Genomic DNA, 101,257 nt, shown 5'->3' with positions numbered 1-101,257 from the left:
GGAAGCCGAAGGCACGAAGCCGAAGGCACGAAGCCGAAGGCACGAAGCCGAAGGCACGAAGCCGAAGGCACGAAGCCGAAGGCACGAAGCCGAAGGCACGAAGCCGAAGGATGGGCGGCTGTGTCGTGGAACCGGGGCCGGGGCGCGCCCTGGGCATGCCGTCAAGAAGCGGGCAGCCGGCGATCCCCCGAAGAGAACGTGCCGCCCCGCCCACCGGCAGGTCCGAGGCCGTGCCGTGAGCGAGCAACGGGCCCGGCGGTACCGAAACCCGGCGGACTCCCGAGAACGACGCCCCGGACCGGGAAGACCGAGTATGGGAGTTCGTTCCGAAACGGAGCCGGTGGCGGGACGGAAGCCGGAGTCCCGGGACAGGGAGGCGGAGTCTGGAAGGGTGGGACATGGAGTCGGCGCCACGGACGCAGGGAGAGACCGACGCGGGACGACAGAGCCAGGACGACGAAGAGGCTCGAAGGCACAGCGGGCCTTCGGGACGAGGCATCGCCGCCAACGGTGTGTGGCGGCCCGGAGGCGTACGGATGAGTGCCGGTGATGCCAGGGCGCGGGCGCAGGACGGCAGGCGCCCGGCGAAACGGCTGAGCCGGATTCGCGACCTGCTGGCCGGGCGGATGGACGGTGCCCTCACCGACGCGCTCGCCGGACAGCTGGAGGCGACCAAGGAGGGCGCCTGGCTGGCCATGGCGATGATCAGCGGCGAGGTGGGCAGGACCGGCGCGCACGAGCAGATGCGGTCCATCGAACACTTCGGCGACACCGAACGCGCCCGCCTGGTCGAAGAGCTCAAGAACGCGCTGGTCACACCCATCGACAGGGAGGACCTGTTCCGGCTGTCCCGCTCCATCGACGACGTGCTGGACTCGTTGCGTGACTTCGTGCGGGAGTCGCACCTGTACCGGGTACCGGATCAGATCAGGTTCGCTCCGCTGCTGGACCAGGTGATCGTGGGTATCGAGGCGCTGGAGAGCGCGGTGCAGGACCTCGCGTCCCGGCCTTCGGCGGTGGTGCACGACGCGTTGGAGGCCAAGAAGGCGGGAGGCGCCGTCCGGCGGATGTACCAGTACGAGATCGCCCGGATCTTCTCGGGGGAGGTGACCGCCGACGCGATGAAGGAGCGGGAACTCGTCCGGCGCCTGGAGATCGTCGGCATGGCCATCGGCGACGCGGCCGACGCCATCGCCGACGGCGCCATGAAGCGCTGACCTCACGCAGGCGCCTTCCCTGGCCGAAGGAGCCCGCATCCGGCCACGACGTAGGCCCACACCCGGGCGAAGCTGCGCCATCCCCACCGCGCGGGCCCACCCCTGAGCGAAGGCGCGCCATCCCCACCGCGCGGGCCCACCCCTGGGCGAAGGCGCCCTTATCCCCCCGCGCGGCCTACCTCTGGGCGAAGGCGCGCCGTCCCCACCGCGTGGGCCCACCTCCGGGCGAAGGCGCGCTATCCCCCCGCGCGGGCCCACCCCTGGGCGAAGGCGCCCTTATCCCCGCCGCGCGGGCCCACCCCGGGCGAAGGAGCCGCCAGACGACGGTCTTCGTAAGACCTACGCCGTTGAGAGCCGGCTCGTGCGAGCCGTACAGACGACCACGAACCGGAGGAGATCGTCCAGCGGGAAACCCTCCGGTGCCACACCGCGCCCTCGTCGACCCGGTGGGGACCGGACCGAAAAGCGCTCACCCGCTCGCAGGCCAGGGCACTGGCGGTCCGAATGCCGAGCAGGCGTGGCTGGCGCCGAATGACGAACGGGCCTGGCTGGCGCCGAATGCCGAGCGGGCCTGGCTGGTCCCTATGGTGGCCGAGCGAACCCCAGGGAATGAGCGCCGCGCATCCTCCCAGGCACGCACGTTCCTAAGGCCTCCCGCGGCTCCTCCCAGGGCGGCTGGTAGCGCCGCGGTCTGGACCTGCTGGGACGTCTCGGACGCCGTCACCCGATAATGCAGGGATGATCGACAACGAGATGCCGCGCCCGTTACTGCGTCACCCCGAGGACGGCGAGCTGATCGACGTGGCGGGAGTGGCCCACTTCTTCCGGCTGACGGGCGAGCACACCGGCGGCCGCTTCGCGTTCGAGGAGTTCACCCTGGCGGGGGGCGTGGTCGGGGCCCGCCCGCACGTGCATCACGGTCACGACGAGTACTTCTACGTCCTGCGCGGCGACCTGACCCTGCACCACGGCGACGGTGAGGTGACAGTCGGCCCCGGCCACCTGCTCGCCGCCGCACGCGGCACCCCGCACGGCTTCCGCAACGCTGGGACGGAGCCGGTCCAGGCCCTGTGCCTCTACACGCCGGCCGGGTATGAGGGCTACTTCCGCGAGGTGCACGAGGCCGTGGCGGCCGGCGCGGAGGTGACCGACGAGCTTCTGGCGGAGTTCCGCGCCCGCCACCGCACCAGCTCGTTCTAGCGGGTGCCAGGCCCAGCCGGGACAACAGGCCCAGCCGGGACAACCTGGGACGCCCGAGCCGTTGAGTGGCCGGAGCGGGCTGTGCAGGTCCGGGGACGATGGCGCCCCGCCTCGAGCGGACACGGTGACCGGCATCGCCAGCCGTGCCGCTCTCGTCGGCGGGCGGGCCGCGGCGCCGACGGTCGGTTCAGAGATTCGCCGTGGCGCCGACGGCCGATTCACCCGTCCACCGCGACACCAACAGCCGATCCAAAGGTCCACCGCGACACAGACAGCCAATTCAAACGTTCGCCGGGGAACCAGCGGCCGATCCGAAGGTCCACCGCGACACAGGCAACCGATTCAACGTTCGCCGGGGAACCAGCGGCCGGTTCGAAGGTCCACCGCGGCGCCGGCGGCCGGTTCAGAGGTCCAGGGTGTCGGCGAGCCGGGTGAGTTGCCGCATGCCGTCGGCCATGTCGAAGCCGCCTGCCGTCAGCGGTTGCAGGGCGATGTGGTCGGCGCCGGCGTCCAGGTGGGCCCGGACGCGCTTGGCGACCGCCTGCTCGTCGCCCCAGGCCACGATCGCGTCCGCCAGGCGGTCGCTGCCGCCGTCGGCGAAGTCGGCGTCGGTGTAGCCGAGATCGCGCAGGTTGTTCACGTAGTTGGGCAGGGCGAGGTAGTAGGCCATGTGCTCGCGCGCCGCCTGGCGGGCCTTCGCCGGGTCGGGCTCCAGGATGACGGCGAGCTCCGGCACCAGCAACCGTTCCTTGCCGAGGATCGCGCGGGCACGGGCGGTGTGCTCGGGCGGGCCGAAGTAGGTGTGCGCGCCGTCCGCCCTGTCCCGTGACAGCTCCAGCATCCTGGGCCGCAGCGCCGCCAGCAGCCGGGGGGCGTCACCGCCCGACACCATGCCCGTGGCCGCCGCGTCCATGCCGTCGAGGTAGGCGCGCATCGCCGTGAGGGGCTTGTCGTAGGCGTGGCCCCGCCCGGTGACGAGGCCGCCGTGGCTGACGCCGATGCCGAGCACGAACCTGCCCGGGTAGGCCTCACCGAGCGTGGCACGCCCGGCCGCCATCGCGGTGGCGTCGCGGGCCCAGATGTTGGCGATGCCGGTGCCGACCGCGATCCGCGTGGTCGCGGCGAGCAGCAGGGCGGCGCTCGCGAACGGCTCCCTGCTCGTGGAGTTCTCGTTGACCCAGAGTGTGGAGTAGCCGAGTTCCTCCAGCTCGGCGGCCGCCTCGCGGACGACCGGCGCAGGCGCCCTGCCGAACAGGGGATACCACACGCCGATCCGACCGTTGTCCATCACTGTCGCGACCTCTCGGGTAGGCTGTTCGATCGAGATGGAACATTACACGAGTGTTCGACAGCAGTCGAACAGAGGACGCCAGCTGACCCACGGCTCCCCCATGGAGGCCTCGTTGCAGGCGGCGCTCGACGCACTGTCCGACCCGATCAGGCGGTCCATCGTGCGCGAGCTGGCGGAGGTGCCCGACTGGTCGCTGGCCTGCGGCACGTTCAAGGAGCTGCCGGTCGCCAAGTCGACCCTGAGCCACCACTTCACGGTGCTGCGCAACGTCGGCCTGCTCGAACAGCGCGACGAGGGGGCCAGGCGGCTCAACCGGCTGCGCCGCGAGGAGTTCGACGCCCGCTTCCCCGGCCTGCTCGCCCTGGTCCTGTCCGAGCACTGACCGCTTTCCTGACTCCCCTCCCCGGCCCACCCGACCCCGGCCCGCCTGCCCGAACGCTGACCCCCTCCCCGGCCCACCTGCCCGAACGCTGACCACCTTCCCGACCCGCCCGACCCGGCCCCACCCGAACGCCCACCACCTCCCCGGCCCGCCCGATCCGGTCCCGCCCGAACGCTGACCACCTCCCCGGCCCGCCCGATCCGGTCCCGCCCGAACGCTGACCACCTCCCCGACCCCCACCCGTTCGAGCGCAGACCGGCAGGCGCAGACCGGCAGGCGCAGATGAGACCGATGAAGACGCGGCCGACGAAAGCCGGCTGGCGAAGACGGGGCCGGCGAAGGCGAGACCCACGGAGACAAGGCCAGCAGACAACGAGACCGGCGGAGACAAGGCCGATGAAGGAGCGAGCTCTCGATGCCACGTCGCCGGGAGACGCGAAGTCCTGCTGGAGTAGCGTGATCGACGGATGGTCACCGGTGACCACGGCGGCCTGTCGCGGGCATGCCGTACAAGAGCGAGCGTGCCATAAGAGCGGGCGGGCCGTACAAGAGCGGGCGGGCCGTGCAAGAGGACGACGACCACGGGCAAGAGGACGACGAACGCGGGGGCGCGGTGAGCAGTGATCGGCCGGCGGCGCGGGTGGTGTGTCTCGATCGCGACGGCAGGGTGCTGCTGATGAACTGGTACGACCGGGTCAGCGGCGAGGCGATCTGGGAGCCTCCTGGAGGGGGGCTCGACCCTGGCGAGACGCCGCTGGAGGCGGCCAGACGCGAGCTGGCCGAGGAGACGGGCCTGCCGGGTGGCGCGGTTCAGGACAGGTGGGTCGCGGTGGATCGGGACTTCACGTGGCTGGGCGTTCGGTACGTGAAGGTCGAGCCCTTCTTCGTCGCCCGTTTCGACGAGGCGCGTCCCGGGGTGCGGCCGGGTGAGCTCACGGAGGAGGAGAGCGAGGCCTTCCTCGGCCACGGCTGGTTCAGCGCCGAGGAGCTGCGCTCACTGCCGGGCCGGCTCGATCCGCCGGAGCTGCCCGAGGTGATCAGGAGACTGAGCTGGTGACGTAGGCGGCGACCTGGTCGGCGTCGTGGAAGTCGGCGGTGCGCCCGTCGTCGTGTTCGACGTGGAACCCGCCGTCCACACTGATCTTCAGCGGGCCCGCGATGAGCACGGGCCCGCCGCGTTCAGGCGGGTCGTACCTGTTCTGCAGGAGCGTCAGCCGGAGGTGTCTGACCAGGAGAGCGCGCCTGCCGGCCTCCGCGAGCCGGTCCTGCACCCATCCGAGCTGCTGGATCTGTTCTTCTTCCACCCGTTGGGTGTAGATGGCACCCATAAGCACCACACATCCTTAGATCGGGGAGATTCCGCGGTCCGTGACCCCAGCCTGCATTCAAGTGACTACTCTAGGTATGGATTCCGGTCGCACACCTGGGGTGTGTGAACGCCGGCCCGCTTTTGTAGAACCTCTGTAGAACCGGAGCCCCCGATGCCTGCTGCACGCGAGCTCGATCCGAGCTCCAGCCCGCTGGCGTTCTTCGGCTCGGAGCTGAGGGAGTTCCGCACGCGTGCGGGCCTCTCCCAGGAGCAGTTGGCCGAGCGGTTGAGCTATTCGCTGTCCCTGGTCTGCGCGATCGAGCTGGCCAGGCGCACGCCGTCCCGTGACTTCGCCGAGCGCGCCGACGCGGTGCTCGAGACCGGCGGGTCGCTGCTGAGACTGTGGCCTCTGGTACGGCAGGCGGCCTACCCTGCCTGGTTCCGTCCGTGGCTGGAGATCGAGCAGACGGCGCGCACGTTGCAGACGTGGCAGCCGTTGCTGATCCCCGGCCTGCTGCAGACGGAGGACTACGCGCGGGAGATCTTCCGCAGGGAGCCCGCCGCCACGGCGGAGCAGGCGGAGGAGGCGGTGTCGGCGCGCATGACCAGGCAGGCGGTCCTGCACCGGCCCGATCCGCCGATGTACTGGGTGGTGCTGGACGAGTGGGTGGTCCGCAGGCCGGTCGGCTCGGGGGCGACGATGCGCGGGCAGGTGCGCGCGCTGCTGGAGTCGGCCGAGTTGCCCAACGTCACCGTGCAGGTCGTCCCTGTCGACGCCCAGGCGGTGCCGGGGTTGACCGGTGCCTTCGTCATCGCGAAGGTTCCCGGCGAGCCGGATCTCGTCTATCTGGAATCGGCGGGCGAGGGGTATGTCACCGATCGTCCTGTGGACGTCGAGTCCATCGCCCGCAGATATGACGTGATCAGGTCACTCGCCTTACCGGTTCACGCAAGTCTAAATTTGCTGTCGAAAGTGGAGGAGAGCATATGAATGACCTCACATGGCGTAAGGCCCGCCGTAGCGGTGGCAATGGCGGGGACTGCGTCGAAGTAGCCGTCCTCGACACGCCCGGGGACGGCGCCGCTCACAAGCCCGACCAGGACAGGCTCTTCGTCCTGCGTGACTCCAAGGACCCCGACGGACCGAGACTGTTCTTCACCGAGGCCGAGTGGGAGGCTTTCCGGCTCGGCATGAAGGACGGCGAATTCGACGACCTGGCCTGATCCGGCGCCTGGTCCCTACCGCACACCCGGGCTCGCGGAGGCGTGCCGCGTGCCCGGCTCAGAGCACTTCTGGCCGATCCCAGGGTGATCCGACCTGAGAACCCCTTGCTCGCCGCCTCGAGCGCAGGCTCGGCGGGCGTGTCGGGCCACGGCCGCGCGAGCGCGCCGGGTGGCCGACGCCCGCCTCCGCCGCCATGACGCCCGCCGACCCACGGAGCGGAGCCCCGAGGCACGCGGGCCCACCGAGCGGGCACAGGCACACCGGCCCGCCGAGCGGAGCCCCCGGCACACCGGCCCGCCGAGCGGGCACAGGCACGCGGCCGTTACGCGTCGCACCCGCCCGGAGCGGCCGACCTCATGCCCTGCTGCCGCGCGCCGGCAGCGACCTGGCGGGTAGCGCGCGGGGAGCCGTGGCGGGCAGCGGCGTGTCCCGGGGCGGCAGCTGCCGCGCCGGCAGCGACCTCGCGGGCAGCGAGCGGGCAGGCAGGGTGCGAGCCGGCAGGGCCGGCCGCTCAGGCATCAGGCTCACGCGATCACCTCGTTGTGCGCGGTCGACATCAGGGCGCGCAGCAGCGGACCGCAGGCCCGCTCGTGCTCCGCCTCCACCGGCAGCCCTTGGGCCACCCTGGCATGGTAGAGCTCGCGTTCGAGCTCGTCGGTGTAGAGCTGCGCGGTCAGGCCGACGACCACGGTCACTCCGGTGCCGCCGCGCGGGATGACGGCGACGGCGTGGGTGCGCAGCCAGCTCTCGTCGGCGCCGCCGTACCAGCCGCACTTGACGGCCGCGTCGGGTACGGCCAGCGCCTCCCGCACGCCGAACGCCTGCCGCCCGGGCACCTCCCGCATCCATGACAGCACCTCGGCGGCCACGGGGTCGCCGGCGAGGGCGGCCTGGGCGAGGGCGGTGTAGGCGGTGGCGACCTCGGCGGCGGCGACCTCGACCGAGCCGAAGCGGGACGGGTCGCCGTTGCCCTGGGTCCAGGTCGCTCCCGTGCGCCGGTGGATCTCGGACAGGATCACCGCGGGCCCGACGGCCAGCCAGAGCGCCCTGGTGTCGCTGTTGGAGGAGGTGACGACGGCGGGCTCGGCGTGGGCGCGCCAGAACCCCTGGTCGGTGACGTGTGCCGCGGCGGCCCAGCAGTACAGGGGTTTGAGCAGCGAGGCGCAGCGGAGCCGTTCGAGACCGTGGGTGAGCGTGATGGTGCGCGAGGGCACCGTGGCGGCGGGCCCGCTCACTCCCCTGGTGATCGCGGCGGCCTGTGCGCTCGCGCCCGGGCGCAGGTCACGCAGGGCCGCGGCGAAGCTCGTGCTCATCGGCCGATGTTACAACGGCCGTCCCCGTGACACGGCCGCCTCCGGGGCCACCTGGATCCAGGCGCCCGCGCGGATGCCGGCAAGCGCCCCGGAGTGGCCCCGAGGCCGAGGGGGTCAGCCGGACAGGGACCGGTCCGCGGGGCCGTCGTAGTGGTCGGGGCCCTGCATCGACAGGTCCAGCGGCTGCACCATGGGCGAGTTGGCCGAGGCGCGCCAGCCCTTCTCGCGCGTCGCCTCCTCGATGGAGTGCGCGCAGAGCGACAGCGACCTGCACACGATGAACAGCGCCTTCAGCTGGAGCGGCTCGTAGCCCATGTCCAGGCCGATGCATCCCATCGCGCCGGGTCCGTTGATCCAGATCCGCCGGCCGAAGACGTCCTCGGTGGCGTCCTCCATCGCGCGGGCGATCGCGACGTACCTGCCGGTGACGCCCAGGGAGTCCGACAGCTCCATGAGCCTGACGGTGCGCGGGTCGCGGATGTGCTGGGCGTGGTGGAAGCCGGGCATCCGCTCGCGCCGTTCCCGCATCTCGGCGACGATCTTGGCGGCGGCCTCGCGGTCGCTCAGCCCGTCCTGCTCGGCTCTGGCCGCCACGCCGAGGAACATCTCGGCAGGACGGTCAGCGGTGCCGTGCAGGCGGCCGATGCCGGCGACGCCCGCGGCGACGGCGGCGTTGAGCTCGGCGCCGCCCGCGGTGGCGAACCGGACGGTGGCGGAGGAGGGCGACATGGCGTGCTCGGCCATGTTGACCATGATCGCCTCGGTCATCCTGCCGACCTCGGGCGTGGGCAGCTCGCCCTTCAGCACCAGGTGGAAGTGCTCACCGAAGGAGATGGCGCCGGTCAGCTCGTTGACGTCGTAGCCGCGGATGACGATGCGGTCCTTGTTCTTCCATGCGATGGCCGTCTCCCAGGCGAACGGCTTCTTCATCGGGCGATCCTTTCGGGAAAGTACACGCACGCCGGGTCGATCTCCTCGCGCAGCAGGCGAAGCTCCTCGGGGTCCGGCGGCAGGACGGTCTCCAGCACGTCGGCGAACGCGGGCGCGAAACCCGTGCTGTCCAGGACGGCCTGCCGGGTGGCGCCCGGCATGAGCGCGGTGACGGTGAGGGCGCAGTCCTCGGCCTCCATGACGCACAGGTCGGTGACGACCTTCACGCGCAGCGGCCCGAGGCCCGCCTTGGCCCGTTCGCCGGGCCCGCCGAGGAAGCCGGGGCTGGTGACGTAGCCGCAGCGGGCGGGGAATCGGCGCCGCTCGTGGTCGGTGAGGACGACCACCTGCGAGCAGTGGCTGGCGATGTCGTTGGCGCCGCCGCTGCCAGGCAGGCGTTTGCCCGCGACGGTGGTGGAGTTGATGTTGGCGTACTGGTCGATCTCGGCGCCGCCGAGGAACCCGGTGCGCACGAGCCCGCGCTGCACGAGCCCGCCGAGCGCCTCGAACAGCGAGCCGTGGCGGGCGGCGCCGTGCATGAGCCTGGGGTCGACGACCGAGACGGGGGTGGGCACGACCTTGGGGAACACCACACCCGATTCGATCACCAGCTTGGCGCCGGGGGCGTGGGTCCGCTGCGCGAGCGTGGCGGCCAGCAGTGGGAGCCCGGTGCCGACGATCACGAGGTCGCCGTCGCGGATCTGCCGCGCTCCCTCGGCGACGAGCAGTTCTCTGGGAAGGGCGGTCACACCAGGCTCCTCATCCGGTCGGCCAGTGCCCCGCGGAGCCTTCCGTCGGCGTCCCTGGTGGCGAGGTACTCCTCGAAGGAGGCGCCGAGGTTGTCCGCGATCCACTCGCGCAGCGCCTCGTCACCGGCACGGCCGAGGCCCTGGTACTCCTTGATCTCCGCTTCGGCGAAGTCGTAGGCGCGGTAGACGGAGGTGGGGAAGGCTCCGAAGGGCTGCTCGACGACCGCCGTCACGTACGCCTCGGGGATCGTCACCTGCTCGGGGCGGTCGGAGAAGGACCCCGCGGGCAGCACCTGCTCGGCGGAGACGATCGTGACCCGGGCCGCGCGCACCATGTCGACCTCGTGCGAGGTCACCCCTTCGATCACGACGTTCCCCGCCGTGTCGGCCCGGTTGGCGTGGATGAGCGCCACGTCGGGGGCCAGCGCCCTGACCAGCACCAGCGGCCGGCCGCCGAACGGGTCCACCGACTCGACGGCGACGCCCGCGGCGACCATGTCGGCCAGCAGGTCGGTGCCGAGCAGGCTTCTGGTCGGCAGGTACGGCAGGCCGAGCGCCGCCGCGGCGAACCTGCTGGCCATGGCCAGGTGGGAGTGGTCGCCCACCGTCACCTCGCCGCGCTCGACCGCCCGCCGCCAGGCGAACAGCGTGCCGTATCGCTCCAGGTTGCCGGTGCCCTGCTCGGTGCGCACCACGAGCCGGGCGGCCACCAGCATGTCCAGCGGGAGCGACAGGTTGCACCCCACGACGGTCAGGCCGCCGACGCGCTGCCTGATGACCTCGTGGACCAGGGCCATGGGGCAGCGGTTGATGTTCTGGCCGCCCATCCCGACGGTGGCGCCGGAGGTCACGAACCGCCCGACCGCCTCGGCGGCGGTCAGTAGCTTATGCACGCCGACCGCCACTCGGTGTAGAAGTCCCAGACCTGCGGCGAGCACTCGGGCGGGCCGAACTGCGACAGTTTGGCGCCCATGTGCGGCAGGTGCGCGTAGGCGCCCACACCGGGCCTGTTGACGTGGAGCATGCCGGCCTCGAAGCGCTCGAGGGCCTCGAAGATGGTGGCCGGGTCCTGGGTGAAGATCGTGCCGCTCATGCCGTACTTCACCGAGTTGGAGATGCGCATGGCGTCGTCGAAGCCGTCGCAGTCGATCACCGAGAGCACCGGGCCGAAGATCTCCTCCTGGGCGATCTCGCTGTCCCATGGCACGTCGCGCAGCACGATGGGCTGGACGAACCAGCCGTTGCCTGGGGCGCGCCCGCCGCCGGTGGCCACCTTGGCGCCCGCCTCCTGGGCGGTCTTGATCGCCTCCAGGCACGCGTGCATGCGCGCCTCGTTGACGACGGGTCCGACGGCGGCCGTCTCGTCGGCGCCGGCTCCGACGCGCAGCGCGCCGACCTGCTCGACCAGCCGCGCGAGGAACTCCTCCTTCACCGCGACGTCCACGACGACCCTGGAGGTGGCGCTGCAGCGCTGCCCCGACTGGCCGAACGCTCCGAACACCGTGGCCTTGACCGCCTTGTCCAGGTCGGCGTCCTTCAGCACGAGGACCGCGTTCTTGCCGCCGAGCTCCAGCTGGGTGCGCAGCAGGCGGCGCGCGCCGGCCTGGTGGATGGCCAGGCCCACGGGCAGCGATCCGGTGAAGCTGATGCCGGCCACGCCCTCGTGCGCGACCAGCGCCTCGCCCGCGGCGATGTCCCCCTGGACCAGGTTCAGCACGCCCGCGGGCACCCCGGCGTCGGCGAAGACCTCGGTGAGCAGGGCCGCGGTGAGCGGCGTGAACGGCGAGGGCTTGAAGACCGCGGCGCATCCGGCGAGGAGCGCGGGCGCGATCTTCCACATCGGGATGGCCAGCGGGAAGTTCCACGGCGTGATGAGCCCGACGACGCCGATCGGCGCGCGGAAGGTGTAGGAGAACGTGCGCGGCTCCTCGGCGGGCAGCGTCTCGCCCTTGAGCCTGCGCCCCTCCCCGGCGGTGAAGTCGAGGATGGCCAGCGCGCGCCTGACCTCGCCGCGCGCCTCCTTCAGCAGCTTGCCCTGCTCGCGGGTGATCGCCTGGGCGAAGTCCTCGGCCCTGTCCTCCAGCAGGCGCTCGGCGGCCCGCAGGTGTTCGGCGCGCCTGATCGGGCCGAGCGCCTTCCACGCGGGCATCGCCGCGGTGGCGGCCTCGACCGCCAGCTCCACGTCCGCCCCGCCAGACTCGGCGAAGTCGCCGAGTTGGTCGGAGAGGTCGCCGGGGTTGAGGTTCGGCCGGGTCTGCCCGCTCTCGGGGGCACGCCATTCGCCTCCGATGTGGTTGAGCAGGTATCGACTCCCCATCGAGTTCCTTTCATCTCTCTCAGTCTTCTTCTCGTACGGCAAAGCCTCACGTCCCACCACGATTCGGACAAGTGGGATAAAACCGATGCCCCTCATAGAGAGGCGTTATACGGCTCTCCCTATAGCGCCGATAGACAAATGCACATTGGCCATCCCGAATCACTGCACTAGACATTCGAGAAAGCCCGGCCTTGTAGGAGTTCACCCCGAATTCACCCGGGGGCCGACGCCGAGATACCCGACGAAGGCCATCATTCGGTGCGAAAAGGGCTGAGAAGGGTGGAAATCATGACTAATCTCCGTTCGGGAGTGGTGGCGGTCGCGTCCGCGCTGGCGCTGACCGCGTGCGGGTCCGGCTCGGGCGACTACGACTGGCAGGCCGCACCGGACACCAGCAAGATCGCCGAGCAGGGCAAGGACCTGCCGACCTACGGCCTGGCCCCCGACTGGGCCAACTACGGCGAGGTGGTCAAGACCTTCTGCGCCAAGCACAACGGCAGCTGCGCGCACAAGGACACCGACATGTCCTCGTCGGAGGAGATCGTCAAGTTCGACGCGGAGAAGGACAACCCGGTGGGCACGGCCAGCGACATCGGCCTGATGTGGGGCCCGATCGCCGAGGCCAAGGGCGTCGTGCCCGAGTACCTGCCGCCCTCGGCGGGCAAGCTCAAGGACTGGCAGAAGGGCAGGGGCGGCTGGGTGGCGACGTTCGTGGGCGCGCCCGCGTTCGTCGTCAACACCGACAAGGTGACCAACCCGCCGCGGAGCTGGGCCGACCTGCTCAAGCCCGAGTACAAGGGCCAGGTGGCCATCAAGAACCCGACCTCGTCGGGCACCGGGCAGGCCATGGTCGTGGCCGCCGCGATCGCCAACGGCGGCTCGGTGGACAACCTGGCACCCGCCTACGACTACTTCAGGAAGCTCACCGACGCCGGCAACATCAGCGCGGTCAAGATGAGCGAGGAGACCCTGGAGAAGGGCGAGGCGCCGATCCAGATCAACTACGACTTCAACGGCCTGGCCCAGCAGGCGGCGCTGAAGGCGAAGAACGTCGACGTCGAGGTGATCATCCCGAGCGACGGCTCGGTCTGGTCGCCGTCCGGACTCATGATCAACAAGTACAACACCGGCAAGGGCGACTTCCTCAAGGCCTTCCTCGACTACGTGCTGTCCGACGAGGCGCAGACCATGTTCGCCAAGTTCGGCGCGCGGCCCGTCAGGGCGCTCAACGGTGATCTCCAACTGCCCGCCGACGCGAAGGCCAACTGGCTGCCCGAGTCGGCCTACGCCCCCGTCAAGGAGATCGAGATCACCCAGGTGAATCCCGAAAGCATCGTCGCCGACTGGGAGTCGAAGGTTCTCGCGTGACTGTGGGACAAGACGTGACTGCGGGCCCACATGTGACCGCAGGGCAGGACGTGACTGTGACCGCGGGGCAAGACGTGACTGCGGGCCCACATGTGACCGCGGGGCAAGACGCGACTGCGGGGCAGGAAACATCCGCCGCGGTGACAACATTGCCCACCCTGGGTGAGGAATCTTCCCCCACGCGTCTCGGGGGAAGATTCTCCACCCGCGGATTTCTCCCGCAATGGGGTCCCGCGCTGCCACTGCTGGCGTTCACGTTCGCGCTGCTCGTGCTGCCCGCGCTGCGCCTGGTGCATGACACCTTCGCGCTGCGCGGCGGCGGCTACGGACTCGACAACATCGTCAAGGTGATCGAGAGCCCCCTGGACCTGCGGGCCATCGGCGGCTCGCTGGCGCTCGGGTTCGTCCAGGCGACGCTGGCCACCGCGCTCGGCGCCCCGGCCGCGTGGCTGATCACCAGGATGCGGCTGGGCGGCAAGGCGTTCTGGCTCTCGCTCATGAACGTGGCCTCGAACTTCGCCGGGATCGGGCTGGCGTTCGGCTTCGTGGCGCTGATCGGCGCCACCGGGATGCTCACGCTGCTGCTCGGGATCTCCTTCCCCTCGGTCGGCTCCTTCAGCGGGATGAACATCGTCTACCTGTACTTCAACATCCCGATGTTCGTGCTGCTCACCCTGCCCGCGCTGAGCGTGCTGAAGGACGACTGGCAGGAGGCCGCCGAGGTCTGCCACGCCACCCGATGGCAGTTCTGGCGCCACGTCGGCCTCCCCGTGCTCGCGCCGTTCGTGACCGCGGGGTGGCTGCTGATCTTCACCTGGACGATCGGCGTCTACGCCGTGGCCTACGCGCTGGCCGCCTCGCCCGGATCGCAGAAGCTGATCACCCTGCAGATCGGCACCACGCTGGAGTCGTCGGTGTTCGGCTTCGAGCGGGCCGCGGTGCTGTCGGTGCTGCTCATGGTGCTGGCCATCGGCGCCACCGCCATATACCGGCTGTCGCTGCGACGCGCTGCGAGGTGGCTGTGACCCGCCGGATCTTCCTGACGCTGCTCGGCGCCTACTTCGCGCTGCCGCTGCTGGCCGCGCTGCTCTACTCCCTGGCCACCCGCTGGACCGACACCCCTCTGCCCGACGGCTACACGCTCGCCCACTGGGCCAAGCTCTTCACCAGGGCCGAGGTCGCCGGGGCGCTCGGCCGGTCGTTGTTGCTTTCGGCGGTCGTCGTGGCCGTCGACATCCTGCTGGTGGTGCCGGCGGCGTACTGGTCGGTGGTGCGCAACCCGCGCATCGGCTCGGTCATCCAGACGATCGCGGTGATCCCCTTCGCGATCCCCTGGGTGGTGGTCGGCGCGGGCATCCAGCTCGTCACCGCCTCCGTCGCGCCCCAGCTGTTCCACACCTTCTGGCTGCTGGCCGCCGCGACGGCGGCGATCTCCTTCCCCTTCATGTACTGGGCGGTGGAGAGCGCGCTGCTGGCGGCCGGGGCCGTCGAGCTGAGCGAGGCGGCGGCCACCTGCGGGGCGAGCCCTGCGCAGACGCTCGCCAGAGTCGTCCTGCCCGCCGTCAAGGGCGGGGTGGTCTCCGGGTCGCTGCTGGTCGTGGCCACCGCCATGAACGAGTTCGCGCTGGCCAAGATCCTGGTCGGGGTGAGCTACGAGACGCTGCCGCTGTGGTCGGCGCGCCAGTTCGTCTCGCGCACGCTCAGCGACCCCAACGTCCTGGCCGTCGTCACCGTCTTCACCTTCGGCTTCCTGTTCGCCCTGTCGGCTCTGGTCGTCCGGCTGGGCAGGGGCCGCGTCACCACCATCGGAAGGACCCTGCGTTGAGTCACGTCGTGCTCGAGGGCATCACCAAGCGCTATGCGGGACACACCGCGCTGAACGGCGTGAGCGTCAGCGTCGAGCAGGGCGAGCTGCTGGCGCTGCTCGGGCCGTCCGGGTGCGGCAAGACGACGCTGCTGCGCTGTGTGGCCGGGCTGACCACCTTCGACGGCGGTCGGCTGCGGATCGGCGGCACTGACATGACCGGCGTGCCCGCCCGCAAGCGGCCCATCGGGATGGTCTTCCAGTCCTACGCGCTGTTCCCCAACCTCACCGTGCGGGGCAACATCGCCTTCCCGCTGACCGTGCGGAAGGAGCGGAACGTCCAGCAGCGGGTGGAGGAGATGCTGGAGCTGGTCGGCCTCACCGAGCAGGGCGACCGGTTGCCCAACCAGCTGTCGGGCGGCCAGCAGCAGCGCGTCGCGCTGGCCCGCGCCCTGTCGCCACGCCCTCAGGTGCTGCTGCTCGACGAGCCGCTGTCGGCGCTGGACGCCCAGGTACGCCACCGGCTGCGCGACGAGGTGCGACGCATCCAGCACCAGGTCGGGATCACCACCGTCTTCGTCACCCACGACCAGGCCGAGGCGCTGGCCATCTCCGACCGGGTCGCGGTGATGAACCACGGCGAGATCGAGCAGTGCGCGCCGCCCGCCGAGATCTACAGCTCACCCTCGACAAGGTTCGCCGCGGGCTTCGTCGGCAACAGGAACACGCTCGAGCTGGACGCGGTGAACGGCAGGGTCTTCGACGTCCCCGCCCCCTCCTCCCGCGTGCTGTGCATGTTCCGCCCCGAGGACGTGTCGCTGGCGGCCGAGGGGACGCCGGCGACGGTCGACGTCAGCGTCTTCCTCGGCGCCACCACGCGGCTCTACCTACGGGCCGAGGTCCACGGGCAGCCGGTGACGGTCTTCGCCGACCTGCCCTCGCGGGCCGCCGCGGCCATCTCGCCAGGGGACGAGGTGCGTTTCAGGGTCGACCCCGACCACGTGCAGGTATTCCCCCAGACCGCTCAGAACCCGTAGCGCGTCCACACCACCGCGAGACCCGACAGGGGCAGCGCCGCGACGGCGAGCCAGCCCGCCACCCGCCAACGCCTGGCCAGACCCGGCGAGGCGAGCACGGCGGCCACCGTACCGGCGGCCGTGAAGGCGAGACCGGCGCGCAGCGCCTCCACCACCGGGGACGGCGAGGACGGCACCGCCTCGCCGAAGCCCCTGATGGCCAGCAGCACCGCCGCCGCCGTCAGGGCCACGCGGCGGGCAGGGGCCACGGCGGCGCGGGTAAGCAGGGGCACCGCCGCGGCCAGCGCCACGATCGTCACCACCAGGTAGGCGCCGAGCGTCGGATACAGGCACGGCCAGTCACCGCAGCGGGTGGCGGTCCTGGTGGCGCTGATGCCCACCCACCACAGCGCCCCGAGACTCCCGTAGATCGCCGCGACCCGCCCCAAGAGCCTCCCCATGCTCCTATTGTGTGCGATCAGCGGTGCGGTCGAACGCCCCCGCAGGTGAATCGGTCACTCCCGCCCCATGGCCCGCAGCGCCATGGCCCGGTTGGCGTAGAGGTCGGGGTGCGGGTCCAGCTCGATCGCCCGGTCCAGGTCGGCGACCGCGCCCTCCAGGTCGCCGCGCTCGTAGCGCAGCGCGCCCCTGCCCGCCCACGCCGCCGCCAGGCCCGGCGCGGCGGCCAGAGCGGCCTCCAGCGCCCGCGCCGCCTCCTCGTGGCGCCCCGCCGTGGTCTCCAGCTGGCCCAGCACCGTCAGCAGGTGCGGGTTCCCCGGCGCGACCGCCAGCCCCGCCCGGACGTCGGCCATCGCCTCGATGTCCCGTCCGAGACCCGCCAGCAGGCCCGCGCGGTTGATGGCGGCGTCGACGTAGCGGGGATCCAGCTCCATGACATGCGCCAGGTCGGCCAGCGCCGCCTCCTCCTCGCCGAGCGCGACCCGCACCTCGGCCCTGTTGTAGTACGCCTCGGGCAACGGCGGGCTCAGCGCGATCGCGCTGTCGTAGTCGGCCAGCGCCTCGGCGTGGCGGCCGAGCGAGAACCACAGGTTGCCGCGATCGAGGTAGTAGTCGGGAAAGGCCGGGTCGATGGCGATAGCGGCGGCGTAGTCCTCCAGCGCCTCCTTGGTGTGGCCGAGCACCGCCATGAGCTGCGCTCTGTTGGCCAGCAGCACCATCCGGTGCACGGGGTGACGATCCGGCGGCAGCTCGCGCGCCGCCAGCTCGATGGCCGACTCCACCAGCTCGAGCGCACTCTCGGGGCGCCCTTCGCGCAGCTCGATCAGCGCCAGCCCGTTACGGTCGAAGCCCAGCTTGAAGGCCCGGTCGGGCACCAGGGCGGAGATCGCGATGGCCTGGTTGATCCAGCCCCTGGCCCTGCCGAGGTCGCGCCGCGCCGGGTCGGGGTGGCGGGCGTCGAGCATCGCGGTGCCGTACGCCGCGGCGGCGTGCATGGCGGGATCCTGGCTGCTCCTGCGCACCCGCTCCCAGATGTCCCTGGCCTCCTCCTGGCGGCCGAGACCGCCGAGCGCGGTGGCCGTCCGCTGCGCGAAGCGCCACCAGGGAGGGCCGCCCGGCTCGGTCATGGCCATCCCCCGCCGGCCCAGCTCGACGACCGCGTGCAGGAAGCCTTCGCGGACGCAGTGGTCGACCAGCTCCCAGAGCTCGGCGGTGCTCCTGCCGTCCTCGGCGGGCGCGGGCCCCTCGTCGTGGAGCTCCAGGCGCAGGCGCGCTGCCGGGATGCGGCGGGCCATCACCTCCAGCAGCTCGACGTCGGTCGGGTCGGCCTCCGCGACGTTGTGGACCACCAGCGCGCTCCCGGCGGGCACCGCGGCCGCGACGAACTCGGCCAGCCCGTTGGCCAGGCGTAACGTACGGCGGGGCGCGGGCACCAGGATGCGCTCGTCGTCGGGCAGGTCCGCGTCGATGGTGACCCGCCTGGCGGGCACCAGCGGGCGCAGCGCCGGGACCGCCGCCCTGATCTCGATGTCGTGGGCGGACACGAGATCAGGGGAACGTTCCAATGCGCCCGGTACCAGCCGGGTGAGCAGTGCCGCGGCCACGGTGTAGGGGCCGTGGGGTCGCCGGTGCGCGTCGATCGGCGGCATCAGCGGCGGCGTCGACTCCCCGCTGGACGGAGGCGCATCACGTCGGGTCACCCCTTGTGGATGACGGAGGCTGTGCCGGTGAGCCGGGCGGTACCCGGTTTCCGGACGACGATCCTCTTCATGCGTCCTCCCCTGTTCGGTAAAGACACATGTAGTTGAGATGTCGACAAACTTCAAGACCTATAAGAAAGCAGTCTGATTTACCGCACAACACCGATATCTGGCGCCTCTTCGACCTCAGCTTCCCTGGCGGGGGCGGGCCGCAATGCGCACAAACACCGTCCGCTGAGCGGAAATGTCAGGCATCCCGCTTCCGCCGACAACTCCTGCCGGGCCCTGACGATCCCGGTCGCGTGCTCGATCAACCGCTCGATGCCGGGCTCGCCGCCGCCCTTGCGCGCCAGCGAGCACCAGGGCTCCGCGTCCGGATCGCGCTCGGCCGCCCTGATCCAGCACTCCCTGACCTGATCGAGGTTGACGGGGGCCGCCGGCCGGGCGGGCTCCGGCTCCGGGGCGCGCAGCGACGCCAGCGCCTCCGCCGCCTGCTTGGCCGCCCTGAGCAGGCTCTCGTCGGCCTCCGGCGCCTGCGGCCCCGGCGCGGGCGGATCGCCCACCACGACGGGCTCCCCCTTCGACGGTATGGCCAGCAGCATCGCCGCCGCCATGAACGGGCCGCCCACCACCACGCTCAGCCCGACCGGCTCGTCGCACAGCAGCGCGATGACCGCCACCCACAGCGGCTGCGACGACAGCAGGATGGCGCTCGGCACCGCGTGCAGATGGCGCTGGCCGAAGGAACGTGCCAGGAAGCCGAGCGCGCACGACACGATCGCCAGGTGGGCGAGCTTGAGCCAGCCGTACGGCCCGGGCGGCGCCTCCAGCCCGTCGGGGACGGCCGCCACCCCGTTGAGCAGCCCGATCGTGAGCAGCTGGATGACCGTGATGGCGTAGGCGTTGTAGTTGGACCTGGAGAAGTTGGCGAGCACGAGAGTGTGACAGGCGTACAGCGCGGCCGCGCACAGCGTGAGACCCAGCGCCACCGGGGCGAACCGCACCCCGTCGCCCTTCATCACCGCGAAGATCGTCACGCCGACGAGGGCGAGCGCCACGCCGTACCAGATGCGCCGCGGCACCCTGACGCGGAAGAGGACCAGCGCGAGCACCGGCGTCATCACGACGTTGCAGCCGACGGCGAATCCCGACACCGCCGAGGAGAGGTCGTTCAGCGCGAAGGCCTGCATGGTCTGGCCGACCCCGAACATGACCCCCAGCACGATCCCCCGCGACCAGGTGCCCTTCGCCAGGCGGGCCAGGCACCTGGGCCTGATGAGCCACAGCACGACGGCGGCGATCGTGTAGCGCTCCGCGAGAAGGTCTGTCACCGACATGTGCAAGGGCTCGTCGATGAGGCTCTTCATCAGCGGGAAGGCCGACCCCCAAGCGGCGCTGACGAACAACAGAAGCACGGCTCCCAGGAGGGGTCGGGGAGCGGGCACCACTGCCATGCAGTGCAGCATCTCATCACGGTTCGCGCGCGCAGACCCGTCGGCGGAGGCCAGAGGGGCTGCACTTACACGCAGGCGGAAGACCATACCTCGCGGGCTCCGCAATACTCCCCCGAGCGAACACGGCAAAATTCGCATTCACCTCAGACCCTTCCGCATCACCCGCCTCGTTTCGAGGTCGGTCCCGAACGTTCATGACCGCCCGCAGGAGGGTCGGCGAGCACTCAGACGGGGCCCGCCTCCCTCGTCGCCTCCCACCCGCCATCTCTCCCCCAGCCGGTCGACCTTCCGGCCGCCCGTCTCGATCGGCCGGACAGCTTCGTCGACCGGTCACGCCGTCCCGTCATCCGCCGTCCTGGTCCGCTCCCCTGGCCGCCTCACCCCAGCCGGCCGCCCTCTCCCCCACCGGCCGTCGTCGCCGGCTGGGCGCCTCCCTGCCTGTGGGCTCTGCAGGCCGCGTATCCATGGCCGGTCGTCTCTCCGCTGCCCACGCGTCTTTCCGGGCCATGGAGCCGGCGACAAAGCGCGGGGGCTTGGGCGAGCTCGGCCGGCCGGGGTCGGTGAGGGTGGACCGGCCGTTGGAGCGCTGCGCCACTCCACCCGAGCACGGCGGTTTCGATGGCCACACGTCCCCGGTCACCGGCTCGCTCGAAACGCCGGCCGCCGGCTCGGCCCGGGTGCCGGCCCGCTCGTGGCCGGTCCGGCTCGCCCGGCCCTGGCGTCCTGATTCCGGCCCGCCAGGCGCCACCCGGCCCGCTCGGGCTGCCCATGTCCGGGATCCGGCTCTCGTAGCCCGGCCCGGCTCGCTCCCGCTGTCCGTGTCAGGGTTCCGGCTCTCTCGGGAGCGTCGGATCGGGCCGCCTTCGGGCTCCCGGTCATCGGGCAGGGCCGGGTTGCGGCTTGTGGCCGCCGGATCGGGCCGGGTTTCCGGCTACTCGGGAGCGTCGGACAGGGCCGGGCTCAGGCTTGTGGCCATACGGCCCTGATCCGGTTTCCGCCGGGGTCTCAAGCGCCGCCGGCCACCTCGGCCGGCGGCGTGGAGGGGTACGGCGAGCCGCCCACGCCACCCGGCCCCCATGACGTCAGGCGACGGGCCGGGCGCCGCCGTTCACGGGGCCAGGACGGGCGCGAGGCTCTTCTCGCCGTAGATCACGATGTGCTCGCCCACCTGCCGCCTGGACAGTTCCGTCCAGCCCTGCCGTTCGTAGAGGGCGAGAGCCGCTCCCTGGCTCATGGTCGTGTCACCCCGCAGCCTGGAGAAGCCGAGCATCAGCGCCCGCTCCTCCAGCTCCGCCAGCATCCTCGCCCCGAACCCGCGCCGCTGGTGGTCGGGGTGCACGCGCAGCCTGCACACCTCCACGGTGTCCTCGCCGAGCGGGCGCAGGCCGCCCATCGCGACGACGCGGCCGTCGACCTCGCCGACGAGGAACTCCCCTCCGCACCCCAGGTAGACCTGGTGGATGCGGGGGAAGTCGTCGTCGTAGTAGACCCCGTCGCCCGGGACGATGCCGACCTGGGCCAAGCACACCTGGTGCAGGGAGTAGATCGCGTCGAGGTCGGACCAGCGGTATCGCCGGATGACCAGAGTCATGCCCTGTTTCCCCCGATTCCCATGAGCTCGTAGAACTCCTGGAGGGCCGGGAGGTCCGTGCCTCCGTTGGCCTCCACGGACCTGGCGAACTCGACGGCGGGCCGGAGGATGAAGTCGGTGCGGTACTCGGGCTTGAGCCGGCGTGCCGCGTCGATGGCGACCTCCAGCGCCTCGTCGATGTCGCCTTCGATGAGTCGGCACTGCGCCCTGTCGAGCCTGATCAGCGTCTGGTCGAGGATGTGGTCGGAGTATTTCTCCAGCGCCTGTTCCAGCACCATGTCGGCCTCGATCGTCTGCCCCAGCTTGGTGAGCACGTCGCCCTGGTAGAAGTAGAGCTGGCGCTCGGTGTAGCCGAAGGCGATGTCCTCCTGCTCGTGGGCCTTCATGTGGGTGAAGGCGTTGCGCGCCTTCTGCAGGGCGCGCTTGGCCTGGTCGACCACTTCCTTCTTGCCGTTGTTGCCGGCCAGCAGCGCGAGCGCGCGGGCCTCGACGACCGGAGCCATGGCCTGTGCGACGCAGGGGGTGGCCCCGGCCAGGTCGCGGCTCTTCTTGGCGAGGTTGAGCGCCTCGCGGGCGTCGCCGTAGTAGAGCGGCACCAGCGACTCCCGGGCGGTGATCCACGCGCGCAGCGCGCGGTCGCCCGTCTCGTCGGCGGCGGTGCGCCCGGTACGGAAGAAGGCCCTGGCCAGCCTGTGGTCGCCGATGTTGATCATGATCATGCCGCTCAGCCCGGACAGCTGGGCGGCCATCCTGCACAATCGCTCGGCCAGGTCCGTCGGCTGGCGGCGCGACATGGCGGCGCGCACCGCGCTCAGCTCCAGCAGCACGTCGCACAGCAGCCGCAGCGGCGGTGTGCTGGTGTACTGCCGGCCGAAGCTGAGCGTGGCCTCCTCCCACTGGTCGAGCATCGCCGGCGAGACCGTGGCCATCACCAGCGTCTCGTCCATGCGCCGCCGGATGCCCTCCACGGCGCCGAGGATCTCGGCCGGCAGCTCGCCGATGGGGCCGGTGCTCGCCTTGTCCAGAAGGTTTAACAACGTCCTGCGCAGGACGTTCTCGTCTTCCTCCGCGGAGCCGCCGCCCGCCGTGCCGCCGCCGTCCCGGCTGAGCCACAGGTCGCGCGGCCTGGAGGGAAGCTCGGCTCTGTCGTCGTCGGCGCTGCCGGTGCTGCGCAGGCCCGGCATGCGGTGACCGTGACCGCAGATGCACGGGCCGTCGTAGCCGAGAGAGATCGGCTCGACGCGGTAGACGGTGCACAGGTAGTGCAGATACTCGGGTCCGGGCCGTTTCAGACCGCTCTCGTAGGCCGACAGCAGCGTCTCGCCGATGCCCGGCGCCGGCTTCTGGTCACGCTCGAACAGCGCGCGCACCTGTTCGATGACGTCGGCCAGCGCGATGCCATGGGCCAGGCGGTGCCCCTTGATCCTCGTCGTGCCGAACTGGGGACCACAGGTCTCATGGATCTCCTCGGCGATCTGAGCGCACGAGCGGCCGGTGGCCAGACCCTTCGCCCGGATCCGCCTGGCGATCTCCGTTTCCCTGTGCTGCCTGCCGGACATCCCGGCCCCTCTCTCTGAGCCGCAAGGCACCTGTACTGACGCAGAGTAGCGGGAGGGATGCACTCTGCCTCAAGAAAACTATGAACCATTAGTGACAGGAAGAAAATGGTCCCTTGAAGGTTACGGATAAGGATCGTCCTCCAGAGGACTGTTTCTTCCAACCCACGAGGGTCAAGGGCACTCCCGGAGGGGGGTCCGGGCTCGTTGACCCTTCCCATGGTCATGAGTCATCTTTCTCTCACCAGCAACGATTCGGCCAGAGGGAGGCGGAGAGGGTGGGCGACGACTTCGGGCACCTGGAGCGTTTGGTTTCCGAGCTCGATGCTCGCGGATTGCTCGCGAGGATGGTTCGGACGCACTCCGGACGCCTCTTCGTCAGGGTGATCAACCCGAACGCGACAAGTCTGGCCGAGAACGTCACCTGCCAGCCCTCCACTGGCGTGCCCGACTGGTACTACTGCTGGTCCTGGGGCGAACCCATGCACCAGGCCGACGATCCCGCGGGCGCGGCGACCAAGGTCGCGCGCGTGCTCGCCGCGGTAGGGGAGTGACCATGGCGGTGATCCGGGTGGGGCGCAGCCACCACGGCTCACCGTCCCGACCGCGGCCCCACGGGGCCGGCGGGGTGTCCGGTGCGGAGAGTCCGCCGTTCGCGGCGACTCTGGGCACCCCGCCGGTACCCGTGCACCTCCACCTGCGCGCGGGCGTGCGCCCGCACCACGATCTCGTACGGCACAGCGGCTCCCCCGAGGCGTGCCGTACGCGGAGAAGCGTCCTTCGGGTCCGCCCGCGGGACGGTCGGGGGATCCCTCCCGGAAACGGTCGGGACATGCTTCCGGGTGCGTGTCCCCTCCGAGTCGTCCGCCACCGGTTCGCCAGGCCCCGCCCCCCGCGGCCCCGGGGCCCGGCGCACCCGTCTTCCCCGGCGTGATGTGACGGCGACCGGCTCGACCGGCAGTAATCTTTTGGGGCGTAGTTGGTCCGTAGATTGCCGGCCGAGCCGCTTCCGGAGGGGGATTCACCTCGTGTTCCTGCTTGCCACGCCGACACCGTCGCCGACGCAGACGCCGACGGCGTCGTTCGACCCTGCTTCAGTGGTCAACGACATCAGCAAGGCATGCGAGAGCGACACGATCTTCTGCCAGGGCCTTCGTGACTTCCTGCCTGGTGGGGCGTGGGCTCCCATCCTCGCCAGCGTCATCACGATCGTCCTCATCCTCGTGCTCGCCGTGGTGGTGAGGAATCTCACCCACCGGCTCATCACCCGCGTCGTGAACCGGGCGACCGCCAGCGCCGCCATCACCGGTCGCCTGCGCAGGGGGCAGGCGACCGACGGCATCGACGCCCTGCTCAACGAGCGGCGCAAGCAGCGCGCCGAGACCATGGGCTCGGTCCTGCGCCACGTCGCCTCGATCGTCATCATGGGCACCGCGATCCTGACCGTGCTCGACCGGCTGACGATCCCCATCGCGCCGCTGCTGACCAGCGTCGGCATCCTGGGCATCGCCATCGGTTTCGGCGCCCAGGAGCTCGTCAAGGACTTCATCGCCGGCATGTTCATGCTGATGGAGGACCAGTACGGCGTCGGCGACGTCATCGACGCGGGCGCCGCCATCGGCACCGTCGAGGCGGTCACGCTGCGCGTCACCAGGCTGCGCGACGCCGACGGCCGCGTCTGGTACATCCGCAACGGCACCATCACCCGCGTCGGCAACGAGTCGCAGGGCTGGTCGCGCGCCTACGTCGATGTCCCGGTGGCCTACGACGCCGACGTCCCCGCCGTCCGCGACCTGCTCAAGCGGGTGGCCGACGAGCTGTGGGACGAGCCCGAGTACCGCGAGAGCGTGATCGTGGAGGAGCCGGCCGTCTACGGCATCGAGCAGATCTCCGACACCTCGGTCATCTTCCGCGTCTCGGCCAAGACGCTTCCGTCCAGGCAGGCCGAGGTGGCGCGCGAGCTCCGGATGCGCGTCAAGGCCGCGCTCGACGGGGCGGGAATCGCGCTGGCCGCGTGAGCGCTTACCTAGGAGAAACGTGGCCGGCAGACTGCCGCGCGTCTGTTCCGCAGCTGGGCGCCGTATCGGCAGTCCATCGGCCACGTTTCTCGTGAGTGTCGAAGGGAGCGGTCAACGTCCCTGACGTGACGGCGGGAGGCGAAGTCCCGCTGGAGAAGCGTGGGAGGACGGGCGGTCAGCGGTGACCGCGGTGGCCGTGATCGTGCATGCCGTAGAGAATGGATAGCCTGAGATCGTGACCGAGGGTTCGTTTTATGAGGCCGTGGGCGGCGAGGAGACCTTCCGCCGGCTGGTCCACCGCTTCTACGAGGGTGTCGCCGAGGACGCTCTGCTGCGCCCGCTCTACCCCGAGGAAGACCTCACCGCGGCCGAGGACCGGCTGCGCGGGTTCCTCGTCCAGTACTGGGGCGGTCCGAGGACCTACAGCGAGCAGCGCGGCCACCCCCGCCTGCGCATGCGGCACGTGCCGTTCGTCATCGGCGAGGCCGAGCGCGACGCGTGGCTCAAGCACATGCACGACGCCGTGCAGGAGCTGTCGCTGCCGGAGGAGCTGGAGAACCGCCTCTGGGACTATCTGGTGATGGCAGCGCAGAGCCTGGTGAACTCACCCGCATAACGGGCATGACACGCCCCATGGACATCCCCTGGTGGCGTGATGCCGTCGTCTACGAAATCTACGTACGCAGCTTCGCCGACGCCTCGGGAGACGGCGTCGGCGATCTGGTCGGGGTCAGGGAACGCCTGCCGTACCTCTCGGAGCTGGGCGTCGACGCGATCTGGCTGACCCCCTTCTATCCCTCCCCGATGGCCGACGGCGGGTACGACGTGGCGGACTACCGCGGCGTGGACCCGCTGTTCGGCACGCTGGCCGACTTCGAGGCCCTGGTGGCCGACGCGCACACCATGGGCATCAGGGTGCTGATCGACGTCGTCCCCAACCACAGCTCCTCGCTGCATCCGTGGTTCCAGGCCGCGCTGGCGGGCGAGGGACGCGACCGCTACATCTTCCGCGACCGGCCGAACAACTGGCAGTCCACCTTCGGCGGTCCCGCCTGGACGCAGGCGGCCGACGGCCAGTGGTACCTGCACCTGTTCGCGCCCCAGCAGCCCGACTTCAACTGGCGCAACCGCGAGGTGCACGAGGAGTTCCTCGACGTGCTGCGCTTCTGGCTGGACCGGGGCGTCGACGGGTTCCGCATCGACGTGGCGATGGGCCTGTACAAGGCGGAGGGGCTGCCCGACGTGGGCGACCAGTCGTTCACGTCGACCTCGCCGGTCTGGGGCAGGCCCGAGGTGCACGACGTCTACCGCGAGTGGCGCAAGCTGCTCGACTCCTACCCCGGCGAGCGGATGGCCGTCGGCGAGGTGTGGACCGACAGCGCCGCCGACCTGGCGCTCTACGTGCGGCCCGACGAACTGCACCAGAGCTTCAACTTCGCCTGGCTGCAGGCGCCGTGGTCGCCGACGGCGTTCAGGAAGGTCATCGACGACACCCTCGCGACCGTCCCGTTCGCGACGTGGGTGCTGTCCAACCACGATGTCGTACGGCACCGCACCCGTTACGACACCGCCGACCCCGGAACCGGACTCTCCAGGGCAAAGGCCGCATTGCTCGTCATGCTCGCGCTGCCCGGGTCGGCATATCTCTACCAGGGGGAAGAACTCGGCCTCCCCGAGGTGAAAGAAATTCCACCCGACGCGCGGCAGGACCCGATCTTCTTCCAGTCGGAAGGAAAGCTTCCGGGCCGCGACGGGTGCCGGGTGCCGATCCCGTGGTCGGGCACCGCCTCGCCGTACGGGTTCTCGCCGGACGGGGTGGCCGCCTGGCTGCCCCAGCCGCAGACGTTCGGCGAACTGAGCGTCCAGGCGCAGACCGGCGACAGCGACTCGACGCTGGAGTTCTACCGCAGGGCCCTGGCCTGCCGCCGCGACCTGGCGCGGACGATCCCCTACGAGCTCGAATGGCTCGACGCCCCCGAAGGGGCGCTGTTCTTCACCCGCGGACAGCTCACCTGCGTGATCAACTGCGGCACCGACCCGGTACGGCTACCGCCACACGATCGCGTCATCCTGTCGAGCGCCACCCTCACCGGCGACATGCTGCCACCCGACACCGCGGCCTGGCTGCACACCACCTGACCGAAGAACGGCCGGCCCCCTCAGGCCGGCCACCGGCCGATCGCTGGAGGCTCGCCGCCAACCCGCCTGATGCCGCCAGAACCGAGATCCCGACGCCCCTCCAGGTCCTCCAGGGGGCGCGGCGCCCTCAGGTGAGGTGGCGTCCCTGAGCGGGGGCGCGGCGCTCCTCGGATGAGGTGGCGCCCCCAGGCCGGGCGTGGCGCTCCTGAGTAAGGTGCGGTGCGATGCCTCCCAGGTGGCGTAGCGTCCCCCAGCGGGGCGCGGCGCCCCTCAGAAGAGGCGGCATCCCCCAGACCAGGCGCGGCACCCGTGAGCAAGCTGCAATGCGACGCCTCCCAACTGGCGTAGCGTCCCCCAGCGAGACGCGGCGCCCCTCAGGAAGAGGTGGCATCCCCAGACCAGGCATAGCGCCCTGAGCAAGCTGCAGTGCGACGCCTCCCAACTGGCGTAGCGTCCCCCAGCGAGACGCGGCGCCCCTCAGGAAGAGGTGGCATCCCCAGACCAGGCATAGCGCCCCTGAGCAAGGTGCAGTGCGACGCCTTCCAGGTGGAGCGGCGTCCTTCAGGTGAGGTGTGACGCCCTTCCGCTCGGAGAACGACACACCTCCACGTGGCGAGTGCCGCCCCTCAGGGCGTGGTGAAACGCCGGAGATAGGCCAGCTCGTCCTGCCGCAACCGGCGCGGCGCCGCGTTCTCCACGTCGTAGGCGACGATCACCGACCGGGCCCGCACATACACCTCGTCCTCGTCCCGAATCTCGTAGTCGAGCGTGAACCGTACCGGCCTGATCTCCGTCACCCACGTCTCCACCAGCACCGGGTCGGCCCGAAACGACAGCGGACGCAGATAGTCGATCTCGTGCCTGGCCACTACCAGGCCGCTGAACGTCTCCCCGCCCTCCTTGTGCACGTCGATGGCCAGCATCCCGAACCGCGCGTCCTCCAGATAGTCGAGGAAACGGACGTTGTTCACATGCCCCTGCGAATCGATGTCCGCGAAACGGACTGTCCGGGGGAAGACGTGCTTGCTTGCGTGAGCGAGGGATCGTTCAACCACGCCCACACCGTATAGGTCCGCCGCTCATGCCCCGACATCGGGCGGCCGTACCCCGGCCACCGGATCGAGCCGCCTGATCAGCACCACCGCCGCCTCGATCACCTGCCGCGCCTCCTCCTCGGTGTCACAGATCGCCACCTCCCTCGCCGCCTCCCCGATCACCGAGGTCAGCACCGCGACCGTGAGCCTGTCGATCGGCTCGGCGCCCGCGCCGAGCAGCACCGCGTTCTGCCGCAGCCACTGCCTTCCCCTGGTACGGCGCAGCAGCTCGAAACCCGGCGGCCCGTCGCCGTCCATGAACAGCCTGACCAGGTCGCGCCGATCCCACGCCCCTTCCAGATAGGCGCGCGAGCCGGTGACGAGCAGGTCGACGGGGTCGTCCACGCCGGACTGCTTCGCCTTGGCGACCCTGGAGGCCGACGCCTGCTCCTGGGCGACCTGGTGGTCCTCCCACAGCGCCGTGAACAGCTCGGCCTTACCGCCGAAGTGGTGATAGAGGCTGCCCACGCTCGAGCCAGCCCTGGTGACCACGTCGGCGACGTTCGCTTCGGCGAACCCGTGCTCGCCGAACACCTCTCGGGCCGCCTGCAGCATGACCTTGCGCGTCTGCGCGGTGCGGCTCCACTCCCACGCGCTGGAGGACTTGCGTGCCATGAGCACCATGCTAGGAAGGATCGGTCTTCAGGCGCCGCACGACGTGGGAATGCCCGGGGGCGCGAGGAGTGGCGGGGTCGAGGTCCGGTCCGGCCGACCGTCCCTGCGCTTCCCACCATGACGCTGCTGACCCGCCTCCGGCCGGAAGAGACCAGAGGCGGTCACGGCGGACAGCCGAGGTGGTCACGGCGGAAAGCCTAGAGGTGGTCACGGTGGGACGAGGCCAGGGATGGCCACGGTGCCGCGTAACGGCAGGAGGCCCGCGCGCCCGATGACCGTCTCCCTGGACAGGCGGCGGCTGGCGGCGGCGGGTGGGTGTGGGAGGGCGTGCCGTACGGGCCGGAGGGCGAGCAGCACCGCACCCCGCCGAGCCCGTGCGGAAACCCCAGACGTCAGGGGCGGCCGGGGACGAACGAAGCCCCCTCCGGGAGCACCGATGTGTCGCGGAGGGGGCTGCCGTCTGGCCGCTGGATCAGTCGCGGTGGAGCTTGCGGTAGGTGACGCGGTGCGGGCGGGCCGCATCGGCACCGAGGCGCTCGATCTTGTTCTTCTCGTAGTCGGCGAAGTTGCCCTCGAACCAGAACCAGTTGGAACCCTCTTCCCACGCCAGGATGTGCGTGGCGATGCGGTCGAGGAACCACCGGTCGTGGGAGGTGATCACCGCGCAGCCCGGGAAGTCGAGCAGCGCGTTCTCCAGGCTGGACAGGGTCTCGGTGTCGAGGTCGTTGGTCGGCTCGTCGAGCAGCAGCACGTTGCCGCCCTGCTTGAGGGTGAGCGCGAGGTTGAGCCTGTTGCGCTCGCCGCCCGACAGGACGCCGGCCTTCTTCTGCTGGTCCGGCCCCTTGAAGCCGAACGCGGCGATGTAGGCGCGCGACGGCATTTCGACGTTTCCGACCTTGATGTGGTCGAGACCGTCGGAGACGACCTCCCACACGTTCTTGTTCGCGTCGATGCCGCCACGGCTCTGGTCGGCGTAGGAGATCTTGACCGTGTCGCCGACGGTGATGGAGCCGGTGTCGGGCGTCTCGCTGCTGGTGATCATCCGGAACAGCGTGGTCTTGCCGACACCGTTGGGGCCGATGATGCCGACGATGCCGTTACGCGGCAGGTCGAAGGTCAGGCCCTCCATCAGCAGGCGGTCGCCGAAGCCCTTGGTGAGCTCGTCGGCCTTGATCACCGTGGTGCCCAGACGCGGGCCCGGCGGGATCTGGATCTCCTCGAAGTCGAGCTTGCGGTACTTGTCCGCCTCGGCGGCCATCTCCTCGTAGCGCTGGAGACGGGCCTTGCTCTTGGTCTGGCGGGCCTTGGGGTTGGAGCGGACCCACTCCAGCTCGTCCTCCAGGCGCTTCTTGCGCTTGGCGTCCTTCTGCCCCTCGACCTTCAGCCGCTGGGCCTTGGCCTCGAGGTAGGTGGAGTAGTTGCCCTCGTAGGGGTAGGTGCGGCCACGGTCGAGCTCGAGGATCCAGGTGGCGACGTTGTCGAGGAAGTAGCGGTCGTGGGTGACGGCCAGCACGGTGCCCGCGTACTTCTCCAGGTGCTGCTCCAGCCACTGCACGCTCTCGGCGTCGAGGTGGTTGGTGGGCTCGTCGAGCAGCAGCAGGTCGGGCGCCTCGAGCAGCAGTTTGCACAGCGCCACCCGGCGACGCTCACCACCGGACAGCTTGGTCACGTCGGCGTCCGGCGGCGGGCAGCGCAGGGCGTCCATCGCCTGCTCGAGCTGGGAGTCGAGATCCCATGCGTTGCGGTGCTCGAGCTGGTCCTGGAGCTTGCCCATCTCCTCCAGCAGCTCGTCGCTGTAGTCGGTGGCCATCTGCTCGGCGATCTCGTTGTAGCGGTGGAGCATCGCCATCGTCTCGGCGACGCCCTCCTGCACGTTGCCGAGGACGGTCTTGGACTCGTTGAGCGGCGGCTCCTGCTGAAGCATGCCGACGGTGAACCCCGGCATGAGCTTGGCGTCGCCGTTGGAAGGCTGCTCCAGGCCGGCCATCATCCGGAGCAGCGTCGACTTACCGGTGCCGTTCGGGCCCAGCACGCCGATCTTGGCTCCGGGCAGGAACGACAGGGTGACGTCGTCGAGGACAACCTTGTCGCCGTGCGCCTTGCGCACGCGCTGCATCGTGTAGATGTACTCCGGCATGCCTTCTAGCTTAGGGCGTGCGCGAACCGGCTTCCGCCGTACTGGCTGGGCGATCTCCATGCAGCCGTACGGCGGGCGCGTCGCCTGACCAGCTAACCGTTCAGCCACGCGCCGACGAGGCGCTCGACGCGAACGCTGACCCAGGCCCAGACCTCCGCCGGCGAGTACCCCAGACCGGCCGCGACCGCCAGACCTGCGCAGACGACCATCACGAGCAGGAAAAGCCCCGAGAAGGATCCGGAAGTCCTGGGCAGTGTGGGCCATTCGTCCGTCAACCGCCCCCGGGACGCCTCCGACTGCCGCTGCCACGACCACTCCTGCTCCTGCCGACGCGATCGATACGCGGCCTCTTCCAGGTGGTCGTCGTAGTACATGTCCCTCCCCTGTCGTGGTCGGCGTGACATCTGTTAGATGCCGACATAACCGAGAGAGTTCATGTGATTACGTGGAGTGCTCACTTGTTCGGGTGTGCCGGAACCGGCCTCCGCCCGTCACCTGCACACGAAAGTCCCTGCGGACCGGGAATCGTCACCAGCGGGTTAGCCTGCGACTCCGCAAAACTCCGGGGTCTGAGGCCAGTCCGCGAAATCCCTTGCGCCGCCCGCCCGTGACCCGTGGCGTCGAATCAGCCTGCCGACCCCAGGAACGGTAGGCCGCGGAGTCGACCGACAGACCCCGGGCATTGGATCCGGCCGCTGGTCCCGGACCTTGGACCTTGGACCAGCCGATGGCACTCAACGGATCAGGCTGCGGGAGGTGGGTCCATGAGGGTGGTCGGCGGGGGGTCGATGAGAGTGGGCGGCGAGTCCACTGGAGCGGACGGCGGCGCCGGCTGCACGGCAGGGATGCAGATGCGGTCGCGGCCCAGTTCCTTGGCCCGGTACAGCGCCAGGTCGGCGGCGGCGAGCAGTTCGATCAGGTCGTCGCCGTGGATGCTCATGATGGCGACACCCGCCGAGATCGTCACGGTGATCAAGGCGTCGTCGACGGGTACGGCCATGCGGCCGATCCTGCTGCGCAGCCGCTCGGCCACTCTGCGGGCCTCGGTGATGTCGGCGCGCGGCAGCAGGACCACGAACTCCTCGCCGCCGAATCTGCCCACCACGTCGTAGTCACGCAGCTGACTCCGGAGCGTCGCCGCCACCCCGATCAGCACCTGGTCGCCGACCAGATGGCCGTGCTTGTCGTTGACGCGCTTGAAGTGGTCGATGTCGATGATGAGGAGGGCCAGCGTCTCTCCGGTACGGCGGGCCCTCACGATCTCGGTGTCGGCCTCCCGCTGCCACGCCGCCGCGTTGAGCAGCCCCGTCTTGGGGTCGGTACGGGCCGCGGCCTGGAGCTGGGCGTGGAGGAGGCTGCGTTGCAGCAGGACGACAGGCGGCAGCGCGAGCGCCAGCAGCGCCAGGTTGAGCGCGCACGCGATCGCCACGATCACACCGAGGCACAGCTCGACGATGTCGAGGATGGCGCTCTCCCTGTCCCACAGCACGTCGCGCCAGCGGGTGTCGGGGTCGGCGGTGTGGGCGGCGATCGCGATGAGCGTGGTGTTGAGCACGGCGAACAGCACCGCGCATCCCACCGCCAGCATGATCGGCGCACCCGCGCCCTTGGACAGCACCGCCATGTCGGGCACCAGGGTGTGGAAGACCACCGAAGCGGCGCCACCTGCCAGGCCGATGGCCGCCGAGCTGAAGACCCTCCGATAGAGCACCGTCGCCCTGACCCGAAGCTGCATGAGCATCTGCAGCAGGATCGGCGCCAGCAGCGCGTAGATCGGGGGAAGCAGCAGCGCGACGGGCAGCCACCACGCCGACAGCAGGTCGCGGGAGACGCCCGCGGGCATGCCGAGGCGTCGCGTCGCCTCGATGCACACCGCGCCGCATCCCATCAGCGCGGCGAACATCAGGACGTCCGACCAGCGATAGGGGCCGGAAACCGCGAAGAACGCGATGGCCACGAGATCGAGCGCGACGATCCCGCAGAGGTAGGCAACGAGGGGCCGACGCTGCGCCAGCAACGGCCACCGGCCTGCGAGTGTGGACACACTGTCACGAGGCTTGATCGAGGTGTGACTGGTCGCTGCCATCTCGCCCCCTCTCCGACTAACGATGTGTAACACAATAGTTGCGGAGTGTGCGTCGCGCGACGGGAACCGCTACCTTGGGCAAGGTGGCCATCTGCGTCTGGTGGCCCGGGAATGGAACCGCTCACTCCGCGGGCGGGCCGTGCTGGAAAGGAGCAGCCATGGTGCGGGGCGTGACCTGGACCTGACAGATGCTCTAGCCATCTGACACGGAACACCATCGGCCAACCCCTCTCAGCGGCTCGCACTGCGACTCGCGACGCCACTGAACGGCCGGTGCCCCCCTCCACCTCCCGACATCCTCTCTGCGTACGGCTACGCCCACCGCGACCTCGGTTTCGCAGCGCACGTCCCGAAATCCGCGAGTATGGCCGCGTCCTTCCCGGAGTCCGCCCGCGCTGCAGCTCTCGCGGATTGCTCGGCTTCGGCCCGTAAGTCCTCGATCACCTTCCTCCCTCGTCGGCATACGGCGACTGCGTATTGCGGCCGACATCAGGAGACCCCGTCCAAGCCCCCACGGCGACGTCAGCACTCATGACGGCGACTCAACGGGAGTGACGGCCTGCCCGCGGCAGCGCCGGTCGACCTGCTCCCCTCGCCTGTGGTCCCGAACCGTAGAGGCCATGAACGGCCCATCGGCGAAAATCGCGCCGAGTCCCGGCGTTCGTATCCATCCGCAGAACCCCAGAAGTTCGCACCACCCGTAAACCCCGGGCCCGCAGAACCGCCAGGAATTCGCATCAACCGCAGAACCCCGTGCGCTCCTATCCCCACGCAGAACGCCCGGCAGCTCATCCACCGCAGGACGCCGGGAATCGAATCCATCCGCGCAACGCAACGCACCGCTAGCCATCTCCACCCTCATCCGACGGGGCCGTCACTCGAGGGCCTCAACGGCTTCGGCCCCAGTCGGGCTGCGGCCCCAGTCGGGCTGCGGATTCGGTCGGACTGCGGATTCGGCCGGGCCGTGGATTCGGCCGGGCTGCGGTGCGGTGAAGGGTGTCAGGCCCGAGGCGCACTCGGGCCTGACACATGAGGCCGGATGGGTGTCAGGCGGCCTTGGCGCGGCGGGCGCGGCCCGTCGGCGCTTGGGGGGCGTCATGAGGGTTCAGGACGCGCACCTTCCCCGCCCCGGCGGGGTGGCCCTCGCCCGGATCCGTCCCGGGCTCCTCCGAGGGCGAGTCGTCGCTCTCCCCCGGCGTGAGCGTCGTCGTGTCCCCATCGGTCGAGGCGACAGCCGAACCGGGCCTGCGCCCGGTCCCCCGTGCGGATCCGGCCCCGGAGAGGGAATCAGCGCCGGTCCTGGAGCCCGCCTCGGACCCTGACTCGGGCAGGGCGTCTGGTGCGGAGCCCGATCGGAAGCCGGCCTCGAATGCGGACTGCGAGCCCGGCCCAGAGCCGAACCCGAACCGGGAATCGACAGACTCAGCGCTGGAGACGGAATCCGGCCCCGAGACAGCGTCAGGCCCGGAGACCGGCTCTGCGGCGATGCCGGCGCCGGTCTCGGCGAAGGCAGGACCCAGGCCAAGGCCAGAGGCAGCACCAGGACCAGGACCAGCGGCAGGGGCGAAAGGCCAGCCCGCCACGTCGTCCCGCGCCGTCTGCTCCGCCTGCCGTTCGGAAGTCTGCTCCGTCTGCCGCTCGGAAGCCTCCTCCACGTGCCGCGCGGAAGTCTCCTCCGCGTCCCGCGAGGCAGCGGGCCGCCCGTGGAGCGCGCGGGCGGTCGCCGATCCCGACATCGCCCAGTCCTGCGTGGACTCGTCGAGGCTCTCCCTCGTCTCCCTGCTCAGGGTGCCGATGCCGCCCGAGCGTTCGGGCTTGGAGAAGGCGCCGACGCCCCAGCGCAGGTCGTGGCCGATCGAGCTGGCCTCGATCTCGGGCATGAACCTGCGGTCGCCCTCGGGCCCGAACTCCCTGATGCGCAGCTTGCCGCACACCACGACGGGATGCCCTACCTGGAAGGACTGGGCCACGTTGTCGCCGAGAGTGCGCCAGCAGCGGACCGCGAAGAACACGGTGTCGCCGTCGGACCACTCCTGGGTCTTCCTGTCGAAGAAGCGATGCCTCGTCGCCACCCTGAGCGAGGTCACCCGCGCCCCGTCGGCGAAGGCGTGCTGGCGGGGCGGGGCTGCGACATTGCCGGTGAGCGTGATGTAGATGTCGTTCATCGTGCCTCCCGTGGAGCGGGCCGGGTGCCCGCTGCTTGGGGACACGGTGTCGCGCGGGAGTGGGTGGCCGGCGGGCCGAGCGTGGTTCTGGGGACGAAGGCGCCGGGGCGCGACGCCGCTGTGGACAACGGAGCGGCGGGACCCTCGAAACACCACCACGAACCCGGTCGCTAACGATGCCTGTTGACGGCCGCGGCGACGAGCTTGGCCGCCCGATCGGCGGTGGCGTAGCCGGGCCGCCGGGCCGAGACGTTGATGACCACCACGACGTTCGACAGACGGAAGGAGATGTAGCTCTGGTATACCGGGAGCCCGTAGGGGCTCCGCCGGGTATAGCTCAACGCCTCGTCGCCGACGTCCGGCCCCTTGCGGAGCTTGGTCCCCGGGTTCCGTTTCGGCTCGTCCTTCATCTGCTCGACCATCTGCTTGTGGTAGAGGCCGGCCGCCGAGGCGCTCGGCAGGCGGAACGCCGTGACGTGCAGGTTGGCGCCGTCGGCCTTGCTCCAGCTGCAGGAGGAGTCGCTCCAGAACTGGCGCTTCATCGCACCGCCGAACAATGAGCGCGTCTGGTTGCTGTTCAGCAGGTCGCACGCCTCGAAGTCGCGGGCGATCAGCGGGGTGGCCGCCGCCGTCGGGAGGAACTTCGGCACGGCGGAGTAGGTGACAGGTGGCGCGAGCGCGTAGCCGAGGATCCGGATCACGTTCGGGAACAGGTAGGGCACGATCACCACGCCCACCACCACGGTCATCACCAGCGCGAGCGCGGCACCGATGAGGACCCTGCTGCGCAGGCGTCGAGACGGGCGTCCCGGCGCGGTCCGCCTGCGGCGCAGTGCCGGGCTGGTCGTGGTGTCGTCCCGCGAGAGGGCTTCCAGCCAGCCGGCCGCCTCGTCGGCGGAGCAGCGGCCTGCGGGGTCCTTCTCCAGGATCGCGGCCAGCACGGGGGCGAGCGGGCCGGCCAGCCGGAAGGGGGTGGGCTCCTGCATCAGCACGGCGGCCAGCACCGCGGCCTGGTTCGGGCCGGCGAACGGCGCCACGCCCTCCACCGCCGTGAAGAGCGTGGCGCCGAGCGACCACAGGTCGGCGAGCGGGCCGTCGACCTCGCCGCGCAGGCGCTCGGGGGCGATGTAACCAGGCGAGCCGGTCAGCATCCCAGTCTGCGTGATCCCGGTGTCCCCGGCGATGGTGGCGATCCCGAAGTCGGTCAGCAGCACCCGTCCGTCGTCGGTGAGCAGGACGTTGGCGGGTTTGACGTCTCGGTGCAGGATGCCCGCCGCGTGCGCGGCCACCTCCTGCCGGAGCAGCTCGTCCATCGCCCGCCATACCGTGCCCATGCCACCCTGGCCGAGCTGCGACAACAGCCGATAGCGGCCCGCGACCAGCGTCACCGTGCCCTTCCCGCCGTCATGGACTTCGCGACCATCCGTCGCCCCCTGTCGATATCCGGCTGAGCACGGGCACATCAGATGTTAAGGGAACGGATCGTGGGCGTCAGTGAATACTGATCAAAAACGGCCGGGGCGTTCGAGCATCCGGAGGAGGGGGCAGCCGGGAACCTCAGCCCGACAGTGCCTTCATCGCCGTGTAGAACTCGTGGTGGCGGGCCAGCTCCCGCTCCACGGGCTCCACCACCATGGTCTCCGCGATGCCCGCGACCCGCCTGCGCATCTCCCGCTCCAGCCGGTCTCGCTCGTTCGCCGCCCCGAGCGCCACGAAGTTCCTGGACGCCATCGCGGACAGCGCCCCCAGTCCCAGGACCGAAGCGGTCATCAACCCCACCCACGGCAGCGTCGCCGCGTCACCGAACAGCGCGAACGGCTCGGGCAGCCGACCGGCGGAGAACACGCCGTACGCCAGCGCCACTCCCATCCACGCCAGCCCCGCGACGAAGGCGACGACGAGCAGGTACTGCCACAGCCGCAGCAGCCGCCACCACACCGGCACCTTGTCCAGCTGCGGCGCGACCTCCGACAGCTCGTCGGACAACGCCTCGGGCAGCTGCGCCGCGCGCGACCTGGCCGCGTGGTGCACGGCCGAACGCCACACCTCGTTCATCCCGACGGTGAGGCCGTCGCTCAGCGCCTGGACGGCGTTGTCGACCTCGGCCGCCTGGGCGCTGACCGACCCTCCGGCCAGCGAGCGGACCTCCTCGCGCAGGTCGCCGAGCTTGAGCGTCTTGAGCGGGTCTCCGCCGAAGGCCGCGCCGATCCGGGCGAACGGCCACGAGATCCAGGAGGCCGAGCGGGTGGCGTAGACGCTCTCCATGGCCTCGCCGACCGCCGGAACGCCCACCGCGTCGCAGAGCGCGTCGGTCAGCCCGACACGGCGGGCGGCGTCCACGGTGGAGGGCGCCGACAGGGCGGCGCCGACCGGCATGGCCTGGCTGAGGCGGCGTTCGACGCGGTCGACGTCCGCGTCGATGCGCTGGATGGCGGCCCTGCGCTTGGAGACGGCGTCGGCGATGACGCCCTTGAGGCTGTCGATGCCGCGGCCCGTGACGGCCGAGGTGGGGACCACCGACGGATGGTTGACGCCTTCGCGGCGCAGCAGGTCGTTGAGGTCGATGACCAGCTCGGCCACCTCCTCGGTGGACAGCCGGTCCGACTGGTTGAGCGCGAACACGGTGACCGCCTCGTGCCCGGCCAGTTCGGTGACGTAGCGGCGGTGGGTGGAGGCGTCAGCGTACTTCTGCGGGTCGAGCACCCACACCACCATGTCGGCGAGCCCGATCAACCGGTCGGCCTCAGGATCGGTGAGGGCTCTGATGGAGTCGTGGTCGGGCAGGTCCAGCAGGACCAGGCCGTGCAGCTGGCTCTCGCCCCTGTCGAGCGCGCTCGCCCTGGCGAAGCGGTGCCGCCACTGGATCTGCAGCCAGTCGAGCAGCGGCGCCGCGCCTTCCTGCCCCCAGACGCAGGCATGGGTGCGGGCGGTAGTCGGGCGGCGCACGCCCGTGGGCGACAGTTCGAGCCCCGAGACCGCGTTGAACAGCGAGGACTTGCCGCTGCCCGTGCCACCGGCCAGGGCGACCACGGTGTGGTCGGACGACAGCTTGAGCCGTTCGCCCGCCCTGGTGAGCAGGTGGACGGCGTCGGCCAGCAGCGTGGCGTCGAGACGCCCCTGCCCCAGCTCCACGACCTTGGACAGCGCGGCCAGCCTGGCTCCCAGGCCGGGCTTGGTGGTGGAGTAGATGCTCATCGTGCGACCTCGAGGTTGTACGTGGCCTGGTAGAGGCGGGTCGCGGCGGCCTCGTCCGGGATGCCGGCGGCGTCGAGCGCCCGCACGTACCGCATGGCCTCCTCGTCGAACAGCATGACGATCCTGGCGCGCAGGTCGCTGAGCGCCTTGGTGCTGATGCTGCGCAGCGCCTCGGCGCCCAGCAGGCTCCTGAGCAGCTTCTGGGGCAGCTCGTCGGCGCTGAACAGGCCCACCATGAAGATCAGCGCGAACGACTCGGCGCCGAGCGAGACGACCTTGGCCGACCGTTTGGTCACGCCGTCGGTGCGCAGGAGCTCGGTGACGTGGTCCTGCCAGGCGGCGACCGCCCGGCCGGTACGGCGGGCCAGCTCGTCCGAGGGCCGGTCGAGGCCCGCGCCCAGCTCCGTACGGCGCCGCCACCGCGCGCCCACCTCGTCAGCCGCCGCATGCGCGGCGGAGGTGATGAGCGACTCGATCGCGGTGCGGAGCGCGGCGCGGAAGGCGGTGATCCGCTCAGTCGGAACCGGTTTGCCCTTCTTGCGGAAGCTGCGGGTCAGGTCACCGGAGCCGGCGAAGTCCTGCCACCTGGCGCGTGCCTCGCCGCGCATGAGGCTGCCGTCTCGCACGGCGTTGTCGATGTGCGCGAGCGCGTCCGAGTAGGCGACGTCGACGTCGGTGCGCAGCTCGCCGCGGAAGGCCACCTGGCTCTCCAGGTGCCTGGCCAGCGCCGGGACGCGGGTGCGGAAGCTGTTGAGGACGCCGTTCAGCGTCTCCTGGACGGCCTGCGCCCGCCGTTCCTCGTCGACCGACAGCTCGGCCAGCCACAGCCGCAACTCGGTCATGTCGCCGTGGGGCAGCCTGCCGTCGGTGACGGCCGACTCCTCGATGACGAACCGCTCGACGTCGCCCAGGCCGTACTCGGTCAGCATCCGGACGAAGTGCTTGAGGACCACGTCCTTGGTCTTGGGCTGCACGCGCGAGAGCACGATCGCGATCCTGGCGGCGCGCTCCTTGGCCAGGCGCAGCAGGTTCCACGCGGGGGCGTCGGCGTAGCGGGCGGCGGTGGTGACGAAGACCCACAGGTCGGCGGCGTCGAGCATGCGGCGCGCGATCTCGTGGTGCTCCTCGACGACGGAGTCGATGTCGGGGGTGTCGAGCAGCGCGACGCCCTGCGGCAGCCGTTCGGTGGTGACCAGCACGAGGCTGTCGGGCGCGGCCTCCCTGCTCTGCCGCTCGATGCGCTGCAGGCCCGCGAGCAGCTCGCCGTCGGCGAACCAGCCCTCGTCGTCGGGGTGGCAGGCGAGCACGGGGATGCCGGTGGTGGGACGGCGCACGCCGGTCCGGCTGACGTTCTTCTCGGCGAGGGTGTTGACCAGCGTGGACTTGCCCGCCCCGGTGGAGCCGGCGACGACGATCAGGGCGGGCGCGGTGCTCATCCGCACCCTCGGCAGCACGTAGTCGTGCAGCTGCGTGAGGATCTCGGTCTGCGCCTTGCGCGCCTCCTCGGCGCCCGGCAGGTCGAGCCCGAACCTGAGGCCGGCGACGGCGTCCCTGAGCGCGTCCAGGGCGGCGGTGAGCGCCTGCGCGGCGGCGTCGGGCAGGTCCTCCTCGACGACCCTCCCGGCAGCCTCGTCCTCTTCCACTGCGGTGCCGTCACCGAGAGCAGGCTCGTCATCGAGTACGGCAGAGCCGTCGCCGATGGCCAACTCGTCGTCGGCCACGGACCCGGCCTCGGAGTCGCTTTCGACCACGAGCTCGTCGTCGGCCACGGACGCGACCTCGGCCATGAGCTCGGGCTCGGCCGCAGCGTCGGTGTCGGCCACGGCCTCGGGACCGGCCCCGGCTTCAGGGTCGGTTACGGCCTCGGACTCGGCCACAGCTTCGGGATTGGTCCCGTCCTCGGGATCGGTTGCACCCTCGAACTCGGCGACAGCCTCCAAACCGGTCAGAGCCTCGTAGCCGGTCCCGCCGTCGTAACCGGTCCCGCCCTCGTAACCGGTCTCGCCCTCGGGATCGGCTACGGCCTCGGACTCGGTTTCCTTGCAGTCGGTCGCCTCGAGCTCGGTCACAGCCTCGGGATCGGTGACGACCTCGAAGTCGGCCTCCGTCACCGAATCGGTTTCGGTCAGGGGCTCGGCGTCGAACGCCGGCTCAGCCTCGGTCGTTGGCTCATCCGCGATCTCGTCGGTCGTGATGGCCTGGGAGGCGGCGGTCCCGCGCTCGTCGAGCGTCTCGTCAGCGGCAGGCCTCTCGCTGACGGCTTGGTCGTCGGCAGCCACCTCTTCGGCGGAGTTCTCGTCCCAGAAAGCACCGTCGGCGACCACCTCGCCGAGGGGAGTATCGCCAGCGGGCGTCTCCCCGGCGATCGTCTCACCGAAGGGACTGTCACCGGCGAACGCCTCACCAAAGGAGCCCTCACCAGCGAGCACCTCGCCGACGGGTGTGTCGTCGGCGGGGGTCGCAGCGGCAGGGATCTCGCCGGCGGGTATCGCGCTCGTGGCGGCCGCGCCGATGGCAGGAACGTCGTCAGCCATGGCCTCGCCGCTGGCGGGCGTCTCGAGGCTGGTGCCCTCGCCGGTGGCGATTGCCTCGGCGGTGGCCTCCCCGATGTCCACCGCATCGGGAGCGGCGAGGGGGGCCTCGGCCGGAACCAGGCCGGTAGCCGAGGCGGCCCCAGCGGGCGGCCCTTCGGCGGCGGCCGAGTCGGTGGCCGTGGACTCCTGGCCGGGGACTTCCTCAATGGCAGGCTCGCCGACAGCTGGTGCCCCGATGGAGACCTCGGCAGGCCGCCACTCGGCGATGCCCGGGTCAGCCGACAGGGACTCGGCGGGGTACTCGGTGGTGGTCGGGTCTGCGGCGCCAGGCCTCACGACGCGGGCGGCACGACGATCCTCCGCGGAGCCGGATTCCTCCTGGAGCTCGGACGCGGCGGGATCGGGCTCGCCCCCTGGACCGAACGCCCGCGGCCGGGCCCGGAACGCGTCGAACTCCATGGGGTGCGCCGACTCATCCAGGCGCGAAGCCGCCCGCGATGCCGGGGGCGCAGCCGGGTGCGGTCCCGGCTGTGATCCCGGGTCCGAAGCCGTAAGCGATTCCGGATGCGCAGCCGGAGGTGATCCCGGGTGTGACGCCGGACGTGCAGCCGGGGGCGATCCCGGGTGTGATCCCGAATGCGCAGCCGGGGGTGATCCCGGGTGAGGCGCCGAGGGTGGGGCCGGGCGGGACGGGCTGAAGGCGTCGAAGCCGTCGGAGATCGGTGCCAGCTTGTCGAAGGCGGGCTCGGCGTCCAGGGTGGCGTGGTCGTCCGCCCGGGGCAGGTCGTGCCGGGCGGGACGGGCGAAGGCGAAGAAGGTCTCCCCCGCCGCGTTCTCGTGGTCGTCGGCGGCCGACGCGTCATGGGCGTCCGGCGGGGAGGGCGGCGGCGATGCCCCGTTCGCCTGCCGTATGTCCGCCTGGTCGTCGGCCGCGCGGTCGGGACCGTCGTCGTCCCTGATCGCGCGGAAGTTGAGGGTCTGCTCCCCCAGGGACTCGGGGGCGTCACCAGCCGATCTCACGGCACGCGCTCCGCTCGAACCATCTCGACCTCCTGGCCGATCCGCACGACGTCGCCCACGATGACGATCGCCGGTGGCCGGATCTTGGCCGCTGCCACCCGGTCGGCCACGGTGGAAAGCGTGGCCGTGACGGCCCGCTGGGTCGGAAGAGTACCGTCCTGTACCACCATTACGGGAGTTTCCGGCGAACGTCCGTCGCGGATCAGCGTTTCCGCGATCGAAGCGATACGTTCGACGGCCATCATGAGCACCAGAGTGCCTGACGAGCGGGCCAGTCCGGGCCAGTCGACGGTGGACTGCGGATGGTCGGGCGCCACGTGCACCGAGATCACGTGGAACTCCTGGCTCACCCCTCGATGCGTGACGGGCACGCCGGCCGCGGCGGGCACCGCGACGGCGCTGGTGATGCCGGGCACCACGGTCACCGGGATGCCGGCGCGGGCGCAGGCGAGCATCTCCTCGCCGCCCCTGCCGAAGACGTAGGGGTCGCCGCCCTTGAGCCGGACGACGAACCTGCCCTCGCGGGCGTGCGAGATCAGCAGCTCGTTGATCTTCTCCTGGGAGAGCGACCTGCCGTAGGGCACCTTGGCCGCGTCGACCAGCTCGACGTCGGGAGCCAGCTCGTCGAGCAGGGCCCGCGGCGCGAGCCGGTCGGCCACGACCACGTCGGCCTGGGCGAGCAGCTGGCGCCCGCGTACGGTGATCAGCCCGGGGTCGCCGGGCCCGCCGCCGACCAGCGCGACGCCGACCGGTTTGGTGCGGTTGCGGCGCGCGTCGACGGTGCCGTCACGCAGGGCGCTGACGACGGCGTCCCTGATGCCCGCGGCCCTGCGAGGGTCGCCGCCCGCGGTGATCGCGATGGAGATCTCGTCGACCTTGCCGCTGGCGGGTGTCCACGCGGCGGAGGCGTCCTTGTCGTCGGCGCGCACGCACCAGATCCGCTTGGCCTCGGCTTCGGCGGCGATGGCCGTGTTGACCGCCCTGTCGCTGGTGCAGGCCTGGACGAGCCAGGCACCGTCGCAGTCGCCCACCTGGTACGGCCTGGCCTCCCAGGTGACGCGCCCCGCGGCGATGAGATCGTCGAGGGCGGGGGTGACGCTGGTCGACACGATGGTGATGTCGGCGCCCGCCTCGAGCAGTGCGGGAACGCGTCGCTGGGCGACCCGCCCGCCGCCCACGACGAGCACCCGGCGACCCGAGAGGCGCAGGCCGAGAAGGTAGGGGCTCATGTCGGCGGATCTCCCGTTCGCGAGGATTGGTATGTCAGGAGGCAAACCTACCGGGTCCGGATTACTAGGGCTGCTTCTCCGTGACACCCGCGGAGTCGAAGGTCGCCACCTCGTGCATCACCCGGACGGCGGCGCAGACCAGCGGGTGGGCGAGCAGTCCTCCGGTGCCTTCGCCGAGCCGCAGCTCGAGGTCGACGAGGGGGCGCAGGCCGAGGTGGTCGAGGGCGGCGGCGTGACCTGGCTCGGCGGAGCGGTGGCCGGCCACGCAGTGGTCGACGACGGCCGGCGCGAGGGCGGCGGCGGCCAGGGCGGCGGACCCGGCGATGACGCCGTCGAGGATGACGGGCACCCGCGCCGCGGCGCCGCCGAGGATGAAGCCCGCGATGGCGGCGTGCTCGAACCCGCCGAGGGCGGCCAGGATCTCCAGGGCGTCGTGCGGCAGGACGGCGCCGCTTCCTTCGGTCTCCGGCACCTCCGGCGCGGGGGTGAGGCCGTTGACGCGCAGGCCCTCGCGGACGACCGCCACCTTGTGGGCGTGGGTGGCGTCGTCGATGCCGGTGCCGCGCCCGGTGACCTCGGCCGCGTCCTTGCCGGTGAACGCGCAGACGAGCGCCGCCGACGCGGTGGTGTTGGCGATGCCCATGTCGCCCGTGATCAGGCAGCGGGCGCCGTCGGCCACGAGGGAACGGGCCACCGAGATGCCCACCTCGATCGCCTGGACGGCCTGCGAGACGGTCATCGCCGGGCCGGCCGACAGGTCGGCGGTGCCGTAGCCGACCTTGCGGGAGAGCAGGCCCTCGGCGGCGGGCAGGTCCGCGGCGACGCCCACGTCGACGACCGTGACCGAGGCGCCGACCTGGGCGGCGAAGGCGTTGGCGACCGCGCCGCCGGCCAGGAAGTTGCCGACCATCTGCAGCGTCACCTCCTGCGGCCAGGGGGAGACGCCGCGCGCGTGGACGCCGTGGTCGCCGGCGAAGATGGCCAGCGCGGCGGGCTCGGGCATGGGCGGCGGGCAGGTGCCGGCCGCGCCGGCCAGCCGTACCGCGACCTCCTCGAGGGCGCCGAGGGAGCCCGGCGGCTTGGTGAGGCGGCTCTGGTGGGCGCGGGCGTCGGCGAGCGCGGCGGCGGAGGCGGGCGTGATCTGGGCGAGCACGTCCTGCAACGTCATGCGGAGACCCCCTCGGCGAGTTCGAGTGCTTCCTCGTACCGGTCGATGACCACGTCGGCGAGCACCTCGCAGTCGCCGATCACCTCGGCGCAGCGGATGTCGAGGTCGGGGTGACCGGCTCCGTAGGCGAGTGCCTGCGCCCAGACGCGCTCCAGCATGCCGCCGGCGAACAGCAGGTACGGCACGACGATGACGCGGCGGGCGCCCAGGCGGCGGCAGCGTTCGAGACCGCCGGGCACGCCGGGCGGGGTGATGGAGACGAAGGCGGTCTCCACCGTCATGAAGTCGTAGGCGTGGGTCTCCCAGAACAGCCGCGAGACGCGGTGGATCTCGGCGTTGGCGGCGGGGTCGGTCGAGCCCTCGCCGACCAGCACGACCGCGGTCTCGGCCGGCTCGATGTGCTCGGCCGGCTCCTCGACGGGGATGGAGGGCACCACGCGCAGGCGGGGCTTGACGTCGTCGAGGGAGCGCAGCCTGGGCATGTCGGCGGCGGCCTCGGCCAGCCGTTCGGCCAGCAGGGACAGCACGCGCGGGTCGGGCCCGAGGGGACGCCCGTGGTCGTACATCAGCGTGGGATGCCGTTCCTGCTCCAGCGCCATGGCCGCGGGGAAGTCCTCCATGCGGCTGAGGCTGAGCGGCAGCGTGACCAGCCGGTGGTGGCCCCTGGCCACGAGGGAGGCGACGGATTCGCTCAGCATGGGCTTGGCCTTGGCAAGGTAGCCGCCCGAGACCTCGGCGGAGCTGTCCTCCAGGCGGCAACGCAGCCTGTGGACGAACCTTCCGAACTCGGCGGCACCTGTGTCGTCGTGCGAGCCCTGCCCGATGAGCAGCAGCGGCGGCTTCATGAAGGGGATCTCCACGCCTGTGACCTGGGGTTTATGTAGACAAGACACGCGAGGATATCCGATGCGCGCTGGTCATGCACAGATCACTCTGCGTGCGTGCACGACGAAGACGGGGTCCTCGGCGGCCAGCGCGTGGGCGCCGTCGGCCTGGACGACCAGCCGCGATGCCTGGATCTGGGTGCACTCGGCGCGGTAGCCGTGCTCTTTCAGCCGCTGGAGGACGGCGGGCACCTGCTCGACGACCTTGAGCGTGCAGACGAGCCTGGAGGGGACGCGGGCGGCACAGGCGACGATCACGTCGGCGCCGCCGCCGCCGACGTAGACCGCGTCGGGATCGGGGAGCGGCTCGAGCGCGGGCGGGGCCTGGCCGCGGGTCAGCGCGACCTTGACACCCTGGCGGATGACGTTGGTACGCAGCCGGGCGCAGGCCTCGTCGTCGCGCTCGACGGCCATGACGGCGGCGCCGAGCCTGGCGCACTCGACGGCGATGCCGCCGGAGCCCGCGCCGACGTCCCAGACGAGGTCGCCGAGCCTGGGGCCGAGCTTGGCCAGCACGTACGCGCTCACCTCGGACGGCAGGTCGCCGCCGACGGCCCACTCGTCGGGTCCGGGGGCCGCCCCCGCCACCCAGGCGGGCTCGCCGGCGCGGTAGAGCGGGTCGACGACGAGGACGACGTCGGGATCCTTCCACGGCCTGGTGGTGGCCTCGCCCATGCGGCTGTGGGTGACGCGCTCGCCGGGCCCGCCGAGGTCCTCGCAGACGATGAGCGTGCGCGGTGTGGTGGGGGCCAGCTCCCTGGCGATCTCGGCGGGGCCGACGCCGGGGGTGACGATGAGCCCGACCTTGTGGTGGGCGCGGCAGGCGTTGACGACCCTGTTGAGCTGCCCCGGCCCCTCGGGCGCGACGATGAGCGCGTCCTCCCAGCTCATGCCCGCCCTGGCGAAGGCGCGCGTGATGAGCGAGCTGGCGGGGATGACGGCCGGTTTCAGGCCGTGGCCGCGCAGCGCGCGCACGACGCCGAAGAAGCCGGGGTCGCCGTCGGCGAGGACGACCGCGGGGCCCTCGCCCTGTTCGAGATGCTCGTCGAGGAGGGCCAGCAGCTCGCCGCCGGGGACGGGGAGCTTGAAGTGCCGCAGGACCCGTTCGGGACCGGTCACCAGCGTGGCCTGTTGCAGGCAGTCGGTCGCCCTGGCCGACAGCGGCGATCCGTCCCAGCCGATAACCGTGATCATCCGACTCACCGTCCTCCTGACCCAGTGTGTACGGCAAGCCGGGTCACGCGCCATCCTCCGTCCGGGGCGGGCGTCAGTCCAGGGACACGCTCCCCGGGCGCGCGTGGCCGGGGAAGGTCACGGAAGGTCGCCGGGGATCAGCCCGTACACCACGAGGTCCTCCTTGCCGGCGCCGTTGCGCGCCACGCCCTCCCGCGTGAAGCCGGCCTTCTCGGCCACCCGCTGGGAGGCGAGGTTGGAGACGGCGGCCCGGAGCTGGAGCCGCTGGAAGCCCTGCTTGTCGAACAGCCATCTGGCGACCGCCAGCACCGCCTCGCCCGCGTAGCCCCTGCCGCGCGCCCAGGGGGCGGTCATGTAGCCGACCTCGGTGGAGCGGTGGCCCCACTCGGTGCTCTTCAGGTCGACGCTGGCGACGAACCTGCCGCTCTCCCTCTCGACGACCGCCCAGACGATCCCTGCGCCGCTGATGCGGTGCTGCGGGCTCGCCATGAGCGCGTAGAACCTGCCGTGCTCCTCGGTGTAGCCGCGGGGCACGCTGGTGCGCCGCTGGGTGATCTCGTCGGCGGCGGTAGCGGTCAGGTCGGGCACGTCGGCGGCGGTGAGCCTGCGCAGCAGCAGGCGCGGGGTGACCAGCTCGTCCTCGGGGAAGACGTTGGGCGATCCGGTGGATCCGCGCAGCAGGCCGAACACGACCAGGTCGTGGGCGCCGTCGTCCTCGAGCTCGGCGGCGCGCAGCACGCCCTCGTAGGAGAAGCCGGCCTTCTCGGCCACCCGCACGGACGGGCCGTTGTCGAGGTTGGCACGCAGTTCGATCCTGCGCAGCTCGGTGGTCTCGAACACCCAGGCGGCCAGGCCGCGGACCGCCTCGGTGGCGAAGCCCCTGCTGCGGTACAGGGGGTGCACGCCGTAGCCGACCTCGGTGATGCCCGCGCTCCACTGGGTCCTGAACAGGCTGATCGCCCCGACGATACGGCCGTCGCCGTCGACCATGGCCAGGTGGACGCCCTGGCCCGAGCGCTGGAGCTCGTGGACGCCGGTGGCCAGCCAGGCGGCGACGCCGGCGGCCTGGCCGGGGGCGCCCGGCGGGAGGAAACGGTGACCGGCTTCGACGATGGTCGTGATCCTGTCGGCGTCCTCGGGATGGAAGGCGCGCAGGGTCAGCCGGTCGGTGGTGATGCGAAGGCGAGGGTCGAACACGCTCACTTTTCCCCTAAGTGCTCAACGGCGTGCCGAAACCCTACAAGTCCCGGTTTCGCGCGCCGTTCGCACCCCCGGGAGGTCCGCATGGCCGGGCGGCCGGCGGCCGGGCCTTCGCCCGCGGAAGGTCATGTTTGGGGAGGGCCGCGCGGGTAGGGGCGGGATTCGGGCAGCTTGAAAGGGTGAGAACGCGTTGGGACGTGAAAGCGACAAGCACGGGCCCGGACTGGACGATTGCCGGTTCGCCACCATCGCGCAGGTGGCCGAGGCGCTGGGGGTCGGCATCGAGCGGAAGAGGTGGTGAGGTGAGTTGAGGCTCGACTTCATCCGTCCGCTGTACGAGCGTCATGGCCCCTACGTCTCGGTCTACCTCGCGGGGTCGGACGTGGAGGACAGGCGGCGGCGGTGGCGCTCGTTCAGGGACAGCATGGAGGAGGCCGATCGGGACACTCTCGACGCGCTGGAGGATGCCTGGGGCGCGCCGGCCCCCGGGCGGGCGCTGTTCGCCGCGGGCGGCGAGCTCGTGCTGGCCGAGTCGCTGGCCGAGCCGCCGCCGCTGGAGCAGGTCCGCTGGTCGCCGCTGCCGCACGTGACGCCGCTGCTGATGTCGCGGGGCGAGAACGTCCCGCATCTACGGGTCGTGGTCGATCAGGCGGGCGCCGAGCTGACGGTGTTCGGCGGCGGCTCGCCGCGGGTGGCGACCGTCGAGGCGCAGAAGTGGCCCCTGCAGAAGACGGCGCAGGGCGGCTGGTCGCAGAAGGTGTACGAGCGGGCGGCCGAGGAGACCTGGGAGCGCGACGCGCAGGTCGTGGCGCACGAAGTGGACGAGCAGGTGCGCAGGATCGGCGCCGAGCTGGTCGTGGTGGCGGGCGAGCCGACGTCGCGCTCGCAGCTGTGCGACCACCTGGGCACCAAGGCGGCCGACAGGGTGATGATGGTGGAGCACGGCAGCCGCGCCGACCACGGCCGGTTCACGCAGGACGCGGAGAACGCGCTGGACACGTGGCTGGAGCGGCGCAGGGCCGACCTGCTCGACCGGCACAGGGACAACGCGGGCCCGGTGGGTTTCGGCCAGGTGGCGCGGGCGCTGCGGGAGGGGCGGGTGCACGCCGTCCTGTCCCCCGGCGAACTGCCCGACCTGATGTGGATCGGCCCGGGCGGCACCCAGCTGGCCACCGGCGCCGACGAGCTGCGCCGGTGGGGCGTGGAGGGGCCGGTCCGCGAGCGCGCCGACTCCGCGCTGGCCAGGGCCGCCGCGATGACCGACGCCGAGCTGTGGTTCGCGCCGGAGGTCAAGGAGATCTCGGCGGTGATCAGGTACTGACGATCACCTCGAGGGTACGCGGGCCGTGCACGCCCTCCACCCGGTTGAGCTCGATGTCGCTGGTCGCCGACGGCCCGCTGATCCAGGTCAGCGGCCGTGCGGGGTCGAGCCTGGCGACCGCCTCGGGGACGCTGGAGACGATCTGGTCGGCCCGCACCAGGCACAGGTGGTAGTCGGGCACCAGGGTCAGCGCCCTGCGGCCCTGGTCGGGCCCCGCGTCGAGGACGATGGTGCCGGTCTCGGCGATGGCGACCGCGCATCCGGTGGCCACGCCGTCGGCCGTCAGCAGCTCCTCCTCCCCCACCGCCTGCGCCACGGCCAGCGGGCCCTGCCCTCGTACGGCCGGCGGGACGATCACGCGCCTGCCCGCCGTCAGCTCGGCCACCAGCGCGGGCACCTCCGCCGAGGCGACGACGTGGACGATCGCCCGGTAGTCGCCGACGCGCTCGGCGAAGCGGGCGACCAGGTCGTCCACCGGTATCGAGGTGCGGTAGCCGCGGGGGACGGCCACCTCGGGGGCGCCCTCCACGGCCCTGCGCACCCGGTCGAGGATCTCCTTGCGGGCGCTCATGAGCTCGCCTTCCCTTCTCCGCTCCGCTCCTGGCGGGCCCACCAGTCCCTGAACGACTCCTCGGGGATCTCCGGCAGGTCGCGGGTGTCGGTCCAGGCCGACAGGGGGCCCGGCAGCCGACTGGGGGCCAGCCTGCGGAAGCGCGTGGCCAGGCGTTGCGCCTTGGCCAGCCGTACCTCCTTGGCCAGCACCCAGCCGGCGGCCCGCATGCCGGCCCGCTCGGCGCGCGGGTGGGCCACCTTGGCCCGCAGGTCGACCAGCACCTCGGGGATGTCGATGGCCACCGGGCAGACCTCGAGGCAGGCCCCGCACAGCGACGAGGCGTAGGGCAGGGAGGCGTCGAGGTCGGAGCCGAGGCCGCGCAGTTGCGGGGTGAGGATGGCGCCGATGGGCCCGGGATAGACCGAACCGTAGGCGTGGCCGCCCGCGCGCTCGTAGACGGGGCAGACGTTGAGGCAGGCCGAGCAGCGGATGCAGCGCAGCGCCTGGCGGCCCACCTCGTCGGCCAGGACGGTGGTGCGGCCGTTGTCGAGTAGCACCAGGTGGAAGGTCTGGCCCTCGGTGGATCCCGTCCAGGTGGAGGTGTAGGGGTTCATGCGCTCGCCGGTGGAGCTGCGCGGCAGGAGCTGGAGGAAGACCTCCAGGTCACGCCAGGTGGGCAGCACCTTCTCGATGCCGACCACGCTGATCAGGGTCTCGGGCAGGGTCAGGCACATCCGGCCGTTGCCCTCCGACTCCAGGACCACGCAGGTGCCGGTCTCGGCGATCACGAAGTTGGCCCCGGAGATGGCGACCTTGCTGCGCAGGAAGCGTTCGCGCAGGTGGAGCCGGGCGGCCTCGGCCAGCGCGGCGGGTTCGTCGGTGAGGTCGCGGGGCGCGTCGCCCATCCTGCGCAGGAAGATCTCACGGATCTCGGCGCGGTTGCGGTGGATGGCGGGCACCAGGATGTGGCTGGGGTAGTCGTCGCCGAGCTGGACGATCAGCTCGGCCAGGTCGGTCTCGAACGCGGTGATGCCCTCGGCCGCCAGGTGCTCGTTGAGGCCGATCTCCTGGGTGGCCATCGACTTGACCTTGACGACCTCGTTCTCGCCCGTCCGCCTGACCAGGTCGGTGACGATGCGGTTGGCCTCGGCGGCGTCGCGGGCCCAGTGGACGTGGCCGCCGGCCCGCTGGACCGCCTCCTCCAGCTGGACGAGGTAGCGGTCGAGGTGGCGCAGCGTGTGGTCCTTGATCGCCTTGCCGGCGGCGCGGAGCTCCGGCCAGTCGGGCAGCTCGCCGACCACGGTGGCCCGCTTGCCGCGGATCGTGTGGGTGGCCTTGCGAAGGTTGTAGCGCAGCTGTGAGTTCTGTACGGCTTTCGCGGCGTTCGTCGGGAAGTCGCCCGGCATGCCGATGAAGACGCTCATCGCGCGTCCAGGATCTCGGCCAGGTGCATGACCCGCACCCCCGTCTTCTGGCGGCGCATGGTGCCGCCGATGTGCATGAGGCAGGAGTTGTCTGCGGCGCAGAGCACCTCCGCGCCGGTGTCCATCACGTTGCGGACCTTGTCGGCGCACATCGCGGCCGAGATCGCCGGGTTCTTCACCGCGAACGTGCCGCCGAAGCCGCAGCACTCCTCGGCGCCGGGGAGCGGGACCAGCTCCAGCCCCCGCACCCGCCGCAGCAGCCGCGTCGGCTTGTCGCCGAGGTGCAGCCCCCTGAGCGAGTGGCACGTCGGGTGGTAGGTCACCCGGTGCGGGAAGGCGGCGCCGACGTCCTCCACCTCCAGCACGTCGATCAGGAACTCCGACAGGTCGTGCACCGGCGGCGGCGCCACCCCCAGCCGTGGGTACTGCTCGCGCACCATCGCCGCGCACGAGCCCGAGGGCGTGACGACCGCGTCGTAGCCGTCGAACACCTCCGCGAAGCGCCGGGCCAGCCGTTCGCCCTCGGCCCGGTAGCCGGTGTTGAGGTGCATCTGGCCGCAGCAGGTCTGCGCCTGCGGGAAGTCGACCTCGCACCCGAGGCGGCGCAGCAGGGACACCACGGCCTTGCCCGTGCCGGGAAAGAGCGTGTCGTTGACACACGTGATGAACAGGGCGACTCGCACGGCACTCCCTTCAAAGTATGGTCTGACCATAGTATGGTCTGACCATATGAGGAAGCCCCGGACCTTCGAGGACGTCATCGCCAGGATCGAGCGGCGCATCGCCGACGACGGGCTCACCGTCGGCGACCGGCTGCCGGGCGAGCGCCAGCTGGCCGAGGAGCTCCAGGTCGGCCGCTCGTCGGTGCGCGAGGCGCTGCGCGTGCTCGAGACGCTCGGTGTGGTCTCCTCGCAGGCGGGCCGCGGGCCCGACGCGGGCGCGGTGCTCACCTCCAGGCCGGAGAGCGCGCTGGCCGACCTGCTCCGGCTCCACCTCGGTACGGCTTCGCTGTCGCTCGGCGAGGTGATCGCCACCCGCCTGATGATCGAGCAGTGGGCGGTGCAGCACGTCGACGCGCCCGAGGGCCTCGAGGTCATGCGCGCGGCGCTGGAGCAGATGGAGCGGGCCGGTGACGCCCGCTCCTTCGTCGACCACGACGTGACCTTCCACCTCGGGGTGGCGCTGCTGTCGGGCAACCGGCTGCTGGCGGCGACCATGCGGGCGCTGCGGCAGACCATCCACGCCTACTCGGTGGCCGCGGTGGAGGCGGCCGGGCGGACCGACGTGCTCATGGCCGACCACTGGCGCATCTACGAGCTTGCCGCGGCCGGCGACGGGCGGGGCGCCGCCCAGGCCGTCGCCGACCACCTGGCGCACGCCTACCCGGCCCTCACCACACCACCGCCCCCGCCCCCTGACCACCACCCGGCCTGACCCACCACCGGCCTGACCCACCACCGGCCTGACCCACCACCGGCTTGACTCACCACCCGGCGCCTGGCCCTCCGGGGTCCAGCGGTGCGGTCCGGCGTTGGGGTCGGGCGGCGGGGTCGGGCGGCGGGGTCCGACGGCGCGGTCCGGGGGCGCGGTCCGGGGGTGGGGCCCGGCGGCGGGGTCACTCGAAGGCGGCGCGGTGGTCGCGGACCCAGTCGGCGAAACGCCGCGGCGCCCGCCCCAGCACGGCCGCCACGTCGCCGCTGAGCCGCTCGGCACCGCCCGCCGCGACGAACGCGGCCCCCGTCATGGCCACCTCCACCAGGAGCGGCTCGGCGCCCGAGGCCAGCATCCCCTGCCTGGCCGCCTCCAGCGGGATCTCGACCGTCGTCACCTCCCGGCCGAGCACCTGCCCGAGCACGCGTGCCTGCTCGGGCACGCTGATCACCTCGGGCCCGGTCAGCTCGTAGGTCATGCCGTCGTGCGCCCCGCCCGTCAGCGCCTCGACCGCCACCTCGGCCACGTCACGCGGGTCGACCACGCCCTGGCCGCCCGAGCCCGTCGTGTTCGGGATCGGCTCGCCCGCCCTGACCGCCTCGGCCCACATCAGCGCGTTGCCGGCGAACCCGGCCGGGCGCAGGATCGTCCATGCCATCCCGCTGTCCTTGACGGCCCGCTCGCCGTGGTGGTGCCAGGAGCGGATGTCCTTCTCGTCGTCGGTCTCCCCGGTGCCGATCGCCGAGATCTTCACGATCTTCTTCGTGCCGGCCCGCCCGGCCGCCGCGACCAGGGCGAGGTCGTGTTCGGGCAGCTCACGCCCGAAGGCCGTCAGCGACAGCACCGTGTCCACCCCTTCGAGTGCCCTGTCCAGCGAGGCGGGGTCGGCGAAGTCGGCCTTCACCGCCCGCGCGCTCAGCTTGGCGGGGTCGCGCGTCATCGCGAGCGCCTGCTCGCCTCTCGCGGCCAGCCGCCTGAGGACTTCACTTCCGATGGTGCCCGTGGCACCCGTGACCAGGATCATGCCTCCTACGCTCCCGTCAGGGAGCCGCCCGCCGATAGGAAAAATCGGCACCTAGGGTGGTGGCGTGAGCGTTCGGGCCGAGCGGATCGGCGAGACGGCGGCCGGTGGCCTGGGCGAGGTGCACGTGCGCGAGCCCGACCCGGCCGCCGTGCTGGCCTTCCGCACCACCATCGACGGGCGCGGCGAGCTCATGGTGCTCGGCCCGCGCACCCGCGCCTCCTACCTCGCGCCGAAGGAGCTGTCCCGCTGCGTCACCGTGCGGCTGCGCCCCGGCAGGGCGCGGGCGGTGCTCGGCGTGCCGGTCAGCGAGCTGGTCGACAGGATCGTGCCGCTGCGCGAGCTGTGGGGCGCCGCGGCCGACCGGCTGGCCGAGGAACTGGCGGCCGCTCCTGGCCACGAGGCGGCCATGGTCGAGGCGGCCCTCCTCGACCGGCTCTCCGCCTGCTCGACCGCCGAGCTGTCGCGGGCCGCGCTGTTGCAGGCCGCCGCCGACCGCCTGCCGTACGCGAGGGTCCCCGAGGTGGCCAGGGACCTCGGCGTCAGCGAGCGCCACCTGCGCGACCTGTTCACCAGCGGGGTGGGGATGCCGCCCAAGCGGTTCGCCCGCCTCGACCGGGTGCGCGGCGTGCTGGCCCGCGCCGCCGCCGGCGGCTGGGCCGCGCTGGCCGCCGACGCGGGCTACTACGACCAGTCGCACCTGACGGCCGAGTTCCGTTCCGTGATGGGCGTCTCCCCCGGCGCGTTCGTCGCCGGCGACCTGCCCGCCGCCGTGGCCTGCTCCGCCTAGCGCTCCCAGGCGTCGGCCGTACGGCAGGTGGCGCCCGAGCACGTCCGCATCGCGTCCAGGCGGGCCTGGAGGTTGCTCAGCAGTTCGGGGGGCGCGGTCGCGGCCAGGTTGTTCAGCTGGTAGGGGTCGGTGGTCAGGTCGTAGAGCTGGGTCTCCCCCGTCACGTACTTCACATAGGTGTGCGTGGCGGTGCGCAGCGCCGCGTAGGCGGGTGTCAGCGTCTGCCGGTTGGCGGCCTGGTTGGTCGGCCTGGCGAACTCGATCAGCGCGTTGCGCCGCCAGCTCGGCGGGTTGAGCCCGCGCAGCAGGGGCACCAGCGAGCGCCCCTCGGCGAAGGCGGGCGCCGGGATGCCGGCCAGTTCGGCGAAGGTGGGCGCGTAGTCGACCGGCTGGGTCAGGGCGGTGATGGTGGAGCCGGGCGCGACGCCGGGGCCGCGCACCACCAGCGGCACCTTGACGGCCTCCTCGAACGGCGTGGTCTTGCCCAGGCGCAGCCGGTGGGTGCCCAGGTGGAAGCCGTTGTCGGAGGCGAAGAAGATGTAGGTGTTGTCGAGCTTGCCCGCCGCCTGCAGGGCGGTGACGACGGTGTTGACCAGGTCGTCCACGCCGAGCATGGCGCGCAGCCTCGCCCGGTGGCGCTCGTCGATGCGTTCCTCGCCCGCCCAGCCGATCTCGGGCAGGTCGCGCAGCCACTGCGGCTCCTTGTGGACGTCGGCCTGGTTGTAGTTGGGTGTCCGGGGCGCCTGCGCGTCGGGGAAGGCGTCGGCGTGGCGGCGCGCGGGGTTGGCCGGGTTGTGCGGGGCGACGGGGGCCAGGTAGAGGAAGAACGGCTGGGTGCCGGGCGCGCTGACGAACTCCTTCGCCTTGCGGGCGAGCACGTCCTCCAGGTAGTCCTCCTCGTCCCAGCCGTACTCGACGAGCCTGCCGTTCTCGTTGAGCGTGTAGTCGTACTCCTCGTAGAGCCGCTTGACCGGCACCGCCCACTGGTCCCAGCCCGGCGGCACGTAGGTGGCGGGCACGCTGGTGCCCGGATAGTGGTTGAGGTACTTGCCCATGAGGCCGGTGCGGTAGCCGGCGCCGCGCATCCAGGCGCCGACCGTGGAGTTCTCCAGCCCGGCCAGGTGGAAGCGGTCGAAGCCGCCTTCAGGGGCGGTGTTGGTCCACACGGTGTGGCTGTGCACGTACTGCGAGCGCAGGAGCGACGCCCTCGAGGGACAGCACCAGGAGTTGGTGACGATGGCGCGGTCGAAGGAGGCTCCCTGCCGGACCAGGTGGCTGGTGATGGCGGGGAAGTTCTGCAGCGTGCCGTACTCGAGGTCGTCGGCGAGGATCAGCACGATGTTGGGCCGCGACTGGCCGGCCGCGCTCGCCGGCATGGCGACGAGTGGCAGCAACAGCAGCAGCACTGCCAGACCCCCCAGCCGCTTCATCAGCACACGGTCTCAACTTCCCCCAACATCCCTCATTGACACCCCTCTCAACAATATTAGAACCTGTTCTCATTTCGGGAGGTATCGCATGAAGTTAGGCCTGAACCTGGGCTACTGGCAGCGACACGCCGACGACGCCACCGAGGTCGTCCAGGCGGCCGAGCGGCTCGGCTACGACTCGGTCTGGACCGCCGAGGCCTACGGCAGCGACGCTTTCACCCCGCTCGCCTGGTACGGCGCGCGCACCACGAGGATCAAGCTCGGCACCTCGGTCGCGCAGCTGTCGGCCCGCACCCCGGTGGCCACCGCGATGACCGCGATGACGCTCGACCACCTCACCGGCGGGCGGCTCCTGCTCGGCGTCGGCGCCTCCGGGCCCCAGGTGGTGGAGGGCTGGTACGGCCAGCCGTTCCCCCGCCCCCTGGCCAGGACCCGCGAGTACGTCGGGATCATGCGCAAGGTGTGGCGGCGCGAGGAGCCGGTCACCAACGAGGGCCCGCACTACCCCCTGCCGCTGCCCGGCGGCCTGGGCAAGCCGCTGAAGCTCATCACGCACCCGCTGCGCCAGGACATTCCCGTCTACATCGGCGCCGAAGGGCCCAAGAACGTCGCGCTCGCCACCGAGATCGCCGACGGTTGGCTGCCGCTGTTCACCTTCCCCTCGAAGATCTCCGATCTCTACGGGAGGTTCCCCGCCGGCTTCGAGGTCGCGGCGATGGTCATGGTGATGGTCACCGACGACGTCAGGGCCGCGCTCGACGGGGTGAAGACGATGCTCACCCTCTACATCGGCGGCATGGGCGCCAAGACGCGCAACTTCCACGCCGACATCATCGGCAGGATGGGCTACGCCGAGGCCGCCGAGCGCATCCAGGCCCTCTACCTGGCCGGGCGAAGGCAGGAGGCCTTCGCCGCCATCCCCGACGAGCTGGCCGACGGCATCTCGCTGGTCGGCCCGCCCGGCAGGATCAAGGAGCGGCTGGAGCTGTGGCGGGCCTCGCCGGTGACGAACCTGCTGGTGATGGGCCCGCGTGACGAACGGTCCCTGACGATCGTCCGCGACCTGGTGCTGGGTTAAGTCCCGCTCAGTCGGGACGCGGAGCGGGGTCCTCGGTCACCGAGCGCAGGAGCGGCCTGCTCAGCGCGCCCGCGCCGACCACGCCCGCGAACCCGGCGCCGACGCACACCGCCAGCGTGACCGCGCCCGAGATGTTCGGCGAGACCAGCATGAACGGCGAGGCGCAGAACGCGCCCACCAGGATCGAGCCGCCGCCCATCACCACGAGCGGGACCAGCGTCTCCGACCTGCGCGCCCTGTCCAGCACCTCCAGGGGCGTGCCCGCCAGCCTGAGCAGCGCGTAGGTCTGGCGGCGGTCCAGGACCGAGGAGGCGGCCGTGATGCCCGCGCTGGCGATCGCCACGAGGAACGACACCGACAGCACCACGATGGTGCCGGTGGCGATGTCGTCGAGGAGTTGCGCGCTGAAGTGCTGGTCGTCGGCCTCGCTGGTGGCCGAGTGGCCGGGCACGAGCCCGGCGAGCGCGGTGCGCGCCTTGTCCACGTCCGCTCTGCCCACGGCGGCGAGGACGAGCGTCTTCTCCTTCGTCACCGTCGCCCGCACGCCCGCCTTCTCCAGCCGCCGCCGCGCCTGGTCGGCGACCAGGGTCACCTCGGTCCGTGGCACGGAGAGCCTGAGCCGCTCGTCGCTCACCCGCCCGGCGAGCGCGTCACCCGGGCTGAGCAGACCGAGGAAACCGGCCACGAAGCCCGTCAGCGCGACACCGCTGACCGTCCGCCACGCCGCCCGCGGATCGTCGACCAGCCTGCGCCCCGCCAGCAGCTTCGCCGGGCGTCTCGCCCGCTTCGCGGTGACCTTGCCGATCAGCGCGACGACCCAGGGGCCGACCAGGTTGATGCACAGGAACGCCAGGCCGAGCACCGCCGCGACCACGCCCACACCCGCGTTCGTGCTCAGCAGCGGTACCGCGGCCAGCACCGCGAGCAGGGCGATCACCCTGACGAACCGCATCGCGGGCGGCGTCTCCCTCTTGGCCACCCCGAGCGGGCTGACCACGACCCTGCGCAGGCCGACGATCGCCGACACCCCCACCAGCAGCGGTACGGCCAGCAGCACCGCGACCACCACGAGAGGGACCGGCAGCAGGTCGCCGGCGAACCACGGTCCCCCGCCGATCCTGATGGCGGTGAGCAGCGGGACCGCCGCGCCGTACAGGACGGTGCCGAGCACGGCTCCGGCGAACGCGACGATCACCGCCTCGGCCACGGTCATCGCCACGACCTGGCCGGGGGTGGCGCCCACCAGCCTGAGCGCGGCGAGACGCTGGTCACGGCGGGCCACGGTCAGCCGCGCCGCGGCGCCGCCGAACACCAGCAGCGGCACCACCATGAGCACGCTGGCGATGAGGGCGAGGATCCGGTAGCCCACCGCGTCCTCCGTCGGCGTGCCGGCCAGCGTCTCAACCTTGGTCGGCGGCACCTCGTCCTGCCACGCCTCGCCGCGGGGAGCGGTCATGGCGGGGTCGCCCGGCCGGTGGCCGACCACCGCGACCAGCTCGCCCGGGTGGACGAGAGCCTCGTCGCCGAGCACGCCCTTCACGTTCGGGTAGCGGTCGGCGAGCCGGTCGGCGGGCAACTGCCTGCTCAGCTCCGCCAGCGCGGGCGACAGCCACACCTCGCCGGGGGCGGGGAACCGCGGCAGCCCGGGCGGGACGTCCGCCTTCGGGTCCAGCGCGGCCAGATCCACGACGGTGATCTTCTTGTCCTGGACGTAGTCGTTCCTGGTCGCCTCGACGGCCGTCGCCCTGCCCGTCGCCTGGACGGGGTTGCGCCACGCCCCCCGCTCCGCGCGGCCCTCGAAGGCCACGTTGGCCGACACGGCGAACAGCAGCAGGCCCGTGGAGATGACGACCGCGCCCAGCGTCAGCCAGGTGCCCAGCATGCCGCGGCGCCCGCCACCCCTCAGCAGGCGCCAGGTGAGGCTCATGAGGTTGTTCACCGGCTCACCGCGCTCTGCAGCAGGTTGCCGTCGCGGACCTCCACCGTGCGGTCGCACCACCCGGCCACACCCGGATCGTGGGTCACCACGATGAGCGAGGCGCCGTTGTGCTTGGTGGCCTCCACCAGCAGGCGCATCGTCTCCTGTCCCGTGCTCTGGTCGAGCGCGCCGGTCGGCTCGTCGGCGAACACCACCGCCGGCCTGCTCACCAGCGCCCTCGCGATCGCCACCCGCTGCGCCTGGCCGCCGGACAGTTCGCCCGGCCTGCGGCCCTCCATGCCGCCCAGGCCGAGCGGCGGGAACCACTGCCTCGCCTGCCGTACGGCGTCGGCCCTCGACACGTTGCCGAGCATGAGCGGCAGCGCCACGTTCTCCTCGGCGGGAAGCTCGGGCAGCAGCTGGCCGAACTGGAACACGAACCCGAACCTGGTCCTGCGCAGGGCGCTGCGCTCGCGCTCCTTCATGGTGTCGATGCGCTGGCCGAGCAGGTGCACCTCACCCGCGTCCGGCTTCATGATCCCGGCCAGGCAGTGAAGCAGGGTGGACTTGCCCGAACCGCTCGGACCCATGATCGCCACGGCTTCGCCCGCCTGGATGGTGATGTCCACGCCGTTCAGCGCCACCGTCTGGCCGAAGCGCTTGGCGAGCGCGCGGCCTGCAAGTACGTCGTTCATGGAGAAGACCTTGTCGCGGGGAGAGGGGACGGCGGATCGGCCGTGCGTCCGATCGCCATCGGCCGATCGGCCGATCTCCCCTCTGCCGCCCCACCGCGGCCGGTGCCTGTCTCCTGGACGTCACCGGACAGGACAGATCGCACAATGATCGGAAAGTTAGGCTTGCCCGTGTGACGATTCGTGTGCTCATCGCCGACGACCAGGAACTTGTCCGCACCGGCTTCCAGATGATCCTCGATGCCCAACCGGACATCGAGGTCGTCGGCGCGGTGGCCAACGGCGCCGACGCGGTCGAGGCGGCCCGGCGGCTGCGCCCCGACGTGTGCCTGCTCGACATCCGGATGCCCAAGCTCGACGGTATCGAGGTGACCAGGATCCTGGCCGGACCGGGCGTCGAGAATCCCATGCGGGTGGTCATCGTCACCACCTTCGACCTCGATGAGTACGTCTACGGCGCGCTCCGCTCGGGCGCGACCGGGTTCCTGCTCAAGGACAGCGGACCCACCCTGCTCATCGAGGCCATCAGGGCCGCGGCCGCCGGCGACGCGCTGGTGTCACCCTCGGTGACCGTACGCCTGCTCCAGCACCTCGCCCAGCCCGCCATGGGCGCCACCAAGCCGCTCAACGAGCCGCTCACGGAGCGCGAGCTCGACGTCGTACGGCTGGTCGCCAGGGGCAGGACCAACCAGGAGGTGGCCGCCGAGCTGTTCGTCTCGCTGTCGACGGTCAAGACGCATCTCGGCAGCATCCAGGTCAAGCTCGGCGCCAGGAACAGGGTGGAGATCGCGGCCTGGGCATGGGAGTCAGGCGTGGTCAGCTGATTAACGAGAGGTCTGGCTGGATACATCTGAAGCAGAACCTCAACATGTGTGCCCCGGGGGGAGAGATTCGTGCGCCATGCTCCTTCCGCGGCGAAGCGATCGGCTTCGGCGGTCTATGTGACCCTTGCCGCCCAGCTCGCCGCCATGACCGCTCTTGTGATCTTCGACGAGGTGCGCGGCGGACGGCTCGCCGCCGAGATCATCACTCTGGGTGGTGATATACGGTCGCCGGGAGCGGAAGCGGTGGTCGGCGCGGTGACCCTGTTCGCCGTGCTGATGCTGCTGACGGTGGGCACACTGGTCGCCTCGGCCTCCGCCTACCTCACCTGGCTGGTCAGGGCGTGCCGCGTCAACAAGGTCGCGACCTCCTCCGGTTCGGTGATCGCGGCGTGGCTGCTGCCCGGGATCAACCTGATGGCTCCCGCCGTACTGGTCGACCAGGTGTGGCGGGGCGCCGACCCGCCGCACGACCGCAGAACGCGCTGGCTCGCCCTGGTGGCCGCCTGGTGGACGAGCTGGCTGGCCGCGCTGGCCCTGGTGACGATACGGCTGCCGCTGCGCGGATCGTCGGAGGAGCTGACGGGGCTGAGCGGGCTGGAACTCGGCGTGACGGCGGTGGCGGCGCTGCTGTGCGCCTGCACGGTCCGCGAGATCACCCGGCTCCAGACCGCCGCCTCCCCGGTGCCCCACCTCACCCCGGCTCCCGTGATCCCCTGACCAGCCCGGCGGCATGCACGAAGATTCACCGTTCCACTGACACATAGCGCGACGGCCATTAACTTAACGTGACATGCCTGGCCCCCAGCATGACGCGACCGACAACCCCTGGCCGGTTTCCAGCCCTTTCGCCCGTAAGCATTTCGGCAAGGGAAAAGAGGAAGGCCTCGCGGAAGGGCTCGCGAAGGGCAAGACCGAGGGTGAAGCCACGCTCCTGCTGACGCTGCTTGAGGCGCGGGGCATCGTCGTTTCCGACGAGATCCGGGCACGGATCGCCTCCTGTACCGACCTCCTGCAGTTCGACGTCTGGACACGACGCGCCGCCGTGTCGACCTCCGCCGAGGACGTGTTCGAGTAACCGGCCTTCGGCTGCCGGAGGAGTGGCATGCTGACCGCTTCTCTGCGGCTGGATCGGGCGCCGTCGGCTCGAGGGTTTCCTGGAGCCGGCGGCGCGGGTCAGGCGGCCTGGGTGGGGCCTGAGCTGCCCTGACTGGCGTGCCAGAGCTGGCGGGGCGGGGTGACGACGCCGGGGGTGGGGCCGATGTCGGAGTACGGCGAGATGCGGTAGCCGTTGGCGTACTCGATGGTGCGCCCGCCGACGTGCTCCGTGCCGGGGCGCTGCCTGTCGAGGAGCGCTCGGACCGCCTCCAGGCCGCCGGTGCGCCATGCGGCGTCCAGGTCCACGAGGTTCCAGCAGTCGACGGCCCGCATGGAGATCGCGCGGGTACCCGTGCGGCGGATCACTCCTCTGGCGACCATCAGCCACGACCCGAACACCGTCGAAGCGCACCTGCCCTGCACCGACTCGAAGAAGGTCAGGTCGACGGGGCCCGTGGAGTCGTCGAGGGTGGTGAAGATGACCCGCTGCCCCGAGCGCACCGCAGGGGTCTGCGTGGCCACCTTGACCCCGGCCACCAAAACCTCGGCGCCGTTGCGCTGGGCGAGCAGGTCCTTGGAGCGCACCACTCCGATGGCGTCGAGCAGTTCGTCGTGGAAGCTCATCACGTGGCGGCTGATGTCGATGCCGAGGATCTCCAGCTCCGCCTCGACCATCTCGGTCTCGGTCATCTCCGGGAGCTCGCCGGGCTGGATGTGCTCGGCGAACCCCAGGGGCAGCTGTACGGCCAGCGGCTCTCCCGCCCGGGGCTGCCCCTCGGCCACCGCCCCGTCCAGCAGGGGGCCGTTCTTCGGGGAGTCCTCGGCCGGGGTGGGTCTGGTCGTACCGGCCCTTGGCGAGGGCCTTCCCCTGTGGCGTGACGGTCTTCCCTGCCGCGCCGCCGAGGACGACGTCGCCCGGCTTCCATCGGTCGTCGCCCGGCTTCCATCGGTCGTCGCCCGGCTTCCGTCGGTTCCTGCCCGCCCCGAGAAACCCGAGCCCGAGAAGCCCGTGCCCGAGAAGCCCGAGTCCGAGAAGCCCGAGCCCGAGAAGCCCGAGCCCGAGGAGCCCGGGAAGCCTGAGCCCGAGCCTGCCGAGCGGCCGGAACCCGAGAAGCCCGAGCCTGGGGAAGGTGTGTAGCCCTTGGGCGGCCGGGGACTCGCCTTGACGCCCGAGACCGAGGCCCGCTCCAGCACCCCCACCTGGGCGATCAGGTCACGTCTCGTCAGCTCCCCCGGCCGCCAGCGCGGGCCGCCCGGCCGTAGCGAGTGGAGGGCGTCGAACCCGCCCACCTGGACGATCCGTTCGACGACGGGACGCGAGGGCCTGGCCCTGTCCCAGAAGTCGGCGAGCGAGGTGTAGGGCTGCCCGGCCACCATCCGGTCGACCTCCGCCTCGCTCACCCCTCTGACCGCCGAGAACGGCACGCGCAGGCCGTACCCGCGACCGAGCTGGTCGGGCCGGAAGTCGCGCACCCGCCGCCGGTAGCCGGCCGCACCACCGATCTCGCCACCAAGCTCGCCACCAAGCGCGCCATCCAGCGCGCCATCCAGAAAACCGCCCGAAACGCCGCCCGAAACGCCGCCTGAAACGCCGCCTGAAACGCCGTCCCGCGCCTCGTCCCGCGCGCCCTCCAGAGCGGCGGGCCGGACGCTGACGCGCAGCGGCGGGGGGCCGACGCGTTCGACGGTCCAGTGCTTGGCCGACTTGTTGACGTCGAGGGGAAGGATCGTCACCCCGCACTGCCTGGCCTCGTCGATGATCACCCGCTGCGGGTACATGCCGGGCTCGTGGGTGAGCACCCCCGCGAAGAAGGCCGCCGCGTGGTGCCGTTTGAGCCAGGCCGACTGGTAGGTGGGCAGCGCGAACGCGGCCGCGTGCGCCTTGCAGAAGCCGAAGGCGCCGAAGGCGTCGAGCACCTGCCAGGCCCGTTCCACCGTCGCCCGGTCGTAGCCGGGCAGCACGTTGGCGAGGAACCACCGCCGTGCCGCCTCGCGCAGGACGGGGTCGCCGAGGCTGCGCCGTACCTTCTCCGCCTCGGACAGGCCCGCGCCGGTCATCACGTCGATGATCTTCAGGACCTGTTCGTGGAAGACGACGACCCCGTTGGTCTCGGCGAGAGCCTCGCGCAGGCGGGGATGCGGGTAGGTGGCGGCCCGCCAGCCGTGCCGGGACTCCAGGTAGGGCGTGACCATGTCGGAGTTGACGGGGCCGGGCCGGAACAGCGAGATGTCGACGATCAGGTCGTTCATCGTGCGCGGCTCCAGCTTGGCGACCAGCTCGCGCTGCCCGGGCGACTCGATCTGGAAGCAGCCGAGCGTACGGCTCGCGCAGATCATGTCGTAGGTCGGCTCGTCGTCCTGCGGCACGGCGTCGAGCTCGATGTCCACGTCGTCGACCCGCTTGATCTCGGTCAGCGTGTAGGCCATCGCCGACTGCATCCGCACGCCGAGCACGTCGAGCTTGAGCAGCCCCGCCTCCTCCACGTCGTCCTTGTCGAACTGTGACATCGGGAAGTCGAGCGCGCTGCGCTCCACGGGGGTGCGGTCGCGCAGGCCGGCGTTGCCGACCAGCACCCCGCACGGGTGCAGCGCGATGTGCCTGGGCAGCCCGTCGAGCTTCTCCGCCAGCTCGAACACCCTGCCGAGCCCGGCCTCGTCGAGCCGGCTCTCGCGCAGCTCCGGCAGGTCCTTCAGCGAGGCGGTGATCTGGCGGGCGCGGATGTGCGGGAACGCCTTGGCGATGGCGTCGACCTCGTGCGGCGGCAGTCCCATCGCGCCGCCCACGTCGCGCAGGGCGCTGCGGGCCCGGTAGGTCTCCATCATGGACACGCAGGCCACGCGCGCCTCGCCGTACATGTCGTAGATCGCCTTGTAGCAGTCGAGGCGGCGGGCGGACTCCACGTCGACGTCGATGTCGGGCAGGCCGACGCGACCCTCCGACAGGAAGCGCTCCATGAGCAGGCCGTGGTGGAGCGGGTTCACCTCGCCGATGCCGATGAGGTAGTTGACCAGGCTGCCCGCGCCGGAGCCGCGGATGGCGCAGCGGATGCCCATGTGCCTGATCCGGTCGGTGATGCCGACGACCGCCATGAAGTATCCGGACAGCCGCTTCTTCTCGATGACGGCCAGCTCGGCCTCGAGGCGGTCGCGGGCCTGCCTCGAGCCGCGCAGGCCCCGGTCGTCGAGCCCGTCCTCGCAGCGATGGCGCAGCAGGGGGACCGGGTCCCTGCCGATCTCGGGCAGGTGCAGGTCGGGCGGGTCGCTGCGGAGGGCGAGCAGCCGCCTGGGGTCGATCACGCACGCCTCGGCGAGCGCGCGCGTGGTGTGCAGGAGCCGGTTGGCGCGCGACTGGTCGCCGCCGCAGATCTTGTGGGCGACCCTGCGCATCTCGTCGCCGCTCTTGAGGTAGGCGTGGGAGGTGCTCCGCTCCAGGTGCCGGGGGTGGAGGGGGACGAGCTGGCGCGCCGCGTCGAGCACGTCGCCCACCTGGTGGTCGGCGGGGTCGAGATACCTGACCGCGTTCGTGAGGACGGCCGGCACGCCGAACTCCTCGGCGAGGGAGAGCATGCGGACGGCGGTGGTGGCGTCGCGGTAGCCGTACTGGTCGACCAGCTCGATCACCACGCCGCGCACCTGGGAGCGCCAGAGGCCCAGCAGCGCCCTGGCCTGCTCGTCGCGTCTGGCGGCCACCGCGCGGCCCACGTCGGATCTCGGGCCGAGCAGCACGACGAGCCCGTCGTCGGGACCGAACGCCCCGCCTCGCTCCCTGCCGCCCTGACGCCTCGCCGGCGCGGGCGACAGCCCGGCGGCCGGCTGCCCGGCACCAGGGATGGTGCCGGTGCCAGGGATGGTGCCGGTGCCAGGGATGGTGCCGGTGCCAGGGATGGTGCCGGTGCCAGGGGTGGTGCCGGCGCCCGCGGCCCAGGCGGCGACCAGGTCGCGGGTCACCCTCGGCTCGCCCCGCTCGCCTGCGTGGTGGGCGGCGGTGACCAGGCGGCACAGCCGGGACCACCCGCCGGAGCGGGCCAGGACGGTGACCCTGTCCTCGGCGTCGGGCCCGGTCCGCGGGCGCGCCTCCCGCGGACCGGAGGCGGAACGACCGTCGCCCGGCCCGCGGCTCCCTGAACGCGAGGCGGGCTGGTAGGCGCCGGGCAGCGGCCCGTAGGCGGCGCGGTCGCGCGGCGGGACGGGGTCGAACGCCTGCCCTCCGGCCGCGCCGGGCGAGACGTCGAGGGAGAAGTCGACGCCGAACACCGGCGAGATCCTGGCGTCCATGCAGGCCTGGGCGTGCTTGAGCGCCCCGTAGAGCCCGTCACGGTCGGTCAGCGCGAGGATGTCCATCCCGTGCTCGGCCGCCCGTCGCACCAGGGCCTGGGGGAAGGCGGTGCCGTACCGCATCGAGTAGGCGGAGCTCACGTGCAGGTGCGGGAAGGAGAGCATCAGTCCCACGCCCTCAGCAGCAGCCAGCCTCCGCTGGCGGTGTCGAAACGCAGCTCGTAGGAGCCGCGCTCACGCCCGGGGCTGGCCTCGACCCGCCAGAACTGGCGCTCGCCGGGGTCGGCCTCGCCGGTCTTCCACCATTCACGGGCCACCACCCACTGGTCGAGGACGCGACGGACGAGGTAGAGCCGATCGCGCCAGACGAACTGGGTCGGCTGGCCCTCCCTGGTCCACACCTCTATCGGATCGCCGTAGAGTCTGCTCAAGACGCTTCTTCTCCCCGTGGCTCTGGGTCTGCTGCTGAGCCACCCGGGGGAAGTCGGGCGCTATATCGAGCATATGTTCGATGTCATGGGAGTGCAAGCCGCGTGAGCGGGTTGGCGCCGATCGAGTTCCGGATGCTGAAGGCGACACTGCCGGCCCGGTAGCGGTCGTCCGACAGTTCCACCGGGCGGCCCTCCTGTGTGGTGGTGATCCGGCGCTGGCGCAGCAGCGGGCTGCCGCGCCGCACGCCGAGCAGGCGGGCGTCCTCGGTGCCTGCGGCGATCGCGTCGATGAGGTGCTCGCCGTAGGCGAAGACCAGGCCGACCCTGTCGTACAGCGCCTGCGTGACCGACTCGCAGTCGCTCGGCAGCCCCTCGACGGCGGAGGCGATCCACGAGGCGTAGACGGTCCGCTCCAGCAGGACGGGCTCGCCCTCCAGGGTGCGCAGCCTGAGCACCTCGAGCACCTCGGCGCTGCCGAGCCTGACCGACTCGGCCGGCGCCGCCCTGCGCCGGCGCTGGGCGAGCACCTGGCCGCCCACCGCGTGCCCCTTGGACCTGGCCCACTGGGCGAAGCTGTGCAACTCGGCGAAGCTCTGGCTGCGCTCGCCGCCGAGCACGATGCGTCGCGCCCCCTGCCGCGAGCCGATCAGACCCTCAGCGGCGAGGATCGCCACGGCCTGCCGTACGGTGCCCCTGGCGGCCGAATAGCGCGCAGCGAGCTCGGCCTCCGAGGGCAGCTGGGACCCTACCAGGTGAACACCGGCCAGGATCTCGTCACGCAGCTCAGCGGCGATCTTTTCATAGCGCGCGGCCATTCACGACCCCTCCTGTTCATGAAATAGCAACGTTTATGCGACTAACTGGGTCTGGCCTTGTTTGTACAAGTTCCCCTACCTTTTAGCCACACCCCAGAGAGTGGAGGCGACGTGTCCGCACCTCGCATCGCAGGCTTGATCGCAGCTCTAACGGTAGTGACAGCGGCGTGCGGCGCCGCTCCGACCACCCAGCCGCAGACGACGACGGGTGGGGTGAACGCCGCGACGGCGACCTCTGCCGCCGACTTCGGCGGTCTCGACAAGCTTGTCGAGGCGGCCAAGAAGGAGGGCAACCTGCACGTCATCGCCCTGCCGCCCGATTGGGCCAACTACGGCGAGATCATCAGGAAATTTCAGGAAAAGTACGGCATCAAGATCGAGAGCGAGAACCCCGACGCCTCCAGCGCCGACGAGATCAACGCGGTGAAGACCCGCAAGGGTCAGGACCGCGCGCCCGACGTGCTGGACCTCGGCCAGTCCTTCGGCTTCAGCGGCGCCAAGGAGGGCCTGTTCGCGCCCTACAAGGTGCAGAGCTGGGACAAGATCCCCGAAGGCCAGAAGGAGCCGAACGGCCTGTGGGTCAACGACTACGGCGGCTTCGTCTCGATCGGCTGTGACGCCAAGAAGATCACCACGTGCCCCAAGACGTACGCCGATCTCCTCAAGCCCGAGTACAAGGGCAAGGTCGCGCTGAACGGCAACCCGAACAAGTCGGGCTCGGCCTTCGCCGGCGTCTGGGCGGCCTCGCTGGCCAACGGCGGCTCGCTCGACGACATCGGCCCCGGCGTGCAGTTCTTCAAGAAGCTGAAGGACGTCGGCAACTACAACCCGGTCGAGTCCACGCCCGCCACCGTCGAGAAGGGCGAGACGCCCATCAGCATCGACTGGGACTACCTGAACGCCGGATACCGGGAGCAGTTCCTGCCGAAGGGTCTCGACTTCCAGGTGGCGGTGCCGTCCGACGGCATCTACGCGCAGTACTACGTGCAGGCCGTCAACAAGGACGCCCCGCACCCGGCCGCGGCGCGGCTGTGGATGGAGTTCCTCTACAGCCCCGAGGGCCAGAACCTGTGGCTCAAGGGCGGCGCCCGTCCCGTGCTGATGCCCGTGATGACCGCCGACGGCACCATCGACAAGGCACTGGCCGAGAAGCTGCCGCCGGTCCAGGGGGAGCCGAAGTTCCCGACCGAGGCCCAGGTCAACAAGGCCAAGGAGGACCTGGCCAAGACCTGGGACGCGGCTGTGGCCGGCTGATGGCGCGCGTTCTCGGCGCGCTGCCGTTGCTGGCGTTCGTCGCGCTCGCCTTCGGGATCCCCGCCATCGCGATGGTGGCGGGGGCCTTCACCGTCGAGGGCGCGCCGGGGCTCGGCAACCTGGCGCTCACCACGCAGGGCGGCTACCTGCTCGCGCTCGGCAACAGCGTGAAGCTGTCGGCGGTGGTGGCGGTGCTGGGCGCGGTGCTCGGCACCTTTCTCGCCCAGGCCGTGGTCACCGCCCGGTCACGGGCGCTGCGCGAGGCCGTGCTGACCGCCTCCGGTGTGCTGGCCAACTTCGGCGGCGTGCCGCTGGCCTTCTTCTGGGTGGCCACGCTCGGCAACGCGGGCGTGGTCAGCGGCCTGTTCGGCCTGCCGTCCGGCACGCTGTTCACCTTCTGGGGCCTGGTGCTGGTCTACCTGTACTTCTCCGTGCCGCTCATGGTGCTGGTCATCGCGCCCGCGCTGGACGGCCTGCGCCCGCAGTGGCGCGAGGCCGCCGCCAACAACGGCGCCACGTCCTGGCAGTACTGGCGGTACGTGGCCCTGCCGGTGCTGACCCCCGGCCTGCTCGGCGGCGTGGTGCTGCTGTTCGGGTCGGCGTTCGCCGCCTACGCCACCGCCTCGGCGATGGGCGCGGGCACCGTGCTGCCGCTGGTCACCCTGAAGATCGCCGCGGCTCTCTCCGGTGACGTGCAGACCGGCTTCGAGAACGTCGGCCTGGCGCTCAGCCTCGACATGGTCCTGGTCGCGGCGCTGGTCATGGCGGTCTACCTGCCGCTGCAGAGAAGGAGCACCCGATGGCTCCAGTGAGGTGGACGCCGTGACCGCGCTCGCGCCCGTCGCGCCGGTCCCCGAGAGCGCGCCCGCCGTCTCCCGCCGCCGGGACCGTCCCGGTCTGTGGCGGGGGGTCGTCCTCGCGCTGGCCGCCCTGTACTTCCTCGTCCCGCTCGCCGCGTCGTTCTGGTACACGGTCCACAACCAGAGCACCGGCCTCTCGTTGGCCCCCTACGCGGAGCTGTGGACGGCCGAGGGCTTCCTGACGAGCCTGCTGCTGTCCCTCGGGCTCGCCCTGGCCACCATCGTGCTCGTGCTGCTGCTCACGCTCCCCGCCATGATCACGGTACGGCTGGCCGCCCCCCGGCTGCGCCCGGTCATGGAGGTGATCTGCACGCTGCCGCTGGTCGTGCCGCCGATCACGCTCGTGGCAGGGGTCAGCAGGTCCCTCCAGGTCGGCGGCGACGTGCTGGCGCCCACGCCGTTCTGGGGGACGCTGATCGCGATCCAGAACCAGGACTTCCCGCTGGTGCTGGTGTTCGTCTACGTCGTCCTCGTCCTGCCGTTCGTCTACCGCTCCCTCGACGCGGGGCTGCGCACGATGGACGTGCGGACGCTGGTCGAGGCGGCCCGCAACCTGGGGGCGTCGTGGCCGCACGTGATGTTCCGGGTGATCGTCCCCAACCTGCGCTCGGCGCTGGCCAGTGCCTCGTTCCTCACGCTCGCCCTGGTCCTCGGCGAGTACACGGTGGCCAGCATCCTCGGCTACCAGCCGTTCGCCGTCTGGATCGTCACGATCTCGGGCTCCAAGGGCCAGCTGTCCGTCGCCGCCTCGGTGCTCAGCCTCCTGCTCACCTGGCTGCTGCTGCTCACTATCTCGGGAGGAAGCCGTGACCGCTCGGCTTGAGTTCCAGGGCCTGCGCCGGGTCTTCGGCAAGACGGTCGCCCTCGACGGTCTCGACCTCACCATCGAGCCGGGCGAGCTGGTCGCCCTGCTCGGCCCGTCGGGCTGCGGCAAGACGACCGCGCTGCGTTGCGTGGCCGGGTTCGAGCATCCTGACGCGGGCGCGGTGCTGGTGGACGGCAAGGACATCACCGGCGTGCCGGCCAACAAGCGCGACGCGGGCATGGTGTTCCAGTCCTACTCGCTGTTCCCCAACCTGAACGTGGCCGAGAACGTCGCCTTCGGCCTGCGGGTCCGCAAGACGCCGCAGGCGGCACGCCGGCAGCGCGCGCTGGAGCTGCTGGAGCTGGTCGGCCTGCCCTCGCACGCCGACCGCTACCCGCACCAGCTGTCCGGCGGCCAGCAGCAGCGGGTCGCCCTCGCCCGCGCGCTGGCGCTGTCGCCGCGCCTGCTGCTGCTCGACGAGCCGCTGTCGGCGCTGGACGCCAAGGTCCGCGTCGCCCTCAGGGAGGAGATCCGCCGCCTGCAGCTCGACCTGGGCATCACCACGATCTTCGTGACGCACGACCAGGAGGAGGCGCTGTCGATCACCGATCGCGTCGCCGTGCTCAGGAGCGGGCGCCTGGAGCAGTGCGGCACGCCCGCGGAGGTCTACGACCGGCCGGCCACGCCGTTCGTGGCCGAGTTCGTCGGCACCATGAACCACCTGCCGGGACGCGTCTCGGGCGACAGGGTGACGGTGTTCGGCCAGCTCCTGCCGATCGCGGCAGGCGCGGAGGGCACCGACGTGGACGTCCTCATCAGGCCCGAGGCGGTGCTCGTCACCCCCTCCGAGGAGGGGCGGGCCGAGGTGGTCGCCGCCTCCTTCCGCGGCGCGTCCGTCAGGCTGCGGCTGTCCGTGGAGGGCGGCGAGGTCCTCGCCGACGTCCCCGGGCACGAGGCGGCACGGCTGGCGCCGGGCACGCGTGTGACCGTCCGCCTGGTCGAGCGGCCCGTCCTTCTGGCGCCGCGCAGCACCGCCACGCCGACTCCGACTTCTGCGAAGGATCCCGCGGGTGCCGTCTGACTCCACGCCGCGCGCGCCCCTTCCCTTCGAGGCCGTCCTGTTCGACATGGACGGCACGCTCGTCGACACCGAGGGCCTGTGGTGGGAGGCCACGGTCGACGTCGCCGCCTCGCTGGGGCGCGTCCTGGGCCCCGCGGACACGCCGTACGTCCACGGCCGCACGGTCGAGGACACGGCCGCGCACCTGGCGCCGGCGGCCGACCAGGAAACGGTCGACGCGGTCGCCGAGCGGCTGACCGAGTCGTTCGCCGACCGCATCAGGCGGGGGGTGCGGGTCATCCCCGGCGCCGCCGAGCTGCTGCGGGCACTCGCCACCGAGGCCGTCCCCACGGCGCTGGTCAGCGCCTCCCCGCGGTCGATCGTGGAGCTGGTGCTGCCGTCGCTCGGCCACAGGTTCGCGGTCGTGGTCGCCGCCGGGGAGACCGCGCGCGGCAAGCCGCACCCCGACCCGTACCTGGAGGCGGCCCGGCTCCTGGCGGCCGACCCGCGCCGCTGCGTCGCCGTGGAGGACAGCCCGACGGGGATCGCCGCCGCCACCGCCGCGGGTTGCCGGGTGCTGGTCGTCTCGCCTTCCGCGGGACTGCCCGATCTGCGCGTGATGTCGCTAAGCTGACCGGTCGTGAACCAGATCGGACGCTACAGGCTGTTGAACGTGCTCGGCAGGGGCGGCATGGGCACGGTCCACCTGGCCGAGGATTCTTCGGGGCAGCGCGTCGCGATCAAGGTGATCAATCCGGAGCTCAGCCAGCACGAGCAGTTCAGGATGCGCTTCCGCCGGGAGGCCGACGCGGCGCTCAGGGTGCGCAGGTTCTGCACGGCCGCGGTGCTGGAGGCGGCGCTCGACGGCGACCAGCTCTACGTGGTGACCGAGTACGTCCCCGGGCCGAACCTGGAGGAGGCGGTCAGGCAGTCGGGCCCGCTGCGCGGTTCGAGCCTCGACGCGCTGGCGGTGAGCGTGGCGACCGCGCTCATCGCCATCCACGCGGCGGGCGTCGTGCACCGCGACCTCAAGCCGTCCAACGTGCTGCTGTCGCCCGTCGGCCCGCGCGTGATCGACTTCGGCATCGCCAGGGCGCTCGACGAGATCGGCGGCGTGACCGGCACCGGCGAGCTGATCGGCACGCCCCGCTACATGGCGCCCGAGGTGCTGCGCGGCGAACCCGTCTCGCCGGCGTGCGACGTGTTCTCGTGGGGCTGCCTGATGGCGTTCGCGGCCACGGGACGCGCGCCGTTCCCCGGCGAGACGCTGCCCGCGATCATCTACCAGGTGCTCAACACCGAGCCCGCCCTCGACGGGCTCGAGCCCGGCCTGCGTGAGCTGGTGGTGGCCGCCCTGGCGAAGGATCCGGCGGCCCGCCCGACGGCGCAGCAGATCCTCGACCATCTGATCGGCCGCCAGGCGGCCCCCGAGCAGGTCGTGCAGACCGTGCGGGTGGCCTGGCAGGAGGGCGGCACCGCCGTCCACCTCCCTCCTCGGACCGGCGCGAAGAAGGCCAGGGTCCTGGCGGGGGTCGCCGTCGCGGCGGTGGCGCTGGTGGCGGCGGCGGGGGTGGGCGTGTGGACGATGCTGCCCGGCGGCCCGCCGGAGCTGCCCATGCTCTTCTCCGACGACTTCACCTCGACCTCGAGCGGCTGGAACGGCACCTACGACAGCGAGGCCGACAACAGCCAGGGCTACATCACCTCCGACTTCACCTACGGTCTCGACGCCGGCGAGTACAGCGAGGAGCGCTGGGCGACGGCTCCGGTGCCGTTCGCCACCGAGAAGCCCGCCTCCCCCGAGCCCTCGGCCTCGCCCACGCCGATGATGCCCTCCACGCTGGTCGTCGGGGTGACGGCCAAGGCCAGGTCCGGCGCCGGCGAGTTCGGCCTGTGGTGCAGGGGCCAGGGCGACGGTGACGGCACCTACTACGAGTTCACCCTCGACACCTCGGGCAACGCCAGGATCCGGCGCATCGTCGACTCGGCGGGCGGCAACATGGCCGCCCCGGTCAAGCTCGACGGGTTCAACCCGAGGGACAAGAACCACATCCAGGTGGCCTGCGAGGACGAAGGCGGCGCCATGCGGCTGTCCATGTGGGTCAACGGTGAGCGGGTCCACCAGGTCGACGACCCGGCCGGCCTGCCGACCGGCGACATCGGGCTGTTCGCCCGCGTGCCGAAGGGCAGCGACAACCCGCTCAAGATGGTCTACGACGACTTCGAGATGCGCGGCCTCAAGCAGCAGCCCTAGCGCCCCGACCTCCTGGAACAGGCGCTGGAGGCCTGCCGGGGCGCGCTGGTGGCGGTCTCCGCGACAGGACCCTGCACGAAGGTTACAGCGGCGCCAGGTGGAGACTGGAGCCATGCATGCCATTGTGATCAACGCCCAGGGCGGCCCCGAGGTCCTCCAGTACGCCGAACACCCCGACCCCTCACCCGGCCCCGGCGAGGTGCTGATCGACGTCGCCGCGAGCGGCGTCAACTTCATCGACGTCTACCACCGCACCGGCACCTACCCCCTTGACCTGCCGTCGCCGATCGGCTCGGAGGGGGCGGGCACCGTCGCCGCCGTCGGCGAAGGGGTGGACGACGTCGCCGTCGGCGACACCGTCGCGTGGGTGAACGTGCTGGGCAGCTACGCCGAGAAGGCCGTGGTGCCGGCCTCCAGGGTGGTGCCCGTGCCCGACGGCGTGCCGGCCGAGCTGGCGGCGGCCTCGCTGCTGCAGGGCCTGACCGCGCACTTTCTGACGCACTCGGTGCACGAGGTGAAGCCGGGTGACGTCATCCTCGTGCACGCGGCGGCCGGCGGCATGGGGCAGCTGCTGACCCAGCTCGGCAAGCTGAAGGGCGCCACGGTGCTCGCCACCGTCTCCTCCGACGCCAAGGAGAAGCTGGCCAGGGAGGCCGGCGCCGACGAGGTGTTCCGCTACGACGGCTTCGCCGACGCCGTGCGCGCGGCCGTGCCGCGCGGCGTGGACGTCGTCTACGACGGGGTGGGCGCCACCACCTTCGACAGCGGCCTGGCCGCGCTGCGCCCGCGCGGCCTCATGGTGCTGTACGGCGGGGCCAGCGGCCCGGTGCCGCCGATGGACCCGCAGGCGCTCAACAGGAACGGCTCGCTGTACCTGACCAGGCCGTCGCTCGTCCACTTCATCGCCGAGCGGGACGAGCTGCTGTGGCGGGCGGCCGACCTGTTCGGCTGGCTGGCGGCGGGCGAGCTGAGGATCAACGTCTCCGAGCGCTACCCGCTGGCCGAGGCGGCGCGGGCGCACGAGGACCTGCAGGCCCGCCGTACGACGGGCAAGCTGCTGCTGATCCCCTGATCCCCTGATCGCGTGATCGCCTGGCAGGGCCGCCGGCCGGGCGGTCCTGCGCCGGCGTGAGTCACCAGTCCTGGTTGAGGCCCGACATCCGGCGGAGGTACTCGTCCTCGTCGATCTCGCCCGCGGCGTAGCGGCGCTTGAGTATCTCGCGAGGGCTGTCCTTGGGTGGCCGCGCGGGCGGCGCGGGACGCCGTCTGATCATCATGAGCACGAGCACCACCAGGATGATCAGCAGTAGTACGACAAACAGCTTCAGCATGCGGACGCCACCCTCCTCCCGAGAACTTTACGGACCCCGGCCCGGTGCGGCCAGAGGCAGCCAGGCTAGGCGATGATACGGGGTTGTGAGGACAGCGTTCGTGCTCGGCGGCGGTGGAGTGCTCGGGGCGCACGAGGTGGGCATGCTCCGGGCGCTCGACGAGGCCGGGATCCGGCCCGACCTGGTCGTCGGCACGTCGGTGGGCGCGCTCAACGGCGTGCTGCTGTCCGCCTCGCCGTCCGACGCCGTCGAGCGGCTGACCCGGCTGTGGCGCTCCGACGTCGCGCGCACCGCGTTCTCGGGCTCGTGGATGCGGCAGCTGTCCACGCTCGCCAGGACCGGCACGCACGTGCACCCGATCGCGCCGCTCCGGCGGCTGCTGACCGATCTGGTCGGCGTGGCGCTCATCGAGGAGCTGCCCGTCCCCTTCCAGTGCGTGGCGGCCTCGATCGAGCGGGCCAGCGCCCACTGGTTCGCCGAAGGGCCGCTGGTGGAGGCCGTGCTGGCCAGCTGCGCCGTCCCCGGGCTGCTGCCGCCCGTGCGGATCGGCGACGAGCACTACGTCGACGGCGGGCTGGTGCACAGCATTCCCGTCGGCAGGGCCGTCCGGCTGGGCGCGGGCAGGGTGTTCGTGTTGCAGGTCGGCAGGATCGAGCGGCCGCTGGCGGCGCCCAGGCGGCCGTGGGAGGTGGGGATGGTGGCCTTCGAGATCGCGCGCAGGCACCGCTTCGCCGAGGAGATGGCCGCGCTGCCCAGCTCGGTGGAGGTGCACGTGCTGCCCACGGGCCTCGACGCCCCCGTCTCCCCCTTGCGTTACCGGGATCTGTCGCAGATCTCCCGCTCCATCGAGCGGGCCTACACCGCCTCTTCCCGCTACCTGGCGGGCGTGGTCGGATGAGGTGTGCCTCCTCGTTTCGTCCGCAGGCTCGTGCTGGTGCCCCTGCTGATCGTGCTGGCCGTGGCGGCCGTCGTCACGCTGCCCCTGTGGCTGGCGGTGGTCACCGCCGCCTCTCTGCGGCTGCCGCCGCCGCAGCGGCGCGGGGTCCGCTTCCTGTGGTTCGGGGTCTCGTGGCTGGTGCTGGAGTGCGGGGTGCTGGTGGCGTGCCTGGGGTTGTGGGTGGCGGCCGGCTTCGGCGGGCGCCTGCACCGTGACCGCCACCAGGAGCGCCACTACCAGCTCATCCACTGGTTCCTGTCCCGCCTGTACGGCGTGGCGGTGCGCGTCTTCCGGCTGCGCGTGGAGATCGACGAGCCCCCCGGCGACCTACGGCCGACCGGCCCGGTGATCGTGCTGTCGCGGCACGCTGGCCCCGGCGACTCCTTCCTCCTGGTCCACCACCTGCTCGACCGCTACCGGCGGCGGCCGAGGATCGTCATGAAGGCGGCCCTGCAGTTCGACCCGTCGCTCGACGTGGTCGTCAACCGCCTGCCCAACGCCTTCGTCCCCGGCAGGAGGGGCTCGCTCGGGATCATCGACGAGATCCGGCGCCTGGCGGCCACCATGGACGCCGACGACGCTCTGGTGATCTTCCCCGAGGGCGGCAACTTCACCCCGCGCCGCCGCCGTCTGGCGATCAGGCGGCTGGAGGAGAAGGGCCTGACGGAGGAGGCGAAGCGGGCCGCCGCCCTCGACCACCTGCTGCCGCCCCGGCCGGGCGGGGCGATCGCCGCGATCGAGGCGTGCCCGGCGGCCGACGTGGTGTTCGTCGCGCACACCGGGCTGGACGACCTCGTCACGATCGGCGACGTGTGGCACAGGCTGCCGGTGAGCGCCCGCATCAGGGCGCGCTGGTGGCGCGTCCCGGCCGCCGAGATCCCCGCGTCACGCCAGGACCGCATCAGGTGGCTCTACGACCAGTGGGAGATCATCGACGACTGGGTCGCCGACAACCGTCCCGGCGGGAGTTAGCCCGCCCGCACCACCTGTCCCTTGATCTCCTGCGGGTGGCGGATCAGGTTGAGGATCGGGCACACCCGCTCCACCTCGGCGTGCAGCCGCGCGAGGTCGTCGTCGGATGCGGGCGAGTCGATCCGCACCTCGTAGCGGAAGTTCTGCGGGTACACCGGGACGTCGGTGGTGCCGGGCGCCTGGGCGCGCGGATCGTATTCCGCCTCCACCTCCACCGCCAGCGCGTCGAGCGGCACCTCCAGCTCGGCCGCCTTGATCAGGAAGATGTGGGTCACGCAGCTGCCGAGCACCCCGGCCTGCAGTTCGGGAGAGCCGGGCCCGAGGTCGTATCCCGCGAAGTCGGGCCCGCTGTCGCTGAGGATCTGGAAGTCCCTGATCCTGATCCTGCGCACCCCGCTGCGGCCCTCGGCGGTGATGCTCGCCCGCAGCGGCACCGGTCCGCCCGGCTGCGCCGCCCGCCTGGCCGCCAGCGCGGCCCGCTTCTGTGACAGGTACTCGCGCAGGCCGCTCACGCCAGCGTCACCTTTCCCTCGGGGGTGTCCAGGACGGCCCGCAGCCCGGCCGCCGGTCCTTCCTCCACGTCGACGGCCGCGTCCACCGCCTCGAGCTCGGCTCGCAGGGCCGCGACGTCGGGCGTGACGGCCGTGAACGACACCAGCGTGAGCTGGGGCAGCCCGGAGGCCGCGGGGTGCCGCGTCGTCCCCCAGTCGATGAGGAACGGCACCGGCCGGACGGCCGTGGGAGAGTCGAAGCGGGTCAGCCGCCACTCCAGCAACGTCCCGTCGGGTGTGCGGCGCGACAGCGGCTGCACCTCGCCCGGGTCGTACCCGCGCTCGCGGGCCAGCGCCACCGTGCGGTCGATGTCGTCGGCGCGGATCGCCCACGCGGCCAGCCGCGCCTCGGTCAGCGTCTCCAGCCCGAACGCCCTCGGCCGGGCGCCCGGCACCTCGGGATCGGGCCCGATGATCTCCAGATAGGCGGTGGGCCCGAGCCCTACCAGGTAGTTGGCGGTGCCGCCGGGATGCGAGCCGCCCTTCACCGGGGCGATGCCGGTCCGCTCGGTGAACTCGGCCACCCCCTTCGCCAGGTCGGGAACGGCGTACACCAGGTGATCAAGACTCATCGGGTTCTCCCAGGGAAAGCATGAGCCGGTTGGCCCAGTTGAAGAAGGCGGTCGCGTGCAGGGCGTCGCTGATGGCCAGGTCGTCGAGCCCCTGCTCGCGCAGGGCCGCGACGTCCGCCCGCGGCGGGGTCGCGGTCAGCGCGACGGCGGCGTCGGCGATCGCCCGCCACCGGCCGTCGAGCTCGGCTTCCACACCCTCGTCGAGCACGCGCTGGACGTCGCCCTCCCGCTTGGAGTAATGGGCGGCGAAGCGGGCGTGGACGGAGGCGCAGAAGACGCATCCGTTGTGGCGGGAGGTGACCGTCGCGGCCAGCTCCCGCTCGGCGCGCGGCAGACCGCCGTCGCCGTTGGCGAAGATGTCGTTGTCGGTCCTCGTGCGCGCGTGCAGGACGCGCGGGTCACGGGCGAGCAGCCGGAAGTACGGCGAGGCGGCCCTGGCCCGGTCGACCAGCGCCTGCCTGTGCTCCTCGGTCAGCTCGTCCTCGGCCAGCGGCTCGATCCACGGCTTCCAGCCGAGGTGGTCCTGGGTGAACTTCACGCGAGCGCTCCCAACGCGGTGACGACACGGATCTGGAAGGTGAGGAAGCCGACCAGCTGCGAGAGCGTGACGATCCCGGTGGTGGACCAGCCGGCCTCGCGCAGCCGCTCCAGCGCCTCAGGGCCGGCCTCCCTCGGGCGGAACACCAGCAGGTGGGCGTGCTCCAGGGCGGCGGCGAGCCTGCCGTCGACCTCCTCGGCCCGGAAGCGGAGCCCCTCGACGTTCTCGTGGGCCAGCTCGGGTTCGCGGTAGTGCCCGTAGGGGCCGCTCGCCCTGCCCGCCTCTGCCTGCGCGGCGATCCGCTTGGCCAGGTCGGGCTCAAGCGCGGCGGCGTAGTGGGCGGTGACGGCCTCGTGCCGGTGCAGGCCCGCGACGAAGGCGGCGACGGCGTGCCGTTCGGCCGGTGTCACCTCCTCCAGTCCGACCTCGCTCACGCCCCGCCCGAGCGGGGCGCCCCCGGCCGCCTCCGCCGTCGCGGAGGGCGACTGGACGGCGGAGGACGAGGCCGGGACAGCGGAGGGCGACACCGGGACGGCGGAGGGCGAGGCCGGCGCGGCGCCGGGCGCGGCCTGCGCCCGCAGCTCGAACGACGGCACGAACAGCGCCTCGTAGGTGCGCTGGGCGTACGCGCGGGCGTCCGGGCGGCGCCTGCGCAGCACGTCGAGCCGGGATCCCGGGTCGACGCCCACCAGCTGGTCGATGATGTCGGTCATGCCTGCTCCGAAGGGGTCCAGCCGAGCGCGGGCGCGACCTTGGTGGCCAGCAGCTCGATCGAGCGGAGGATGAGAGGGTGCGGCGGATCCGCCGAGTGCACCTGGAAGACCAGGTCGGTCACCCGGTCGAGGGTGGTGTCGGCGCGCAGGCTCGCGATCACCTCGTCCGGGGTGCCCACGTGCGTGTCGGCCCACAGGAAGGCGGCCAGCTCAGGCGACTGCCGGGCGGCCCTGGCGATACCCTCCTCGGCGTGGCGCAGGGCCTCGTCCCTGGAGTCGGCGACGAACGCGGTGCGCGAGGCGGCGATACGCGGAGCCGTACCGGGTGGCAGGTTGTCGTAGTAGGCGTCCACGATCGGCTTCTGCACCTGCGCCAGGGTGACGCCCTCGGCGCGCGGCTGGGTGCGCGACAGCATCAGGCCGTTGCCCGCGCGGCCGGCCCGCTCCCCGCCGCCGGCGGAGAAGGTGGCCTCCCAGATGGCGCCGAGCAGCCGGGGCGCGGCGGGGTAGAGGTGGTTGCCGCCGCCCAGGTCGCCGCCCGACCAGGCGTTCACGAGAACCGCCAGGTGTTCGGCGTAGATGGCCGAGCGGTCGGCGCTGTCGTGGTCGAAGGCCGCGAAGGACGAGGCGGTGCCTCCGCTGCCGACGCCGACCTCCAGGCGCCCGCCGGACAGCAGGTCGAGGACGGCGGTGTCCTCGGCCACCCGTACCGGGTGTTCGAGCGGCAGCGTGATGATGCCGGTGCCGAGCCTGATCCTGCTGGTCCTGGCCGCGACGGAGGCGAGCAGGACCAGGGGCGCGGGCAGGCCGCCCTCGCTCTCGCTGAAGTGGTGCTGGGCCACCCACGCCGAGTCGAACCCGTTGGCCTCGGCGTGGGCGATCTGCGCCGCGGCCAGCTCGTACCGCTCGGCCGGGCCGGCCTGGTCGAGCAGACGCGTGAAGAAGCCCAGCCGTCTGCGGCTCATCGGACCGGCTCCGGGATCGCCGCGAGCAGCTCGCGGGTGTAGGCGTGCCGAGGTCTGGTGAAGACCTCCTCGGTCGTTCCGGATTCCACGATCTTTCCCTTGTTCATGACGGAGACGGTGTGCGAGATCTGCCGCACGACCTTCAGGTCGTGGGAGATGAACAGGTAGGTGATGCCCAGCTCGCGCTGGAGACTTTCCAGCAGGTCGAGAATCTGCTCCTGGGCGCTGACGTCCAGCGCGGAGACGGCCTCGTCGAGCACCAGCAGCCGGGGCGAGACCGCCAGCGCCCTGGCGATGGCCACCCGCTGCCGCTGGCCGCCCGACAGCTCGCGCGGCCTGCGGGTGAGCAGGTCGGCGGGCAGTCCCACGCGCTCGAGCAGGTCGGCGGCCGAGCCGTCGAGCGCGAAGTTGCGCAGCGGCTCCTCGATGACGCGCCGGACGGTCTGGCGGGGGTCGAGCGAGGCGTAGGGGTTCTGGTAGACGAGCTGGACGTGCCTGCGGAAGTCGCGCCCCCGCTCGGGCGCTCCGGCGACCCTGGCGGCGCCCGAGGTGGGTGTGACGAACCTGGCGATCATGCGGGCGGTGGTGGTCTTGCCCGAGCCCGACTCCCCCACCAGCGCGTGGGTGGTGCTCTGCCGTACCTCGAAGGAGACGTCGTCGACCGCCCGGACGTCGCCGTAGGTCTTCACCAGCCCGGTGGCCGCCACGGCGACGGGCGCCGCCGGGTCGGCGGCCTTGAACGGCCGCTCCGCCGCCGTGAGCACGCGCCGGGTGTAGGCGAGCGTGGCGGCCGGGCCCTGCTCCTCGACGCGGCCGTCCCGCATCACCACGACCCGGTCGGAACGGCCGGCCGCCATGGCGAGGTCGTGGGTGACCAGCAGCACCGCCGTGCCGAACTCGGCGCGCAGGTCGTCGATGAGGTCCAGGACGCGCCGCTGCACGGTGGCGTCGAGAGCGCTGGTGGGCTCGTCGGCGATGACGAGCTGCGGGCGCAGCGCGATCGCCGCGGCGATGAGGACGCGCTGGCGCATCCCGCCGGACAGCTCGTGCGGGTAGCGCGAAGCGTGCGCCTCGGTGAGGCCGACCCTGACCAGCAGCTCGGCGACGCGGTTGCTGATGGCTCTCCGGTCGCCGCGCCGGTGGACGCGCAGCGTCTCGCCGATCTGCGCGCCGACCGTCTTGACCGGGTTGAGCGAGTTGCCGGGGTCCTGGGGCACGAGGCCGATCTGGGCGCCACGTACCGTTCGCATGCGCTTGGCCGACCAGCGGGCGATGTCGGTGCCGTTCAGCAGGATCTGCCCGCTGTCGGCGGGGTGCAGGCCCAGGATGGTGTGCGCCGTGGTGGTCTTGCCCGACCCCGAGTCGCCGACCACCGCGACGACCTCGCCGGGCTCGACGGTGAAGGAGACGCCGTGGACCGTACGGCGCCTGCCGTACGAGACGACCAGGTCACGCACGTCGAGCAAGCTCATCGAGCCTCCTGCTGATCCGGCCCGCGGCGAGCACCACGGCCACGACGACTGCTCCGGGCAGGGTGGTCAGCCACCAGGCGGTCGCCAGGTAGTTGCGGCCCTCGGCGATGAGCAGGCCCCACTCGGGGGTGGGCGGCTCGGCGCCGTACCCGAGGAAGCCGAGCGTGGAGATGGCGAGGATGGCCACGCCGAACTGCAGCGCCGCCAGGGCGATGACGGGCCCGAGCGAGTTGGGCAGCACGTGCCGCCACAGCACCTGCGGGAGGCGCCCGCCGCTGCCGAAGGCGGCCTCCACGTAGTCGGCCCTCCTGGTCCTGACGACCTCCGCGCGGGCCAGCCGGGCGAAGGTCGCGACCGAGCCGATGCCGACCGCGAGGGCGACGTTCACCGTGCCGGGACCGAGCAGGATGATCACGGTCAGCGCGAGCAGCAGGCCCGGCACCGACAGCAGCACGTCGACGACGCGCATGACGACCGTGTCGGCGAGGCCGCCGATCGAGCCGGCGAGCAGGCCGAGCAGCGTGCCGAGCACGAGCCCGACGGCCACCGCGACGAACGCGCCCGACAGCGAGTGCACCGCGCCGTGGACGACGCGGGCGAACAGGTCCCGGCCGACGGCGTCGGTGCCGAACCAGTGCTCGGCGCTCGGCGGCAGCAGCTTCTCGGCGGGCACGCCGGCGATCGGGTCGTGCCCCGTGAACAGTCCCGGCACCGCCGCCCACAGCAGGACGACGGCGACGACCAGCCATCTGATCATCTCAGCCTCGGATCAAGGATCGGGAAGAGCAGGTCGACGATCAGGTTGACCAGCACGAACACGGTCGCGGCCAGCACCACGACGGCAAGCAGCACAGGAGTGTCCTGGGCGCTGACGGCCTGCTCGGTGAGCCTGCCGACGCCGTTCCTGCCGAACACGGTCTCGGTGATGACCGATCCCGCGATCAGCTCGCCGAAGGTCAGGCCGGCCATCGTGAGCGTCGGCAGCATCGCGTGGCGTGCGACGTGCCGCCACAGGATCCACCGGCGTGAGGCCCCCTTGGCAGCCACCACCTGGACGAACGGCTGGGTGGCGGCGTGGTCGATGCCGCGCGCGAGCACCTGGGCGATCGGCGCGCAGATCGGCACGGCCAGCGTGAGGACGGGCAGGACGAGCTGCTGGACCTCGCTGCCGCCGATGACCGGCACGAGCTTCAGCCGGAAGGAGAACACCTGGATCAGCAGGATGCCCACCCAGAACACGGGGACGGCGACGAACAGCGAGGGCACCTCTCGCAGCCAGGCCAGCAGGCGGTGGCTGGAGGCGAACGCGATCGCCACGGCCAGCACCAGCGCGAGCGCGAACCCGAGCCCGGCCAGCTCGGCCGTCGCGGGCAGCGCCTCGGCCAGCCGTTCGACCACGGGCATGCCGGTGTCGATGGAGTAGCCGAAGTCGCCGCGCAGGAAGCCGAGCAGCGTGTGCAGGTAGGCGGCCGGGCCGTCGCTGCCGTAGTACTCCCTGATCCGGGCGATCTGCTCGGGCGACAGGCCGAGCTCGGGGTTCTGGAACTTGATCAGGATCGCGTCGCCCGGCAGGAGCTGGAGCAGCACGTAGGAGGCGGTGAAGGCGGCCCACAGGACGAGGGCCGCCTGCCCTGCCTTCCTCATGACGTCCGCCCTCATGACGTCCACCTCATGACGATCACCCTCATGACGATCACCCTCATGACGACCACCCTCATGACGACCACCCTCATGACTTCCACACCGAGTAGAAGCTCGGCCGGCCGACCGCCTCGAAGGCGACGCCGTGCACGTTGGGCGCGCCGCCGTACACCTGGGGCTCCTCGAACAGCGGGATCGCGTAGGCCTGCTCGACGAGGTAGCGCTGGATCTCGGCGACCTTCTTGTCGCGCTCGCCCGGGACGGCCAGCGCCGACTCCTCCTCCAGGAGCCGGTCGAGCTGCTTGTCCTGGGACAGGATCACGTCGCGGTTCTCGCTGTGGAACTGGCTCTTGATGACGTCCTGGTCGGCGCGGCCCACCATGCTGTGGCTGACGGCCGTCTTCTCGGCGTTCTTGATGTCGACGGCGAGGGTGCCGGCGTCGCCGGGGCGCACCTCGAGCTTCACCCCGAGCTTGGCCCACTGCTGGGCGACGAGTTCGAGCGTCTGCTTCGACAGCGGCTGCGGCAGGGAGACGAAGACGCCGAGCTGGAGCTTCACGCCGTCCTTCTCGCGGACGCCGTCGGCGCCGCGCTTCCATCCGGCCGAGTCGAGCAGCGCGTTGGCGCCGTCGGGGTCGAAGGCGAGCTCCTTCGACAGGTCCACGTAGCCCTGCGCGAGGTGACTGAGCACCGAGGTCGCCGCCGGGTAGCTGGGCGTGAACAGGGTGTCCACGACCTCCTTGACGTCGGTGCCCTTCTGCAGCGCCTTGCGGACCTTGAGGTCGCTCAGGATGCTGTTGGCGGGCCGCAGGTACAGGCCGTTGTTGACGCCTCTGGTCGGCTCGGCGTAGAGGGTGAAGCCCGCGCTCTTGACCGTCTGCTCGTCGTAGGCCTGGACGTAGCGGACGAAGTCGGCCTGGCCGCTGGTGAGCGCGCCGACCCTGACGTTGTCCTCGGGCGTGACGATGATCTTGATCTCGTCGAGGTAGGCGCGGCCCTGGTGCTCGGACGACGCGGGCGCCCAGTTGTAGTCCTTGCGGGCCTTGAGGTCGATCTGCCTGTCCACGACCTGATGGGCGACGGTGAAGGGGCCGGAGCCGATGACGTTCTTCAGCTGGCACTGCTGCTCGTACGGCAGGCCGATGGTCTTCTTCGACACCAGCCCCGCCCCGATGACCGAGGTGCCCTGCAGGAAGCCGGGCGAGGGCTTGTCGAAGTGGAACCTCACCGTCCTGGCGTCGAGGACCTCGCTGCGCGCGTAGTTGTTGACGAACTCGGCGGGCGGCAGCTTGAGCTTGGCGTCGCCCTTGCCGTACACGTCGAAGTTGGCGGCCACGGCGCTCGCGTCGAGCGGGCTGCCGTCGCTGAAGGTCACGCCGTCACGCAGGTGGAAGGTGTACTCGGTCGCGTCGTCGTTGATCTCCCACTTGGTGGCGATCCACGGCTCGATCTCGAGGGTCCTGGGGTTCTGCCAGGTCAGCTTGTCGGTGAGCTGGTTGAGCAGCCCGCCGTTCGGATAGAACCCGGCCGCCGGCAGGTAGAGGCAGCTCGGCGGCTGGTGCTCGAGATAGGTCAGCGTGCCGCCGTGGACCGGCCGGCCCGGCGCGGCCGCTGCCTTGGCCGTCGGCTCCGCGGTCCCGCCACAGCCCGCGAGAAGTCCCGTGACGGCGAGGAGCACTGCCGCTGTGACGCGTGTAGCCATGGGGAGATCGCCCTTCATTGCGGGGGTTCAGTGAAAACCACCATAACCTACCGAAATTGTAGGTAAGGACCATGTCCACATGCTGATACGGCTTGCGCCCCCGCTTGAGACGCAAGCCGTATCGCCGCCCGGTTACCTCAGCCCGGCGTCCAGGGCGCCGGTGAGGACGCCGGTGTCCCCGGACATCTCCCAGACCATCGCGCCGAGCAGGTTCCTGCTGCGCAGCCAGGCGGTCTTCCTGCCGATCGACCAGACGTCGTCGAAAGACCACCACTGGCCGCCGTCGCCGGTGAAGCACGACGTGGCCACGGCCTGCTCGTCATGCCGCACCGCGCAGTTCGGCACGCTCGCCACCAGGTTGGCGTAGCCGCGCGTGCCCGCCTCCTCGGCGAACTGGCCGGGCGCGGCACCGGTCGCCGACTGCCACTCCCCCGCCTTGCCGCCGTCGGCGACGCCCTGCCAGCCGCGCCCGTAGTAGGCCAGGCCGATGGTGAGCTTGCGCGGGTGCACCCCCGCCGCCAGGTAGACGTCGATCGCCTTCTCGACGCTGAAGTCGGGGTTGTAGGGGCTGTCGGTGTCGAGGTGGAGGTTGCCCTGGTGGCCGGTGCGGTTGGGCTCCCAGGAGTTGTCGCTGCCCGCGCCGTGGAAGTCGTAGCCCTGGACGTTGAAGATGTCCAGGTGCTTGGCGACCTGCGGCAGGTCCCAGCCCGCCGCGATCTTGGCGGGGTCGGCCGGGGTGAAGGCGGTCAGCTGGTAGCGCCGGCCGGTCTGCCTGGTCAGCTCGTCGAGCTGGCGGCGGAACTCGGCGATCAGCAGCGTGTTGTTGGCCTTGTCGTTCGGGCTGACGTGGTTGCCGGGGTGTCCTTCGGCGCCGGGCCACTCCCAGTCCAGGTCGATGCCGTCGAAGACGCCCGCCGCCGTGCCTGGCCCGCCCGCGCCGCCGGCGACGGGCAGATTGCCCTTGATGTAGATGTCGACGCACGAGCTGACGAACTTCCTGCGCGCGGCGTCGGTGGCGGCCACGTCGGAGAAGTACTTGGAGTAGGTCCAGCCGCCGAGCGAGATCAGCACCTTGAGGTGCGGATGCTTGGCCTTGAGCTTCTTGAGCTGGTTGAAGTTGCCGCGCAGCTTCTCCCACCCGGTGTCGGCCACGCCGTCGACCGACTGCGCCGCGCTGAACGGCCTGCCGTAGTCGGCGTCGGCGTCACCCGCCCCGTCACCCTGGTTCGGGTCCTGCGGGTTCTGCGTGGTGCCCTTGGTGACACCCTGCAGGCAGGTCAGGTTGACCGGGTCGACGTTGCCGAAGGCGTAGTTGATGTGGGTGAGCTTGGCCGCCGCGCCGCTGGTGTCGAGGTTGCGGACGAAGTACTGCCTGCCGTAGATGCCCCACTGGACGAAGTAGCCGACCCGGGCGTAGCCGCTCTCCACGATGTCGGCGGTGGTCACGGTGACCGGGACGCTGGCGGGCGAGAGGTTGTCGTACAGGTCGCGCGCCCTGACGGTGAAGGTGTACTCCGTCGAGGGCGACAGGCCGCCGACGGTGGCGGTCGTGCCGGTGACGCTGGTGGCCGGCGTGGTGCCGGTGTAGACGTCGTAGCCTGCCACGCCCTTGTCGTCGGTGGAGGCGGTCCAGGTGAGGGTGACGCTGGAGGAGGTCTTGCCGGTGCTGCGCGGGCTGCCGGGGGCGGTCGGCGGCTGCGTGTCGTCGGCCGGGTCGTTGGTCGTCACGGTCACCGGAGTGCCGGCCGCCGACAGCGTGCCCTTGCGGTCCTTGGCCTTGACGGTGAAGGTGTAGGCGGTGTTGGGCGTCAGACCGGTCACGGTCGCCGTGGTGCCGGTGACCTCGGTGCCGTTGGACAGCACGTAGCCGACGATGGGCAGGCTGCCCTGCCGGGCGGCGTCCCAGGCCAGCGAGACGGTCTTGGTGGTCTTGACCGTCACGCGCAGGTTGCCGGGGGCTCCCGGCGGCGCGTCGGGGGTGCCGTCGCAGTTCACGTCGTTGATCCGGCAGGAGGTGGGCTCGGCGCCTGCCGTACTGACGGTGAACGTCGGGCTGTAGGGCTCGGTCGTCGCGCCCGCGGCCACGGTGGTGTTGTAGTGGGCGGGCGTCAGCGTGACCGTGCGGCCGTCCTGGGCGAGCGAGGCGTGCTGGGCGTTGCTCGCGGTCACCCCCGCGGGCAGGTCGAAGACGATCGTCCAGCCGTTCAGCGCCGTGGTGGAGTTGTTGGCCACCACGACCTTCGCCGAGGTGCCGGTCACCGTGTAGGTGGCGCCGACGGGCGGCGGGGCGGGCGGTTCGGGGCCGCTGCCGTCGCAGTTGGCGCCGTTGATCGTGCACGAGGCCGGCTGGACGGCCGAGCTCAGCGTGAAGGCCGGGCTGTAGGGTTCGGTGTTCCTGCCCGCCTGGACGGTGTTGATGTAGAAGGCCGGGGTCAGCGTCACCCTGGTGCCGTTCTGCGTGAGGGTGGCGTGCTGCGGGTTGCTCGCGGTCACGCCCGGCGGCAGGTCGAAGACGATCGACCAGCCGGTGACGGCGGTGGTGCCGGGGTTGGCGACGACGAACTTCCCGGTGGTGCCCGACAGCCCGAAGGTGGCGGTCAGGCGCGCCGCGGCGCCTGCCGGAACGGCGCCGAGCGCGACGGCGATGAGGACGACGAGCAGCACGATCGGCGATCTGCGCATGCGAGGGATCTTTCTTTTAAGAAAGTTTCCTAAGAGTTTGATCGGATCGTAAGCCCGCCTCCGACCACCGGCAAGACCCAAAGCTTGACCTTGACGTAACGGCAACGTGTGTAATGACCGCATGCGGATCGGAGAGCTCGCCTCCCTCGTGGGGGTGTCGACCAGGACCGTGCGCCACTACCACCATCTGGGGCTGCTGCCCGAACCCGAACGCCTGACCAACGGCTACCGGGAGTACCGGCTGAGGGACGCCGTGCTCCTCTCGCGCGTCAGGCAGCTGGCCGCGCTCGGCATGTCGCTGGACGAGCTGCGCGACGTGCTGGCCGACGACCAGGGCAAGGACCTGCGCGAGGTCCTCCAGGAGCTCGACGCCGACCTCGCGCGGCAGCAGGCGGCGATCACGGCCAGACGCGAACGGCTGGCCGTCCTGCTCGCCGACACCGAGCTGCACCCCGACTCCGTCGCTCCGCCCGACATGACGGCGGTGCTGCGCGACCTCATCCCCGAGGAGTCGGCCTTCGCCAGGCTCGACCGCGAGCTGCTCACCCTGATGAGCAACGTGGCCGACCCCGCGGTCAGCGCCGAGTTCGTCGACCTGATCCGGCCGCTCACCGAACCCGCCGCGCTGCGACGCAGCCACGAGCTCTACCGGCGCCTCGACGAGCTGGCCGACGTCCCCCTCGACGACGGACGCCTGGCGGCGCTGGCCCGCGACCTGGCCGACCACCTGCCCGAGGGCCTGGTGCGGCCGATGCTCGAGCACGCGGAGCCCGACGGTACGACATGGCTGGACATGGTGCGGGACGGGATGACGCCCGCGCAGGTCGAGGTGTTCAGGCTGCTCATCGAGACGGTGAAGGGACGGGTGTGATGCTCCGGCTGGCCCGCGCGGCGCTCTACACCGCCATCCCCGCCGAGTTACTGCTCGCGGTCCTGCTCGTCTCGGGTGTCCCGCTGCCCACGCCGGTGCTGGTGGCCACGGAGGCGGTCGTGGCAGGCGTGCTCACGCTGGAGGCCGTGACCGCCTACCGGCTCTACCGGACGGCGCGCGGCGCGGGGGCCGACCGGCGGGCGGCGCTGCGGGACACCGTCGACGCGCTGGTGCCCGTCAAGGTACGCAAACTGCTGGAGTTCGAGCTGAACGGCATGGCCAGCCTGTTCCTGTGGGTCGCCAGGCGGCGCCACGGCGTGCCCCCGGGAGCCAGGGCCGTGCCGTACTCGAAGGAGCAGTCGACGACTCTGATGATCATGCTTTTCGTGATGGTCGTCGAGACGGTCGGCATCGACCTGCTGCTGGCCGCGCTGGACGTGCCCACGGCGGTACGCGTGACCGTGCTGGTGCTCGACCTGTACGGCATCCTGTTCGCGCTGGCCTTCGCCGCGGCGTGCGTCACCAGGCCGCACGTCGTGACCGACGAGGAGCTGCGCGTCCGCTTCGGCGCCTACTTCGACCTGCGGATCCCGCGCGAGCTGATCACCTCGGTACGGGTGTCGCGCAACTACAACGAGACCGGCATGATCCACGTCGCGAGCGGACGGCTCAGCGTCGCCGTCGGTTCCCAGACCAACGTCGTCGTCGAACTGGCCGCGCCGATCACCGTCACGAGGCCGCTCGGCGCCCGCGAGACCGTCACGAGCGTCCGCTTCTTCGCCGACACGCCCCACGCCCTCCGGCTGCAGGAGGCCTGAGGGCCCGGCGACGCCGGCCGGTGCCCGCGCCGGCGCCGTCGGGCGCGGTCGCCGAGGTGCTCGGCCGGCCGGCGGCGGGCCTGCCGCGTGACCCGCGCCAAGCGCCCGGCCTGCCCGCATGACCTGCGCCGCACGCCTGGCCTGCCCGCGTGACCTGCGCCGCGCGCCCGGCCTGCCCGCGTGACCTGCGCCGCGCGCCTGGCGGGCCTGCCCGTGACGTGCGCCGCGACGGCGCGCCTGGCGGGGGCGACCGGGCGGGCGTGAAGGAGACTGCTGTCATGAACGCGCACGAGATGGCTGCGGCGCCGGGGCGGGCGGAGCTCGCCGGCGCCGTGTACGGCTCGCTCCTGGCGGCCTCCGTGGTCGTCGGCTCCGCCACCGACCACCAGCCGGCCCCGGCGGAGGACCTGATCGTCCTGCTGATCTGCACGGGCATCGTGTTCTGGCTCGCGCACGTCTACGCCGAGGTCGTGGCCCACGTCAAGACCCTCACCTGGGCCAACCTGCGCAGGGTCGCCAGGGAGGAATGGCCGCTCGCGCAGGCCTCCTTCCCGCCGGCCACGGCCGCCGCCTTCGCCTCCACGTTCGGCATGTCCGACACGGTCGCGGCGTGGATGGCGCTGGGAGTGGCGGTGGCGAGCCAGGTCATCTGGGCCGTCGCGGCGGCGGTCACCATCCACTCCAGCAAGGCGGTGATCCTCTGGTCGGGAGTGGCCAACCTCCTGCTCGGACTGATCCTCGTCCTGCTCAAGACGCTCATCGCCGGCCACTGACCCGGACGGCCGGCCACCAGGGAGCGGGAACGGACCCCGGGTCGGACACCAGGCAGGAACGGGACCCCGGCCAGGCGCCAGAGGGCAGGAACGGGACCCCGGCCAGGCGCCAGAGGGCAGGAACGAGACGCCGGTCAGGCGCCAGGGGGCAGGAACGGGACCTCCGGCGCCCCCTTGTCGATCAGCCGGACCAGGGCGTCCGTGTCGAGGTGTCGCTCGACCAGGTCGCCCAGCGCGTCGAGCCGCTCCTCCCGCAGCCGCGCGAACGACACGTCCGGCGCCGGGACGAAGTCACGGCCCGCCCGCTCCGCCACCTCCGCCAGGAACGCCCGCCTGAAGCCGTCGTTCTCCAGCGCGCCGTGCCAGGTCGTCCCCCACACCGCCCCCACCGTGCACCCGTCGAGGAACGGCTCGCCGCCCTCCACCGTGGCGACGCCGTGGTGGATCTCGTAGGCCGACACCGCATGGCCGTACGCCTGCCCCGTGGGCCTGGCCAGGCGCTTGTCCTCGCCGAACGTCACCCGGACAGGCAGCAACCCGAGCCCTCTTACCCGTCCCGCTCTCGACTCCACCTCGTCCACGATCTCCCGCGCGAGCATCTGGTAACCGCCGCAGATGCCCAGGATCGGCAGGCTCCTGGCCACCAGCGCGTCGGCCAGCCCCGTCGAACGCAGCCACGCCAGGTCGGAGACCGTCGCCTTCGATCCGGGCAGGACGACCAGGTCGGCGTCGTCGAGCTCGGCGGGCGTGGTGACGAACCTGACCAGCACGCCGGGCTCGCTCGCCAGCGCGTCGAGGTCGGTGAAGTTGGAGATGCGCGGCAGCCTCACCACGGCCACGCGCAGCGTCTGCCTGCCGTGTGGCCGCCCGCTCGCCGCCGGACGGCTGTCGAGCGCGAGGGAGTCCTCGACGTCCAGCCACAACCCGTCGAGCCAGGGCAGCACGCCGTACACCTGGCGGCCGGTCAGCGCGCGCAACGTCTCGAGCCCCGGCTGGAGCAGCTCGACCGCGCCCCTGAACTTGTTGACCACGAAGCCGGACACGAGCGCCTGGTCCTCGGGCGACAGCAGCGCCACGGTGCCGTAGAAGGCGGCGAACACCCCGCCCCTGTCGATGTCGCCCACCACGACGACGGGCAGGTTCGCGGCCCTGGCCAGGCCCATGTTGGCGATGTCGCCGCGCCTGAGGTTGATCTCGGCGGGGCTGCCGGCGCCCTCGCAGACCACCACGTCGTAGGCCGCGCGCAGCCGCTCGAAGGACTCCAGCGCCCGCTGCCGGAGGAAGTCCTTGAGCGCGCCGTACTCCATCGCGTCGACGTCGGTCAGCGGCCTGCCCATGAGCACGACCTGGCTGCGGCGGTCGCTGCCGGGCTTCAGCAGGATCGGGTTCATGTCCGCGACGGGCTCCAGACCGGCCGCCTGGGCCTGCATGGCCTGCGCCCGGCCGATCTCCGCGCCGTCGGCGGTGACGAAGGAGTTCAGCGACATGTTCTGCGCCTTGAACGGCGCGACCCGCACGCCCTGCCTGGCCAGCCAGCGGCAGATGCCCGCCGTCACCACGCTCTTGCCCGCATCCGACGTGGTCCCCGCGACCAGCAGCGCACCCTTCACCAGGCCACCGTAGCGGCCCCGCGCGAACGCCCGTGCCGCCCCCCTTGGCACATGATGTGACATCCGCCACTGCGGGCTCCCTGGTCACCGGCGTGTACGCGCCCATCCCGCCCAGGGTGGTCGGGCGCGATCACGCTCATGGCGCGGGGGTTCTCCGAGCGCGACGCGGCCAGAGCGCTGGAACAAGCACGGCGACCGCGGCCGCGGTGAGGCTCACGGTCCTGGTCAGCCGCACCGCCCTGCGGATGTCCCGCACCTCCGGCTTCGGTCCGTCGCCCATCTCCGGGCGGTGCTCGACGCGGGAGCCGTACACGTTGGTGCCGCCCAGCGTCACCTCCAGCGCCCCGGCGAACGCGGCCTCGCACCTGCCCGCGTTCGGGCTGGGGTGCCGGTGGCCGTCCCTCAGCAGCACCCGCAGGGCCCGCCGCCGGTCAGGAGCGGCGAGTACGGCCAGCAGCCCGGTGATCCTGGCCGGGACGTAGTTGGCCACGTCGTCGAGCCTGGCGGCGGCCCAGCCGAACCGCTCGTACCGCGGCGAGCGGTGACCGACCATGGCGTCGAGCGTGTTGACGGCGCGGTAGGCGAGCAGGCCCGGCACACCCGCGACGGCGCCCCAGAACAGCGGCGCGACGACGGCGTCGGAGGTGTTCTCGGCCAGCGACTCGACGGTGGCCCTGGCCAGTTCCGGGGCCTCCAGGCCGCGCGGGTCCCGGCCGCACAGGTGCGGCAGGCGGGCCCTGGCGGCGGCGAGGTCGTCGGCTTCGAGCGCTTCGGCCATGTGGACGCCCTCGCGGGCGAGCGTGGTGCCGCCGAGAACCGCCCAGGTGGCGGCCGCCGTCAGCCCCGTCTCCACCAGCCACCGGCCCGCGCCCCCCGCCGGGCCGTCCACCGCGGCCCACCGCGCGGACGGGTGCGTCCCGCCCACGTCCGTCCCCCGGCTTCCGGACGGGCGCCTCCCGCCCGCGCGCGTCCCCCGGCCTCTGGACGGTCGCGACCGGCTGAGCGCGGCGCCCGCCCATCGCGTCAGCAGGCCCAGCCCCGCCGTGCTCCCCACACAGATCGCGACATGCGCCACCCCGTTGGGTCTGGCGTCGCCGTACAGCCGCTTCTCCAGCGCCGCGGCGGCCCGGCCGAACAGGGCGACAGGATGACCACGCCGCGGGTCACCCACGGCGGCGTCCACGAGAACCCCGAGCGCGATCCCCGCGGACCTAGACGAGATGTGCATGCACCTCATCTTCGTGGGTGTCGAGCCATGCCGCCGCCCGCCGGATGCGCTCGCCGGCGCCGTCCGCCCACATCCGCGCCCAGCCGCCGCCCTCGGCCGCACGTGTCCGCATCACCTCGTACGAGCGTCCGAACCGCAGCCGCGCCAGCGGGATCAGGCGCCGGCGCTCGCGGGGCGGCAGGCCGTACGCGTCGCAGAAGCGCCGCAGCCGTGCCCCCACGTCGGCCTGGCGCAGCAACGGATGCCGGTCGACCGGGTCGGCGATCGGCGCCCAGTGGCGCACCGTCGTGACCACGTCGAACAGCCTCGTCGTCGGCCGCGCGAGATCGAAGTCGATGAACGCTACGGGCCGGTCACCCCTGAAGATCACGTTGGCGGGGGTCAGGTCGCAGTGCCCGATCACCTCGGGAGCGGCGTCGTCGTTCGACCCGCCCTCCCAGCGGTGCCCGGCCAGCGGGAAGCCCGCCGTCGCGTCATGGAAGTCGCGCAGCAGCCGCGCCAGCCGCTCCAGCGCCCGGTCGCCGGCGTTCTCGGCGGTCAGGCCCGCCGTACCGGGAACGAAGGTGATGATCTCGCGGCCGGCGGCGTCGACCCCCTTCAACCGGGGCGCGCCCGCGAACCCGACCGCCTCCAGGTGGCGCAGCAGAGCGTGCACGGCGGGGCTGGACCGGCAGGTGGGCCTGCGGACCGTCTCGCCGATTCGCACCACTCCGTCCGTCACGTCCCCGCCCTGCAGCGGAATCTCATGCAGGACCGTCGCGACCATGCCACGACACCTTAGCCCTTTATGTACGCCCCCCGCCTGGGGTTTTCGGACATTAACCGTGTCGTGACCCTCGACTCATCCTTCACCACGTGAGTCAACGACCACACGCCGTGAACCTCCCCCACGGCTCAGCCGTCCCCTCAGCAACTCGGGAAAGGAGCCCGCATGTCACTCCCCCTGACCGTCCTCCTCGCCGCGGCCACCACCCTCGGTCCCGCATCGGCGGCCCCCACGGTGCAGATCACCAAGGTCTACTACGACTCCCCCGGCGTCGACCGACGCGGCAACGCCTCGATCAACGGCGAGTACGTCACGATCCGCAACACCACCCGCAAGCCCATCGAACTGGCAGACTGGACCATCCACGACAAGACCGGCTACCGGTACACGTTCGCACCCGACGCCGCCCTGAACCCGGGCCAGCAACTCACCCTCCGCACCGGACAGGGCCGCGACACCGCGTCCACGTCGTACTGGGGGCGGCGCGCCTACGTCTGGAACAACGACAAGGACATCGCCTACCTGCGCGACCCGTCCGGCAGACTGATCGACTCGTGCTCGTACAACAGCGCACGGAGCGACTACCGGGACTGCAGGTAGGAGGCGGGATGCGCACGGCGTGGAGAATCGAGTACGTGCGCACTCCCAGGATCATGCACAATTAGGCGGGAGCGCCCTTAGCTCAGCTGGATAGAGCACCGGACTTCTAATCCGACGGTCGCAGGTTCGAATCCTGCAGGGCGCGCTTTGATCATGGTGCTGACCTGCGGAAACATGTACCATGACAGTCGTACGGAACATAGTTCTGGGCTATCCGTGCTCCTACCGTGCTCCCCCGTACCAATCCTGTACACACCATGATCACCATGCCGTTCATCACCGCACTCACCACCCCTGCCACATGACGAACGGCCCCGTTCCGCCGCGATTCCAGCGGAACGAAGCCGTCATCTCCCCCGGCCCAGCCTCTCCCTCTCGCTACACGCGAAGCTGCCGCAGAACGCCTCGGCCTTCGTTGTCACCGAGCAACAGCGCCGCGGTCTTCTCCGCCGCCGCCATCGCCACCTGCGGGAAAACCGACGTGTACGTGTCAGCGGTGAATGCGCTCGAGGTGTGTCCCAGCGTCTCCTGCACCACCTTGATCTCCACACCAGCAGCCAGCATCAACGACGCCGCACCATGCCGGAGATCATGCAGCCGGATCGGCGGCAGTGTGCCTGCCGAAATCTCTATCCATCCAGGTCAAGCGGCATGTGCAGCAGGTGCAGGGTCTTGTCGATGCGGCCGTACTCGGCGAACGCTTGCCCGAGCGGGGTCGGGCGCCCGCCTCGGGCGAACATGCGCAGCAGGTCGTAGGCGCGCACCTGGTTGGTCACCAGCGATCCTGCGACCCGGGTCATGTCCGCCCACTGGGTGTGGATCTTCTGCCGGTTGATCTTGTTGCGGGCGATCGCTTCCAGCGGCCCGTATTTCGGTGTCGTGCCGTCGGGCAGGTCGGCGCGCGGGTCCAGCCTGACGATTTGACGAGGGTGCATTCGAGCGTGGGCATGGTGGGGCTCCAGCCGGCGGTTGGAGGTTGTGATGCGTCCGGGGGCGGCTGCCATCGTGCGCAGGCGGTTCTGGCCAGCCTGTTGCCGCCGTGCTCACCACCGTTCCCAGTGCAGGACCTCCTTGCGCGGGATGCGGGGAGCGGGCTTGAAGTCGGTACCGAGGGTGAAGGCCAGCGGGATGAACGCCGCCAGCATGACCTCCTCGTACGGCACGCCGAGCACCTTGGCCAGTTCGCGTTCGAGCGGTCCCTGTGCAGTGGTCCACACAGTGCCCAGGCCGCGCGCCCGGGCGGCCAGCATGAAACTCCACACGGCCGGAAGGATCGATCCCCACGCCCCCGCCTGCACGGCCACCGGGGCGTGGTCGGTGCGTCCCTCCACGCCCGGGATGACGAACACGGGCACCCGGTGGATGTTGTCGGCCAGGTGGCGCAGGCCGTCGAAGACCCGCTCGGTGGAGCCGGAATGGTAGTTCATCCGCCGCACGTCGCGTTCGGTCAGCGGCTGCCCGGTGGCCAGCGGCAGGGCGCGCAGGAAGATGTCGGCCACGGCCCGCCGCTGCTCGGCCTCGGTCACGACCATGAAGTGCCAGCGCTGCCGGTTTCGCCCGGTCGGTGCCTGCACAGCCAGGTCCACGCACTCCTCGATCAGCTCGCGCGGCACCGGGCGGGTGAGGTCCAGGCGCTTACGCACGGCGCGGGTCGTGCTCAGCAGCTCGTCGGGGGTGAAATCCAGCGTCACGATGTGTCTCCTTCAGGCGACGGGGGCGGGTATGGGTGCGGGGCGGCGGAGGCGCAGGCCGAAGGCGACGACGAAGGCGCCGAGCAGGGAGAAGCCGCCCGCCATCAGGAAGGCGATCCGGTATCCGGCCAGCGTGGAGCCGCCCAGCGCCATCACCGCCGCCAGCACCGCCACGCCGATTCCGGCGCCGATCTGGACGGCGGAGGTGACCAGTCCCGAGGCCAACCCCTGCCGCTCGTCGGGCAGACCAGAGACGGCGGCGATGTTGAGACTCGGGAAGGACAGCCCGTTGCCGATGCCGTGCACGACCAGCGCGGGCAGCAGCACCGTGACGTAGTCGCCCGCGGCCCCGGCCCGCAGGAACAGCAGGATGCCCGCGCCCTGGACTAGCATCCCGGCGGCGGCCACCCGCCCCAGGCCGTACCGGCTGATCAGCCCGCCGGCCAGGTTGGCGGCGATGACGATGGCCAGGCCCATCGGGACGATCCCGAGCCCGGTGGCCAGCGCGGTGTAGCCGAGCACCTGCTGCAGATACAGGACGGCGACGAACTGCCAGCCGATCGTCGCGCACGCCCAGGCCAGCGCCGCGAGATTGGCGGCGCCCACGGTGCCGGACCTGAACATCTCCAGCGGGACGAGCGGCGCGGACCGTCGGCGCTCGATGAGGACGAAGGCGCCCAGCAGCAGCACGGCTACGACACCGGCCGTCCAGTTCCGCTCCGTCAGCGCGAACACCGCCATCAGCACGCCGCCGGTGACCGCGATCGCGCCGGCGGCGTCGAACCGCTCGCGCGCCCCGGGCGGCCGAACACCGTGTGGCAGCACCAGTGGCGCTGCGGCCAGCACGAGCAGGGCAATCGGGACCGGTAGGAAGAACACGAGCCGCCAGCTGATCTCAGTGAGCAGGCCGGAGGCGATCAGCCCTGCGGTATATCCGGTCGCCCCGGCCAGTGAGTAGACCCCCAGCGCCCGGTTGCGCTGCGGTCCCTCGGCGAAGGTGATGGTGATGAGCGACAACGCCGCCGGGGCGGTGAGCGCGGCCGCCACTCCCTTGATCACCCGGGTGGCCACCAGCGGCCATCCGGCCGACAGCAGCCCACCGGCCAGGCTCGCCGCCGCGAACACCGCCAGCGACAGCAGGAACACCCGGCGGCGGCCGAACAGGTCGGCGATGCGGCCGCCGAGCAGCAGGAAGCCGCCGTAGGCGACCGCGTAGCCGGACATCATCCACTGCAGGGTGCTCTCCGACAGTGACAGATCACGCCCGATGGCGGGCAGGGCCACGCCCATCAACGACAGGTCCATCGAGTCCAGGAACACCGCGGCGCACAGCAACACCAGGGCCGCCTGTTGGCGGCGGTTGGTTCGGGTCACGATCACTCTCCATCTGCAAGCAAACAATTGGCGGACAGACGATTGGGACCGTATGCCGCTAAATCATCTGCTGTCAAACAATCTGCATGGAGATGGAATCGCGGTAGACTGACGGCTGAACGCAAGAGGAGAGTGATGGCGACAACGACCAGAACGACGGACCGCGAGACCGCGTACTTTCCGCAACTCGCCGCCGAGCGGCTCGACATTACGCTGTACCGGGCCTCGGCCGCCGTGGCCCGCGCCACCGACGTTCACACCGCCAGGGAAGGGCTCGGAGTCGGGCAACATCTCGTGCTCCAGATGCTCGACGCCGTCGGCCCCTGCTCCCAGACGCTCAGCGAGGAACTCCGGATCGACCGCAGCGTCATGGTCGGCATCTGCGACGACCTGGAGCAGGCGGGCCACGTCCGCAGAGAACGCAACCCCCGCGACCGGCGCTCCTACGCCGTCACCATCACCGACTCAGGCCGCCGCCGACTCGCCCAGGCCCAAGCCTTGATCCCGGCCTGCCTCGAGGACACCTTCCACGCCCTCACCCCCGACGAGCGCGGCCAGCTGAGCGCGATCCTCGCCAAACTCCTGCGGGCCAGCGCCAGCGGCCCTCGGTGACCCCATGCCAGTGCCCCCCTTCGCAGGATGCGAGGCCTGCGTCGACGTCGAGCCGATCGGCGAGTTCGGCCACGGTCCCAATGCCTCCAGCTTGCGAGAGTTCCATCAGGGTGAGCACGCGAGTTGGACCAATGCGGAGTTCGCTGAGCTCAGGACCGCCTCGGCCGCCCTCGCGATCGCCGGTGCCCGTACCGGCCCTCTGTTCACGTCTGGCTCCGCCCGTCGCTGCGGGTGACTTCACGAAGGTGACCATGGAGGCGTGACCAGTCGACCAGGCCGGGCCCGGCCCGCAAATACAGGTCAGCCATCACCTTGGCGGGTACGTCTGCGACCCGGCCAGTGATCGCGCGGTAGCCCTTCATCCCTACCACGGTCGCCACCGCCAGGGCGCGCACCGCCGCCGGATGATCCGGTCCCTGATCGGAGCGTCCATCGGTCACGTCCATGAAGAGTTTGATCAGGTCACCGCATGCCTGCCGAGAGGGACACCGGCAACCGGCTGGTCCGTTACCGGCTCGGCGGACAACATCGTCCTGATCTGGGCGACGCGGGTGACATCGGACTCGGAGTAGTCCCGGTACCCGCTGCTATTGCGTGTCGGAACCAATAGTCCTCGGTCCTCGTAATGGCGTAGCGCTCGCGCGCTCGCGCCCGTCAGCTCGGCGAGTTCGCTGATCAGCACCGTCGATTCCTCCTCATCGGCTTGACCTTCACACTGACGTGAACCCATACCGTCCTGCGGTATGACAACTGGAATAACCCAGCGGCGTGCCTCGATCATCCACGGTTACGGCGCATCCCCCGAAGATCACTGGTTCGGCTGGCTTGCTGAGCAACTCAACGCGAACGGCATTCCGACCACGATCCCGGCTCTTCCGAACCCACAAGACCCAGACCCCGCGCAGTGGACGGAAGCCGCAGGCGCCGACGTGGGAACCCCTGACGAGAACTCGATAATCGTCGCGCACAGCCTGGGCTGTCTGACCGTGCTGCGCCATCTGCGCTCACTTTCGGACGCCTGGCACCTCGGCACGCTCGTGCTGGTCTCCGGATTCGTCGACCGACTACCTGCACTCCCGGACCTGAACTCCTACATCGGAGACGGCTGTGACGTGGAGGGGCTCAGCAACCACATTGGCCGACTCGCGGTCATTCGGTCAGACGCCGACCCATACGTTCCGCCTGGTCACACCAACCGCCTTGCCGGACTACTTGGAGTCTCCGCGGTGGTGGTCCCCGGAGCCGGTCACTTCCTCGCTTCTGATGGCATCACTTCGATACCCGAAGTCCTTGAAGCCATCGCGCCGTCATGGATGGAGTGGACTGCACGACCATCCACTGTCCGTTGAAGGACGCCAGACGTCAATCTCGTCTGGGTGATCTTCCTTACGGTGATCGTGCCCGCCGCCTGGTGCTACGCCGCTCAAGGTAGAGCCTCCAACCTCGGGATCCTCAGGGGATCTCGAAATGGACTGTCTGGAAGTTGCGTGCGTCGCCGTCGCGGTCATCGTGCACTTCGGTCGCCAGTGAGCGCCAGAACGCCTCGGCCCCTGGCACCCGGGTGTCGGTGTGCAGGTAGAGATGCTCGTAGCCCTGGTTGTTCGCGACGAAGGCGCGGGCCAGCTCGACCAACCCCCTGCCAACCCCGCGGCGCCGGTGTTCGGGGCGGACGTAGACGCGGAACAGCTGGGCGGTGCGGTGCTCGGGATAGCGCTCGGCTAGCCACGCCGGGTGTGGCGGGCTCTTGGGCCCGATGGCGCGCACGGCCGTCGTGGCCACCACCTGTCCCCTGTGGACGGCCACGAACAGGCCGTGTCGCGGGTCGCGAAGGTAGGCGCCCTCCAGGTCGATGACGTCGCCGTGCCATTCCGGGCAGTAGCCGTAGCCGAGGTCGCGGTAGAAGGTGTCGAGCATGACGCTGCGCGCGCCGTCGAGGTCGGCGGGACCGGCGGCGCGGAGCTCGTAGTCGTGGGTCACGGACACGGTGTGTTCTCCCGTTGCTTGGCGGCGATGGTGGGCAGGACGAGGGCGGCAGGGCCGTGCTCGACCACCTGGCCGTCGTGGACGACGGCGACGTGATCGGCGAGCCTTGCCACCACGCCCAGGTCGTGGCTGATCATGATGAGGGTGAGGCGGCGTCGGCGGGCGAGCCGCTGGAGGAGGTCGAGAACCGCGGCCTGGGTGAGCATGTCGAGCCCTGAGGTGATCTCGTCGCAGATCAGGACGTCGGGCCCGGCGAGCAGGGCGCGTGCCAGGGCGGCGCGTTGCAGCTCGCCGCCGGACAGGTCACCTGGCCGGCGCCCCACTGCGGCGGCGGGCAGGCCGACCTCGGCGAGGGTCTCGCGTGCGGCGGTCCTGGCCTGCTCGGTGCTCATCCCGCGCAGCCGTACGGCCGTGCGGGCCACCTGGTCGAGGATCGTGCGATACGGGTCGAAAGAGGCGCGGGCGTCCTGGAAGACGTACTGCACCGCCGCCAGGTCCTTCCTGGTACGGCGGGCCAGCCCGCGACCATCAAGCCGGACGGACCCCGACTTCGGCCGGTGGAGTCCGGCGATGCACCGGGAGAGAGTCGTCTTCCCGCTGCCGGAGCGGCCCACGACGGCCAGGCACTCGCCCGCGGCGGCCCGCACCGACACCCCATGAAGGGTGGTCGCGCGGCCGTGCCCCGCGAACAGGCCGGTCACCTCCAGTCGGGGTTCCGCCTCGACGGTTCGCGTTGTGACGTCGTCCACGCTGGGCTGGGCGGCCACCAGCGCGCGCGTGTACTCCTCGCGCGGCTCGGCCAGCACCGAGTCGGCAGGTCCCGCCTCGACCACCCGGCCGTCGCGGAGGACGACCACGTGGCCGGCAAGGGCTCGCACGACGTCGAGGTCGTGGCTGAGCAGGACGATCGTGATGCCCTGCCGTACCAGCTGCGACAGTTCGCGCACCACCTCGTCGCGGGTGAGGACGTCCTGACCTGTGGTGGGCTCGTCGGCCACGATGACGGCGGGATCGCCGAGCAGGGCCTGGGCAATCACGAGCCGTTGCTGCTGGCCGCCGGAGAGCTGGTGGGGGTAGCGGCGCAGGAAGGCGCGATCGGAGGGCAGGCGGGCGCGGCGCAGCGTCGCCTCGACGGAGGTGCCGTGCCGCGCGGCGATCTCCCTGAGCACGGCGCCGATCCGGCGGACGGGGTTGAGCACCGAGGAGGGATGCTGCGGGATGAAGCCCACGGTTCCAGGAGCGGGCGGGTGTGTGGCGGTGATCTCCTGCCCCGCCACCGTGAGGGTGCCGGTGACGTCGACGCCCGGTGGGTGCTCGCCGAGCAGGGCCAGTCCGGTGGTGGTCTTGCCGCTGCCCGAGGCGCCGACGATGGCCAGCACCTGCCCGGCGGGCGCCTGGAAGCTCACCCCGTGCAGGATCGGCTCCGCGCGCAGGTCGACGACGTCGATCATGGGCGGGCCTTCCTGCGCGGGTCGATGACGTCGGTCACGGGCTGGCCTTCCTGCGCAGGGCGCGGTCGAAGGTGAGGTTGAGGCCGACGGACAGCGCCACGATCAGCAGCGCGGGGACGACCACCGCCCACGGCTGGAGGAACATCCCCGCGCGGTTGCGGTCCACCATGACGGCCCAGTCGGCGGCGTCGGGGGAGACGCCGATGCCGAGGAAGCTGGCCGCGGCGACGAGGTAGAGCGCCCCGGTCAGGCGGGTGCCGAGGTCGGCGGCAAGGGTGCGCAGCATCGAGCGGCCCACGTAGCCGACCGCGATGCGCCACGGGCTCTCCCCCTGCAGGCGCATGGCCTCCAGCGCCGGCCGGCCGGCGATCTCCAGCGCGGCGGCCCTGGAGATCCGGGCGACGTCGGGCAGGTTGATCAGCATGACGATGGGCACCAGGGTGAGCACACCGCGGGGCGCGACGGTGGCCAGCAGGATGAGCAGAAGCAGCGAGGGCACCGCGAGCAGCAGGTC

General features: G+C 71.4%; 94 protein-coding genes, 1 tRNA gene and 2 pseudogenes (1 of these 97 only partly in view). 37 read left to right on the top strand and 60 right to left on the bottom strand.

Annotated features, from left to right (window positions below; translation table 11 throughout):
- The first annotated feature begins 536 nt into the window (after nucleotides 1-536).
- A complete protein-coding gene (locus tag ACWDLG_RS13845; RefSeq protein ID WP_449919572.1) occupies nucleotides 537-1,217 on the top strand; it encodes a DUF47 domain-containing protein in 681 nt (226 codons plus the stop codon).
- Nucleotides 1,218-1,955: 738 nt separating this feature from the next.
- Nucleotides 1,956-2,417 (top strand): cupin domain-containing protein, encoded by a 462-nt coding sequence (locus tag ACWDLG_RS13840; RefSeq protein WP_449919570.1) that lies wholly within the window; start codon nucleotides 1,956-1,958, stop codon nucleotides 2,415-2,417.
- Between the two features lie 403 nt (nucleotides 2,418-2,820).
- Here the strand turns inward: ACWDLG_RS13840 and ACWDLG_RS13835 are convergent, their stop codons facing one another.
- Nucleotides 2,821-3,705: a TIGR03620 family F420-dependent LLM class oxidoreductase gene (locus ACWDLG_RS13835; RefSeq protein ID WP_449919568.1), complete on the bottom strand. Its 885-nt coding sequence runs from the start codon at nucleotides 3,703-3,705 to the stop codon at nucleotides 2,821-2,823.
- 103 nt (nucleotides 3,706-3,808) lie between these two features.
- Here ACWDLG_RS13835 and ACWDLG_RS13830 point away from each other — a divergent pair, with 103 nt between their 5' ends.
- Both ACWDLG_RS13830 and ACWDLG_RS13825 read left to right on the top strand, forming a co-directional pair.
- Nucleotides 3,809-4,090, top strand: a complete 282-nt coding sequence (locus tag ACWDLG_RS13830) for an ArsR/SmtB family transcription factor (RefSeq protein WP_449919567.1) — start codon at nucleotides 3,809-3,811, stop codon at nucleotides 4,088-4,090.
- 502 nt (nucleotides 4,091-4,592) lie between these two features.
- A complete protein-coding gene (locus ACWDLG_RS13825) occupies nucleotides 4,593-5,147 on the top strand; it encodes an NUDIX hydrolase (protein ID WP_449919564.1) in 555 nt (184 codons plus the stop codon).
- Here ACWDLG_RS13825 and ACWDLG_RS13820 read toward each other — a convergent pair.
- On the bottom strand, nucleotides 5,128-5,418 hold the full coding sequence (locus tag ACWDLG_RS13820) for a hypothetical protein (protein WP_449919562.1): 291 nt from the start codon (nucleotides 5,416-5,418) through the stop codon (nucleotides 5,128-5,130). The two genes, ACWDLG_RS13825 and ACWDLG_RS13820, sit on opposite strands and share 20 nt — an antisense overlap.
- Nucleotides 5,419-5,571: 153 nt before the next feature.
- On the opposite strand from ACWDLG_RS13820, the gene ACWDLG_RS13815 reads away from it, so the two are divergent.
- Together ACWDLG_RS13815 and ACWDLG_RS13810 are read left to right on the top strand one after the other, a co-directional pair.
- Nucleotides 5,572-6,390 carry a helix-turn-helix domain-containing protein gene (locus tag ACWDLG_RS13815; protein ID WP_449919561.1) on the top strand — a complete coding sequence of 273 codons (819 nt, stop codon included), beginning with the start codon at nucleotides 5,572-5,574 and terminating at the stop codon, nucleotides 6,388-6,390.
- Nucleotides 6,387-6,623 (top strand): DUF397 domain-containing protein, encoded by a 237-nt coding sequence (locus ACWDLG_RS13810; RefSeq protein ID WP_354914972.1) that lies wholly within the window; start codon nucleotides 6,387-6,389, stop codon nucleotides 6,621-6,623. The genes ACWDLG_RS13815 and ACWDLG_RS13810 overlap by 4 nt, the downstream gene beginning before the upstream one ends.
- Before the next feature lie 355 nt (nucleotides 6,624-6,978).
- Here ACWDLG_RS13810 and ACWDLG_RS13805 read toward each other — a convergent pair whose 3' ends face one another.
- From ACWDLG_RS13805 to ACWDLG_RS13780, 6 genes are all read right to left on the bottom strand, one after another.
- Nucleotides 6,979-7,152, bottom strand: a complete 174-nt coding sequence (locus tag ACWDLG_RS13805; RefSeq protein ID WP_449919558.1) for a hypothetical protein — start codon at nucleotides 7,150-7,152, stop codon at nucleotides 6,979-6,981.
- Nucleotides 7,149-7,937 (bottom strand): hypothetical protein, encoded by a 789-nt coding sequence (locus tag ACWDLG_RS13800; protein ID WP_449919556.1) that lies wholly within the window; start codon nucleotides 7,935-7,937, stop codon nucleotides 7,149-7,151. Before ACWDLG_RS13800 ends, ACWDLG_RS13805 begins: the two co-directional genes overlap by 4 nt.
- A gap of 114 nt (nucleotides 7,938-8,051) precedes the next feature.
- Nucleotides 8,052-8,867: a citrate/2-methylcitrate synthase gene (locus ACWDLG_RS13795; RefSeq protein ID WP_449919553.1), complete on the bottom strand. Its 816-nt coding sequence runs from the start codon at nucleotides 8,865-8,867 to the stop codon at nucleotides 8,052-8,054.
- Nucleotides 8,864-9,616, bottom strand: a complete 753-nt coding sequence (locus tag ACWDLG_RS13790; RefSeq protein ID WP_449919551.1) for a CoA-transferase subunit beta — start codon at nucleotides 9,614-9,616, stop codon at nucleotides 8,864-8,866. The genes ACWDLG_RS13795 and ACWDLG_RS13790 overlap by 4 nt, the downstream gene beginning before the upstream one ends.
- Nucleotides 9,613-10,509 carry a CoA transferase subunit A gene (locus ACWDLG_RS13785; RefSeq protein WP_449919548.1) on the bottom strand — a complete coding sequence of 299 codons (897 nt, stop codon included), beginning with the start codon at nucleotides 10,507-10,509 and terminating at the stop codon, nucleotides 9,613-9,615. Before ACWDLG_RS13785 ends, ACWDLG_RS13790 begins: the two co-directional genes overlap by 4 nt.
- Nucleotides 10,494-11,933: an aldehyde dehydrogenase family protein gene (locus ACWDLG_RS13780; protein ID WP_449919546.1), complete on the bottom strand. Its 1,440-nt coding sequence runs from the start codon at nucleotides 11,931-11,933 to the stop codon at nucleotides 10,494-10,496. Before ACWDLG_RS13780 ends, ACWDLG_RS13785 begins: the two co-directional genes overlap by 16 nt.
- A 288-nt stretch (nucleotides 11,934-12,221) precedes the next feature.
- On the opposite strand from ACWDLG_RS13780, the gene ACWDLG_RS13775 reads away from it, so the two are divergent.
- The 4 genes from ACWDLG_RS13775 to ACWDLG_RS13760 all read left to right on the top strand — a co-directional run bounded on the left by ACWDLG_RS13775 (nucleotide 12,222) and on the right by ACWDLG_RS13760 (nucleotide 16,142).
- Nucleotides 12,222-13,301 carry an extracellular solute-binding protein gene (locus tag ACWDLG_RS13775; RefSeq protein ID WP_449919543.1) on the top strand — a complete coding sequence of 360 codons (1,080 nt, stop codon included), beginning with the start codon at nucleotides 12,222-12,224 and terminating at the stop codon, nucleotides 13,299-13,301.
- Nucleotides 13,302-13,441: 140 nt separating this feature from the next.
- Nucleotides 13,442-14,326 (top strand): ABC transporter permease subunit, encoded by an 885-nt coding sequence (locus tag ACWDLG_RS13770; protein WP_449919542.1) that lies wholly within the window; start codon nucleotides 13,442-13,444, stop codon nucleotides 14,324-14,326.
- The gene (locus tag ACWDLG_RS13765; protein ID WP_449919540.1) at nucleotides 14,323-15,126 is read left to right on the top strand and encodes an ABC transporter permease; all 804 of its coding nucleotides are present in this window, start codon (nucleotides 14,323-14,325) and stop codon (nucleotides 15,124-15,126) included. The genes ACWDLG_RS13770 and ACWDLG_RS13765 overlap by 4 nt, the downstream gene beginning before the upstream one ends.
- Nucleotides 15,123-16,142: an ABC transporter ATP-binding protein gene (locus tag ACWDLG_RS13760; protein ID WP_449919538.1), complete on the top strand. Its 1,020-nt coding sequence runs from the start codon at nucleotides 15,123-15,125 to the stop codon at nucleotides 16,140-16,142. Before ACWDLG_RS13765 ends, ACWDLG_RS13760 begins: the two co-directional genes overlap by 4 nt.
- Here ACWDLG_RS13760 and ACWDLG_RS13755 read toward each other — a convergent pair.
- From ACWDLG_RS13755 to ACWDLG_RS13735, 5 genes are all read right to left on the bottom strand, one after another.
- Nucleotides 16,130-16,582, bottom strand: coding sequence for a hypothetical protein (locus ACWDLG_RS13755; protein ID WP_449919535.1), 453 nt, complete (start codon nucleotides 16,580-16,582; stop codon nucleotides 16,130-16,132). The two genes, ACWDLG_RS13760 and ACWDLG_RS13755, sit on opposite strands and share 13 nt — an antisense overlap.
- A 54-nt stretch (nucleotides 16,583-16,636) precedes the next feature.
- On the bottom strand, nucleotides 16,637-18,280 hold the full coding sequence (locus ACWDLG_RS13750) for a tetratricopeptide repeat protein (protein WP_449919531.1): 1,644 nt from the start codon (nucleotides 18,278-18,280) through the stop codon (nucleotides 16,637-16,639).
- Nucleotides 18,281-18,429: 149 nt separating this feature from the next.
- On the bottom strand, nucleotides 18,430-19,695 hold the full coding sequence (locus ACWDLG_RS13745; RefSeq protein ID WP_449919528.1) for a DMT family transporter: 1,266 nt from the start codon (nucleotides 19,693-19,695) through the stop codon (nucleotides 18,430-18,432).
- A 1,147-nt stretch (nucleotides 19,696-20,842) separates the two neighbouring features.
- Nucleotides 20,843-21,325: a GNAT family N-acetyltransferase gene (locus tag ACWDLG_RS13740; protein ID WP_354915013.1), complete on the bottom strand. Its 483-nt coding sequence runs from the start codon at nucleotides 21,323-21,325 to the stop codon at nucleotides 20,843-20,845.
- A complete protein-coding gene (locus ACWDLG_RS13735) occupies nucleotides 21,322-22,884 on the bottom strand; it encodes an XRE family transcriptional regulator (RefSeq protein ID WP_449919524.1) in 1,563 nt (520 codons plus the stop codon). The genes ACWDLG_RS13740 and ACWDLG_RS13735 overlap by 4 nt, the downstream gene beginning before the upstream one ends.
- 275 nt (nucleotides 22,885-23,159) lie before the next feature.
- Here ACWDLG_RS13735 and ACWDLG_RS13730 point away from each other — a divergent pair, with 275 nt between their 5' ends.
- The 4 genes from ACWDLG_RS13730 (at nucleotide 23,160) to ACWDLG_RS13715 (ending at nucleotide 27,038) form a co-directional block, all read left to right on the top strand.
- Nucleotides 23,160-23,435 carry a hypothetical protein gene (locus ACWDLG_RS13730; RefSeq protein WP_354915018.1) on the top strand — a complete coding sequence of 92 codons (276 nt, stop codon included), beginning with the start codon at nucleotides 23,160-23,162 and terminating at the stop codon, nucleotides 23,433-23,435.
- Nucleotides 23,436-23,909: 474 nt separating this feature from the next.
- Nucleotides 23,910-24,899 carry a mechanosensitive ion channel family protein gene (locus tag ACWDLG_RS13725; RefSeq protein WP_354915021.1) on the top strand — a complete coding sequence of 330 codons (990 nt, stop codon included), beginning with the start codon at nucleotides 23,910-23,912 and terminating at the stop codon, nucleotides 24,897-24,899.
- 235 nt (nucleotides 24,900-25,134) lie between these two features.
- Nucleotides 25,135-25,515 (top strand): globin, encoded by a 381-nt coding sequence (locus ACWDLG_RS13720; protein ID WP_449919520.1) that lies wholly within the window; start codon nucleotides 25,135-25,137, stop codon nucleotides 25,513-25,515.
- A gap of 17 nt (nucleotides 25,516-25,532) precedes the next feature.
- The gene (locus ACWDLG_RS13715; protein ID WP_449919733.1) at nucleotides 25,533-27,038 is read left to right on the top strand and encodes a glycoside hydrolase family 13 protein; all 1,506 of its coding nucleotides are present in this window, start codon (nucleotides 25,533-25,535) and stop codon (nucleotides 27,036-27,038) included.
- 626 nt (nucleotides 27,039-27,664) lie between these two features.
- Here the strand turns inward: ACWDLG_RS13715 and ACWDLG_RS13710 are convergent.
- The 14 genes from ACWDLG_RS13710 to ACWDLG_RS13645 form a co-directional block, all read right to left on the bottom strand.
- Nucleotides 27,665-28,093 (bottom strand): acyl-CoA thioesterase, encoded by a 429-nt coding sequence (locus tag ACWDLG_RS13710; protein ID WP_354915027.1) that lies wholly within the window; start codon nucleotides 28,091-28,093, stop codon nucleotides 27,665-27,667.
- 24 nt (nucleotides 28,094-28,117) lie between these two features.
- Nucleotides 28,118-28,747: a TetR/AcrR family transcriptional regulator gene (locus ACWDLG_RS13705; RefSeq protein WP_449919517.1), complete on the bottom strand. Its 630-nt coding sequence runs from the start codon at nucleotides 28,745-28,747 to the stop codon at nucleotides 28,118-28,120.
- Between the two features lie 472 nt (nucleotides 28,748-29,219).
- On the bottom strand, nucleotides 29,220-30,884 hold the full coding sequence (gene ettA / locus ACWDLG_RS13700; RefSeq protein WP_354915033.1) for an energy-dependent translational throttle protein EttA: 1,665 nt from the start codon (nucleotides 30,882-30,884) through the stop codon (nucleotides 29,220-29,222).
- A gap of 92 nt (nucleotides 30,885-30,976) precedes the next feature.
- Nucleotides 30,977-31,258 carry a hypothetical protein gene (locus tag ACWDLG_RS13695; RefSeq protein WP_449919514.1) on the bottom strand — a complete coding sequence of 94 codons (282 nt, stop codon included), beginning with the start codon at nucleotides 31,256-31,258 and terminating at the stop codon, nucleotides 30,977-30,979.
- Between the two features lie 368 nt (nucleotides 31,259-31,626).
- A complete protein-coding gene (locus ACWDLG_RS13690) occupies nucleotides 31,627-32,928 on the bottom strand; it encodes a GGDEF domain-containing protein (protein WP_449919512.1) in 1,302 nt (433 codons plus the stop codon).
- A 1,088-nt stretch (nucleotides 32,929-34,016) separates the two neighbouring features.
- Nucleotides 34,017-35,135, bottom strand: coding sequence for a single-stranded DNA-binding protein (locus ACWDLG_RS13685; RefSeq protein WP_449919509.1), 1,119 nt, complete (start codon nucleotides 35,133-35,135; stop codon nucleotides 34,017-34,019).
- A 170-nt stretch (nucleotides 35,136-35,305) separates the two neighbouring features.
- Nucleotides 35,306-36,523 (bottom strand): serine/threonine-protein kinase, encoded by a 1,218-nt coding sequence (locus tag ACWDLG_RS13680; protein WP_449919507.1) that lies wholly within the window; start codon nucleotides 36,521-36,523, stop codon nucleotides 35,306-35,308.
- A gap of 169 nt (nucleotides 36,524-36,692) precedes the next feature.
- Entirely contained in the window at nucleotides 36,693-38,330 is a 1,638-nt protein-coding gene (locus tag ACWDLG_RS13675) for an ABC transporter (protein WP_449919505.1), read from the bottom strand.
- On the bottom strand, nucleotides 38,327-41,323 hold the full coding sequence (locus ACWDLG_RS13670) for a dynamin family protein (RefSeq protein ID WP_449919503.1): 2,997 nt from the start codon (nucleotides 41,321-41,323) through the stop codon (nucleotides 38,327-38,329). The genes ACWDLG_RS13675 and ACWDLG_RS13670 overlap by 4 nt, the downstream gene beginning before the upstream one ends.
- 557 nt (nucleotides 41,324-41,880) lie before the next feature.
- Nucleotides 41,881-43,113: a uroporphyrinogen-III C-methyltransferase gene (cobA, locus tag ACWDLG_RS13665; RefSeq protein ID WP_354915054.1), complete on the bottom strand. Its 1,233-nt coding sequence runs from the start codon at nucleotides 43,111-43,113 to the stop codon at nucleotides 41,881-41,883.
- Nucleotides 43,114-43,177: 64 nt separating this feature from the next.
- A complete protein-coding gene (gene cobT, locus ACWDLG_RS13660; protein WP_449919500.1) occupies nucleotides 43,178-44,281 on the bottom strand; it encodes a nicotinate-nucleotide--dimethylbenzimidazole phosphoribosyltransferase in 1,104 nt (367 codons plus the stop codon).
- On the bottom strand, nucleotides 44,278-45,141 hold the full coding sequence (locus tag ACWDLG_RS13655; RefSeq protein ID WP_354915060.1) for a sirohydrochlorin chelatase: 864 nt from the start codon (nucleotides 45,139-45,141) through the stop codon (nucleotides 44,278-44,280). Before ACWDLG_RS13655 ends, cobT begins: the two co-directional genes overlap by 4 nt.
- 57 nt (nucleotides 45,142-45,198) lie before the next feature.
- Nucleotides 45,199-46,359 (bottom strand): bifunctional cobalt-precorrin-7 (C(5))-methyltransferase/cobalt-precorrin-6B (C(15))-methyltransferase, encoded by a 1,161-nt coding sequence (locus tag ACWDLG_RS13650; protein WP_449919495.1) that lies wholly within the window; start codon nucleotides 46,357-46,359, stop codon nucleotides 45,199-45,201.
- 117 nt (nucleotides 46,360-46,476) lie between these two features.
- Nucleotides 46,477-47,556, bottom strand: a complete 1,080-nt coding sequence (locus ACWDLG_RS13645) for a GNAT family N-acetyltransferase (RefSeq protein ID WP_449919492.1) — start codon at nucleotides 47,554-47,556, stop codon at nucleotides 46,477-46,479.
- A gap of 310 nt (nucleotides 47,557-47,866) precedes the next feature.
- Here ACWDLG_RS13645 and ACWDLG_RS13640 point away from each other — a divergent pair, with 310 nt between their 5' ends.
- Nucleotides 47,867-48,880 (top strand): baeRF2 domain-containing protein, encoded by a 1,014-nt coding sequence (locus ACWDLG_RS13640; RefSeq protein WP_449919489.1) that lies wholly within the window; start codon nucleotides 47,867-47,869, stop codon nucleotides 48,878-48,880.
- On the opposite strand, the gene ACWDLG_RS13635 is transcribed toward ACWDLG_RS13640, so the two are convergent.
- From ACWDLG_RS13635 to ACWDLG_RS13625, 3 genes are read right to left on the bottom strand one after another with little or no spacing between them, the layout of a single operon-like run.
- Nucleotides 48,870-49,451: a LutC/YkgG family protein gene (locus tag ACWDLG_RS13635; protein WP_449919487.1), complete on the bottom strand. Its 582-nt coding sequence runs from the start codon at nucleotides 49,449-49,451 to the stop codon at nucleotides 48,870-48,872. The genes ACWDLG_RS13640 and ACWDLG_RS13635 overlap by 11 nt on opposite strands.
- A complete protein-coding gene (locus ACWDLG_RS13630; RefSeq protein ID WP_449919484.1) occupies nucleotides 49,448-50,857 on the bottom strand; it encodes a lactate utilization protein B in 1,410 nt (469 codons plus the stop codon). The genes ACWDLG_RS13635 and ACWDLG_RS13630 overlap by 4 nt, the downstream gene beginning before the upstream one ends.
- Nucleotides 50,854-51,540, bottom strand: a complete 687-nt coding sequence (locus tag ACWDLG_RS13625) for a (Fe-S)-binding protein (RefSeq protein ID WP_449919482.1) — start codon at nucleotides 51,538-51,540, stop codon at nucleotides 50,854-50,856. Before ACWDLG_RS13625 ends, ACWDLG_RS13630 begins: the two co-directional genes overlap by 4 nt.
- A 46-nt stretch (nucleotides 51,541-51,586) precedes the next feature.
- On the opposite strand from ACWDLG_RS13625, the gene ACWDLG_RS13620 reads away from it, so the two are divergent.
- Nucleotides 51,587-52,291, top strand: a complete 705-nt coding sequence (locus ACWDLG_RS13620; RefSeq protein ID WP_449919479.1) for a FadR/GntR family transcriptional regulator — start codon at nucleotides 51,587-51,589, stop codon at nucleotides 52,289-52,291.
- Nucleotides 52,292-52,472: 181 nt separating this feature from the next.
- On the opposite strand, the gene ACWDLG_RS13615 is transcribed toward ACWDLG_RS13620, so the two are convergent.
- On the bottom strand, nucleotides 52,473-53,312 hold the full coding sequence (locus ACWDLG_RS13615) for an NAD(P)H-binding protein (protein WP_449919477.1): 840 nt from the start codon (nucleotides 53,310-53,312) through the stop codon (nucleotides 52,473-52,475).
- A gap of 64 nt (nucleotides 53,313-53,376) precedes the next feature.
- On the opposite strand from ACWDLG_RS13615, the gene ACWDLG_RS13610 reads away from it, so the two are divergent.
- Entirely contained in the window at nucleotides 53,377-54,099 is a 723-nt protein-coding gene (locus tag ACWDLG_RS13610; RefSeq protein ID WP_449919475.1) for a helix-turn-helix domain-containing protein, read from the top strand.
- Here ACWDLG_RS13610 and ACWDLG_RS13605 read toward each other — a convergent pair.
- Nucleotides 54,096-55,529 carry a sulfatase family protein gene (locus ACWDLG_RS13605; RefSeq protein WP_449919472.1) on the bottom strand — a complete coding sequence of 478 codons (1,434 nt, stop codon included), beginning with the start codon at nucleotides 55,527-55,529 and terminating at the stop codon, nucleotides 54,096-54,098. The genes ACWDLG_RS13610 and ACWDLG_RS13605 overlap by 4 nt on opposite strands.
- 88 nt (nucleotides 55,530-55,617) lie before the next feature.
- On the opposite strand from ACWDLG_RS13605, the gene ACWDLG_RS13600 reads away from it, so the two are divergent.
- Nucleotides 55,618-56,607, top strand: a complete 990-nt coding sequence (locus ACWDLG_RS13600; protein ID WP_449919469.1) for an LLM class F420-dependent oxidoreductase — start codon at nucleotides 55,618-55,620, stop codon at nucleotides 56,605-56,607.
- Nucleotides 56,608-56,614: 7 nt separating this feature from the next.
- On the opposite strand, the gene ACWDLG_RS13595 is transcribed toward ACWDLG_RS13600, so the two are convergent.
- The gene (locus tag ACWDLG_RS13595; protein WP_449919466.1) at nucleotides 56,615-58,546 is read right to left on the bottom strand and encodes an FtsX-like permease family protein; all 1,932 of its coding nucleotides are present in this window, start codon (nucleotides 58,544-58,546) and stop codon (nucleotides 56,615-56,617) included.
- Nucleotides 58,543-59,220 (bottom strand): ABC transporter ATP-binding protein, encoded by a 678-nt coding sequence (locus ACWDLG_RS13590; protein ID WP_449919463.1) that lies wholly within the window; start codon nucleotides 59,218-59,220, stop codon nucleotides 58,543-58,545. The genes ACWDLG_RS13595 and ACWDLG_RS13590 overlap by 4 nt, the downstream gene beginning before the upstream one ends.
- 170 nt (nucleotides 59,221-59,390) lie before the next feature.
- On the opposite strand from ACWDLG_RS13590, the gene ACWDLG_RS13585 reads away from it, so the two are divergent.
- From ACWDLG_RS13585 to ACWDLG_RS13575, 3 genes are all read left to right on the top strand, one after another.
- Nucleotides 59,391-60,041 (top strand): response regulator, encoded by a 651-nt coding sequence (locus tag ACWDLG_RS13585; protein ID WP_449919460.1) that lies wholly within the window; start codon nucleotides 59,391-59,393, stop codon nucleotides 60,039-60,041.
- A gap of 144 nt (nucleotides 60,042-60,185) precedes the next feature.
- Nucleotides 60,186-60,758 (top strand): DUF4328 domain-containing protein, encoded by a 573-nt coding sequence (locus ACWDLG_RS13580; RefSeq protein ID WP_449919458.1) that lies wholly within the window; start codon nucleotides 60,186-60,188, stop codon nucleotides 60,756-60,758.
- A 73-nt stretch (nucleotides 60,759-60,831) separates the two neighbouring features.
- On the top strand, nucleotides 60,832-61,116 hold the full coding sequence (locus tag ACWDLG_RS13575) for a hypothetical protein (RefSeq protein WP_449919456.1): 285 nt from the start codon (nucleotides 60,832-60,834) through the stop codon (nucleotides 61,114-61,116).
- A 98-nt stretch (nucleotides 61,117-61,214) separates the two neighbouring features.
- On the opposite strand, the gene ACWDLG_RS13570 is transcribed toward ACWDLG_RS13575, so the two are convergent.
- The 3 genes from ACWDLG_RS13570 to ACWDLG_RS13560 all read right to left on the bottom strand — a co-directional run bounded on the left by ACWDLG_RS13570 (nucleotide 61,215) and on the right by ACWDLG_RS13560 (nucleotide 66,657).
- Nucleotides 61,215-65,576: a DNA polymerase III subunit alpha gene (locus tag ACWDLG_RS13570; RefSeq protein ID WP_449919730.1), complete on the bottom strand. Its 4,362-nt coding sequence runs from the start codon at nucleotides 65,574-65,576 to the stop codon at nucleotides 61,215-61,217.
- Nucleotides 65,576-65,842: a DUF6504 family protein gene (locus tag ACWDLG_RS13565; RefSeq protein ID WP_354915111.1), complete on the bottom strand. Its 267-nt coding sequence runs from the start codon at nucleotides 65,840-65,842 to the stop codon at nucleotides 65,576-65,578. The genes ACWDLG_RS13570 and ACWDLG_RS13565 overlap by 1 nt, the downstream gene beginning before the upstream one ends.
- An 83-nt stretch (nucleotides 65,843-65,925) precedes the next feature.
- Nucleotides 65,926-66,657 (bottom strand): GntR family transcriptional regulator, encoded by a 732-nt coding sequence (locus ACWDLG_RS13560; RefSeq protein WP_449919454.1) that lies wholly within the window; start codon nucleotides 66,655-66,657, stop codon nucleotides 65,926-65,928.
- Nucleotides 66,658-66,870: 213 nt separating this feature from the next.
- Between ACWDLG_RS13560 and ACWDLG_RS13555 the strand changes: the two genes are divergently transcribed.
- The 7 genes from ACWDLG_RS13555 to ACWDLG_RS13525 all read left to right on the top strand — a co-directional run bounded on the left by ACWDLG_RS13555 (nucleotide 66,871) and on the right by ACWDLG_RS13525 (nucleotide 73,962).
- Nucleotides 66,871-67,911 carry an ABC transporter substrate-binding protein gene (locus ACWDLG_RS13555; RefSeq protein ID WP_449919451.1) on the top strand — a complete coding sequence of 347 codons (1,041 nt, stop codon included), beginning with the start codon at nucleotides 66,871-66,873 and terminating at the stop codon, nucleotides 67,909-67,911.
- Nucleotides 67,911-68,723 (top strand): ABC transporter permease, encoded by an 813-nt coding sequence (locus ACWDLG_RS13550; protein ID WP_449919448.1) that lies wholly within the window; start codon nucleotides 67,911-67,913, stop codon nucleotides 68,721-68,723. Before ACWDLG_RS13555 ends, ACWDLG_RS13550 begins: the two co-directional genes overlap by 1 nt.
- Nucleotides 68,724-68,733: 10 nt before the next feature.
- Nucleotides 68,734-69,594 (top strand): ABC transporter permease, encoded by an 861-nt coding sequence (locus tag ACWDLG_RS13545; protein WP_449919446.1) that lies wholly within the window; start codon nucleotides 68,734-68,736, stop codon nucleotides 69,592-69,594.
- On the top strand, nucleotides 69,578-70,657 hold the full coding sequence (locus tag ACWDLG_RS13540) for an ABC transporter ATP-binding protein (protein ID WP_449919443.1): 1,080 nt from the start codon (nucleotides 69,578-69,580) through the stop codon (nucleotides 70,655-70,657). Before ACWDLG_RS13545 ends, ACWDLG_RS13540 begins: the two co-directional genes overlap by 17 nt.
- Nucleotides 70,647-71,270 (top strand): HAD family hydrolase, encoded by a 624-nt coding sequence (locus ACWDLG_RS13535; protein ID WP_449919440.1) that lies wholly within the window; start codon nucleotides 70,647-70,649, stop codon nucleotides 71,268-71,270. The genes ACWDLG_RS13540 and ACWDLG_RS13535 overlap by 11 nt, the downstream gene beginning before the upstream one ends.
- 6 nt (nucleotides 71,271-71,276) lie before the next feature.
- Complete coding sequence (locus tag ACWDLG_RS13530; protein ID WP_449919437.1) at nucleotides 71,277-72,890, top strand: serine/threonine-protein kinase; 1,614 nt, start codon at nucleotides 71,277-71,279, stop codon at nucleotides 72,888-72,890.
- A 112-nt stretch (nucleotides 72,891-73,002) separates the two neighbouring features.
- Nucleotides 73,003-73,962 (top strand): quinone oxidoreductase family protein, encoded by a 960-nt coding sequence (locus tag ACWDLG_RS13525; RefSeq protein ID WP_449919434.1) that lies wholly within the window; start codon nucleotides 73,003-73,005, stop codon nucleotides 73,960-73,962.
- A gap of 61 nt (nucleotides 73,963-74,023) precedes the next feature.
- Here ACWDLG_RS13525 and ACWDLG_RS13520 read toward each other — a convergent pair whose 3' ends face one another.
- Nucleotides 74,024-74,221, bottom strand: coding sequence for an SHOCT domain-containing protein (locus tag ACWDLG_RS13520; RefSeq protein ID WP_449919432.1), 198 nt, complete (start codon nucleotides 74,219-74,221; stop codon nucleotides 74,024-74,026).
- 85 nt (nucleotides 74,222-74,306) lie between these two features.
- Between ACWDLG_RS13520 and ACWDLG_RS13515 the strand changes: the two genes are divergently transcribed.
- Both ACWDLG_RS13515 and ACWDLG_RS13510 read left to right on the top strand, forming a co-directional pair.
- Nucleotides 74,307-75,119 (top strand): patatin-like phospholipase family protein, encoded by an 813-nt coding sequence (locus ACWDLG_RS13515; RefSeq protein ID WP_449919429.1) that lies wholly within the window; start codon nucleotides 74,307-74,309, stop codon nucleotides 75,117-75,119.
- A 3-nt stretch (nucleotides 75,120-75,122) separates the two neighbouring features.
- Nucleotides 75,123-76,130, top strand: coding sequence for a 1-acyl-sn-glycerol-3-phosphate acyltransferase (locus ACWDLG_RS13510; protein WP_354915144.1), 1,008 nt, complete (start codon nucleotides 75,123-75,125; stop codon nucleotides 76,128-76,130).
- Here ACWDLG_RS13510 and ACWDLG_RS13505 read toward each other — a convergent pair.
- The 10 genes from ACWDLG_RS13505 to ACWDLG_RS13460 all read right to left on the bottom strand — a co-directional run bounded on the left by ACWDLG_RS13505 (nucleotide 76,127) and on the right by ACWDLG_RS13460 (nucleotide 86,966).
- The gene (locus ACWDLG_RS13505; protein ID WP_449919426.1) at nucleotides 76,127-76,642 is read right to left on the bottom strand and encodes an OsmC family protein; all 516 of its coding nucleotides are present in this window, start codon (nucleotides 76,640-76,642) and stop codon (nucleotides 76,127-76,129) included. The two genes, ACWDLG_RS13510 and ACWDLG_RS13505, sit on opposite strands and share 4 nt — an antisense overlap.
- Entirely contained in the window at nucleotides 76,639-77,253 is a 615-nt protein-coding gene (locus ACWDLG_RS13500; RefSeq protein ID WP_449919424.1) for a VOC family protein, read from the bottom strand. The genes ACWDLG_RS13505 and ACWDLG_RS13500 overlap by 4 nt, the downstream gene beginning before the upstream one ends.
- Entirely contained in the window at nucleotides 77,243-77,791 is a 549-nt protein-coding gene (locus ACWDLG_RS13495) for an alkylhydroperoxidase domain protein (protein ID WP_449919422.1), read from the bottom strand. Before ACWDLG_RS13495 ends, ACWDLG_RS13500 begins: the two co-directional genes overlap by 11 nt.
- Nucleotides 77,788-78,504 carry a CMD domain protein gene (locus tag ACWDLG_RS13490; protein ID WP_449919420.1) on the bottom strand — a complete coding sequence of 239 codons (717 nt, stop codon included), beginning with the start codon at nucleotides 78,502-78,504 and terminating at the stop codon, nucleotides 77,788-77,790. The genes ACWDLG_RS13495 and ACWDLG_RS13490 overlap by 4 nt, the downstream gene beginning before the upstream one ends.
- Nucleotides 78,501-79,469 carry a putative FMN-dependent luciferase-like monooxygenase gene (locus ACWDLG_RS13485; RefSeq protein WP_449919417.1) on the bottom strand — a complete coding sequence of 323 codons (969 nt, stop codon included), beginning with the start codon at nucleotides 79,467-79,469 and terminating at the stop codon, nucleotides 78,501-78,503. The genes ACWDLG_RS13490 and ACWDLG_RS13485 overlap by 4 nt, the downstream gene beginning before the upstream one ends.
- Nucleotides 79,466-80,941 (bottom strand): dipeptide ABC transporter ATP-binding protein, encoded by a 1,476-nt coding sequence (locus tag ACWDLG_RS13480; RefSeq protein WP_449919414.1) that lies wholly within the window; start codon nucleotides 80,939-80,941, stop codon nucleotides 79,466-79,468. The genes ACWDLG_RS13485 and ACWDLG_RS13480 overlap by 4 nt, the downstream gene beginning before the upstream one ends.
- Entirely contained in the window at nucleotides 80,919-81,698 is a 780-nt protein-coding gene (locus ACWDLG_RS13475; RefSeq protein ID WP_449919412.1) for an ABC transporter permease, read from the bottom strand. The genes ACWDLG_RS13480 and ACWDLG_RS13475 overlap by 23 nt, the downstream gene beginning before the upstream one ends.
- Entirely contained in the window at nucleotides 81,695-82,600 is a 906-nt protein-coding gene (locus tag ACWDLG_RS13470; RefSeq protein WP_449919409.1) for an ABC transporter permease, read from the bottom strand. Before ACWDLG_RS13470 ends, ACWDLG_RS13475 begins: the two co-directional genes overlap by 4 nt.
- Before the next feature lie 70 nt (nucleotides 82,601-82,670).
- Entirely contained in the window at nucleotides 82,671-84,284 is a 1,614-nt protein-coding gene (locus tag ACWDLG_RS13465; protein ID WP_449919407.1) for a TIGR04028 family ABC transporter substrate-binding protein, read from the bottom strand.
- A gap of 132 nt (nucleotides 84,285-84,416) precedes the next feature.
- A complete protein-coding gene (locus ACWDLG_RS13460; protein ID WP_449919404.1) occupies nucleotides 84,417-86,966 on the bottom strand; it encodes a glycosyl hydrolase family 18 protein in 2,550 nt (849 codons plus the stop codon).
- A gap of 121 nt (nucleotides 86,967-87,087) precedes the next feature.
- Here ACWDLG_RS13460 and ACWDLG_RS13455 point away from each other — a divergent pair, with 121 nt between their 5' ends.
- From ACWDLG_RS13455 to ACWDLG_RS13445, 3 genes are all read left to right on the top strand, one after another.
- Nucleotides 87,088-87,837: a MerR family transcriptional regulator gene (locus tag ACWDLG_RS13455; RefSeq protein ID WP_449919401.1), complete on the top strand. Its 750-nt coding sequence runs from the start codon at nucleotides 87,088-87,090 to the stop codon at nucleotides 87,835-87,837.
- Nucleotides 87,834-88,655, top strand: a complete 822-nt coding sequence (locus ACWDLG_RS13450) for a hypothetical protein (RefSeq protein WP_449919399.1) — start codon at nucleotides 87,834-87,836, stop codon at nucleotides 88,653-88,655. Before ACWDLG_RS13455 ends, ACWDLG_RS13450 begins: the two co-directional genes overlap by 4 nt.
- Before the next feature lie 278 nt (nucleotides 88,656-88,933).
- Nucleotides 88,934-89,428 (top strand): hypothetical protein, encoded by a 495-nt coding sequence (locus ACWDLG_RS13445; protein WP_354915169.1) that lies wholly within the window; start codon nucleotides 88,934-88,936, stop codon nucleotides 89,426-89,428.
- Nucleotides 89,429-89,562: 134 nt separating this feature from the next.
- On the opposite strand, the gene ACWDLG_RS13440 is transcribed toward ACWDLG_RS13445, so the two are convergent.
- The 3 genes from ACWDLG_RS13440 to ACWDLG_RS13430 form a co-directional block, all read right to left on the bottom strand.
- Nucleotides 89,563-91,038: a cobyric acid synthase gene (locus ACWDLG_RS13440; protein WP_449919396.1), complete on the bottom strand. Its 1,476-nt coding sequence runs from the start codon at nucleotides 91,036-91,038 to the stop codon at nucleotides 89,563-89,565.
- 136 nt (nucleotides 91,039-91,174) lie between these two features.
- The gene (locus tag ACWDLG_RS13435; protein ID WP_449919393.1) at nucleotides 91,175-92,266 is read right to left on the bottom strand and encodes a cobalamin biosynthesis protein; all 1,092 of its coding nucleotides are present in this window, start codon (nucleotides 92,264-92,266) and stop codon (nucleotides 91,175-91,177) included.
- The gene (locus tag ACWDLG_RS13430) at nucleotides 92,250-93,032 is read right to left on the bottom strand and encodes a phosphotransferase enzyme family protein (protein ID WP_449919391.1); all 783 of its coding nucleotides are present in this window, start codon (nucleotides 93,030-93,032) and stop codon (nucleotides 92,250-92,252) included. Before ACWDLG_RS13430 ends, ACWDLG_RS13435 begins: the two co-directional genes overlap by 17 nt.
- A gap of 165 nt (nucleotides 93,033-93,197) precedes the next feature.
- Here ACWDLG_RS13430 and ACWDLG_RS13425 point away from each other — a divergent pair, with 165 nt between their 5' ends.
- Complete coding sequence (locus ACWDLG_RS13425; RefSeq protein ID WP_449919389.1) at nucleotides 93,198-93,632, top strand: lamin tail domain-containing protein; 435 nt, start codon at nucleotides 93,198-93,200, stop codon at nucleotides 93,630-93,632.
- A 71-nt stretch (nucleotides 93,633-93,703) separates the two neighbouring features.
- Nucleotides 93,704-93,777: transfer RNA gene (locus ACWDLG_RS13420), tRNA-Arg, on the top strand.
- Between the two features lie 233 nt (nucleotides 93,778-94,010).
- Here ACWDLG_RS13420 and ACWDLG_RS13415 read toward each other — a convergent pair.
- The 4 genes and pseudogenes from ACWDLG_RS13415 to ACWDLG_RS13400 form a co-directional block, all read right to left on the bottom strand.
- A pseudogene (locus tag ACWDLG_RS13415) lies at nucleotides 94,011-94,253 on the bottom strand (tyrosine-type recombinase/integrase); the annotation flags it as partial.
- A 35-nt stretch (nucleotides 94,254-94,288) separates the two neighbouring features.
- Nucleotides 94,289-94,534, bottom strand: a pseudogene (locus tag ACWDLG_RS13410) (Tn3 family transposase); the annotation flags it as partial.
- Nucleotides 94,535-94,675: 141 nt separating this feature from the next.
- Nucleotides 94,676-95,323 carry a nitroreductase family protein gene (locus tag ACWDLG_RS13405; RefSeq protein ID WP_449919387.1) on the bottom strand — a complete coding sequence of 216 codons (648 nt, stop codon included), beginning with the start codon at nucleotides 95,321-95,323 and terminating at the stop codon, nucleotides 94,676-94,678.
- Between the two features lie 12 nt (nucleotides 95,324-95,335).
- On the bottom strand, nucleotides 95,336-96,697 hold the full coding sequence (locus ACWDLG_RS13400; protein WP_449919384.1) for an MFS transporter: 1,362 nt from the start codon (nucleotides 96,695-96,697) through the stop codon (nucleotides 95,336-95,338).
- 135 nt (nucleotides 96,698-96,832) lie between these two features.
- Between ACWDLG_RS13400 and ACWDLG_RS13395 the strand changes: the two genes are divergently transcribed.
- Nucleotides 96,833-97,309 carry a MarR family winged helix-turn-helix transcriptional regulator gene (locus tag ACWDLG_RS13395; RefSeq protein WP_449919382.1) on the top strand — a complete coding sequence of 159 codons (477 nt, stop codon included), beginning with the start codon at nucleotides 96,833-96,835 and terminating at the stop codon, nucleotides 97,307-97,309.
- 203 nt (nucleotides 97,310-97,512) lie between these two features.
- Here ACWDLG_RS13395 and ACWDLG_RS13390 read toward each other — a convergent pair whose 3' ends face one another.
- Both ACWDLG_RS13390 and ACWDLG_RS13385 read right to left on the bottom strand, forming a co-directional pair.
- Entirely contained in the window at nucleotides 97,513-97,755 is a 243-nt protein-coding gene (locus ACWDLG_RS13390; RefSeq protein ID WP_449919380.1) for a hypothetical protein, read from the bottom strand.
- Between the two features lie 11 nt (nucleotides 97,756-97,766).
- The gene (locus ACWDLG_RS13385) at nucleotides 97,767-97,991 is read right to left on the bottom strand and encodes a MerR family transcriptional regulator (protein ID WP_449919377.1); all 225 of its coding nucleotides are present in this window, start codon (nucleotides 97,989-97,991) and stop codon (nucleotides 97,767-97,769) included.
- Between the two features lie 61 nt (nucleotides 97,992-98,052).
- On the opposite strand from ACWDLG_RS13385, the gene ACWDLG_RS13380 reads away from it, so the two are divergent.
- Nucleotides 98,053-98,658 (top strand): RBBP9/YdeN family alpha/beta hydrolase, encoded by a 606-nt coding sequence (locus ACWDLG_RS13380; protein ID WP_449919375.1) that lies wholly within the window; start codon nucleotides 98,053-98,055, stop codon nucleotides 98,656-98,658.
- Between the two features lie 103 nt (nucleotides 98,659-98,761).
- Here the strand turns inward: ACWDLG_RS13380 and ACWDLG_RS13375 are convergent, their stop codons facing one another.
- The 3 genes in view from ACWDLG_RS13375 to ACWDLG_RS13365 are tightly spaced (at most 34 nt apart) and all read right to left on the bottom strand, a layout consistent with a single transcriptional unit that may run on beyond the window.
- Nucleotides 98,762-99,292: a GNAT family N-acetyltransferase gene (locus ACWDLG_RS13375; RefSeq protein WP_449919372.1), complete on the bottom strand. Its 531-nt coding sequence runs from the start codon at nucleotides 99,290-99,292 to the stop codon at nucleotides 98,762-98,764.
- The gene (locus ACWDLG_RS13370; protein ID WP_449919370.1) at nucleotides 99,283-100,743 is read right to left on the bottom strand and encodes an ABC transporter ATP-binding protein; all 1,461 of its coding nucleotides are present in this window, start codon (nucleotides 100,741-100,743) and stop codon (nucleotides 99,283-99,285) included. The genes ACWDLG_RS13375 and ACWDLG_RS13370 overlap by 10 nt, the downstream gene beginning before the upstream one ends.
- A gap of 34 nt (nucleotides 100,744-100,777) precedes the next feature.
- Nucleotides 100,778-101,257: the 3' portion of an ABC transporter permease gene (locus ACWDLG_RS13365; RefSeq protein WP_449919368.1), read on the bottom strand. It continues 282 nt past the right edge of the window; 480 of the gene's 762 nt are visible here — the last part of the coding sequence; its start codon lies off the right edge, out of view; the stop codon is at nucleotides 100,778-100,780.

Source organism: Nonomuraea sp. NPDC003727 (assembly GCF_053586935.1).
The sequence above is the reverse complement of the archived record's forward strand: the minus strand, read 5'-3'. Positions and strand labels throughout refer to the sequence as shown.

Excerpts from the sequence above, each read along its gene's own strand:
- ACWDLG_RS13845 (WP_449919572.1), top strand. The coding sequence starts at position 537 with ATGAGTGCCGGTGATGCCAGGGCGCGGGCGCAGGACGGCAGGCGCCCG.
- ACWDLG_RS13840 (WP_449919570.1), top strand. The coding sequence starts at position 1,956 with ATGATCGACAACGAGATGCCGCGCCCGTTACTGCGTCACCCCGAGGAC.
- ACWDLG_RS13835 (WP_449919568.1), bottom strand. The coding sequence starts at position 3,705 with ATGGACAACGGTCGGATCGGCGTGTGGTATCCCCTGTTCGGCAGGGCG.
- ACWDLG_RS13830 (WP_449919567.1), top strand. The coding sequence starts at position 3,809 with ATGGAGGCCTCGTTGCAGGCGGCGCTCGACGCACTGTCCGACCCGATC.
- ACWDLG_RS13825 (WP_449919564.1), top strand. The coding sequence starts at position 4,593 with ATGCCGTACAAGAGCGAGCGTGCCATAAGAGCGGGCGGGCCGTACAAG.
- ACWDLG_RS13820 (WP_449919562.1), bottom strand. The coding sequence starts at position 5,418 with ATGGGTGCCATCTACACCCAACGGGTGGAAGAAGAACAGATCCAGCAG.
- ACWDLG_RS13815 (WP_449919561.1), top strand. The coding sequence starts at position 5,572 with ATGCCTGCTGCACGCGAGCTCGATCCGAGCTCCAGCCCGCTGGCGTTC.
- ACWDLG_RS13810 (WP_354914972.1), top strand. The coding sequence starts at position 6,387 with ATGAATGACCTCACATGGCGTAAGGCCCGCCGTAGCGGTGGCAATGGC.
- ACWDLG_RS13800 (WP_449919556.1), bottom strand. The coding sequence starts at position 7,937 with ATGAGCACGAGCTTCGCCGCGGCCCTGCGTGACCTGCGCCCGGGCGCG.
- ACWDLG_RS13795 (WP_449919553.1), bottom strand. The coding sequence starts at position 8,867 with ATGAAGAAGCCGTTCGCCTGGGAGACGGCCATCGCATGGAAGAACAAG.
- ACWDLG_RS13780 (WP_449919546.1), bottom strand. The coding sequence starts at position 11,933 with ATGGGGAGTCGATACCTGCTCAACCACATCGGAGGCGAATGGCGTGCC.
- ACWDLG_RS13775 (WP_449919543.1), top strand. The coding sequence starts at position 12,222 with ATGACTAATCTCCGTTCGGGAGTGGTGGCGGTCGCGTCCGCGCTGGCG.
- ACWDLG_RS13755 (WP_449919535.1), bottom strand. The coding sequence starts at position 16,582 with ATGGGGAGGCTCTTGGGGCGGGTCGCGGCGATCTACGGGAGTCTCGGG.
- ACWDLG_RS13740 (WP_354915013.1), bottom strand. The coding sequence starts at position 21,325 with ATGACTCTGGTCATCCGGCGATACCGCTGGTCCGACCTCGACGCGATC.
- ACWDLG_RS13735 (WP_449919524.1), bottom strand. The coding sequence starts at position 22,884 with ATGTCCGGCAGGCAGCACAGGGAAACGGAGATCGCCAGGCGGATCCGG.
- ACWDLG_RS13715 (WP_449919733.1), top strand. The coding sequence starts at position 25,533 with ATGGACATCCCCTGGTGGCGTGATGCCGTCGTCTACGAAATCTACGTA.
- ACWDLG_RS13705 (WP_449919517.1), bottom strand. The coding sequence starts at position 28,747 with ATGGCACGCAAGTCCTCCAGCGCGTGGGAGTGGAGCCGCACCGCGCAG.
- ettA (WP_354915033.1), bottom strand. The coding sequence starts at position 30,884 with ATGCCGGAGTACATCTACACGATGCAGCGCGTGCGCAAGGCGCACGGC.
- ACWDLG_RS13695 (WP_449919514.1), bottom strand. The coding sequence starts at position 31,258 with ATGTACTACGACGACCACCTGGAAGAGGCCGCGTATCGATCGCGTCGG.
- ACWDLG_RS13685 (WP_449919509.1), bottom strand. The coding sequence starts at position 35,135 with ATGAACGACATCTACATCACGCTCACCGGCAATGTCGCAGCCCCGCCC.
- ACWDLG_RS13675 (WP_449919505.1), bottom strand. The coding sequence starts at position 38,330 with ATGAGCATCTACTCCACCACCAAGCCCGGCCTGGGAGCCAGGCTGGCC.
- ACWDLG_RS13670 (WP_449919503.1), bottom strand. The coding sequence starts at position 41,323 with ATGGAGTTCGACGCGTTCCGGGCCCGGCCGCGGGCGTTCGGTCCAGGG.
- cobA (WP_354915054.1), bottom strand. The coding sequence starts at position 43,113 with ATGAGCCCCTACCTTCTCGGCCTGCGCCTCTCGGGTCGCCGGGTGCTC.
- cobT (WP_449919500.1), bottom strand. The coding sequence starts at position 44,281 with ATGACGTTGCAGGACGTGCTCGCCCAGATCACGCCCGCCTCCGCCGCC.
- ACWDLG_RS13650 (WP_449919495.1), bottom strand. The coding sequence starts at position 46,359 with ATGATCACGGTTATCGGCTGGGACGGATCGCCGCTGTCGGCCAGGGCG.
- ACWDLG_RS13635 (WP_449919487.1), bottom strand. The coding sequence starts at position 49,451 with ATGAGCGCCCGCAAGGAGATCCTCGACCGGGTGCGCAGGGCCGTGGAG.
- ACWDLG_RS13630 (WP_449919484.1), bottom strand. The coding sequence starts at position 50,857 with ATGAGCGTCTTCATCGGCATGCCGGGCGACTTCCCGACGAACGCCGCG.
- ACWDLG_RS13620 (WP_449919479.1), top strand. The coding sequence starts at position 51,587 with ATGAGGAAGCCCCGGACCTTCGAGGACGTCATCGCCAGGATCGAGCGG.
- ACWDLG_RS13615 (WP_449919477.1), bottom strand. The coding sequence starts at position 53,312 with ATGATCCTGGTCACGGGTGCCACGGGCACCATCGGAAGTGAAGTCCTC.
- ACWDLG_RS13605 (WP_449919472.1), bottom strand. The coding sequence starts at position 55,529 with ATGAAGCGGCTGGGGGGTCTGGCAGTGCTGCTGCTGTTGCTGCCACTC.
- ACWDLG_RS13600 (WP_449919469.1), top strand. The coding sequence starts at position 55,618 with ATGAAGTTAGGCCTGAACCTGGGCTACTGGCAGCGACACGCCGACGAC.
- ACWDLG_RS13590 (WP_449919463.1), bottom strand. The coding sequence starts at position 59,220 with ATGAACGACGTACTTGCAGGCCGCGCGCTCGCCAAGCGCTTCGGCCAG.
- ACWDLG_RS13580 (WP_449919458.1), top strand. The coding sequence starts at position 60,186 with ATGACCGCTCTTGTGATCTTCGACGAGGTGCGCGGCGGACGGCTCGCC.
- ACWDLG_RS13575 (WP_449919456.1), top strand. The coding sequence starts at position 60,832 with ATGCCTGGCCCCCAGCATGACGCGACCGACAACCCCTGGCCGGTTTCC.
- ACWDLG_RS13570 (WP_449919730.1), bottom strand. The coding sequence starts at position 65,576 with ATGCTCTCCTTCCCGCACCTGCACGTGAGCTCCGCCTACTCGATGCGG.
- ACWDLG_RS13560 (WP_449919454.1), bottom strand. The coding sequence starts at position 66,657 with ATGGCCGCGCGCTATGAAAAGATCGCCGCTGAGCTGCGTGACGAGATC.
- ACWDLG_RS13550 (WP_449919448.1), top strand. The coding sequence starts at position 67,911 with ATGGCGCGCGTTCTCGGCGCGCTGCCGTTGCTGGCGTTCGTCGCGCTC.
- ACWDLG_RS13525 (WP_449919434.1), top strand. The coding sequence starts at position 73,003 with ATGCATGCCATTGTGATCAACGCCCAGGGCGGCCCCGAGGTCCTCCAG.
- ACWDLG_RS13520 (WP_449919432.1), bottom strand. The coding sequence starts at position 74,221 with ATGCTGAAGCTGTTTGTCGTACTACTGCTGATCATCCTGGTGGTGCTC.
- ACWDLG_RS13500 (WP_449919424.1), bottom strand. The coding sequence starts at position 77,253 with ATGAGTCTTGATCACCTGGTGTACGCCGTTCCCGACCTGGCGAAGGGG.
- ACWDLG_RS13490 (WP_449919420.1), bottom strand. The coding sequence starts at position 78,504 with ATGACCGACATCATCGACCAGCTGGTGGGCGTCGACCCGGGATCCCGG.
- ACWDLG_RS13485 (WP_449919417.1), bottom strand. The coding sequence starts at position 79,469 with ATGAGCCGCAGACGGCTGGGCTTCTTCACGCGTCTGCTCGACCAGGCC.
- ACWDLG_RS13480 (WP_449919414.1), bottom strand. The coding sequence starts at position 80,941 with ATGAGCTTGCTCGACGTGCGTGACCTGGTCGTCTCGTACGGCAGGCGC.
- ACWDLG_RS13475 (WP_449919412.1), bottom strand. The coding sequence starts at position 81,698 with ATGATCAGATGGCTGGTCGTCGCCGTCGTCCTGCTGTGGGCGGCGGTG.
- ACWDLG_RS13470 (WP_449919409.1), bottom strand. The coding sequence starts at position 82,600 with ATGAGGGCGGACGTCATGAGGAAGGCAGGGCAGGCGGCCCTCGTCCTG.
- ACWDLG_RS13465 (WP_449919407.1), bottom strand. The coding sequence starts at position 84,284 with ATGGCTACACGCGTCACAGCGGCAGTGCTCCTCGCCGTCACGGGACTT.
- ACWDLG_RS13460 (WP_449919404.1), bottom strand. The coding sequence starts at position 86,966 with ATGCGCAGATCGCCGATCGTGCTGCTCGTCGTCCTCATCGCCGTCGCG.
- ACWDLG_RS13455 (WP_449919401.1), top strand. The coding sequence starts at position 87,088 with ATGCGGATCGGAGAGCTCGCCTCCCTCGTGGGGGTGTCGACCAGGACC.
- ACWDLG_RS13445 (WP_354915169.1), top strand. The coding sequence starts at position 88,934 with ATGAACGCGCACGAGATGGCTGCGGCGCCGGGGCGGGCGGAGCTCGCC.
- ACWDLG_RS13435 (WP_449919393.1), bottom strand. The coding sequence starts at position 92,266 with ATGCACATCTCGTCTAGGTCCGCGGGGATCGCGCTCGGGGTTCTCGTG.
- ACWDLG_RS13430 (WP_449919391.1), bottom strand. The coding sequence starts at position 93,032 with ATGGTCGCGACGGTCCTGCATGAGATTCCGCTGCAGGGCGGGGACGTG.
- ACWDLG_RS13425 (WP_449919389.1), top strand. The coding sequence starts at position 93,198 with ATGTCACTCCCCCTGACCGTCCTCCTCGCCGCGGCCACCACCCTCGGT.
- ACWDLG_RS13395 (WP_449919382.1), top strand. The coding sequence starts at position 96,833 with ATGGCGACAACGACCAGAACGACGGACCGCGAGACCGCGTACTTTCCG.
- ACWDLG_RS13390 (WP_449919380.1), bottom strand. The coding sequence starts at position 97,755 with ATGGACGTGACCGATGGACGCTCCGATCAGGGACCGGATCATCCGGCG.
- ACWDLG_RS13380 (WP_449919375.1), top strand. The coding sequence starts at position 98,053 with ATGACAACTGGAATAACCCAGCGGCGTGCCTCGATCATCCACGGTTAC.
- ACWDLG_RS13370 (WP_449919370.1), bottom strand. The coding sequence starts at position 100,743 with ATGATCGACGTCGTCGACCTGCGCGCGGAGCCGATCCTGCACGGGGTG.